The 115,343-nt window shown below is 41.3% G+C and carries 99 protein-coding genes; 53 read left to right on the top strand and 46 right to left on the bottom strand.

The window, feature by feature from the left end; all coding sequences use genetic code 11:
* Positions 1-394: 394 nt before the first annotated feature.
* Complete coding sequence (locus tag E0F88_RS19405) at positions 395-718, bottom strand: DUF4134 domain-containing protein (RefSeq protein WP_439581027.1); 324 nt, start codon at positions 716-718, stop codon at positions 395-397.
* A 101-nt stretch (positions 719-819) separates the two neighbouring features.
* A complete protein-coding gene (locus tag E0F88_RS19400; RefSeq protein ID WP_131959942.1) occupies positions 820-1,344 on the bottom strand; it encodes a hypothetical protein in 525 nt (174 codons plus the stop codon).
* Positions 1,345-1,867: 523 nt separating this feature from the next.
* Between E0F88_RS19400 and E0F88_RS19395 the strand changes: the two genes are divergently transcribed.
* Positions 1,868-3,133, top strand: coding sequence for an aminotransferase class I/II-fold pyridoxal phosphate-dependent enzyme (locus tag E0F88_RS19395; protein ID WP_131959941.1), 1,266 nt, complete (start codon positions 1,868-1,870; stop codon positions 3,131-3,133).
* A gap of 223 nt (positions 3,134-3,356) precedes the next feature.
* Here E0F88_RS19395 and E0F88_RS19390 read toward each other — a convergent pair whose 3' ends face one another.
* Complete coding sequence (locus E0F88_RS19390; RefSeq protein ID WP_131959940.1) at positions 3,357-4,382, bottom strand: PDDEXK nuclease domain-containing protein; 1,026 nt, start codon at positions 4,380-4,382, stop codon at positions 3,357-3,359.
* Positions 4,383-4,870: 488 nt separating this feature from the next.
* Here E0F88_RS19390 and E0F88_RS19385 point away from each other — a divergent pair, with 488 nt between their 5' ends.
* The gene (locus tag E0F88_RS19385) at positions 4,871-5,944 is read left to right on the top strand and encodes a proline iminopeptidase-family hydrolase (RefSeq protein ID WP_131959939.1); all 1,074 of its coding nucleotides are present in this window, start codon (positions 4,871-4,873) and stop codon (positions 5,942-5,944) included.
* Positions 5,945-6,019: 75 nt separating this feature from the next.
* Here the strand turns inward: E0F88_RS19385 and E0F88_RS19380 are convergent, their stop codons facing one another.
* Positions 6,020-6,199, bottom strand: a complete 180-nt coding sequence (locus tag E0F88_RS19380; RefSeq protein WP_131959938.1) for a BF3379 family histone-like protein — start codon at positions 6,197-6,199, stop codon at positions 6,020-6,022.
* Positions 6,200-6,555: 356 nt separating this feature from the next.
* On the opposite strand from E0F88_RS19380, the gene E0F88_RS19375 reads away from it, so the two are divergent.
* A complete protein-coding gene (locus tag E0F88_RS19375; RefSeq protein ID WP_131959937.1) occupies positions 6,556-6,840 on the top strand; it encodes a hypothetical protein in 285 nt (94 codons plus the stop codon).
* A 99-nt stretch (positions 6,841-6,939) separates the two neighbouring features.
* Here the strand turns inward: E0F88_RS19375 and E0F88_RS19370 are convergent, their stop codons facing one another.
* On the bottom strand, positions 6,940-7,461 hold the full coding sequence (locus tag E0F88_RS19370) for a helix-turn-helix domain-containing protein (protein WP_131959936.1): 522 nt from the start codon (positions 7,459-7,461) through the stop codon (positions 6,940-6,942).
* A 594-nt stretch (positions 7,462-8,055) separates the two neighbouring features.
* Here E0F88_RS19370 and E0F88_RS19365 point away from each other — a divergent pair.
* The 3 genes from E0F88_RS19365 to E0F88_RS19355 are packed head-to-tail and all read left to right on the top strand — an operon-like array spanning position 8,056 to position 14,025.
* Positions 8,056-9,417: a TlpA family protein disulfide reductase gene (locus E0F88_RS19365; RefSeq protein WP_131959935.1), complete on the top strand. Its 1,362-nt coding sequence runs from the start codon at positions 8,056-8,058 to the stop codon at positions 9,415-9,417.
* A gap of 22 nt (positions 9,418-9,439) precedes the next feature.
* The gene (locus tag E0F88_RS19360) at positions 9,440-12,646 is read left to right on the top strand and encodes a SusC/RagA family TonB-linked outer membrane protein (protein WP_131959934.1); all 3,207 of its coding nucleotides are present in this window, start codon (positions 9,440-9,442) and stop codon (positions 12,644-12,646) included.
* Positions 12,647-12,657: 11 nt separating this feature from the next.
* Positions 12,658-14,025: a RagB/SusD family nutrient uptake outer membrane protein gene (locus tag E0F88_RS19355; RefSeq protein WP_131959933.1), complete on the top strand. Its 1,368-nt coding sequence runs from the start codon at positions 12,658-12,660 to the stop codon at positions 14,023-14,025.
* 56 nt (positions 14,026-14,081) lie between these two features.
* Here E0F88_RS19355 and E0F88_RS19350 read toward each other — a convergent pair whose 3' ends face one another.
* The 4 genes from E0F88_RS19350 to E0F88_RS19335 form a co-directional block, all read right to left on the bottom strand.
* Positions 14,082-14,384: a DUF6520 family protein gene (locus E0F88_RS19350; protein ID WP_131959932.1), complete on the bottom strand. Its 303-nt coding sequence runs from the start codon at positions 14,382-14,384 to the stop codon at positions 14,082-14,084.
* Between the two features lie 170 nt (positions 14,385-14,554).
* Entirely contained in the window at positions 14,555-15,010 is a 456-nt protein-coding gene (locus E0F88_RS19345) for a MauE/DoxX family redox-associated membrane protein (protein WP_131959931.1), read from the bottom strand.
* 170 nt (positions 15,011-15,180) lie between these two features.
* Positions 15,181-15,741: a Crp/Fnr family transcriptional regulator gene (locus tag E0F88_RS19340; RefSeq protein ID WP_131959930.1), complete on the bottom strand. Its 561-nt coding sequence runs from the start codon at positions 15,739-15,741 to the stop codon at positions 15,181-15,183.
* Between the two features lie 11 nt (positions 15,742-15,752).
* Complete coding sequence (locus E0F88_RS19335) at positions 15,753-16,955, bottom strand: hypothetical protein (protein WP_131959929.1); 1,203 nt, start codon at positions 16,953-16,955, stop codon at positions 15,753-15,755.
* Positions 16,956-17,135: 180 nt separating this feature from the next.
* Here E0F88_RS19335 and E0F88_RS19330 point away from each other — a divergent pair, with 180 nt between their 5' ends.
* On the top strand, positions 17,136-17,765 hold the full coding sequence (locus E0F88_RS19330; protein WP_131959928.1) for a TetR/AcrR family transcriptional regulator: 630 nt from the start codon (positions 17,136-17,138) through the stop codon (positions 17,763-17,765).
* Positions 17,766-18,140: 375 nt separating this feature from the next.
* A complete protein-coding gene (locus E0F88_RS19325) occupies positions 18,141-18,695 on the top strand; it encodes an antirestriction protein ArdA (protein ID WP_131959927.1) in 555 nt (184 codons plus the stop codon).
* Between the two features lie 225 nt (positions 18,696-18,920).
* Here E0F88_RS19325 and E0F88_RS19320 read toward each other — a convergent pair whose 3' ends face one another.
* The 3 genes from E0F88_RS19320 to E0F88_RS19310 form a co-directional block, all read right to left on the bottom strand.
* Entirely contained in the window at positions 18,921-19,721 is an 801-nt protein-coding gene (locus E0F88_RS19320; RefSeq protein WP_131959926.1) for a hypothetical protein, read from the bottom strand.
* A 265-nt stretch (positions 19,722-19,986) separates the two neighbouring features.
* Positions 19,987-20,337: a hypothetical protein gene (locus E0F88_RS19315; RefSeq protein WP_131959925.1), complete on the bottom strand. Its 351-nt coding sequence runs from the start codon at positions 20,335-20,337 to the stop codon at positions 19,987-19,989.
* A 2-nt stretch (positions 20,338-20,339) separates the two neighbouring features.
* Complete coding sequence (locus tag E0F88_RS19310; RefSeq protein ID WP_131959924.1) at positions 20,340-20,627, bottom strand: hypothetical protein; 288 nt, start codon at positions 20,625-20,627, stop codon at positions 20,340-20,342.
* Positions 20,628-20,855: 228 nt separating this feature from the next.
* On the opposite strand from E0F88_RS19310, the gene E0F88_RS19305 reads away from it, so the two are divergent.
* From E0F88_RS19305 to mobC, 4 genes are all read left to right on the top strand, one after another.
* A complete protein-coding gene (locus E0F88_RS19305) occupies positions 20,856-21,782 on the top strand; it encodes a DUF8464 domain-containing protein (RefSeq protein WP_131959923.1) in 927 nt (308 codons plus the stop codon).
* A 173-nt stretch (positions 21,783-21,955) separates the two neighbouring features.
* The gene (locus E0F88_RS19300; protein ID WP_131959922.1) at positions 21,956-22,348 is read left to right on the top strand and encodes a plasmid mobilization protein; all 393 of its coding nucleotides are present in this window, start codon (positions 21,956-21,958) and stop codon (positions 22,346-22,348) included.
* Positions 22,333-23,637, top strand: coding sequence for a relaxase/mobilization nuclease domain-containing protein (locus tag E0F88_RS19295; RefSeq protein WP_131959921.1), 1,305 nt, complete (start codon positions 22,333-22,335; stop codon positions 23,635-23,637). Before E0F88_RS19300 ends, E0F88_RS19295 begins: the two co-directional genes overlap by 16 nt.
* Before the next feature lie 12 nt (positions 23,638-23,649).
* Complete coding sequence (mobC, locus tag E0F88_RS19290) at positions 23,650-25,638, top strand: conjugal transfer protein MobC (RefSeq protein WP_131959920.1); 1,989 nt, start codon at positions 23,650-23,652, stop codon at positions 25,636-25,638.
* Positions 25,639-25,819: 181 nt separating this feature from the next.
* On the opposite strand, the gene E0F88_RS33945 is transcribed toward mobC, so the two are convergent.
* The 3 genes from E0F88_RS33945 to E0F88_RS19275 are packed head-to-tail and all read right to left on the bottom strand — an operon-like array spanning position 25,820 to position 28,065.
* Positions 25,820-26,251: a ubiquitination-like system serine protease family protein gene (locus E0F88_RS33945; RefSeq protein WP_220466337.1), complete on the bottom strand. Its 432-nt coding sequence runs from the start codon at positions 26,249-26,251 to the stop codon at positions 25,820-25,822.
* Entirely contained in the window at positions 26,235-27,407 is a 1,173-nt protein-coding gene (locus E0F88_RS19280; RefSeq protein ID WP_131959919.1) for a ThiF family adenylyltransferase, read from the bottom strand. Before E0F88_RS19280 ends, E0F88_RS33945 begins: the two co-directional genes overlap by 17 nt.
* Entirely contained in the window at positions 27,382-28,065 is a 684-nt protein-coding gene (locus E0F88_RS19275; protein ID WP_131959918.1) for a multiubiquitin domain-containing protein, read from the bottom strand. Before E0F88_RS19275 ends, E0F88_RS19280 begins: the two co-directional genes overlap by 26 nt.
* A gap of 128 nt (positions 28,066-28,193) precedes the next feature.
* Between E0F88_RS19275 and E0F88_RS19270 the strand changes: the two genes are divergently transcribed.
* The 4 genes from E0F88_RS19270 to E0F88_RS19255 are packed head-to-tail and all read left to right on the top strand — an operon-like array spanning position 28,194 to position 32,651.
* Positions 28,194-28,784: a hypothetical protein gene (locus E0F88_RS19270; protein WP_131959917.1), complete on the top strand. Its 591-nt coding sequence runs from the start codon at positions 28,194-28,196 to the stop codon at positions 28,782-28,784.
* Positions 28,781-30,403, top strand: coding sequence for an ImmA/IrrE family metallo-endopeptidase (locus E0F88_RS19265; protein WP_131959916.1), 1,623 nt, complete (start codon positions 28,781-28,783; stop codon positions 30,401-30,403). Before E0F88_RS19270 ends, E0F88_RS19265 begins: the two co-directional genes overlap by 4 nt.
* The gene (locus tag E0F88_RS19260) at positions 30,385-32,022 is read left to right on the top strand and encodes an adenylosuccinate synthetase (protein ID WP_131959915.1); all 1,638 of its coding nucleotides are present in this window, start codon (positions 30,385-30,387) and stop codon (positions 32,020-32,022) included. Before E0F88_RS19265 ends, E0F88_RS19260 begins: the two co-directional genes overlap by 19 nt.
* Positions 32,022-32,651, top strand: a complete 630-nt coding sequence (locus E0F88_RS19255) for a DUF7002 family protein (RefSeq protein WP_131959914.1) — start codon at positions 32,022-32,024, stop codon at positions 32,649-32,651. The genes E0F88_RS19260 and E0F88_RS19255 overlap by 1 nt, the downstream gene beginning before the upstream one ends.
* 391 nt (positions 32,652-33,042) lie before the next feature.
* Here the strand turns inward: E0F88_RS19255 and E0F88_RS19250 are convergent, their stop codons facing one another.
* From E0F88_RS19250 to E0F88_RS19240, 3 genes are read right to left on the bottom strand one after another with little or no spacing between them, the layout of a single operon-like run.
* Entirely contained in the window at positions 33,043-33,816 is a 774-nt protein-coding gene (locus tag E0F88_RS19250; RefSeq protein WP_131959913.1) for an ImmA/IrrE family metallo-endopeptidase, read from the bottom strand.
* A gap of 2 nt (positions 33,817-33,818) precedes the next feature.
* Entirely contained in the window at positions 33,819-34,211 is a 393-nt protein-coding gene (locus E0F88_RS19245; RefSeq protein ID WP_131959912.1) for a hypothetical protein, read from the bottom strand.
* Complete coding sequence (locus E0F88_RS19240; protein WP_131959911.1) at positions 34,204-34,797, bottom strand: hypothetical protein; 594 nt, start codon at positions 34,795-34,797, stop codon at positions 34,204-34,206. The genes E0F88_RS19245 and E0F88_RS19240 overlap by 8 nt, the downstream gene beginning before the upstream one ends.
* Positions 34,798-34,933: 136 nt before the next feature.
* Here E0F88_RS19240 and E0F88_RS19235 point away from each other — a divergent pair, with 136 nt between their 5' ends.
* Genes E0F88_RS19235 through E0F88_RS19220 form a run of 4 tightly spaced genes read left to right on the top strand, consistent with a single transcriptional unit; the run spans position 34,934 to position 37,837 of the window.
* Entirely contained in the window at positions 34,934-36,151 is a 1,218-nt protein-coding gene (locus E0F88_RS19235) for a nucleotidyltransferase domain-containing protein (RefSeq protein ID WP_131959910.1), read from the top strand.
* Positions 36,138-36,578, top strand: coding sequence for a type II CBASS E2 protein (locus E0F88_RS19230; RefSeq protein ID WP_220466336.1), 441 nt, complete (start codon positions 36,138-36,140; stop codon positions 36,576-36,578). The genes E0F88_RS19235 and E0F88_RS19230 overlap by 14 nt, the downstream gene beginning before the upstream one ends.
* A gap of 12 nt (positions 36,579-36,590) precedes the next feature.
* Positions 36,591-36,821, top strand: coding sequence for a DUF2188 domain-containing protein (locus E0F88_RS19225; RefSeq protein WP_131959909.1), 231 nt, complete (start codon positions 36,591-36,593; stop codon positions 36,819-36,821).
* Complete coding sequence (locus E0F88_RS19220; protein ID WP_131959908.1) at positions 36,821-37,837, top strand: CBASS cGAMP-activated phospholipase; 1,017 nt, start codon at positions 36,821-36,823, stop codon at positions 37,835-37,837. The genes E0F88_RS19225 and E0F88_RS19220 overlap by 1 nt, the downstream gene beginning before the upstream one ends.
* A gap of 275 nt (positions 37,838-38,112) precedes the next feature.
* Here the strand turns inward: E0F88_RS19220 and E0F88_RS19215 are convergent, their stop codons facing one another.
* Positions 38,113-39,525: a tyrosine-type recombinase/integrase gene (locus E0F88_RS19215; protein ID WP_165940110.1), complete on the bottom strand. Its 1,413-nt coding sequence runs from the start codon at positions 39,523-39,525 to the stop codon at positions 38,113-38,115.
* Positions 39,526-40,021: 496 nt separating this feature from the next.
* Between E0F88_RS19215 and E0F88_RS19210 the strand changes: the two genes are divergently transcribed.
* The 3 genes from E0F88_RS19210 to E0F88_RS19200 all read left to right on the top strand — a co-directional run bounded on the left by E0F88_RS19210 (position 40,022) and on the right by E0F88_RS19200 (position 42,973).
* On the top strand, positions 40,022-41,389 hold the full coding sequence (locus E0F88_RS19210; RefSeq protein ID WP_131959906.1) for an amidohydrolase family protein: 1,368 nt from the start codon (positions 40,022-40,024) through the stop codon (positions 41,387-41,389).
* A 449-nt stretch (positions 41,390-41,838) separates the two neighbouring features.
* Positions 41,839-42,468 (top strand): response regulator transcription factor, encoded by a 630-nt coding sequence (locus E0F88_RS19205; RefSeq protein ID WP_131959905.1) that lies wholly within the window; start codon positions 41,839-41,841, stop codon positions 42,466-42,468.
* Positions 42,469-42,772: 304 nt separating this feature from the next.
* On the top strand, positions 42,773-42,973 hold the full coding sequence (locus E0F88_RS19200) for a hypothetical protein (RefSeq protein WP_131959904.1): 201 nt from the start codon (positions 42,773-42,775) through the stop codon (positions 42,971-42,973).
* A 106-nt stretch (positions 42,974-43,079) separates the two neighbouring features.
* Here the strand turns inward: E0F88_RS19200 and E0F88_RS19195 are convergent, their stop codons facing one another.
* The 4 genes from E0F88_RS19195 to E0F88_RS19180 form a co-directional block, all read right to left on the bottom strand.
* Positions 43,080-44,252, bottom strand: coding sequence for a glutathionylspermidine synthase family protein (locus tag E0F88_RS19195; protein ID WP_131960123.1), 1,173 nt, complete (start codon positions 44,250-44,252; stop codon positions 43,080-43,082).
* Between the two features lie 67 nt (positions 44,253-44,319).
* A complete protein-coding gene (locus E0F88_RS19190) occupies positions 44,320-44,934 on the bottom strand; it encodes a Cj0371 family chemotaxis-regulating polar lipoprotein (protein ID WP_131959903.1) in 615 nt (204 codons plus the stop codon).
* A gap of 219 nt (positions 44,935-45,153) precedes the next feature.
* Entirely contained in the window at positions 45,154-46,440 is a 1,287-nt protein-coding gene (locus E0F88_RS19185) for an aminotransferase class V-fold PLP-dependent enzyme (RefSeq protein ID WP_131959902.1), read from the bottom strand.
* A gap of 82 nt (positions 46,441-46,522) precedes the next feature.
* Entirely contained in the window at positions 46,523-47,299 is a 777-nt protein-coding gene (locus tag E0F88_RS19180) for a M23 family metallopeptidase (RefSeq protein ID WP_229213831.1), read from the bottom strand.
* 131 nt (positions 47,300-47,430) lie between these two features.
* Between E0F88_RS19180 and E0F88_RS19175 the strand changes: the two genes are divergently transcribed.
* The gene (locus tag E0F88_RS19175) at positions 47,431-48,402 is read left to right on the top strand and encodes an aldo/keto reductase (protein ID WP_131959900.1); all 972 of its coding nucleotides are present in this window, start codon (positions 47,431-47,433) and stop codon (positions 48,400-48,402) included.
* A 45-nt stretch (positions 48,403-48,447) separates the two neighbouring features.
* Here E0F88_RS19175 and E0F88_RS19170 read toward each other — a convergent pair whose 3' ends face one another.
* Positions 48,448-48,855: a DoxX family protein gene (locus E0F88_RS19170; RefSeq protein WP_131959899.1), complete on the bottom strand. Its 408-nt coding sequence runs from the start codon at positions 48,853-48,855 to the stop codon at positions 48,448-48,450.
* Positions 48,856-49,026: 171 nt separating this feature from the next.
* Between E0F88_RS19170 and E0F88_RS19165 the strand changes: the two genes are divergently transcribed.
* Both E0F88_RS19165 and E0F88_RS19160 read left to right on the top strand, forming a co-directional pair.
* Positions 49,027-51,288 carry a TonB-dependent receptor gene (locus tag E0F88_RS19165; protein ID WP_131959898.1) on the top strand — a complete coding sequence of 754 codons (2,262 nt, stop codon included), beginning with the start codon at positions 49,027-49,029 and terminating at the stop codon, positions 51,286-51,288.
* Positions 51,289-51,440: 152 nt separating this feature from the next.
* On the top strand, positions 51,441-51,752 hold the full coding sequence (locus E0F88_RS19160) for an isoamylase early set domain-containing protein (RefSeq protein ID WP_131959897.1): 312 nt from the start codon (positions 51,441-51,443) through the stop codon (positions 51,750-51,752).
* A gap of 132 nt (positions 51,753-51,884) precedes the next feature.
* Here the strand turns inward: E0F88_RS19160 and E0F88_RS19155 are convergent, their stop codons facing one another.
* Together E0F88_RS19155 and E0F88_RS19150 are read right to left on the bottom strand one after the other, a co-directional pair.
* Entirely contained in the window at positions 51,885-52,811 is a 927-nt protein-coding gene (locus tag E0F88_RS19155; protein WP_131959896.1) for a hydroxypyruvate isomerase family protein, read from the bottom strand.
* Between the two features lie 108 nt (positions 52,812-52,919).
* Positions 52,920-55,610: a PVC-type heme-binding CxxCH protein gene (locus E0F88_RS19150; protein WP_229213830.1), complete on the bottom strand. Its 2,691-nt coding sequence runs from the start codon at positions 55,608-55,610 to the stop codon at positions 52,920-52,922.
* A gap of 382 nt (positions 55,611-55,992) precedes the next feature.
* Here E0F88_RS19150 and E0F88_RS19145 point away from each other — a divergent pair, with 382 nt between their 5' ends.
* A complete protein-coding gene (locus E0F88_RS19145) occupies positions 55,993-56,409 on the top strand; it encodes a hypothetical protein (protein WP_131959895.1) in 417 nt (138 codons plus the stop codon).
* Positions 56,410-56,444: 35 nt separating this feature from the next.
* Here E0F88_RS19145 and E0F88_RS19140 read toward each other — a convergent pair whose 3' ends face one another.
* On the bottom strand, positions 56,445-56,687 hold the full coding sequence (locus E0F88_RS19140) for a hypothetical protein (RefSeq protein ID WP_131959894.1): 243 nt from the start codon (positions 56,685-56,687) through the stop codon (positions 56,445-56,447).
* Positions 56,688-56,816: 129 nt separating this feature from the next.
* Positions 56,817-59,897 (bottom strand): PVC-type heme-binding CxxCH protein, encoded by a 3,081-nt coding sequence (locus E0F88_RS19135; RefSeq protein WP_131959893.1) that lies wholly within the window; start codon positions 59,895-59,897, stop codon positions 56,817-56,819.
* A 374-nt stretch (positions 59,898-60,271) separates the two neighbouring features.
* Between E0F88_RS19135 and E0F88_RS19130 the strand changes: the two genes are divergently transcribed.
* The 4 genes from E0F88_RS19130 (at position 60,272) to E0F88_RS19115 (ending at position 66,491) form a co-directional block, all read left to right on the top strand.
* The gene (locus E0F88_RS19130) at positions 60,272-62,878 is read left to right on the top strand and encodes an XrtN-dependent VIT domain-containing protein (protein ID WP_131959892.1); all 2,607 of its coding nucleotides are present in this window, start codon (positions 60,272-60,274) and stop codon (positions 62,876-62,878) included.
* A 7-nt stretch (positions 62,879-62,885) separates the two neighbouring features.
* Entirely contained in the window at positions 62,886-64,157 is a 1,272-nt protein-coding gene (xrtN, locus tag E0F88_RS19125) for an exosortase N (protein ID WP_165940109.1), read from the top strand.
* A gap of 60 nt (positions 64,158-64,217) precedes the next feature.
* The gene (locus E0F88_RS19120) at positions 64,218-65,144 is read left to right on the top strand and encodes an alpha/beta hydrolase (protein ID WP_131959890.1); all 927 of its coding nucleotides are present in this window, start codon (positions 64,218-64,220) and stop codon (positions 65,142-65,144) included.
* Between the two features lie 168 nt (positions 65,145-65,312).
* A complete protein-coding gene (locus E0F88_RS19115) occupies positions 65,313-66,491 on the top strand; it encodes a glycosyltransferase family 87 protein (protein ID WP_131959889.1) in 1,179 nt (392 codons plus the stop codon).
* A 48-nt stretch (positions 66,492-66,539) separates the two neighbouring features.
* On the opposite strand, the gene E0F88_RS19110 is transcribed toward E0F88_RS19115, so the two are convergent.
* A complete protein-coding gene (locus E0F88_RS19110) occupies positions 66,540-66,956 on the bottom strand; it encodes a T9SS type A sorting domain-containing protein (RefSeq protein WP_131959888.1) in 417 nt (138 codons plus the stop codon).
* Between the two features lie 209 nt (positions 66,957-67,165).
* Here E0F88_RS19110 and E0F88_RS19105 point away from each other — a divergent pair, with 209 nt between their 5' ends.
* Both E0F88_RS19105 and E0F88_RS34775 read left to right on the top strand, forming a co-directional pair.
* Complete coding sequence (locus E0F88_RS19105) at positions 67,166-67,375, top strand: addiction module protein (protein ID WP_131959887.1); 210 nt, start codon at positions 67,166-67,168, stop codon at positions 67,373-67,375.
* Positions 67,376-67,380: 5 nt separating this feature from the next.
* Positions 67,381-67,683: a type II toxin-antitoxin system RelE/ParE family toxin gene (locus E0F88_RS34775; RefSeq protein WP_131959886.1), complete on the top strand. Its 303-nt coding sequence runs from the start codon at positions 67,381-67,383 to the stop codon at positions 67,681-67,683.
* Between the two features lie 9 nt (positions 67,684-67,692).
* Here E0F88_RS34775 and moaA read toward each other — a convergent pair whose 3' ends face one another.
* Genes moaA through E0F88_RS19075 form a run of 5 tightly spaced genes read right to left on the bottom strand, consistent with a single transcriptional unit; the run spans position 67,693 to position 71,563 of the window.
* Positions 67,693-68,685, bottom strand: coding sequence for a GTP 3',8-cyclase MoaA (gene moaA / locus E0F88_RS19095; RefSeq protein ID WP_131959885.1), 993 nt, complete (start codon positions 68,683-68,685; stop codon positions 67,693-67,695).
* Positions 68,686-68,715: 30 nt separating this feature from the next.
* Positions 68,716-69,621 (bottom strand): bifunctional molybdenum cofactor biosynthesis protein MoaC/MoaB, encoded by a 906-nt coding sequence (gene moaCB, locus E0F88_RS19090; protein WP_131959884.1) that lies wholly within the window; start codon positions 69,619-69,621, stop codon positions 68,716-68,718.
* A 24-nt stretch (positions 69,622-69,645) separates the two neighbouring features.
* Positions 69,646-70,092, bottom strand: coding sequence for a molybdenum cofactor biosynthesis protein MoaE (locus E0F88_RS19085; protein ID WP_131959883.1), 447 nt, complete (start codon positions 70,090-70,092; stop codon positions 69,646-69,648).
* A 21-nt stretch (positions 70,093-70,113) separates the two neighbouring features.
* On the bottom strand, positions 70,114-70,353 hold the full coding sequence (locus E0F88_RS19080) for a MoaD/ThiS family protein (RefSeq protein ID WP_131959882.1): 240 nt from the start codon (positions 70,351-70,353) through the stop codon (positions 70,114-70,116).
* Positions 70,354-70,369: 16 nt separating this feature from the next.
* Positions 70,370-71,563 carry a molybdopterin molybdotransferase MoeA gene (locus E0F88_RS19075; RefSeq protein WP_131959881.1) on the bottom strand — a complete coding sequence of 398 codons (1,194 nt, stop codon included), beginning with the start codon at positions 71,561-71,563 and terminating at the stop codon, positions 70,370-70,372.
* 485 nt (positions 71,564-72,048) lie between these two features.
* On the opposite strand from E0F88_RS19075, the gene E0F88_RS19070 reads away from it, so the two are divergent.
* Both E0F88_RS19070 and E0F88_RS19065 read left to right on the top strand, forming a co-directional pair.
* Positions 72,049-72,846 carry a lytic transglycosylase domain-containing protein gene (locus tag E0F88_RS19070; RefSeq protein ID WP_131959880.1) on the top strand — a complete coding sequence of 266 codons (798 nt, stop codon included), beginning with the start codon at positions 72,049-72,051 and terminating at the stop codon, positions 72,844-72,846.
* Positions 72,847-72,964: 118 nt separating this feature from the next.
* Entirely contained in the window at positions 72,965-73,411 is a 447-nt protein-coding gene (locus E0F88_RS19065) for a peptidylprolyl isomerase (RefSeq protein WP_131959879.1), read from the top strand.
* Between the two features lie 72 nt (positions 73,412-73,483).
* Here the strand turns inward: E0F88_RS19065 and E0F88_RS19060 are convergent, their stop codons facing one another.
* From E0F88_RS19060 to purH, 3 genes are all read right to left on the bottom strand, one after another.
* Positions 73,484-75,103, bottom strand: a complete 1,620-nt coding sequence (locus E0F88_RS19060; RefSeq protein WP_131959878.1) for a sodium:solute symporter family transporter — start codon at positions 75,101-75,103, stop codon at positions 73,484-73,486.
* Positions 75,104-75,267: 164 nt separating this feature from the next.
* Complete coding sequence (locus tag E0F88_RS19055; protein ID WP_181956101.1) at positions 75,268-76,143, bottom strand: hypothetical protein; 876 nt, start codon at positions 76,141-76,143, stop codon at positions 75,268-75,270.
* 126 nt (positions 76,144-76,269) lie between these two features.
* On the bottom strand, positions 76,270-77,805 hold the full coding sequence (purH, locus tag E0F88_RS19050) for a bifunctional phosphoribosylaminoimidazolecarboxamide formyltransferase/IMP cyclohydrolase (RefSeq protein ID WP_131959877.1): 1,536 nt from the start codon (positions 77,803-77,805) through the stop codon (positions 76,270-76,272).
* Positions 77,806-78,046: 241 nt separating this feature from the next.
* Here purH and E0F88_RS19045 point away from each other — a divergent pair, with 241 nt between their 5' ends.
* Positions 78,047-78,835: an SDR family oxidoreductase gene (locus tag E0F88_RS19045; RefSeq protein ID WP_131959876.1), complete on the top strand. Its 789-nt coding sequence runs from the start codon at positions 78,047-78,049 to the stop codon at positions 78,833-78,835.
* Positions 78,836-78,921: 86 nt separating this feature from the next.
* Here E0F88_RS19045 and E0F88_RS19040 read toward each other — a convergent pair whose 3' ends face one another.
* Together E0F88_RS19040 and E0F88_RS19035 are read right to left on the bottom strand one after the other, a co-directional pair.
* Positions 78,922-80,469, bottom strand: a complete 1,548-nt coding sequence (locus E0F88_RS19040; protein ID WP_131959875.1) for a RagB/SusD family nutrient uptake outer membrane protein — start codon at positions 80,467-80,469, stop codon at positions 78,922-78,924.
* Positions 80,470-80,487: 18 nt separating this feature from the next.
* The gene (locus tag E0F88_RS19035) at positions 80,488-83,544 is read right to left on the bottom strand and encodes a SusC/RagA family TonB-linked outer membrane protein (RefSeq protein ID WP_131959874.1); all 3,057 of its coding nucleotides are present in this window, start codon (positions 83,542-83,544) and stop codon (positions 80,488-80,490) included.
* Between the two features lie 422 nt (positions 83,545-83,966).
* Between E0F88_RS19035 and E0F88_RS19030 the strand changes: the two genes are divergently transcribed.
* From E0F88_RS19030 to E0F88_RS19020, 3 genes are all read left to right on the top strand, one after another.
* The gene (locus E0F88_RS19030; RefSeq protein ID WP_131959873.1) at positions 83,967-86,972 is read left to right on the top strand and encodes an FAD-binding and (Fe-S)-binding domain-containing protein; all 3,006 of its coding nucleotides are present in this window, start codon (positions 83,967-83,969) and stop codon (positions 86,970-86,972) included.
* A 181-nt stretch (positions 86,973-87,153) separates the two neighbouring features.
* Positions 87,154-87,357 (top strand): type II toxin-antitoxin system Phd/YefM family antitoxin, encoded by a 204-nt coding sequence (locus E0F88_RS19025; RefSeq protein WP_220466334.1) that lies wholly within the window; start codon positions 87,154-87,156, stop codon positions 87,355-87,357.
* 53 nt (positions 87,358-87,410) lie between these two features.
* Positions 87,411-87,626, top strand: a complete 216-nt coding sequence (locus E0F88_RS19020; protein WP_229213829.1) for a Txe/YoeB family addiction module toxin — start codon at positions 87,411-87,413, stop codon at positions 87,624-87,626.
* A gap of 3 nt (positions 87,627-87,629) precedes the next feature.
* Here the strand turns inward: E0F88_RS19020 and E0F88_RS19015 are convergent, their stop codons facing one another.
* Positions 87,630-88,874 carry an MFS transporter gene (locus E0F88_RS19015; protein WP_131959872.1) on the bottom strand — a complete coding sequence of 415 codons (1,245 nt, stop codon included), beginning with the start codon at positions 88,872-88,874 and terminating at the stop codon, positions 87,630-87,632.
* Positions 88,875-88,905: 31 nt separating this feature from the next.
* Complete coding sequence (gene arfB, locus E0F88_RS19010; protein ID WP_131959871.1) at positions 88,906-89,313, bottom strand: alternative ribosome rescue aminoacyl-tRNA hydrolase ArfB; 408 nt, start codon at positions 89,311-89,313, stop codon at positions 88,906-88,908.
* 305 nt (positions 89,314-89,618) lie between these two features.
* Between arfB and E0F88_RS19005 the strand changes: the two genes are divergently transcribed.
* The gene (locus E0F88_RS19005) at positions 89,619-90,866 is read left to right on the top strand and encodes a DUF6600 domain-containing protein (RefSeq protein ID WP_131959870.1); all 1,248 of its coding nucleotides are present in this window, start codon (positions 89,619-89,621) and stop codon (positions 90,864-90,866) included.
* Positions 90,867-90,996: 130 nt separating this feature from the next.
* The gene (locus E0F88_RS19000; RefSeq protein ID WP_131959869.1) at positions 90,997-92,016 is read left to right on the top strand and encodes a GntR family transcriptional regulator; all 1,020 of its coding nucleotides are present in this window, start codon (positions 90,997-90,999) and stop codon (positions 92,014-92,016) included.
* Between the two features lie 65 nt (positions 92,017-92,081).
* On the opposite strand, the gene E0F88_RS18995 is transcribed toward E0F88_RS19000, so the two are convergent.
* The 3 genes from E0F88_RS18995 to E0F88_RS18985 form a co-directional block, all read right to left on the bottom strand.
* Positions 92,082-93,365, bottom strand: a complete 1,284-nt coding sequence (locus E0F88_RS18995) for a sugar isomerase (RefSeq protein WP_131959868.1) — start codon at positions 93,363-93,365, stop codon at positions 92,082-92,084.
* Between the two features lie 141 nt (positions 93,366-93,506).
* Positions 93,507-95,630, bottom strand: a complete 2,124-nt coding sequence (locus tag E0F88_RS18990; protein WP_131959867.1) for a bifunctional aldolase/short-chain dehydrogenase — start codon at positions 95,628-95,630, stop codon at positions 93,507-93,509.
* Positions 95,631-95,908: 278 nt separating this feature from the next.
* Complete coding sequence (locus E0F88_RS18985; protein WP_131960121.1) at positions 95,909-97,999, bottom strand: prolyl oligopeptidase family serine peptidase; 2,091 nt, start codon at positions 97,997-97,999, stop codon at positions 95,909-95,911.
* A 244-nt stretch (positions 98,000-98,243) separates the two neighbouring features.
* Between E0F88_RS18985 and E0F88_RS18980 the strand changes: the two genes are divergently transcribed.
* Entirely contained in the window at positions 98,244-100,601 is a 2,358-nt protein-coding gene (locus E0F88_RS18980) for a response regulator (protein WP_131959866.1), read from the top strand.
* A gap of 20 nt (positions 100,602-100,621) precedes the next feature.
* Here E0F88_RS18980 and E0F88_RS18975 read toward each other — a convergent pair whose 3' ends face one another.
* The gene (locus E0F88_RS18975; protein ID WP_131959865.1) at positions 100,622-101,539 is read right to left on the bottom strand and encodes a YjiK family protein; all 918 of its coding nucleotides are present in this window, start codon (positions 101,537-101,539) and stop codon (positions 100,622-100,624) included.
* Positions 101,540-101,631: 92 nt separating this feature from the next.
* Between E0F88_RS18975 and aspS the strand changes: the two genes are divergently transcribed.
* The 10 genes from aspS to E0F88_RS18925 all read left to right on the top strand — a co-directional run bounded on the left by aspS (position 101,632) and on the right by E0F88_RS18925 (position 114,511).
* Complete coding sequence (gene aspS / locus E0F88_RS18970; protein WP_131959864.1) at positions 101,632-103,392, top strand: aspartate--tRNA ligase; 1,761 nt, start codon at positions 101,632-101,634, stop codon at positions 103,390-103,392.
* A 112-nt stretch (positions 103,393-103,504) separates the two neighbouring features.
* Positions 103,505-105,847, top strand: a complete 2,343-nt coding sequence (locus E0F88_RS18965) for an SLBB domain-containing protein (RefSeq protein ID WP_131959863.1) — start codon at positions 103,505-103,507, stop codon at positions 105,845-105,847.
* An 18-nt stretch (positions 105,848-105,865) separates the two neighbouring features.
* Complete coding sequence (locus tag E0F88_RS18960) at positions 105,866-106,933, top strand: Wzz/FepE/Etk N-terminal domain-containing protein (RefSeq protein ID WP_131959862.1); 1,068 nt, start codon at positions 105,866-105,868, stop codon at positions 106,931-106,933.
* 114 nt (positions 106,934-107,047) lie between these two features.
* Positions 107,048-108,349 carry a lipopolysaccharide biosynthesis protein gene (locus tag E0F88_RS18955; RefSeq protein WP_131959861.1) on the top strand — a complete coding sequence of 434 codons (1,302 nt, stop codon included), beginning with the start codon at positions 107,048-107,050 and terminating at the stop codon, positions 108,347-108,349.
* A 441-nt stretch (positions 108,350-108,790) separates the two neighbouring features.
* Positions 108,791-109,729 (top strand): hypothetical protein, encoded by a 939-nt coding sequence (locus tag E0F88_RS18950; RefSeq protein ID WP_165940108.1) that lies wholly within the window; start codon positions 108,791-108,793, stop codon positions 109,727-109,729.
* Positions 109,730-109,732: 3 nt separating this feature from the next.
* Positions 109,733-110,470: a glycosyltransferase family 2 protein gene (locus E0F88_RS18945; protein WP_131959859.1), complete on the top strand. Its 738-nt coding sequence runs from the start codon at positions 109,733-109,735 to the stop codon at positions 110,468-110,470.
* Positions 110,471-110,507: 37 nt separating this feature from the next.
* Positions 110,508-111,416: a glycosyltransferase family 2 protein gene (locus tag E0F88_RS18940; protein ID WP_131959858.1), complete on the top strand. Its 909-nt coding sequence runs from the start codon at positions 110,508-110,510 to the stop codon at positions 111,414-111,416.
* Entirely contained in the window at positions 111,413-112,528 is a 1,116-nt protein-coding gene (locus tag E0F88_RS18935) for a glycosyltransferase family 4 protein (RefSeq protein ID WP_131959857.1), read from the top strand. The genes E0F88_RS18940 and E0F88_RS18935 overlap by 4 nt, the downstream gene beginning before the upstream one ends.
* A 103-nt stretch (positions 112,529-112,631) precedes the next feature.
* Positions 112,632-113,588 (top strand): NAD-dependent epimerase/dehydratase family protein, encoded by a 957-nt coding sequence (locus E0F88_RS18930; protein WP_131959856.1) that lies wholly within the window; start codon positions 112,632-112,634, stop codon positions 113,586-113,588.
* 86 nt (positions 113,589-113,674) lie between these two features.
* Positions 113,675-114,511, top strand: a complete 837-nt coding sequence (locus tag E0F88_RS18925) for a glycosyltransferase (protein ID WP_131959855.1) — start codon at positions 113,675-113,677, stop codon at positions 114,509-114,511.
* Between the two features lie 78 nt (positions 114,512-114,589).
* Here the strand turns inward: E0F88_RS18925 and E0F88_RS18920 are convergent, their stop codons facing one another.
* Entirely contained in the window at positions 114,590-114,883 is a 294-nt protein-coding gene (locus E0F88_RS18920; protein ID WP_131959854.1) for a T9SS type A sorting domain-containing protein, read from the bottom strand.
* 234 nt (positions 114,884-115,117) lie between these two features.
* On the opposite strand from E0F88_RS18920, the gene tnpA reads away from it, so the two are divergent.
* Positions 115,118-115,343 (top strand): IS66 family insertion sequence element accessory protein TnpA (gene tnpA, locus E0F88_RS18915; protein WP_131959853.1); only part of this gene is annotated, 226 nt, incomplete at its 3' end.

Below are 115,343 nucleotides of genomic sequence, written 5' to 3'. Positions count from 1 at the left end.
TAACTTCATTCTTTACAGTACCGGTTTAAGCTATACGTACTAGCCAAGTTCTTAAATGTGGCGATGATCTGACAGCACTATTTGCATTTGCCCTTCCCGTTGTCAACCCATAATTTACCGGCAACCTCGCTCCCCATTACTTCTAATCACATCACAATTCACAGCGAGCATATTTGCTGGTGTTATTTTAGATCTGGCGGGGCCGCTGTGGCCCCTTTGCCAGATCCATACCTATCAGTCTGCTTGCCAGCAAAGCCCTATATTCCTACCCGTAGCAAACTTTCTCTCAAAGAAATATTCTTTGTAAAGTCCTCCGGGATGGCAGTGGATATAAATCCGGTGGCTTGTGGTCAGTGGCTTTCTGATATGTATATTTTCATTGCAATCAATGCTTTTACAATCCGAAGAACGATTGCAAAACGGTCGCTACCACCACCAGAAAAATGCAGCTTCCAAACCAGGCGGCAGCTACTTTGCCAGTATCCTGATCACCCGCATTCCATTTCTGAAATACTTTGACAGCACCCACAAGACCCAGCACAGCACCTATGGCATACATCAGATTCGTACCCGGCTCAAAGTAAGATCGTACCTGCGTGTTGGCTTCTTCGATCCCGGCCGCCCCGTCCTGCGAGAATGCTGCTGCTGCTGTCATTGCAGCTGCTGCCGTCAACAGCAAATGCCGTTTGACTTTTAAAATCATAACCCTGCTTTTCATACCACACATATTTAAAAGTTGAACATGCTTGTTTTCATGGTTTGCCGGCAGCTTTCCGCCAGAGTGGCGGAAAGTCTGACCCGGTCAAACACACAGCCCCACTACACCCTATTCCATATCGCCGCTTTATCCTCTTCACCCAGGTGTATGGAGCCGTACTTTGCGCATTCAGTCTCAATGCATTCATTGATAGCAGACTGAAATTGCGTACCTTCTAAATCCACGTAATCTCTTATCGTCATCTGCAGCAGCAGTATCAGCTCCTGCTTGTCGTAATCCTTTTCATGCGCTTCTTCAATCAGATACGTAAGGTGCTCTGCCAGGCTCTGTTCCTGTCCATGTAAGACCCTGTTTTTCCAAAGACTAACCGGCGGAAAGATCTTTTTTGATCCACCAAGCGGCTGATCAGATGTCTGTGAATAATCGATCTGCTGCTGCTCGCTTTGTGCTAACGGCTCGTTTGTTTCTTTCCAGGGCTCTACCAGCTTAGTCTTCAGACTCCGCCGGGAACTGATCCTTACTGTGATTTCCCGGCGGTAAAATCTGGCAACAGCAAACAGGTAATAACCTGCGATCACAGGGCCTGCCACGTAGACATATACGGCCCAGGGGTTGGTCGTAAACATAAAACTGTATAGTTTATGGTTTTTTAAATCCAGAATCATATCCATTGCTGCGCTGATCCTGATTGATGGCTACAAAGTAAGCGCAGCGGCTCACGCTGCAAAAGCGCAACTTTTCCTGCTCCCCCCTTGCGCCTGCCGGTTTGATGCAATAACCTTCTGATTATCAATAGAAAATAAATCAATATTTTTTCAATCAGCACTGCTTTTAGGCCAAAAGACTGAGAAAGTTGCTCCGGTAGCTTTTACTAAGCAATTGAAATACAATCAATTATAAAAGACACATTGAATTTCATGCCGGAATTGCTGCCTCTTTCAGCGAAAAAATCTCTTATCCGGCCCTGTTTTAACCAAAATCACACCCTTTTCAAACCTGTAAACACATCAAAATCCTCAACCCACTATACGTTGACTGTCTGACCTTGCGATAAATACCGGAATCAAAATAATTTTCTATGTAGCCGATTTCGAAAAAAACAACCCTTAGTTTGAGCTCTACTTACCATTCACATAAACTTATCTAACTATGAACATTGATTTTACCAAAGCAAGCTTCCGGGATTTTGAAAACATTCCCGGTCTGGATGCCATTGCAAGAGCAGAAGTATTTTACGACTTTCTAGGGTTCATGAAAAACAGCGGTCACATGAACTACCGCCTGGTCAATCAGTCCGGGTGCGGGCCTGAGATGGATGTGCTCACACCGCAAAGCGGCGGTTCCCCAGGCAGATATGTAAGTTTTGTTTCCAATGATTATCTGGGCTTTACACAGCATCCGCTGGTTAAAAAAGCGGTGATAGGTGCCATAGAAAACTACGGTACGGGCGCGGGCGCATCGCCGCTGATCGGAGGACATTTTAGTTTTCACCAGCAGCTTGAAGAAAAAATAGCCGCATTTTTCGGACGAAGCACTGATTCAGCCGTGATCTATACGACCGGCTATACTGCCAACAGCGCCTCACTACAAAGCCTGCTTTTAAAAGAAGACATCGCCATTGTGGACACCGCGGTACATGCAAGTGTCTACGAAGGGTGTCTTCTGACCAACCGGAAAAGTTTTCTGCATAATGACATTGAATCTCTGGAGCGGATTCTGAAAGACGCGCAAAGCCGCTACCGGACTAAAATGGTGATCATCGATGGCGTGTATTCCCAGGATGGCGACATAGCGCCGCTTGACAAGATCCGGGAGCTGACCCGCCGCTATGGAGCGTATCTGATGGTCGATGACGCGCACGGCATTGGAGTCCTGGGCAAGACAGGCCGCGGAGCTATGGAGCTTTACGGGATTATGGACCAGGTGGACTTTATTACCGGCACTTTCAGTAAAACCTTTGCCGGACTCGGCGGTTATGTGATCGCTCCACCCAAGGTAGCGGCTTTCCTTAAATTTCAATCCCGGCAGCATATCTTCTCGGCAACTTCCACACCTGCGGTAGCAGGCGTCATCAAGGCAATTGAGCTCATTGATCAGGAGCCGCACTGGAGAGCTAAACTTGCAGAGAACATTGCTTATTTCAAAAACGGACTGATCAGTCTGGGTATGGATGTGGGTAGCACGCAGTCTGCGATCATACCGGTCAAGATAGGAAATCCACATAAAACTTCTGATACCGGGACTATGCTGTTAAAGGCTGGGATCTACACCAACCCGATTCTTTATCCGGCCGTGGCAAAAAAGAACGCGCGCATCAGAATGAGTCTGATGGCTACTCATACCAGAGAACACCTGGACAAAGCACTGAATGCTTTTGAGGATATTGACAAGGTGCTTAAAATCTCAATAAATTAAAGCACCAATTCTTAATGATAAAGATAAGCCTGGAAGTTCCGCTAAAAACATAGGCATGAAATCAAATTCTGTAAAATTTCTGTCAACGCCTACTTTGCAGATACAGTCTATGGTAGCCAGGTTCAACTGAATTTCAGAGGTAGTCTTTGAGCATCCAATGGTCAGAGACTACTCCTGAGCCCAGGTTTCCTCTATTTAATAAGGCCTGCCGACTGCCGACTACTTATTTAGCAGCATTTAATTCATTCAGTATCAAGGATTGTAATTCCGCTTTTGGTAACAGAAGCTGATACTCTGCTACACCTATGGGTTTATTAATATCCTGCAAAGCTATTTCTACATCAAGGTGGTCTTTATCCGCGCAGAGAATGATGCCAATGGATGAGTTTTCGTTTTCACTTTTTTCCAGCCGGTCGAGCAGCGACAGGTACAGATTCATTTTTCCCACATATTCCGCTTTAAAACTTCCGATTTTAAGATCGATTGCCACCAGGCTACGAAGACCTCTGTGAAAGAAAAGCATGTCTACAAAATATTCCTTGGCATTGTACTCCAGGCGGTACTGGTTGCCTATAAAGCTAAATCCTTTACCCAATTCCAATATAAAGGATCTGATCTTGGCAATAAGCCTGTTTTCTAATTCCAGCTCTTTGACAGGTTCGGTAATACCCAAAAACCCCAGATTGTAGGTGCTCCTAAAAACTTCATTGGCATATTCAGCATGTGCCTCGAGAAGCGTATGATCAAAATTATGCGTTTTGATCTGCTTTTGTGCCTGGCTATAACTGTCCATCTTGATGGCATTGAGTAGCAAATCTCTGGACCAGCCTTTTGTAAGAGTTTCGTTTGCATAGAATCGGGCTGCTTCCAAAGACTGCAACTTGTCCATCAATAGTAGGTTATGTCCCCAAGGCAAAACTGCTACAGCTTGTAGCAGTTTTGTATCTGCCTGATAATAACGCTCATAAAAGCGTTTCATATTCCAAAGGTTTCTCGGAGACAAGCCCATATCCGGAAACTCGTTTTTCAGGTCTATGGATAATTGTTTCACAACGCCGCTGCCATATCCTTCCTCCAATTGCTTTTCAGAGAGTAATTTTCCCAGACTCCAATAAATGGACTGTGTACTACTGTTTACCTGTTTGGCAATTACAAAACGAGCCGTACGGATCTGGTTAATCGCCTGCCTTAATATTTCTCCATATTCCGCATCGTCCAGATGCGGTGCTGTTGGTTTGTCGTTGCTCATACGCTGCTAATCTTAATATCTTATGTCATTCGGCTATTTTTCAATGGGACAAGATCTTTGGTCAATACCAGCTTTTCTGCCCGTAATTCCTTCCGGTTTAAGTCAAGGAATACCAAAAGGTCTGTGAGTTTTCTTCCTCAAAGATCATTCAAGGAAGTCAAAAGTAAAAGTTTATCGTAAATCAGCATTCTAACTCAAATTAAGAACGGTTTCCATCCGCGTTAAATTTAACAATTACTTGCCAGTACACCAGCACAGCTTTCTAAATGAAACGCTTGACTTCAAATAATAAACAATCAGCTAAAATGCTGACAGAGTTAAATTAACTCACTGGCATTGAACACTATCTATTTTGTTTTTTTGCACTTTGTGAATTTATTTTTAAACAAAAACATATTTATACATTTCTTAAAGAAATTAAACTCAAATTCGCTTGACAGAAAATGTCACTTTGGTTAACTTAATGATTCCACTTACTCCACTTCACGATGAAAAATCTTTCGACATTCGCATGGTCGTTCATTTTTATTGGCAGTATGACAGTATTCAGCTGCCGGAGCAACATTGAAATGTATGATCTCAGGTCTGCATCAAAAATGCGGAATTATCTTAGCGATACCAGTAACAAAGTCCGGACAGGAGGTGTCAGGATTATTCCCATCAGTACACCAAAAGGAAATTTCAAGGTATGGACAAAAACCGTTGGTCATAATGAGCAGATAAAAGTATTGCTTCTAGGCAGCGGACCAGGCCTGAGCCACGAGTATCTTCAATGCATAGAGAGTTATTTCCCGGAAAAAGCCATTTCATTTATTTACTATGATCCATTGGGCAGCGGAAGCTCAGATAACCCCAATGATACAACGCTTTGGAATCTGGCGCGTTACACTGACGAGATCGAACAGGTACGTTCAGCATTAAATCTGAATCAGGATAATTTTTACCTTTTTGGACATGGCTGGGGAGGTGTGCTGGCTATGGAATATGCACTTAAGCACCAAAATAATCTCAAAGCACTGATTCTTTCGAACATCGTATCAAGTTCCAAAGTATACAACAGTTATGCCCGGCAACTAACTTCAAACCGGCTGCCTGTACAGACCACTGGCAAAGTCGATCAGAAAGAAGCCAAACCAAATAATGGCAATTCCAAAGATCAGGCCCAGCTTACCGAATTCAACTCAAAGCATGTTTGCCGTATACCACCGGACCAGCTCCAGGGCCCCGTCAAAAGCTTCTTTAACATACAGAATGACTCTATAAATATTTTCCTGGGCGGGCCTGGTTCCGTTCAGATTTCCCGGCAACTAGCCAACTGGGATCGCAGTGCAGATTTAGCGCGGATTACTGTCCCAACCCTGACCGTTGGCGCAAAATATGACTTCATGGATCCGCAGCATATAAAATGGATGGCATCACAGATTCAGAATGGAACCTTTCTTTACTGTGCTAATGGAAGCCATCTTTCCATGTACGACGATCAACAGGCTTACATGACAGGTATAACCGATTTCATTTATAAGGTCTACCGAAAAGAGCATTGGGAAGATATATATTTCTGATTGGCATCAAATTCAAAGTGCCATAACAATCAACTCCGGACTATTTTAGTCCGGAGTTGATTGTTCTATTTTTACTTATTTGACTTCGCTTTTCTTCTCCGTTACTTCTTGTCTAACCTCCTGCGCCAGAACTTTAAGTTCCTGCATTACATTACGAACCCTGGTTCCCGCTGCCTTGTTTCCTTTTTCGTAAAATGCTGAAAAATCTGCTTCTGCATCGGTGATCAGCTGCTTTATTTTACTGAATTTTTCCATTGTTCTGGTTTTTATGGTTGTCGTGATAATCGAATGCCTCTTCATCCGAAGAAGGCAAAAGTAAAATTTTATCCTGAATCTGCACATAAATACCTGTATAGCACAACTTACCGATTCACAAGGATTCTTGTTTTCTATTGTATGTCAACAGATTAGACAGTATTTGAAAGTTTCGATTATTGCTGCGACTTGATCAGTCTTTGATCACAAGTGCACTATCCAGATTTTTTATTTTGGAAGCTGTTTGCTTAATTACCGCCTCAAACTAAAATATACTATAAGTGTTGCCAACTTTTGATCATCTATACCTGTTCGAGAATCAGGAGATTTGTATTCTTGAAATAAAACGTTCCGATATGCCATCAGACGCTACCAAATCTGACGTTTACAAATGGATGCTGATAGACAAGAATGATTTAAAGATAACACCGCTGGAATTTTTATCTATGAGTGCTGCTAATCTAATGGAAGAACGCTTTTTCCGCCAGGGCTATCTATCATTCGATTCAGACCAGGCAGTCTACATTAGGGAATCAAGCTCCATTCAAAATATTCTTAGAATAAAAGATAGTGATTGTATTACTGATTCGATCGTAGCTTCTATACATGAACAACTTAATATGCAACGCTTGAGGTTATGACTTCGAGGAAGCTATGCCCTCAAGATGATTCAGAACTTATGATGACTTCAATTATATGCGTTTGAGAGACCCGCTTGTTTCCGTAATTGACCGTGTGGTTTATCCATTTAAACATCGCTTCGAATATACAAATGTGTTTTCCTTTAACTTATGCTTCTCAATTAAAATTAATTGTGGCATTCGCTTTAAAGCGTTTTGAATTGACGTTCCTTTAAAGCTCCAGCCGATATTTTCAAAAAAGACTTTTATTTCATTTATTTCTTTTGGGTGATCTAAAAAATGGCTTTTCATCAATCTGTAATTTATCGCATAAACAATGGTAGGCTTTTCAGTTAATGTTGCGTATAAATCAAGGCTTTCCTTGTAATGTTCAGCTAAAATTTCTCGTATATTTTCGGGCATTTCGAAACTCTGCTTAGTAATATCTTCAAGTCTATAATTTGAGAACGTCAAGATATTATCCAGTAAATTGAGGTTATAACCGTTTTTCCCTGACTCAATATTTATTACACTCGCTCTTGACATTCCTATTAGGATGGCAAATTTCATTTGTGATAGGCCGAGAGCTTCTCGCAAAGCTTTAACATTTCTGCCAATAATTTTTCTTACAGAAGTTTCCATAAGTCAAATTGACAGACTCAAATCATTTCAAATTGACTATATATTTTTATTTTTTGAAATGATTTACTATATTTACATCATGGTTAATGAGTGGCTCGATCGCTCAATATCAATAGTTTAAGCAATTCAACAATAAGGTATTAAACAAAAGTCTTACAATCGCTTTCTGACGCCGTGATGTAGGACAGCAGAATAATACCCCAACACTGTTTTATGCATTATATTTGTGCGGTAGAACAAGTGTGGGGTCTGCTGTAAAAATCCATATCATGTAAGGCGTCAGAAACTTTAGAGCGATTATGGTTGTAGACCCCACACTGTATGTGTGCTCCAACCATAAAAGACTCAATAGTAACAATTCACCAATGTTCCACGCTTCGGTGACGAAGTCTAACCATTGTTACGCGTATGAGTAATCGCCTTCTTTACAAACTGATTATCCGCAAGCCCCAGTGAGCTAGTTGTTTTAGCGCTCCCGGCTTAACCTGTGCTCGATTCTATCCTGAATCGTAGTGTCTCGCTATGCTTTTTACTTCTGCTTAACCGACGGCAGATACTCTGTTTTTTCATTTTTACTTTCAAATTATTGTTGCAATGAACGTCCGTTTTTGCTCCCCAGGCAGAATACTGCCCTATCTTTTCTATTTTTCACTGCTCTACCTGTTGCTTTGGTGCTGGAAACCGGTGAGGGCACAGAGTACCGTGAATTACAAACCACTGCAAATCGGTGATACCGTGCCGGATGTAGTAATTAAAAACATCCTGCACTACAAAACACCAACGGCCAGGCTTTCTGATTTCAAAGGAAAACTATTGATCGTAGACTTCTGGGCGACCTGGTGCGCGCCCTGTGTTTACATGATCCCACGCATGGACTCGCTCCAAAAGCAGTTTGAAGGCAGGGTTCAGTTTCTGGCAGTCACCTCCGAAAACGAGAAGGCAGTGGCCAATTTCAGAACCAAATATCTCAAACGTCACCCTAAACGTATAGAGCATCCGGAAGTGGCAGGCGACTCGGTTTTACGAAGACTTTTTTATCATAATGCCCTGCCCCACTACGTCTGGATTGATCAGACCGGCGTTGTCGGCGCCGTAACGGAAATGGCTCAGATCACCTCTGAAAACATCAGTGCATTCCTTGCCAAAAACAGCACTGAGCTTAAAGAAAAGAAGGATGAAAAACGGATTGCTTATGACGGAACTCGTCCTTTTCTGGTCGACGGAAACGGTGGTGATGGCAGCAGTCTGCTCTATCATTCACTTCTGAGCCGCTATACCCCCGGACTAAAAAGAGGTTTTTCTTACAGACCTGATGAAAAGCTTGGCAGAAGGATCACTGTAACGAATTGCAGCCGCTTATGGCTCTATAAAATTGCATACGCCAAACCCGGCCAGTGGTTTGATGAAGCTAATGTGGTCATTGAATCGGCAGATTCAAATTCGCTGACAACCGAGCTGCACGGACAAAATTATATCGACTGGCTCAAAGACGACAACGGGTTTTGCTATGAGCTGATTGTGCCTGCCGCAATCCAGGATAAAACCAACGCTTTGATGCAGCAGGATTTGATCAACCTTTTTCCTCAGTATAAAGCCAAAGTAGAAAACCGTATGAAACGCGGCCTTGCGCTGATCCGGCTTGAAAATACACCGAATCTGCTGCCAGCGTCCCAGGGCGGTAAAAGGGAGATGAAAATCGACCGGTTTGGATGGGAGATCAAAAATGCAACCTTGACAAGCGTTTTGGAGCGTTTCAACAAAACCCAGAGTTTTTCGCTTCCCCTTATGGATCAGACCGGAATCAAAACGCCGGTTGATCTGAGCATCTCTGTTGACATGTCCGATCTGGCTGCTACCAATACAGAGCTTTCGCGTTACGGGCTTAAACTGATCGAAAAACAGTTTGAACTGCCCGTCCTGGTGATTGCTGACAATAAAAAGCCCACAGCTCACTAAGCACATTTATTCTGACACTCCTATGAAAAAAGTTTTAAATCTTGTCCTGTACACTTTGCTTTCCACGGCCTGCTTTGCCCAGCAGCTGACGGTAAGAGGCAGAGTATTATCCTTGGAGGATAAATCTCCGCTCGCTGGTGCATCTATTGTTCACAAAGCAAGTCTGCAAGGCGTTTCCACCGACTCGTCTGGTCATTTCCGTATCGTCATACCGGCATCCGACCCTGCACTGATTGTTTCTTTTATCGGATACAACAAAAAGGAAATTGTGGCAACCGGTTCTTCCCCGCTTCTGGTCGAGCTGGAGGCTGATCCCAATCAGCTCGGAGAAGTGATCATTTCCAGCGGATATCAGCAGCTTCCCCGGGAGCGGGCAACCGGCTCCTTTGTGCAGGTCGACAATCAGCTTCTTAACCGGCGGATCAGCCCCGATATTATCAGCCGGCTGGAAGATAACGTGCCTGGTCTGGTCTTCAACCGGAGTGGTGCACAGCGCTCCGGCGCGCAGAGCGCCATCAGTATCCGCGGGCAAAGCACGCTATTCGGTAGGGAAGATCCTTTGATCGTCCTTGACAATTTTCCATATACGGGTGATCTGGCTTCGATCAATCCCAATGACGTAGAGAGCATGACGATCTTAAAAGATGCGGCGGCAGCTTCGATCTGGGGTGCGCAGTCTTCGAATGGGGTGATCGTCATTACCACCAAGAAAGGGAAATTCAACCAGCCTGTTCAGGTATCTTTTAATGCCAACGTGACCGCCGCCCAGAAGCCTGATCAGTTCTACCTGCCCCGGATAGGTAGCTCAGATTATATTGATATTGAGAAAATGCTTTTTGGGAGAGGCTACTATAACACCTTTGAAAACGATGATGTTAAAACAGCATTAACTCCGGTAGTAGAGCTGCTGACCGCTGAAAGAGACGGCAAAATCACAGCTGCACAGGCCAATGCTCAGATCGAGGCGCTTCGAAAAAACGATGTGCGAAAAGATATCGAAAAGTATTTGTACCGAACCAGTCTGAACCAGCAGTATGCAGTCAACATCCGTGGAGGAAGTGCTGCCAGCAAATATTTTGTATCGGCGGGCTATGATAAAAATCTGGCCGCACAACTTGGTAATTCCTTTAACAGGGCGACGGTAAATATCAACAATACTTTCTCCTTGCTCAAACAGAAACTGGAAATCACCACCGCGCTCTATTACACCTCTTCTAAAAATACCAGCAACGCGGTTTCAGCTGCCGAGATGAATATATCCAATGGCAAACCGCTCCCACCTTACACGCGTCTTGCAGACGATGCTGGAAATCCTGTGGCCGTGACGCATACCTACCGTGGCAGTTTTATCAACACCGCTTCGCAGCAGGGCCTTCTGGACTGGACCTACAATCCGCGAAATGAAATTAACGCCAATGACAACACGACCCGGCTGAACGATTACCGGATGAATCTGAATGCTGCCTACCGGATCGGCCAGAGCATCACGTTGCAGGCGCTTTACCAGTATTCGGGCAGCTCAAATCTAACGCGTAACAGGCAAAGCAACGACAGCTGGTACACCCGCGATATGATCAACCGGTTTACCATCGTAAATACCGATGGCACACTGACAAGACCTGTCCCCGTAGGCGATATTCTGGATATCAATCAGGTCTCTTCGGCCGGCCACTCGCTTCGTACGCAACTGAATTACAACAAGGATTGGAGTAAGGCCGGCAATCTGACTGCACTGGTTGGAGCAGAGATCCGGGGAATGAATACCCAGGGATATTCAACGGTTTACTACGGATTTGACAATGAAATGGCAACCAGCAGTGTGGTTGATTATCTTTCCTATTTTAAATCCTATGTAAACCCGTCCTCTGCCTATAACCAGATCCCTTCTTATGCTTCGGTGACAGATCTGACCGACCGATACATTTCCTATTACGGGAATGCGGCATACACCCACAGCGGAAAGTATACTGTCTCGGCCAGCGCCAGGCTTGACCAGTCCAATCTTTTTGGTGTGAAAACAAATCAGAAAGGTGTGCCACTGTACTCGGCAGGATTTGCCTGGAAACTTTCAAGCGAAAAATTTTATAGTCTGAACTGGCTTTCTTACCTGAACCTGAGAACGACCTATGGCTACAACGGAAACATTGACAAATCGCTTTCAGCCTATACCACCGCCACCTTCTTTGGTGCATCCACGCTGACAGGTCTTCCGTATGCTGTGGTTGCCAACCCACCTAACCCGCAGCTGCGCTGGGAAAGAACCAGAATCGTAAACTTTGGTCTGGATTTCAAAACGAAGAATAACCGTATATCAGGGGCAATGGAATACTATCTAAAAAAAGGGATGGACCTTATCGGCGATACACCTTTCGCGCCGCAGACAGGCATCACCACCTTCCGGGGCAATACAGCCAATACCAAAGGAAACGGGTTCGAGATGAACCTGACCAGCCAAAACCTTCGAAGAACCCTGGGCTGGCAAACCACTTTTATTTTAAGCTATGCAAAAGACAAGGTGACCCGGTATCTGGCCAAACCCACCTCGGTTGCCGGTTCTTATCTGACCACCGCATCGGTGATACCCACCGAAGGTAAGCCCCTGTATGCTGTTTACAGCTACCCTTGGGCAGGGCTCGATCCTGCCACCGGTGACCCGCAGGGCCTTTTGAACGGAGAAGTGAGCAAGGATTATCTGGCCATAAAATCTTCCACCACCCTGGACCAGCTTCAATACAACGGAACGCTGCGTCCGCTTGTTTTCGGGGCTATCCGCAATACTTTTACCTACAAAGGCCTGTCTTTATCTGCCAACATCAGCTACCGGTTAGGCTATTACATCAGAACCCCATCGGTTAATTACGCAGAGATCCTCAGGGGCGAGGGCGGTCATGCCGACTACAATTTCCGCTGGCAGAATCCGGGGGACGAAAACCTTACCCACGTTCCTTCCATGCCGCTGGTGAACAACTCGGCACGAAATGAGTTCTACACCTATTCCTCTGTGCTGGTTCAGAAGGGTGATCACATCCGTTTGCAGGATATCAACCTGAGTTATTCCCTTAGCAAAAACACTTCGGGCTGGCTCCCTGTACAGGCAGCGCAGTTTTATCTGTATGCGAATAACATCGGGATTATTTACAAAAGGACCCGCTCGGGTCTGGACCCGGATTATTTAACCTCACCACCCGCTGCACGTAGTTTGGCGGCGGGCATAAAAGTGGACTTCTAACAGATTAATCTATGAAAAAGAAAATAATATACTTTTTGATTGCAGCTGTTTGCTTGTCTGGTTGCACCGCCGATTATCTTGACAAAAAACCCAGTAAGTCATTGGTTGTACCCACAAGTATGGTGCATCTGCAGGCACTGCTCGACGGTGTCTCCAACTCGATGAATACCGCGCCGGGAATCCAGGTGCTGGCCACAGATGAATTTTATCACCCGGAATCAAACCTGGCAAACATTCCCTTTCTGGACCGCAACAGCTACACCTGGGCCAAGGACATCTTTGAAGGAAATGGCGTCCGCGACTGGGAGTATCCCTACAAACAGATCTTTAACGCCAACATCGTTCTGGAAGGGCTAAGCAAAATCAGCCGGGATGCGTCTAATGAGAAAGACTGGGACCAGTTACAGGCCAGTGCGCTTTTCTACCGCGCCAATGCGCTCTTTAACCTGGCCCAGGTATTTGCAGCTCCCTATGATCAGCCCACCGCATCCGCGCTGCCGGGAATACCTGTCAGGCTTTCCATGGATGTCAATGAAACCGTAGGCCGGGGCACTTTGCAGCAGACCTATGAGCGCATTATCGGCGATCTGATTGATGCTGAGAAAAAGCTGCCGGCACAGGTAAGTTATATCAACCGGCCGTCACAGCCCGCTGTCACGGCACTTCTGGCTAGAATTTATCTGAGTATGCGCCAGTATGACAAGGCGACAGAAATGGCATCACGGTGTTTGGAGCTTCACAGCAAGATGCTAGATTACAACACGCTCACCCCATCGGCTGCACGGCCCCTGCCGGCTCCCTTTTCGGGTGAAAATGCTGAGATCATCTTTTACAGTACGCTGCAGTCCTATTCCACCATTGTCAATTCAGCGCTCTCCGGTGTGGACTCGGTTTTGTTTAAAACCTATCACGCAGATGATCTTCGAAGAAGCTGCTTTTTTGTTGCCAGGGCCAATGGGCTGTTTGGATATAAAGGAAGTTATGTAAACGCTGTCACGCTGTTCGGCGGGCTGACCACCAGTGAAGTATACTTGATCAGAGCCGAAGGCTACGCCCGGCAGAATAAAACCGACCTGGCCCTTGCGGACCTGAATACAGTTCTGGCCAAACGGTTTAAAACCGGAAAACTTGTAGCTGCCAATGCCACGGCAGAGAGCATCCTGGATCTGGTTTTGCTCGAAAGAAGAAAAGAACTTTTCGCGCGCGGTCTGCGCTGGTCTGATCTGCGAAGACTCAATAAAGAACCAGAACATGCCATTACCATAAAACGAACCTTTGCCGCATCAGAGTTGACTCTGCCTGCAAACGATAGCCGCTATGTTTTCCCGATTCCCGATGATGAGATCCGGAGCAGTGGTATTGAACAGAATCCGAGGTAAACAGAAAATTCCAGACAAGCCATGGCCTGTCTGGAATTTATCGATTGTTCAAAAAATTATTGCGGAACAAATCCCGTTTCAACAGTAGCCGGAATAGCAGCGCTTTCATTTTCAGCTTCAGTATGCTCCCTTGGGTCATAACCATCAGCAAAGCTGGCTTTACAAAGTTTATCCGAAGCCTCACATTCCGCCGATGTCAGAGGCTGCCATTGCCCCTCATCCTGTGCATCCTGCGCTACGCGTTGCCACTGGGTGATCAGCGCATTCCCGGGTTGTTTTGGACTTTGCGTTGCAACGGCCATACCTCCGCCCAGCATTAATGCGGCAGCCAATAAGTAATCAATCTTTAACTTTTTCATGATTTCAAATTTAAAGGTGAAAAGGATAAATTACTGCTTACTCTGTTTTCAGGTTTTCAGCAGGCCGTGCTTGATCGAGCAAATACTCAGATCAGCATGGTCACCCCCTGGCATCCATATGGCAGACATCCCGTCCGGGCATATAGATGGCTAATATTTTTTGGAATGTGTCATTGCATCTTAGAAGTGTGCAATCTGACAGCCAGAATGGAAATGATCAGAAAAAAGAGATTAAAAAAGAAATGCGTCAAAAAGCTCATTGATCTTGCGATTCCCGCACAATTACAAGGAATTCTGTCAAATACATTCAAAAGAACCAAACCTATGTAACCGGTAAAAAGTAGCATAAAGAACGCAGAACCATAAAGGCCCATCCATCGGGTGCGCTCAAAAATCAGAAGAAAGGTTATCACAAGTTCGCCATAGGGAATGAGCCACAATAACGGCAATACTGACCACTCCGGAATATTCTGATTGGCCAACTGTTTGCCAAACTCTTCCATATTCAGCAGTTTGCTGATGGCCGCGTAGAAAAATAGCAAAGCAAGCACAGCGGTTGCGGAACGCAAAAAAACTGCTTTGAACTTTCGTTGGGAAACCAGCCCGTGATTTGAAATTGATTTCATTGCCTGACGTTCGTTATGATTTAATCTCGCATTTATTCAACCGGCATTTGTCTTCCGGTTGTAATTACGATATAAAGCTACCGCTGCTCCCGCCGGTAACATAGACTGAAAACGGGGCAAATTTTGTCTCTCTATGCTATTTGAGAATTACGTTTTTTTGTTAGTACGATCTATTTCCTGCCGCGGATTTCGCTTATCCGTTTGGGAGAAGTGCCCAGATAGTGCGCAACATCCTGCACCGGAATACGGTTTACCGGAAAAATTGTTTCAAACTTCTCATAAGCCTGGTTTAGTGGGAGATGTAAAAGATGGGCTAAGACTTCTGATTTATCCCGGTCCATTTGGAAAATGATACTTTTGAGCGTTTGTGCTTCTCTGAAATGCCTGAGCGCATATCCAATGTTATTATCAGGCAATAACAAAAGGGTTGTATTCTCCAGCATGATCAGATAATCTGCCGACGGAATACCTTTATATGCATTTGATTCGATGAGAATTATTTCATCCTCATGCCAAAAACGTGTTACCCGCTCTTTGCCATCCTGATCAAAATAAGATGCTTTCAACATCCCTTTTTCCACATACCATACACTCGAACTACGCAGGGTATCCTTCAAAGGCTGACCTTTCTTAAAGCTGTACTCCTGTGTCTGCTTTGCAAGAAACTGTTGAAAATCATCCGAAATAGAATGAAGTGAGGAAAGATATGAGATCAAATTTTCTGTATTCATGGGTTGGAAAGTTATATCATATCAATTTTCTTTATGGCTGCTATGGTCTTTTCCATCATGACAATCACCGCTTTTTTATCCTTATCCTCCGTAGCATAAGATCTTTTACGAACACTATCCCAGGAAAGGTCGTCTCTTTCGGTAGATGACAATAATGGAATAAGGGCCTTAAAAACAGCGTGAACAGAGCCGCGCTCCAAAATACCGGTGTATACAAATGCTCTCAGCAGGATAGCAATCTGGTCCGAATTCAGTGATAGCCTAATTTTCAGATCAGCCGGTTTTGTTCTTTCAGGTAGCTTTTTGACTTCAAGCGGACTGACATCCCACTGAAATTTCTTTTCCAGATAATTAATCTCCTGTGCAAACCAGTTTCCAACTACATTTTTGACGCCTTTGTAATTTGGATTTAACCTCACGCCCGGTTTAAGATGCATTTGGTTGAACTCCTTATAAGCAAGAAGTAGTTGGTCCAATTTATCCGTAACCGATACGAAGGAGTTGATCCTGCCTGCTATCTTTTCTGTATAGTAATTCAGATAGGCCTTTTTATTGAAATTCCTGTAAATCAGCAGCTCAATGATCGCATTATAAAGCGCTTTTTCACCCTTGTAGGATGCAATTTCTTCAAGTCCTCTGACAAGTTCTTTTTTATACACGACTTCCCGAAAAGTGACCCGGCGGCCCTTTTCTTCACTTGTAAACTTATAGAGTGTATCAAATACAATGTCAATAAGCTTTTTATCACTGATCTTTCGTCCAATTTTCGCTTTAAGTTGATCCACCCTGATTTTCAATTCCTCTCTGGTCATGTGCAGGTAGGTGGTCGGAATCCACTCATCAAGTCCAAGAAATTTCAGATATCTTCCTTCAATAAAGGATAGCAGTTCATCAAGTTGCTCCTGAATAACACCCGATAGAACTTTAAGCTCCTGCGCGCCAGCCGGAATCTGATTATTGTTCTCACAGGCCTGATCAAGCAGGATGATCAGATCAGAATGGTAGCGCCGGACAAGCAGCTTTATCTGCGTGTGATTCCTGAGTGCGTATACCTCTCTTTTAAGCTGAACCTTAATTTTCTCTTTTTCTTCATCCGCCCTTTTCAGGATGGAGTCAGCCTGAGCCTCCGTAATAGCTGTTACATCGGTTTTTGCCGGATTTAATGTGATACAAACCAGCAAATCATACCATTCAAGAGAATATGGGTGTTGCATGTGATTGTTGATTAAAGTTGCCAAATCTGCCACTTTTCTTAATTAAGTGTCAATTTGACGATAAACTTATTGCACATTAAGTAGAATATCGGCTACATAATAATTTTTTTATTAAATTAGCTTAACAGACTGTCATAGTGCTGATTACAATCATCTGACACCATTTAACTCTTCACAACCATGGAAGATATAATCAGAAGAAACAGAAAACAGACAGAGCAACGGCTTATTTCAGCAGCAGGCGAAGTGTTTCGCACCAATGGTTATGCTGGAATTAAGCTTAACAAAGTCGCCCGGCAGGCAGGCGTCCAGAAGAACCTGATATACCGCTATTTCGGAAGCGTTCAGAAGCTTTTCAGAGAGTACATATTAAAACAGGATTACTGGAGCTTTTATCATAAAAACCTTGATAATATTCTGGAAGAAAACCAGCAGGATTCCGGTAGAAACCTGGCAAAAAATGTTCTGGAAAAACAACTTGATTATTTTTATTCCAATTCAGAAATGCAGCAGGTGATACGCTGGGAGATCTGCGAGAAGAATGAAATTTCACGGGGTATATCCGATGCCCGCGAAAGGCTTGGAGAAGAAATGTTGGGCCTGACAGACCCGTATTTCAGGGGCTCCAAAGTAAACTTCCGTGCGTTATTAGCATTACAAATTGCTGGCATTTACTATTTTGTCCTTCATGCAATGGTAAACGGGAGTACCTTCTGTGGAATTGACATCAGCAAAGAAAGCGACATGAAAGAGCTGCACAGAACGCTCAAACAGATAATCGACTGGGCCTACGAAAAGGCTTCCAGCTGAAAGCTGGTAATATTATAAACTCAAATACGAAATATAGCCCGACAGTCTGCCCTTGTGATCGTTTATGGTCACAAGGGATTTTTTTGCCACTGATAAAACTTACTATCCGTTAGTAGCACGTTTGACTCTATCCATGCTTTTAAGACGCCAGCCGCACGTTTGCCAGTCAGTCAACCGAAAGTTACGAAGCTAAAAATGACGGTTGCAAGCCTGCACTTCGTCATCCGGCTATTTACCACCGCTTTTAGCGCCCCGCCTTAAACCGCCGGATGGGCCTGCACCCAAGGGGTAAACCCGTCATTTTTTCTTCGTGGGAAAGCAGCGATTGCCTTTGGCACGAAGCCGGGGCCCTGTTTCCTTAAATGTTTTTCACTCATGAAAACCTCAGTTGAATTTCGCATTTATGTTGGTACTTACGCTAAGTACAATGATGGATCGCTCTTCGGAAAATGGATGGATCTCTCAGATTACATTGATCTGAAAGATTTTTATCAAGCTTGTTTAGAATTACATCAGGACGAAAAAGACCCAGAGCTAATGTTTCAGGACTGGGAATACATTCCGGACTTTCTGATTTCAGAAAGCAGTCTGAATGAATATACTTTCGAATATCTGGAAGAAGTCACCGGAATGGATGAAGACAGAGCAAGGGCACTTGAAATCTATTGTAAGGACATAGCAAGCTGGCCTGATAAGGATAAATATTTCCAAGAGCTACTTGAAGAATTCAATGACTGCTATCATGGATATTACGGAGGCCCTATGAAAGATCCTCAAATTGAATATGCTTACCAATACGTAGAAGACACAGGACTGCTCACAGACGTCTCACCAACTATTGAAAGATACTTTGATTATGAAGCTTTCGCAAAAGATCTGTTTATGGATGGATACACGCAGATTGAAGGGCATGTATTTGCAGATTATTAAAAGAAAGGGCTTCGGCCCTTTTTTTGCTCCTTGATAACTTGTAGTTGCACCTACCGGCGGCAAAACATACTCGCCTTCACCGGTAGGTAATTCTCTACGTTTTTTGAAAAGTGATATTGTTAAAAGCGATGTTGTACTTTACATTGAATTAGTTCCTTCCATAAAATTGATAGTCAAATGCATTCTGTGATCATTTTCAATCAAACTCGTTGTGTACGATAGCCATCAAGCTGATCTATCAAATGATGATCCAATCATTCTTTTTATGTTTTCAAGCGCAGCACGTGACAGAGAAATAGGTTCAAGAGGTGGATGAGCAAATCCTCCTAAGCTCCAGAATCCTATTTCCTCACCTATATGTTGGTTATTTAGTGCATCCTGCAGCGCGTCACCCGAAATGCTATTTAGTTCTCTAATTTGCTCAAACGAAACTCCTTTGAAATCTCTTTTTACAATTGCAAACGCTTCCCCGACAATCCGACCATCTTCATTTTCACCCCAATATTGGATATCATCCTCACTATTCCAGTCTCCAGCCAATGCTTTCAACTCATCCGTGGTGTTAGTAACTATAAAACAATGGTCTGGATCAAGGTCAAAAGAGTTATTAGGCAATCTCCACTCTCTTAGCCAACTAAAATCACTCTCCTCTGTTAACTCTTCAAAGATCCATTTTAATTCATCAGGTAACTTATCGTAATCCTCTTCTGTACTATAAAACACTGGCCGCGCACCCATTTTGTACATATACTGCTTGTTAACAGCAATTCCGTATCGAGAATACATCGGATCGGGATATGCGTCAAAAATTTTGAACATCCCATCCAAAAGAAGAAGGGGAGCCTCGCTGAAACAAATGCGATGCTTACCACTGAAATCAAGCAATTTCCGATCCTCTATTATTTTTTCCAGTGTCGTTAGGCCATTCGAATTCTTTGTAAAGTGAAAAAGAAAGTCTGATATATCAGGTCTACTTGCTCTTATTTTTGCAGCAGTCTTATTAGGGGCTGAACGCTTTTTTGTCATAACGCAATCATCAATTTAATCGCCTAGGTAACAGATTATAGGCTTTTTTCAGTTCCCAGGCGCTTACAAGAAGACGTAAAGGCTAACGTTACTGATTTCCATGCTTGTAATTTGTTCATTGACAGATAGAAACGAGAGAATTACCGTTATCAAAACCGTCGACTTTGAAATAACTAACAATATCATATCCAGTAAGTCAATGTAAGAATACTCCTGCTGTTTCTTTAAGCACACATTACCTTGATTGTAACACGTCCAATTGCTTCTAAATTAACATAGCCTGCTCCCAAGCATTCGCAAACGATATTTTCCCTCTAGCATCGATTACCGAAAGGATGTAATACATTTCAGTCTCACATGTAGCGAAATCAATTTCGCTACCATCAATCATATACCTTTCATCTATTTTCCTCCGGTAAACAGTCAGTTGAAATTTCCTTCCATATCTCTTCTCTGTAAAATAGCAGCAAATCCCCATGGTCTTTTTGGCCCAGATCTTAAAATCAAGCTTGGCTTCAAACTGACCGGTCTGCACCAATGTGGCAATAAAGGGATACTCCGAAGGATTGTGCCCCGCTCTCAGTCCTTGGTTCCATGACATCACGTTGTTTTCCATAGCTAGCTTTGTGCGATTTCTTGAAGTTTTTCATTTAGCTCGGTCATATCTGCTTTTCTTAGAAGCTCCATGCTGATTACTTCTATTTCCTGAAAACATTCCTTTGGAAGTGCTGCTATAATTCCGGGTTGATCTGGCTTGTCTTTTTGCACGATGCCATTTTCAATCAATTGGCTTAACAACAGCGCTGTCTTTCTGGATATTGTCAGCGAAATCTTTACACTTTGATTCATCCCCGGAGCAGCCAGAAGTGTTTCATACATTCTGCTCATTTCAATCGTCGTTTCCATTTTTCAAAGTTTAGATTTTTACATCATTGAACTGAGACAAAATTATTTTATCCGTATCACTTTATCCTAACGAAAATCCAGTCTGGATTTACTGGAAATGCTCAGTGCCAAATACTAATACAATTGCCATGTATCCTGCCGAAAATACTTTCAGGATAGGTTTGGGCGGTTCAACTTAGTTAACTTGACCTCGATATCTGAATTGTGGAAAAGGAAAATGTGCGAGGTATGGATTTCAGAAACGAAAAAAGCCCATTGGAAAATTTTAAGGAAACGGACATGGTCAGCTTCCTGTATGAGCTGGGTTTTCAGCCGTCAACAATCAGGGGCCACGATTATTGGTACAGCTCACCACTGCGAAATGAGCGGACTGCTTCCTTCAAAGTAAATCGCAGACTAAACAAATGGTTTGATCACGGTCCTGGAAAAGGCGGAAACCTGGTTGATTTTGGTATTCTGTATTACAACTGCTCAGTCGGTGAATTACTTCAAAAGCTTGGCAGTGCTCTTGCTCTTGATCAGCCGGTTCACCACTATCCCGCCCAACCACACACGGAGCAGGAAAATAAGATCCAGATCCTGGATGTCAAACCACTGTTTTCAACTCCGTTATTTCAGTATCTGTCAGAGAGAAAAATTCCATCAAAAATTGCAAGCATACATTGCAAAGAAGTCGTTTATGACTTGGGAGGAAAACATTATTATGCCATCGGTTTTGGAAACAAATCCGGTGGCTACGAACTGCGTAATGCTTTTGTAAAATTATCCAGCTCACCCAAAGACTTCACCCTGATCGACAAAGGCTCCAAAGACATCCATGTTTTTGAAGGTTTCTTTGACATGCTTTCTTACCAGGCTCTTTACAATAATTCAGGAAAGTTGCAGCAAAGCATTCTTGTTTTAAATTCTATTTCCTTATTCGAAAAAGCCCGCTCGGTTCTCGAAACCCACGAGAAGATCAACCTCTATCTGGACCGGGATAAGGCAGGCATGGACCAAACCCAGTATGCAGTGTCGCTAGGTCATAGATACCAGGATAAAAGCAGTCTTTATCAACGTCATAAAGATTTAAATGACTGGCTGGTTTCATTTGAATCCGTGCACCGAAAATACTTGAATCTAAAAAGAGGACTGAATCCTAATGAAAGTCTTTAAGGCCTTTCAAAAGTCTGGAGGAGTCCAGCTTTACAGACTCCGGCCAGATGTCAGGTTGTATCACAACCTATCTGGCGCCGCCGGCGGGGCTGCCGACTGCCTGTCACTCCGGAGTCGTGGGCAGGTGAGTCCTAAAAATAGAAAATTGTTGAAACCGTGAAAATGATTTTGTGATGAATGAAGACAACAACAACCGCACCAAATGGATTCACCTCCGACTAAGCCCCGACGAATACGCGAAGGTTCATAGCCAGTTTAAAAGAACTACTGCCCGTAAACTCAGCGAATATGCCCGAAAGGTTTTACTGTCCAAACCAGTGACTGTTAACTACCGGAATGCGTCGCTCGATGAGTTGATGACCGAGCTAATTAAGCTTCGAAATGAGCTGACCGCTGCCGGAAATAACTTCAATCAGGCTGTCAAAAAACTCAATTCTCTAAGTCAGATTTCACAGTTCCGTGACTGGCTGATAGCGTACGATTCCGATAAGCAAAAGCTCCTGGATCAGATCGAAGAGATTAAAAACCATATTGCTGAAACATCGAAAAAATGGTTGCAATCATAAAGACAGGAAACTCTTTGAGAAGGAGTTTTTACTACAATGAAAACAAGGTAACAGAGGGGGTTGCCGAGTGTATTTCTGCTGGCAACTACCCTGCTGACTTCGATTCACTGAGCGAAAATCAGCGGCTGAATATGCTTTTAAAACTCGCTAACCTGAATGAAAATGTGACACGAAACAGTGTGCATATCTCTTTGAATTTTGATCCGTCAGAGCAGCTTTCAAAGGACCAGCTCAGCGATATTGCCAGGACTTACATGGAGAAAATCGGATTTGGCCAGCAGCCCTATCTGGTCTATCAGCACCAGGATGCCGCGCATCCCCACATCCACATTGTTTCCGTAAAAATAAGGCCTGATGGTACCAGGATAGAAACACAGAACATCGGCAGGAATCTCTCTGAAAAAGCGCGTAAAGAAATTGAATTGGCGCACGGACTGGTCCGCGCCGAAGATAGTAGACAAAGGAAGGTTTATGAGCTCAAACCTGTCAATATACAGAGGGTTCAGTATGGCAAGAGTCAGACCAAACGGGCCATTGCAACGGTGCTTGACGCAATACTTCCGACTTACAAATATGCTTCACTACCCGAGCTGAATGCAGTGCTCAGACAGTACAATGTAGCGGCTGATCGTGGCAGCGAGGATTCTCGTACTTACAAAAGAAATGGTCTGACTTACCGCATTCTGGATGAGCGTGGAAACAAAATCGGAGTACCAATCAGGGCCAGCGATTTTTATAATAAACCCACCCTGCCGTATATCCAACAACGCTTTGAACTTAATGAAACGACCAGGCAACCACACAAAGCGCGCGTCAAAAATGCCATTGATTTTGCTCTATTAAAACGTTCAGATATTGATGTTGAAAAACTGATTCAAGCGCTGGAAAAAGACGGGATCAAAACGGTGCTTCGCCAGAATGACAAAGGCCAGATCTACGGAATCACCTATGTGGATTTCCGCACAAAATGTGTCTTTAACGGAAGTGATCTGGGAAAACAGTACAGTGCCAAAGCTATGTCGGAACGCTGCGGTTACCAGCAGCAGCAATCTGAGAAACACGAAAATACTCAGCGCCAGATCACTTCTCCAAACACAAATAATTCCGGAGATAACACGCAAAAAAATGGCCCTTTAACAAAGGTATTCCTCGAATCGTCTGACAAGAATTTAGGCTCTGATAATTCACTCGACATACTTTTTCAGCCGACCTTCTCCCCCGATTCAACGCCCTGGCAACTACGAAAAAGCCGCAGAAGAAAACAGCAAAAACAATCTCATTCACTTTAATCTACTACCATTATGGCATCAAATACAGGAGAAAATGATCAGGCTTTACGCCGGATCCTGGACATGACAAGACTGATTAGCCTTGCCCTTTTAGGTCTGCACTTCTATTATTTTTGCTACACCGCCTTTGTGCAGTGGAAGCTGGTTTCCACATTCAGTGACCGTATTCTTGAAAATATTTTCAGAACCGGTTTGTTCACTACGTTTAACAGAACCAAACTAATTGCCCTTGCTTTTCTCGCTATTTCACTGCTCGGTGCCAAGGGAAAGAAGGAGGAAAAACTGAGTACCAAAACATCATTGATCTACATTCTCATTGGTGTAACGATCTACTTTTTTAACCGTTGGATCCTTTCGCTGCCAGCGCAGCCAGTCTTTGTTTCGACCATTTATATTGCTGTCAGTGCCATTGGTTTCATGCTCATTTTGTCAGGCGGAACGATGCTTTCCAGAGTAATACGTTTAAAAATAAACGGTCAGGATATATTCAACAAGGAGAATGAAACCTTCCCGCAGCATGAACATTTGATTGACAATGAATACTCCATCAACCTTCCTGCCAGATACAATCTGAAAGGAAAAATCCGAAAAAGCTGGATCAATTTCATCAATCCGTTCCGTGGCCTTCTCGTACTCGGCTCACCAGGTTCAGGTAAAAGCTACTTTGTCATCCGGCACGTGATCACCCAGCATATCTGGAAAGGTTTTTCCATGTTTGTATATGATTTCAAGTACGACGACCTTTCAAAAATCACTTACAATACCTGGCTTAAAAACAAGGATAAATACAAAGTTCCACCACAGTTTTACGTGATCAACTTCGATGATCTCTCCCGTACCCACCGATGTAATCCATTAGATCCGGCAGGACTTATAGATATTACTGATGCAGCAGAAGCAGCCCGCACGATCTTGATGGGACTCAACCGCGAATGGATCAAGCGGCAGGGTGATTTCTTCGTAGAATCACCCATCAATTTTTTGACAGCGATCATCTGGTTTCTAAGAAAATACCAGGATGGAGCGTTCTGTACACTGCCCCATGTAGTAGAGCTCATGCAGATTGAGCAGGATAAACTTTTCACGATCCTTCGCACTGAACCCGAAATCCAGGCAATGATTAGTCCCTTTGTCTCCGCATTCATAAACGACGCTACCCAGCAGCTGGAAGGACAGATTGCCTCCGCACAGATTTCGATGGCCCGTCTTGCATCACACTCTTTATATTATGTTCTTTCTGGTAACGATTTCACTTTGGATATCAACAATCCGGATGAGCCTAAAATCGTCTGCATGGGTAATAATCCACAGAAACTCCTGACTTATGGGGCTGTACTTTCCCTTTATATCACAAGGCTCATCAAGCTAGTCAACAAAAAAGGAAAGTTAAAAAGCAGTCTGATCTTCGACGAATTCCCTACTATTTATCTGAATCACATGGACAGTCTTATCGCCACAGCACGAAGCAATAAGGTATCCACTACCCTTGGAATCCAGGATTTCTCACAGCTACGCAAAGACTACGGTAAAGAACAAGCAGACGTCATCATGAATATCACAGGTAATATTATCAGTGGTCAGGTCTCCGGTGACACTGCCAAACAACTGTCGGAACGTTTCGGAAAGATAATGCAGGACAGAACCAGTTTTTCCATTAACAGGACGGATACATCAATCAGCCGCTCAAAACAACTGGATTCCGCAATTCCCCCTTCCAAGATTTCATCGCTCAGTTCCGGTCAGTTCGTCGGAATGGTTGCAGACAATCCGGACCAAAGGATTGAACTGAAAGCTTTTCAGTGCGAGATTTTAAACGATCATGTTGCTTTAAAAAAGGAAGAGGGTGGTTATCAGAATATACCGATGATACGAAAAATTGATGACGGGATTGTTCAACGGAATTATCATCAGATCATCCAGGATGTACAGGATATCGTTCAGACTGAGATGGAGAGGCTGTTAAATGATCCGGAAATGATGCATTTAATTTTGTCGAAGTAATTGAATTCCACATCGGATTAATCATCCACAAACCATCGATATCATATCACTATTTGAGCCTTGAGTTCCCCGGGAAGTATATCTAAGATACCACTGGATTTGAATGTAAGATGACTATATAATATTAAAAAACGCCTCTAAGGTTGCTTCCTAGAGGCGTTGATTCTTATAGAAAATTAAGTTACAATTTAAAAAAACGTAAAATTCCCCAAAAAGCCCATCGTTTCTTTTTGACAATAATTAAAGATTCATCTTGAACTTTCGGCGCATCCTTGTTTTCAGGCTCTAACATCTTCCGCCTGTTATAATGGAAATCGCGGCTATCCTCGATCTGATTCTTGTTCCAACTGGCCGCCCATTTTATTTTATTATTAGTAATCCAGTAGTGAGATTGACATGGGAAGTTCCAGTTACCTATGGAAGGGATTAAAGAAATTACTGCCCCATCGTACTTTAACTGCCAGTCGGCTGGTGACAATGGCGTAACAACTTCGTTGCCACATCCACAGGCACATAAATGGATCGCGACAGAACGTTCCATAGAGATATATAAAATCCCGGGAAATATTCGCTCCGGGATTGAATGAACGAAATCGTTATTTAAAGTCTCCATTTACTAAAAGTCCAGCGCTGATTGTATATGTGCTATGAAAATCACCTACTTCATCAAGATAGAAGCCGCACATCTTCTTCCATTTTTCAACAGCTTTGCATGCGTTCATTGCATTCATATCTGCAATCTGAATATTCGTGGCATAATCATTGTCCTCCACATCCTCGGAGTTGATCCGTTTCACTAGGTGATCAATCTTGATACCGTCGCTGGCTGTCGTCCTTATGATTCCGACCAACCTCCCATCCTGAATATGTATTCCTAATCCAACGTCGATAAACGCAACACTCAGATTAGCTAGGCTTCTGGTAATCATACTCCGAACTGAATTTTTGTCAACACAAATGAAAACATAGTTAAATTTAGCCAACATCTGGACGTTTTGCTCAGTAATGAATTCCTTGTGCGCGACTATTCCCTTATGCATATTGCTGTAAATTTCTCGAAAGTATTCCACTTTGAAAGGAGCTAGCCGCAGCACGTCAATGCTAGGCGCTCCTGGGCTTCTAAATGCATTGTGCTGAGAAAATACGTCTGCATCGAACAAATGAATTTCAGCAACACGTGTTTTTGCAACAAAGTCAAGGATATATGACCCTGAGCCTCCTAAACCTATAATAGCTATTCGTTGGTTTTCAAAAATTTCTGACAGTCGAGCAATGTTAGCTCTACTGGAACTTGAATCGAAATATTGGAAGACTTCATCATCCTCGTCGGCAAAAGTTTTAAAAGTCAATGCTGATGCTGACGGATCAATTGATTTCGCTGGTGCGGACAAGAGAGTCGCGTAGCGAGTAAACTTCTGATAATGATCGTCATATTTACCTGATTGTGGCTTGCTGGAGAAATAATGGTTTCCCATTAAGTCGTTTCCTAAATCTTGGTTAGGGCTATAGTTAATAATTTCATCCATTCTCTGTCCGTTCTTATGACATGGAACTTCTCCCATAAAATAAACAGTGTGAGAAGAAGGTGGACTTGCTTGTTCCCCAGCAAATGTAATGTCACCAATCAAAGTACCCCTCAAAATTCTCCCTTCCGAGTTAACGTAAGGAACTTGGTGGATACATAAGTATCCACCACGCCTCTCAAGTTCATAACCTTCGTCTCTGAGACGTTTTAGGTCTGGACTATGATTTATCAGTCGCTGTAACATAAAATTTCATTTTATCTTTTACTAAAACTGTGTCTCCTTTTGCCATCTCACCAGAAGGATTCCCTTTCGGACCATTTGTGTACGTCACTGTATAGGCTTTGCTACCGTTGTCAGCTCCATCACCTTTCAAGATGACAACTTCGTCAAAAGAAATTGTTCTGTTTATCCAAACGCGATCCCGCCCATTAACAATCAGAATGATCTCTGCTATTACTTCCTTAGAAAAGAAGTTTTCTTTTCCCGGCCGCGCTAAATCCACGATCTCATCATCAAGGATCTGATCATCCTCCCAATCACCTTTTATGTCAAGGTACAAAACATCTTGAGTTGGAATATTTGCCAGCTCCCTAATTTCAGTACCGGTAATAAATTGCTTATACCATATAAACGGCTTACCATTTACCGAGAATTGCAATTTTTTCCTCACGTAAAAATACTCGATTTCAGGTCTGGCCATATTCACCCGACTAACATTCTCAATTAATTCATCTTCGTAAGGCGCCGAAATTGAAAGATAAAGCGGTGTCGACTCGGGAATCCCCACCTTAGCTTTCAATTCCGCCCCGGTCCAATACTGCTTGTTGGTTTGAAACAGCTGACGATCGATTTTAAATTCTAAATCTACCATTGAAGGCATGTGTTCTTTTAAGTCTTTCATTCTTATAAATATTTAGTTATAATTGTTAATGCTCTCCAGAATATTTTTTTTGCCGCCAAAGGGAAAAAATATTTTTCTAAGAGCATACTCATGTAGATCCTCGCCACAAGTATCAAATGTGTTTGCAAATGGAGAATATTGATTGGGAAGACATATTATTGAAGCTGCATGCTTATTCGCATCAACTTTTGAAGCATCACAGATGGTTTCGTGGTAAAAATTGCGATACATCTATTCAAGGTAAGCAAGAAGAAGACTACGTTTATGAGGCGATTACATCATTTTTGGAGAATCCTGAAAGATTTGATCCGTCGAGAGGTACATTGTTTAACTATTTAAAGCTAAATATTCTCCGCCGATTATATAGTAACGATTGGAAGAAACCGGAAAACACTCTGTACAAGGACATTTTTGGAATGAAATTGGACCATGAAGGTGATGATACAATTTCTTACGTAGAATCACTGTTACCGGTAATTGCCGCATCGTTTGACGAAAATTTTGACTATCAATCCATTATGGCAGAAGTTCAGAGACTTACACAGGAAGACCCAGTTGCTTTTCGACTATTTCATTTGGCCAAAGAGCTTGGATATAAGCGAAGAGAAATTATCGAAAGTGAAAATATAACCGAGAGAGAGTTTGACAAGGGCATGAAGCGACTTAATCGCGTGTTGGAAAAAGTAGCATTAAAATTTGATATTGAAGTAGATCTATGAGCAACGAGATAAAATACGACAAAGACAGTTTTCTAAGGCTTATAATGTCGAACATAGAACACAATAGTTCAACATCAGAGAGAGCCAAGGAATATTTAACCGGAGAGGGTTATAAATTAGACGACATAGTCAAAAAAGGACTGGCTAAGATTGCTGAAATTCAAGAAAAGTTAAGTAACGAGAAGCAAAAAGTAGTTAACACATCAAATGTCGATGAAAGCCAATATTTACGGAAGGGCGCATATTGGACCCATCCTTCTGTCAAACTTTTAATGAGGGAGTCTGGGAATACGGATCCTCTCAACGAAATTAAATCCAGGGCTAGAAACCTTGTGATGAAAGGCTTCGAGATGGGTTGGCATGGGCCACCTTATGATCCGTTTCTGCTAGCAAAATATCTCGATATTGACATTATCCCAAATGACCAAGTAATTGATGCTCGAATTGTCCCGTTAACTTTCGAAACGTTTCAAATTCAATATAACCCACTACAAAAGCAGACTAGGGCGAATTTTTCAGTCTCTCATGAGATTGCACATACGCTCTTTTCTGATTGTGCACAAACTATCAGGAATCGCGAAGAAAATCCATCAGAAAACAGGCAATTAGAACAACTATGCAATGCAGCCGCTGCGGAGATTCAGCTTCCATATGCAATGTTCTCGCATGACGCGAATAATAGTGATCCCACCATAGAAGGTTTACTTCAATTAGCAACGAAGTATAAGTCTTCTCTCGAATCGGTTTTCATTCGCTATACTGAGGTTATTGACAAGCCCTGTGCCGTCATTATTGGTATTTTTGAAACCGATGAAAAAATTGTCTTAGATTACTACACATCATCAAAGTCGTTTTATATAAAGATTCCTAATGGCTTTCAAATACCAAAAAACTCAATCGCATATGAATGCATTTCACCTGGGTGGACTTCTAGGGAAACAATTAGTTGGGAAATTTTTAAGGGACAATCCTTTCAAGCTTTTGCAGTTGGTATTTCTCCGTATCGGAAAGATAACAAGCCTCGGGTTGGTATCTTAATCATACCAATGAATAAAGAAGCAAATCCGATTGAAGAAGGAAAAGTTATGTTAGAGTTCGGAGACGCTACCAAGCCAAGGGGCAAAGGGATTAAAATCATTGCACAAGTTGTCAATACTAGCGGAGCTCTCGGGCGAGGATTTGGTTACTCTCTCAGCAAAAACTATCCGTTAGTTAAAGATAAATTAATAGAATGGAAGGCTAACAAAAAGGAATTTATCCTAGGCACCTCAAACTTGGTTAAAATATCGAAAGACCTATTTGTATTTCAAATGTTGGCCCAAAAAGGATTACATTCGAATGGTTACGAGATTCCTTTAAAGTATAATGATCTCAGAAACTGCTTAATTGATTTGCGGAAAACCGCACAAGAAATAGGAGCTTCTGTCCACATGCCAGCTATTGGCGCGGGTAATGCAAAGGGGGACTGGAATTTAATAATTGGAATGATTCACGATGAGCTTGTGAACTATGGTATTAAAGTCAACATTTATTTACTTCCGGGTAAACCATTTAACTCAAATCAAAAATCAACCCTCACCCTATTTAAAGAGTCGTCAACATGGCAGACAGAAAAATAATCCTTGTTATTTCTGGTGAGATGTGTACTGGAAAAAGTACGCTTGCTGAAAAACTTGCCTCCAGAATTGGCTTTAAACACTGTAAAACAAGAGAAGGACTTTACCACCTTGCAAAAAAAGAATTAAATGGAGATACTCCTGAGCGAGCCTTTTTACAAAAATATGGTGAGCGACAGGATACGGAAGGTGGAGGTAGGTGGGTTTTGGATTACTTCCAAGATCTTTATCGAGCTGATTTTACCACAGAAAATTTATATGTTGTTGATTCTGCAAGGATTATAGAACAGGTTCAGCACATTCGGGATGCATACAGCTATTTCGTGCATCATATACATCTTGAGGCTGATCCCGAAACTTTAAAAGAACGCTTTTTTGAACGCGGTGAGATAAAAAACCTACCTACAGATGAGCGGACCGAGAAGTATTTAAGATACAAAGCGGATAAGACAGAAGCGAATGTATACACCTTAGGTACAGAAGCCGATTTGGTTATAAATACTGATAAGTGCAATGACGAGGATGTATATATTAGAGTAGCCAGCTTTCTGAGGCTTTTGCCACCAACACATAACGAACTTGTTGACGTTATTATCGGAGGACAATTTGGATCTGAAGGTAAGGGCCAAATAGCAGCTCATATTGCTCCGGAATATGACTGCCTAATGCGAGTTGGTGGTCCAAATGCCGGGCACACGGTATTCCAGAAACCTAATAACCACGTTTTTCATTTGTTACCATCAGGTTCATACAGAGCACCAAATGCCAAAATCTTAATTGGTCCAGGTGCTGTTCTTAGCTTGCCAAAAATTTTAGAAGAAATTAGAGTGTTTGAGATCGAAAAAGAACGACTCATAATTGATGAAAATGCAATCATTATCTCACAAACAGATATTGATTTTGAAACTAAAGTAAAAGACAAAATAAGTTCTACAGGGCAAGGTGTAGGGGCAGCTACAGCGTCAAATATAATATCCCGGCTTCTAGGCGAAAGCAGTCACAAGGCAAAAAATTTTAAAGAATTATTGCCATATATTGGTAGCACTTCACGGGAGTTGGAAAACTTATACAAACAAAATAAAAAAATACTTTTAGAAGGTACACAAGGTTCCGGACTGAGTTTGCATCACGGTCTTTACCCCCATGTCACATCCCGAGATACTTCTGTGGCAGGTTGTTTGTCTGAAGCGGGGATTTCCGCCAGGCGGGTAAGGAAAATAATCATGGTGACTCGTACATATCCTATAAGAGTCGGAGGAGAATCTGGACCATTTGGAAGTAATGAAATTGATATGAATATTATTGCTCAACGTTCAGGGAAATCGGCAGAGGAACTTTTACGAAAAGAAATTACTACTACGACAAAGAAGAACCGTAGGATAGCTGAATTTAGTTGGGATCTTTTTCGAAGGGCATGTGAGCTTAATTCTCCTACTGATATTGCATTGACATTTACTGATTATTTTTCAATAGCAAATGAATCTTCCCGGAGATACGAAAATCTGACTGATGAAACTCAAAGATTTATTGAAGAAATTGAATGTTGTTCTGGGGTTAGAGTCTCATTAATTGGAACTACATTTGACTATCGATCTGTAATTGACCGTAGAAATTGGAGCTAATGGATATTCAAAAATTTATCATCAGTAGGCCGTACCTGTATCATCTTACAAGTAGCCAAAACGCCGACAATATTTCGTCAACCAAAAGTCTTTTCAGCGCAAATACTTTAATTGATATGACAAATGACGAATCGTTACAAGGTGTAAAGCGAGCTCGTAGAGCAGAGCACCAAACTATTGTTATAGGGGAGAACACTTTTTTCCTCAGAGACCAAAGACCGATCTCGGAAAAGGCGCTTGCAAAATGTTTGACTAATAATTGGAGCGTTGGCGACTTCCTATTTCACCTTAACGATAGGGTTTTCATGTGGCCAACATTGGACCGCCTCTGGAAACATTTTACACGTTATGAGCAAGAACGCCCAATCATATTTCGGTTTTCAACAAGCGATATTATTGAGGCAAATCCTCACGTAAAGTTTTGTCGTTTAAATTCAGGCGCTACAAGACCTAGCTCTTATTTGGGAGGAATAGCTCCGCTTCGTGGAGCTGAGTCATTTGTTGTTGCTGATCAATTTGACAGACAAGTTAGAGATGTTGCTGAGGTTACATTTGAAAATGAATGCAAGATTGCTGGCCCTATTTGGAGTAGTGCTAGGCCCGATGGAGATTTTCATCAGATGAATTAAGATTTCATTTTTTGAATTATTATTATAGCAAGGACTCAATTGTTCGTCCTGATTTTCTTTACACCTTGTGCTTTATAAATTTAGGGTTATCAGATGTTGGCACTATGCTTGGCAAATCAACTTTTACAGATATAGGCATAGGAAGATCCACCCCCATTATTATTGCTTCTCCCGAACCAAGGTGGAGAATTCGGATGGCTCGACCACTACATTCCAGATAAACCACCAACCCATTCTTTTCATTAATGAATTAAACAATTAACAGTCAGTAATTAAGATGGTCAATTCGTACCGAAATGACATAACATGTTCATAATTTCCGAATTGTGGTGGTCAACGGCACTGCAAGCTCAATAAAAAGAGACGATAAAGAACGATGAAAATCAAATTTTCATCGTTCCCAGATAACACTAAGCACCGTATTGTATTGTTTTGTAATAATGCAGTATTCGAACATTTCGGTATCCCGGTCATATTTTCCCAGCTCGAACCAAGTGGATTTATAGATGACCTGCGCGGAATCCCTACTACTGTAGATTCGACCTGCTTTATAATACTCATTAGCCACTGAATCTGAGGGGACTTCAAGTTTGTTCCTGTCGGAAATCCGATAGCGAAAATCTTCTGATTTTCGCCAGTATTTAATTTTGCCGTCCTTACTATAAAAAACGCAAATCGGGTGATTTCCAAAGTCAATAAAACGGTAGACAGTTGACGTAATACTGGTCTGAAATCGCTCCGAGATGACCCGAACAAGATCGGGAGAAAATACCTTCTTGTAGCATTCTTCCTTGAAAAGTACTTCAGGCATCAAGAGCTCGGCTGCGAATGCATTTGCTTCGGTCTCCTGTGGACCTCGTTTATAAGCTTCCAATGTCTCATAATCATCAGAGAACGTCGCTTCTTTTTGACGATGGAGCACCATATGTCCCAATTCGTGCGCCAGCACAAACCTCTTTTTATAGGGGAATTCTATGTCTGCGTTCACGGAAACAATTGCCCTTCCATTCTTCATGACTACCCGGCCATCACAGTTGGTAAGAGAAACCTCCTGAACTATGCCGTCGTGAAATGCGATCAAATCCTCAATGGATATTTCGGCAGGATCAACAATCCCACATTCACTGAGTACACTAATTGCAGCTTGCTTTGGAGTTACAGCCATATTTAGAATCTACCATTTTCGATTTGATCCATAATATCCAACAGTTCTGTCTCATCCAATACCTGGCGGATCATTTCTTCGTCAAGATTCTCAAAATTCCTGAATTGTAGGCTTGGGGCTCTATGTCTGAGTAGATTCAAAAGATTTTCTTTGGTATCAGACGCAGCAGCCTGTAATTTTTCAAGCGCAATTGCATACAGGTTTGCGGTTCTGGCTTTCTTTAAGGCCACCTCCTGCTGGAACAGTAGCTTTTTAATTTTATTGATACCGGCTTTTTCCAGCTTTGCCGGATCGTAACCTTCGGACTTTAGCATGTCTTCCCTCAATTCAGGGTCTTTGCTGAGTTCCCAGAAAGCATCAGCCAGTCGTTCTATGTTTATTCTTTTTTCAGACATTGTTAAAAACCTTTGATAGTGATTTGATCACCCTTTTAACCTTTTTAATCACATTGTAGACGTCTTTTACCTCCAGATTGCAACTGGCAGCGATTTCCCGCGGGGGGCTACCGTCCAGCCACTCATAAAAGACCAGCAATCCATCATCATCGTCCACAAATTGTTGTTCGATATAGCTCCAATGTGCTTCTGTAATCCTGAGTTCATCCGTTTCATCAGCATAATCGCTCTGATCTCGTTGGGAATCATCTGTGTCATCGCCTCTTTCCGCTAGTTCCAATTCCTGAACAATCGGCCTTCGACCTGATGATTTCAGATGACTTGAAATAAGGCTCTTTACCACTCCTTTTAGGTGTATCTCAATATCCGGGAATCTTTCAAAGTCCCAGGCACGCGTACCGTCGAATATCTTCTCAATTGCATTCCCTACGAAATCTTCCGGTTCTACGCCATCGATCTCCGATCTTGGTTGAAAGCCAGACAGCTTCAGCCTCGTGGCTGCGTAAATCACCAACCGTCCATAAATTTCACCCCAATGGCCTTCCGGGATGGACTTAAGCTTTTCGAGTGTTCTCGGTTCAATCATTTTCCTGAGATGAACATATCCGTAACATGATATGCTCCAAAAAATATTTTTTTACCGCCGTGGCAAAAAATAAATATCGTGGAGCATATATGTATAGAAGGGTTTTAAAATGGATGTGAACTAAAATTAGAGAAAAATGGTGACACTTGAACAAAAAGAAGAATTTAATAAAATATTTAAGGAATTGGGCAAAAGCCTGGATATTACCGAAGTGCAGCACAACGCAGCAGTAACCAGTTATGAGTTTGTGGGTGAATGGCTGGCACAAGAAGGTTCAAGCCTTTCCCCTTACGAACCGGAAATAGTACCGCAGGGATCTTTTATGTTAGGGACGATGACCAAGCCTATCCATGAAGAAGATGAACTGGATATTGACCTGGTCTGCCAGCTGAAGGGAAAAGTTGCCACTTGGACACAATATGACCTGAAGAAGCAAATTGGGGACCGGTTAAAGGATCACGGCATGCTCAAAAGATTACTGGATGAAGAAGGACGCCGCTGCTGGACCTTAAAATATGCAGATTCTGCTAAATTTCACCTGGATATTTTGCCGTCGATAATCAGCGAAAATTACAAAGTGCTTTTAGAGCGTTCTTTTTCCGTAAAGGATGTTTTGGATACGCAAGCGCTGGCTATCCGCATCACAGATAAGGAAACCGATAATTACTACCGGGAAACGAACTCAGGACTCTGGCTAAAAAGCAATCCTTTGGGATATGGCGCCTGGTTTAAACAGCGTGCATCACTCGATATCAATAAGGCGATGTCGCTCAGGGAAGCAGTTCAACCAGTGCCGGCATACGAGAAGGAAAAGTTACCATTGCAGGTAGTTGTTCAAATATTGAAGAGGCATCGGGACCTGATGTATAATGGAGATTGCGACAAACCAATATCGATTATCATCACGACTTTGGCCGCCCTTGCATATCAAAAGCAAACCAATGTTGCTGCAGCGACGCTGGAAGTGGTTCAGAGGATGGCATCATTCATCGAAGATCGCTACGATCTCGTCAGGAAGCGGTACGTGAAATGGATCGCCAATCCCATCAACCCGGAAGAGAACTTTGCGGATAAGTGGCCAGATGAGCCTCAGAAGGAGAAAAATTTCTATAATTGGCTCGAGCGGATACAGCAGGATGTATTGCGGTCACTAAATCAACATGGATTGTATCGTATCCAGGAATCACTCTCGGCCCCATTCGGTAACCGCGAGGTCTCCAAGGCTTTCGAGGAGTTAGCAATTAAGGCCAGGGTTGCCCGGGAAGAGGGCCACCGGAGAATGGCAGCAGGTACCGGGATACTGGGAAGTGTGGGCACAAAAGTGGCAAATCATAATTTTCATGGTAGGGAGTAAATATATCACGCTTGTCAGGCAGGAAGTTGCACTGCGCCAACAGTTCCCTTCTGCGACTATTAAACGGGTCGCCGATGCTTCGCTAATCTGGGAGCATACCTTGCAGCCTACTGCGGTCAGTGAAGAATATAGGTTGAGGCTCGTCTATACACGCACAAATGGCATCGAAGTTTTTGTTTTATCGCCCAAACTGGCGCTCGCCGAGGGCACCAAGAAGCTGCCGCACGTTTATTCGACAGAAAAACAGAAGCTCTGCCTCTATTTTCCCGACGGCAAGGAATGGAACAAAAGCAAATATATGTCCCAGACAATTATTCCCTGGATCAGCGAATGGCTGTATTTCTACGAACTATGGCTTCCAGGGGGACAGTGGTACGGAGGCGGCACCACGCATGATCCGAAGCCGGAGAAAGATCACAATCAATAAATTTTGACAATTATGAAGAATTATCATTTGACCAAAGATGGAAAAAGCTGGAAACTCCAACGGGAAAACACTTCCCGGGCGACGGCAAATTTTGCCGGTTTTAACAAGGAGGAAGCGATCAGAAAGAGCGCAGAAATATTGGGCGACTCGAATTCATCATTAAAAATTCACAAAATGGATGGCCGCATCCAAGAGGAACGAACCTATCCCAGATCGGCTGACCCAACGAAAAGTAAAGGATAATGGAAGCAAAGAAATCATTTAATGTATTGTCTATTGATGGCGGGGGAATTCGTGGCGTTTTTCCCGCCATGCTACTGGCGAACCTGGAAGCGGAGCTCAAACACCGAGGAATTGAAAACCACCAGATCTTCCAGCATTTCCAACTCATTACAGGTACGTCAACCGGCGGGATCATTGCGCTGGCATTGGCGCTGGGAATACCTGCAAAGGAAATTCATGATCTCTATTTAAACAACGCTGAGAAGATCTTTGGAAAAAAGAAGGGAATACTGAGCAGCCTATTTTATTCAAAACATGACAGAAGCGCTTTGGAGCAGTTGATCAGGGATAAGTTTCGGGAGGTACATGGCGGCACGGACCCGCTTCTACTGGACTGCAAGATACCGGTTTGTATTCCAATCTATGACCTGATGCAGGGCAAGCCCTCGGTGCTGAAGAACAAATATCACCCCAGATTTGTACGAGATTATCACATCCCGGCCTATCAGGCAGCCCTGGCAACATCAGCAGCACCGACGTATTTCGATCCGTTTTCAGCAAAATACCAGGACCTGAAAGGTATCGAGCAATCATTTAGCAATAAGGTGGATGGCGGCGTGTTTGCCAATAACCCGACACTGCTGGCTATTATTGAGGCCCAGAAAGCCTTTGGTCAGGACTTGGGCAACTTGCGGGTGCTTTCCATCGGCACCGGACATCAGAAATTCACGGACGCTTGCTCCCGCAATGATTGGGGTTTGCTCTACTGGATAAAGGGAAGAAAGCGGATCATGGAACTCTTTATGCAGGGACAATCACAACAGGTTCAAAACCTGATCAGCCTGTTACAAAATGGGATTGATAAACAGGGGACTGAAAATTTTATCTACAAACGTATCGATACCGAGCTTGATGATACCTGCTTTGTTGAACTGGACGAAACAGACCGGATAAGACTTGAAAAGCTTGGAGAAAAAGCCCAGCATGAATTTCAGAACCATGCAAATTCGATTATTGAACAATTTTTTACTAGGTAAGAAGGATTCTGCAAAATGATGCAGGGGCCAGGCTGAAATGGCTTGAATTACAAGCCTGGTTTGGATTTAAATCGAAGACACCAATTCTGAAAAAGAATAAGATAATCACAAATCTTGAACTCTTGAAAAACAGTGGTGCAACGGCCACCACCGTATTTTCGTACCTTTTAAGACTTCCAAAATAAAAAGAAGCTAGACAGATCCTATATTAAGTATTTAATTAATATAGGATTGAAAAAAAATAAATAAGAAGCTATGAGTAAGCATAGTCCTATTCAAATCAAAGCTTCGAGATATTTCTTCATCTTCTCATCGTCAAACGACCCGAGATAAGCCTGAGTAGTCGAAATGTTCTGATGTCCTAAAGATTGGGATATAAAAGCAATCGGCGCCTCTGATTGCAACAATATCGTAGCAAATGAATGCCTGGCCGCGTAAGTTGTGATATCCATCGCTATATCCAACTTCTTAGCAATACTTCGGATATGCAGATTGGTCATCGTTACTATCTGCGAGACCGTACTCTTCTTCTGCTTTGCGGTCATTTCGGAATCTAGAAACGGAAAAACGTATGATTCCGGCGCGGAACTGTTGGTATACCTGTTTATGATGTTCCAGCTTTCAGCAAACAGGTTTATTTTTATCCGGACCTGATTGCCTTTTCTAGTGCGTGCTGTTTTCTGCCGAACGAAGGATAAGCTATTCCCTATCCTGTCAATATCCTTCCACTTAATATTGCAGATATCCGTAATATTCATCCCATTGCTCAGATACGAAAATACCCACAGATCACGGCCTCGCTCTTCATATGAACCAGGCTCGCCTTGATAGTTGATGATCTTCATGACATCTACCTTGGATAGAGCTTTTTTTATATTTGCACCGGCCGGAATAACATATCCACCCTTTCCAAAAGGATAAAGATCTGAACTTACAATCTTATCTGTGATCGCATCATTAAAAACGCTACGTAATTGCCGGCAATATATTCCCACCGTTGTAAGCGTTGCCGGTGTATCAATGGCAACAGCTTCCCCCTTTTTTAATTTCTTCTTTTTTGCAGCACGACCATACAGGAGCATCCATTGTTCATACGCTTTTAAAAAATCGGGAGTGACATGCTCAAATCTTAAAATTGTAGCAGGTTTCTGTGTATTCCGTTTAGTAGGTTTCGGAATGTTCAGAAATCTGCTCATATCAGCATCATTGAACGACGAAATAAATCGGCGCAAGGAAATACCCGTATCTCTGTAACTCGCAGCTGAACCAAGACGTTCTTCACTCTCCATCGCCTTCGCTTTTAAATCAAGCATGCTTATCACGTCGTCTGATTCAATCCGTTCGGGCGGAGCTTCTACCTTCCCGTAATTTTCAAATGATTCACGAAACAGATCAAATGTAAAATTCGGACCTAGCTGTTTGGTGATGTTACGTGCAAATGGAACAATTCCTAATGGGGCAGTCTCCCGGCTCCACAACTTGTGCCAAACATCAAGAAAATTGTCATCCTTGATTTTACCATCCGGAGATTCTTTCTCAGCGTTTTTCTTTAACCGCTCCCACTCTGCCTTGCTAACTTTGATGCCTGTTGAAAACAGTTTCTGCTTTCTTTCAAACATGACGTTAAGCTTAATCTTATTATCGTCTCTTCTGGTATCGAAGAACAAATTGACCGTGGCCTGTTTCATGATACTACAATTTTGATTGAACATTCATTCAATTTCTTGTGCAATACAATGTGCAATACAAATTTACGGATTAGACGATAAACAGACAACAATCAAAAACAAAAATATTTTACAAATATCTAATTATCAGTATATTGCACAATAATAGACAAATAGACGATAAGAAGAAAAACCATATTTTTACTGACTCATAATCAGTAGGTGCCTGGTTCGATTCCAGGTGGGCCCACTTGAAAATCAAGGACTTAGCGAAATTCGTTAAGTCCTTTTTTCGTTTTTGGCAGGCAATGTTCCAATATTCTTACAAAAGATATTTTCCGGTTCAGTACAAATGACTGTCCTACCGGTAAATAACAAATCATACGGAAAAGATATAGTCTTCCTTCTTTCTTCTTAATTGCATGATCTAATTGACTTTCAGGCATACCACCTGGCACTGTCTGTGTTCCGATCAACAGTTATCTATACTTAGGAATCTTCCAAAATCCACAAAATCATGGGAACAACAACTTCATTTTTTTCGAAATTAGGACTATTCCTGTTTTTGTTTTCGGGAAATCATCATTCTGGCTATACGCAACCCAAACCGAAATTTGTCATTTATAACCAAAGCGAAATTGTCCTTGAAAATGCCAGAATTGTTGATGTTGTAAAAGGGACTGTTTTATCAGGACTTTCGGTACAAATATCAAATGGGAAAATTAGCGGTATCGGGAAAACAGGAACGAAAGTCTCTAAAAATGCTCAGGTAATAGATCTGGAAGGCAAAACGATTTTACCCGGGCTGGTAATGCTTCATGAACATATGAATTACAACAACGGAGCGGCAGTCTGGAATTTTCATCCTGTGAGTTTTCCCAAATTATTTCTTGCAGCAGGCGTAACTACATTACGTACAGCAGGTGCTGAAAATCCGATGTACGACCTTAATTTAAAAAGGCAAATCGATAAGGGAATTGTGGTCGGCCCGAGAATTTTTGTTACCGGTCCTATGTTCAACGATGCATCCGGAGGCTTTCTGGGAGATTTTATTATTTCAAATTATGAAGAAGGACGCAAGGCAACCGCTTTTTGGGCAGATCAGGGTTGCACATCTTTCAAAGTATACACGGATATCAGCAGAGAAGCCTTACGAGGTGTGATTGATGAAGCCCACACAAGAGATTTGATGGTTACCGGACACCTGGGTAAAATGTCATGCACAGAAGCTGCAAAGCTCGGAATTGATAACATTGAACATAGCTTCGGCTCCTGCTCATCTGATTTAAAGCTCCTATGGGACAGCACATGGAATGTCGACCCCGAACAAAAGGAAGTAAAAGACCTGATCAGCCTTTTGGTTGCAAAAAATGTTGTCCTTACAGCCACGCCTTTCTCAGACAGCGATTACAAAAATCCTGTTTTGCTGGAATATTTGAGTGTAGATGAAAGAAAACGGGTTGAAGGATATTTGAAAGATCCGCCCCCATTTATACCGAAAGAAATCAACGATAAACAATTAAGACCCCTTGAAAAACAATTCATAAAAAGTGGAGGTAAAGTCGTCTTAGGCGCAGATGCGGCAGATGCGGGACTATTGCCAGGGTTTCAAAATCATCACGCGATGATCAGCATGGTAAAGGCGGGCTGGTCTCCCATGGAAATAATAAAAATGGCAACCATTGACGGGGCGACATTTTTGAAAATAGAAAAAGAATTGGGAAGTATAGAGGTAGGCAAAGCTGCCGATATGCTAATCGTTTCCGGTAAACCAGACCAGAAAATTGAGGACATACAAAATGTGGTGCTCGTTTTTCGTAACGGTATTGGTTATGATTCAAAATCTTTGCGTGAACATTCAAAAGGCCTTGTAGGGCGGCATTGATGCAATGTTGTTGAAATTTCAACTTAATAACCAAACAACCACCGCTCATCCCAACAAAAAAATAACCCTTCCGACAGAATCAAAAGGGTATTTGTCTCACTCAACGTTTCTTAGCTTTTTCTTATGCAGCCTCAATAGCAACATGAGATCAGTCAAATTCTGAATATTTTTAAAAGAAGTAATGAAATTGCATGTATAGTATAATTGATTTCGCAGCGTAGTCCAACAGGCTTCAAGGCAGTATATCTTCTGTGCAAAATTAGACTATTACAACTCAACCGTAAATAGAATGCTCAAGTCTTACTTGTAGAAACATTTCTAGTTCCGTTTTGAGGTATCAAATTTGGATATCAGACATGAATTAATTAGAACACTGTTAAATTTCCATTTTTCTTCGCATATTAGAAGTTACTTAACGTTACATCTTCAAAGGTTATAAGTCAGACAATATGAATATCTTAATCATTGAAGATCATCCACTGATAAGAATGGGACTTAAAATCCTTATTTCCCAGTCGGATCCTGCCGCAACTATAACCCAGTCCCGGACCTTTCCGGAAGGTCTCGCCTCACTCGATACGGAAAGGTTTGATATTGTAATCCTGGATATTGATATTCCGGGTGGTCAGAATATTGGCATGATAGATCTGATAAGGGGAAAACAGCGGGATATTCTGATCCTGATTCACTCGGGTTATGATGAGCAGGTTTATGCAATGCCTTATTTACAAGCAGGCGCGGATGGGTTCCTATCCAAACAAACTTCTCAGGATGAATTTGATATCGCATTTAACTCTCTTATAACCAAAGGCAAGTATGCCAGTTACACCGTGCAGCAAATAATGCTCAATAATATAGGAGAAACCAGCACTGCTAAAAACCCAATAATGAGCCTTTCACCACAGGAAATGCGGGTTATGCAACTACTTGTGGAAGGGAAGTGGACAAAAGAAATAGCTGCTATTCTGAATATCAAAGAAAATACGGTGAGCACTTTTAAGAGAAGAATTTTTGACAAATTAGGGGTGACGGATTTAATCGAGTTATCTAAAAAAGTATCCCTGCTTAAACAATTTTAGTTGGTTCATTTCTATAAACCAGGCATTTTTTTTCGCGTTTTCAGAACCAGCAACCCCCAACCGATAGCGATCGCTTTCCCTGTACTCGTTTTGATCCGCCGTAATTACAATCCGAAATACTTCGGCAATCGTTTTGCATAATTCCAATAAATGTTCACCCCTCGAAGGCGACCTTATACCCTTGGATTTTATTGGTTTACCACAAAAAATTCTCCGTTCAAAAAGTAATATCTAAACTTACACTTATTAAAGTGCATTTAATGCATATGACCATCAAGTAGTAATAATTTACATCATCACTATAATGAAAACCGAAAGCATATATCTGGAGGAAATAAACCGGTTACTTGCCGGATATCTTAAAGAAATAGAACAGTCAGACCTCAAACCATTGTCAGCACAAGTCTACCAGGTTCAGTCGAAAAACTTTGTAAGATGGATCAACGGAGAATTTATTCCCGGAGAAGTTAAGAAAAAGAACCTTAAGGATAAATCAGATAAATAAACAGACATCATCCGCACACTTAACTGTAATAATAAGAGCCAATCTTAAGATGCGAAGAGCATTTCTAAGATTGGCTCATTTTTTGATTGATAACTCTCGAATTCAGTTATTCCACAAGATGCCCTACAAACTGAGCCGTATTGTCTAATATTTTGCCTCCTCGTCTAAAACCAAGTGCACAAGGTTCTCCTGCATAAAACACGCCTGCCTGATAAGAATTCCCGGCAGAATCGGTAGGAAATTCAACATATTCCTGGTAAATTTTTGACTGATCCTCGTATTCTCCATCTACCGTTTCTGACACTTCGCCACCGCGTTCCAAAATGGAAACATTGGCTCCTTCTCTTCCAAAGAGCACTTTACTCACAGATTTTTTATGCGGAATGACGTACCGCTCAGTTTGAAGCAGAAGCGGATGGTAAGGATACAAATCCCATAAAACTTTAAGAATGTACTTGGATTGAAACAATAAGGTATAAGCGGGATTAAGAATCAGCGCTTTACGATTTTTCACAATCTCTGTTAAAATTCGCGCCAGCTCCGGCTCCTCATTTCCGATAAATTCCCAGGGAACAAGTTTAAACCAAAAGTCAAAACGGATAAAGCTGCCGTTTTCCGGATCCTGCTTGAAGACACCTTCGCCATTTGAAAACTCAACATCTTCGATGTAAGCAAAATCCACGTCAAAACCAGCCTCTTTTGCTGCTTCCCTTAAAATCGAAACATTGGTATCATCCTCCGGATTATCTTTCATCGTGGAAAAAAGAATAGATGGGGTTAAGTCTGTATTGGCCCTTTTGATATATAAAAATTGGGCGACCAGTGTTTCATACAACGTATTAAACTGCTGCGATTCGTCGAGATTGTTGATCCGTAAATGCGCCCATTGAACTACCGCGCTTTCAGGAATACAGGTTGCCGTGTCTGCATTAAATTCGATAAACTTTACAGGATCTCCTGAGACTCCGCCGGCCAGATCAAAGCGCCCGTAGAGATGTACCTGGCGGTCGTCTTCCCAGGAAAGTTTAATCATTTCAACAAGGTTTTCAGGTATACCCATTTCCCTGAACATCACATGATCGATCGCATGCTGGCCTGCTTCCACCAGCATATCGTACAAAGTCGTGGCAGCCTGATAATATTGGGTTGCTTCCTGTTCGCTGACAACAACAACGTCACTCGTAACATAGGGAGCGGTGTCTGTTCCAAGCATCCAATTCCATCCTACCTTTTGCAGGGCCTTTTCCGGATGTTCGGGTAATGATTTTAAATTAACCATCATATATAGTAAATGAAGCCATTTTTTCGAATGCCATAAGACTTTTAAAACTAAAAAATAAGGAAAATCAACCGCCGCTTCTACCGCTTGATGAGCGGCCAAAAAATCCATTTCTTCCACCGGCCGGACGGGTGTTAACCACACGTGTAGACCGCGAAGCATTTACATCTTGTACAGCACTTTGTGATTTGCCATAAGCTCCGGTATTTGCATAAAAACCGCGTGAATTATTATCCTGCTGACGGTAATTGTTGATATAACCGTTGTTCATATTACGACCCAGCATATAACCCATTCCTCCATAAAGTAACATGCTGGATAATCCGCTATGATGACCGACGTTTGAGTTATTGGTACGGATCTCTTCATCGATCAGCGCCTTGGCAGCGGCAGTACTCAGCGAATCGGTATGCCCGTCCAGATAAGTAACAATGGCTACCGACTTGTCAGCAGCAACACTTTCCTCATCTGTAATTTTGAATTCACCAGGTTTCACTTCTTTAATATGCGAACGGATCCCTTTTGAGTAGGTTGTTTCTTCGTAACTGTAATCGGATTCGTCTTCGTTGGAAGAACAGCCCGGCATCATCATTCCGGAAGATAAAATTGCCAAAGCCAAAGCTCCACTTATACTGATATCCTTTGCCTTTCTGATAAAAGAACCTTTTCGTAAATGTGTCATTTTTAATTTTGGTTTTAATAGCCTGAAGAATTATCAAATTTAACGCTTTATAAAACCGCAGACCGATTTATTTATTCAGGTGGTTAAATGATTGTACCAGAAACCTCGTAAGAAGATAAATGGCGAAATACTTTTAAAGTAAAAAGCAACCTGCTCTTTCAAACAGGTTGCTTTTCCCGGTTTAGACTTTCCAAGTTTTAAAAACTTGGAAAGTCTTTGTTATGCCTTCTTGGCGATTGTTTCCAATGCTCCTACCAGTCTGTCCAGATCACTTATTTTAGTATAAACATGGGGCGTAACCCGCACCGCATGAATATTTTCCCAGTTAATCCCTACAGTATGGATTTTGTAATCTTTAAACAACTTCGAATCCAGCTCCTCCGGCTTCATACCGTCGATACTCACACCAGCAATAGCACAACTGTATTCAGGTTTTAAAGAAGTATGAATTCGCACACCGGGAATTTGCAGTGCTTGTTCTGCCCAATATTTTTTCAGGAAATGAATGCGTTCCTGTTTTCTTTTAGTACCAATGCCTTCCTGAAAATTAATGGCTTCACCAATGGCCTGCTCAATACAAAAACTACGGGTCCCTAGTGTTTCAAACTTCCGTATGTCTTTTCCCTGAGGGACGCTGTTGCAAAGCAATGGCCATATTTTTTCAATTTTATCCTTTTTGATCCACATCATACCGCTTCCCACCGGCGCACTCAAAAACTTATGCAGACTGGTTCCGTAATAATCACATTCAAGATCCGGAATGGCGTAGTCAAGCAGGCCAAATGTATGCGCACCGTCCACAACCACTTCAATACCTTTCGCATGTGCCATCTGGCAAATCTTCTTCACCGGCATAATCTGCCCCACCCAGTTGATGATGTGGGTTACGTGGATAATTTTCGTCCGGGGTGTTACTGCATCGGCAAATGCTTTCACAATCTGCTCATCGTTTTCAATCGGAAAATCGAAAGATAGTTGTTTGTAAACGACACCGTCACGCATCTGGCGCTGTTTATAGGCCTGGATCATGTTCGGATAATCCTGAATGGTACCAATAATTTCGTCCCCTTTTTGCAATGGAAGACCAAAAATAATGGTGTTCAGTGCTTCTGTGGCATTTCGGTTTATCGCAATTTCCTCCGCATCACAACCGGCCAGTTTAGCCAAACGCTGCCTGAGAGGTTCTCTGCCCTTATCCATTACCCGCCACATGTAGTACGACGGACCCTGGGCAGCCTGTTTGTTATATTTTTCAAGCGCCTCCTGCACAACCAGCGGAGATGGAGAAACACCACCATTGTTTAAAATGATAATTTCACTTTTGCTGGCAGAATAAGCATCCTGTATCACAGACCAGTAATCTTCATTACTGCCGCTTCCCGCGTCCCATAGCTTTTCTGCTTCCTCAAAATCTGCGGCATGCAGTTCATTAAAAAGGCTGTTCACTCCAAATGCGCCTAAGCCAATAGCTGCACTTTTTCTGAAAAAAGATCGACGGTTGTTCATTTCTTTGGTTTATCAGGAATAGAAATAATTTCAAAAATTCTGGTTAAGTTTACCAACAGTAAAAACCGGAACAGCCCCTGTCCTACTCTTTTATTTTAGACTTCATCAGCCAATCGTAAGTATTAACAGGTTCGGGCAGCGCGTCGCTGTTGAGCTGCAAAAACATCATGTGTAAGTGTGTTGGCGAGCGTTTTTGAAATGCATTAAAACCCGACCTTCCCATCTCTGCTATTTTGTCTCCTGCATTTACCCATTGTCCGGGCTGCACTTCGACAATATTGTTGTGTGCATAATAAATCAGTGCATCCATACAGGGATCATAAATCCATATCCAATTGCCTCCGCGTAATTCGCTGTCATACTTCCAGTTTGTTTCCGCGGCAATCACCACACCGGAAGTAAAGGCAAGCACGTCTATAGGGCGCCAGGTACGGTCATCCAGGTTGTCCTGATCTCTGTCATGTATAAACAAGTCATGTGCAGGATGGCTCCCCCTCACCTTCATATCAAACAAATCAAAACCCTTTTCCCGATACCCTTTCCCCCTTCCTCCTATCGATTCCCTCGGTAAATAATCGCTTATTGGGTAAACAAAATACGACGAATCAATAGCCTGGCAGGAGTCCCTGTTGAATTCTGACCGGATGTCCCGCACCACTGCCTGAAAGGCCATTTTTGCCGAATCAGGTGTAATAACACAGTCTCTGATGTCGGTTTGTATCTGACGAAAAGTATTACAGTAATCTAATATTTTATCGGAGTATTTGTCTTCATTCGTCCAACCTGAAATGCTGAAAATCAGCAGCATTCCGGCAATTCCTTTCACAGTCATTAGCACTACATCTTTCGTCCCCAACACTAATATTCTACTTTAAACTTAAAATCCTGCCGGATGCCCTTCTAAAAATAATAAATTGCAACAAAAGTATTCTTATTACATTAAAAAGATGCTGTAAATTTCTTTCAACGCAAACACTAAACATTATTAAAATGCAATATCGTCGCTTTGGACGCACCGAATGGAACGTTAGTGAAATCGGTTATGGCATGTGGGGTCTTGCCGGATGGACCGGATCCGACCGTAAGGAAACAGATGACTCGCTAAACCTGGCAGTGGAATCAGGTGTCAATTTTTTCGATACGGCCTGGGGTTATGCCGAAGGATTAAGTGAGCAAATCCTGGGAGATCTGATCAAAAGATATCCTGACAGAAAAATATATGCTGCTACAAAAATTCCACCTAAAAACCGTCAGTGGCCATCTCGTCCTGAGTTTGCTTTAAAAGATGTTTTTCCTGCCGATTACATTATCGAGTATGCAGAAAAGAGCTTAAAGAATTTGGGTTTAGAGCAAATCGATCTTCTTCAGTTCCATGTTTGGGAAGATAACTGGGCGCAGGAAGACGAATGGAAAGAAGCAATTCAGAAGTTAACAAAAGAAGGAAAAGTTGAATGCTGGGGACTTAGTCTTAATCGCTGGGAACCTGATAATTCACTTAAAACCTTAAAAACAGGATTGATCGACAGCGTTCAGGTGATCTACAATATTTTTGATCAGGCACCGGAAGACAATCTTTTCCCTCTTTGCAAGGAGCTGGATATTGCCGTAATTTCCCGGGTACCTTTCGATGAAGGCACACTCACAGGATTGCTTACGAAGGAAACAACCTTCCCGGCCGACGACTGGCGGTCTACCTATTTTGTTCCTGAGAACCTGAATTCAAGTGTAGACCACGCAGAAGCATTAAGGAAAGACCTTCCCGAAGGAGTTTCCATGCCGGAAATGGCACTACGGTTTATTTTGAATAATCCGGATGTGCATACCACAATTCCGGGTATGCGTAAGTTGCCGCACGTCAGGTCAAATGTATCTGCCAGTGATGGCGAACGCCTGAGTACAGAAATGGCAGATAAGCTAAAACAGCATCGCTGGGACAGAGAACCTACTCAGTGGTCGCAATAGAAAACTTAAAATCCCGCTGCTAAAATCATGCAGCGGGATTTTTTATTAAAACAATTTTTTATCAAGTGAAAATCTTCCCGGCCCGGTAAAGAATAAAGTGATGTAAGGGATCAAAAACATCAATGCAGATTCTTTCTTGCCAAACGGGTCCTCGCCGTGTACGATGAAAAAGACTACCGCCATTGTAAAAATCAGGGGAATCAAAACTGCCCGGGTAGCTATGCCAAGTAATAACAATACAGAGCAGAAGAACTCCGCCCCAACTGTTAAAATCAACGATAATTCTTGTCCAACTCCGATCGGATCTGCAAAAGCATGATCGCCGCTTATTAATTTGTTGAGCTTGGGATATCCGTGCGTCATCATTATCAGAGCAACTCCAACCCGTAAAATGAGAATTCCCCAGTCGGCCAACACGGGAAGTGAGATCGGTTTTAAAAACTTTTTCAGCATAAAGTCACATGGTTTTGTTAAACGGCAAAATTACTTAACGGTGTTCCGTACTCAGATAGTTTCTACTTTTTTCATTGCATCGTTATTGCAAATTTTTATATGTCAAGTTTTATTTTTAGGTTTACCTAAATTTATATTAAGATGAAATTAAATTTATAATTTGGAGCATATATGAAATCACGCATACTATTGTTGTTCTGCCTGTTGACATCTTCTGCATTTGGACAATTTACACTAAACGGAAAAATTTCTCTGGCCGGACAAACCGAGCCGCCCTTCGGCGCTTCGGTTTATATCCAGGAATTAAAAATAGGAACCTCGGCCGATACCTCCGGAAATTATACTTTGTCTGCAATTCCTGCCGGGAGTTATACTTTAAAGATCAGTTACGTTTCGCATCCAACTATAACCGAGCGTAATTTCCGGATCAGTCAGAATCTGACAAAAGATTTTGTCATGAAAGCCGGTGAAAATGCCCTGAACGAAGTTGTTGTAACAGGAACGATGAAAGAAGTTTCCAAGCTTGACAGTCCGGTCCCGGTCGACATCATTACAGCAAAATTCATTTACAAAAATCCGGTTCCAAGCATTTTTGAAGGGTTGAGCTATGTAAACGGGGTCCGGCCGCAGCTAAATTGCAATGTCTGCAGTACAGGAGATATTCACATCAACGGACTGGAAGGGCCTTATACAATGGTTTTGATTGACGGGATGCCCATGGTAAGCGGACTTTCAACGGTTTACGGACTATCAGGAATACCAAATAGCCTGATAGACCGGGTAGAAATTGTAAAGGGACCGGCATCTACACTATATGGCTCAGAAGCCGTTGGCGGACTGATCAACATCATCACCAAAAATCCTTCCAAAGCACCAACATTTTCAGCAGACGCTTTCAGTACTTCATGGCGCGATTACAATGTGGATCTCGGAGTAAAATTAACGCCGGGACCAAAGGTTAGCTCTTTGCTTGGTATTAATTATTTCAATTACCAAAATCCTGTCGATCACAATAACGATGGTTTTACAGACTTAACTTTACAAAAAAGAATTTCTGTTTTTAATAAATGGTCATTCACCCTTCCTGACAATAAAATGGCGAGCATTGCAGCCAGATATTATTATGAAGACCGGTGGGGCGGACAAATGGGCTGGAACAAATCCCTTCGTGGCGGTGATGAAGTGTATGGCGAGAGTATTTACACAAGCAGGTTCGAAGTTTTAGGTGCCTACCAACTGCCTTCACCAGAAAAACTTACACTGCAATATTCATTCAGTTCTCATAACCAGAATTCAGTTTATGGAAACGTTCCTTTTAATGCGGACCAAAAAATAACGTTTGCGCAATTGTTATGGGACAAGGAGGTCGGGAAGCATAATCTTCTCTTTGGCGCGCCATTCCGCTATACCTTTTATAATGACAACACGCCCGCAACTAAATATCCGGATGGAAAAGATCATGCAGACAAAACTTACTTACCCGGCATTTTTGTACAGGATGAAATCAAGCTTGGAGCGCATGTTCTGCTGCTGGGTGCACGCTACGATTACAACAGCAGGCACGGAAGTATCTTCACACCCCGAATGGCTTATAAATACAAATTTAACCAAACGGATGTTGTTCGCCTGAATGTCGGCCGCGGATTTCGAATCGTTAATTTGTTTACCGAAGATCACGCAGCACTGACCGGTTCCAGGCAGGTTATTGTTAAAGAAGCATTGAACCCTGAACAAAGCTGGAATGCGAATATCAATTTCGTAAAAAAGATCGTTACCGGGAATTCTTTTGTAGGGTTTGATGCATCCGTATTTTACACCTATTTCACAAATCGTATTTTACCGGACTACGACACCAATCCAAATGAGATCATTTATGACAATCTCGATGGTCATGCAGTATCAAAAGGAGTAAGCCTGAATCTTGACTTTAATTTTCCATTTCCCTTGAAAATTATTGCAGGCGGAACATACATGGAAAATTTTCAGGTTGAAAACGGCGTAAAATTCCGGCCTGTACTGACAGAGAAATTTACAGGTATCTGGTCGGTTTCCTATGAATTTGAAAAGGCCGGAATTTCATTTGACTACACCGGAAATATTTACGGCCCGATGCGTTTGCCGCTGCTGAGCGAAGACGATCCACGCGCCGCAACTTCGCCTGTCTGGTCACTTCAAAACATACAGATGACCAAGAAATTCTCAAACGGTCTGGAAATATACGGAGGCATAAAAAACCTTCTAAACTTCACGCCGCCAGCGAATTCCATTGCAAGGTCTTTTGATCCTTTTGATAAAAATGTAACCTTCGATTCACAGGGACAGGTGGTTGCCACACCTGGCAATCCGAATCGGCTAACGTTTGATCCTTCTTACGTTTTTGCACCCAACCAGGGCATCCGTGGATTTCTCGGAATGCGCTATACGTTCCGTTAAAAATGACCAAAAAAATTGCACTGAAAACAAATTTCTAATCACATTGATATAACTATTCGAAGACTCTAAACGTATATTATATTGATATTCATTGCATTGAATAATCATTGATTGTATATTTGTAGCGTCAATATAAAAAACACTACAAAATCATGGCATTAACTAAGACATTTGTAAAGAGCAAATCTGTTTACAAAGTTACTTTTACAGTACCTGCAGAAGCAGCAGTTGAAACAAAAAAAGTAGCGCTTGTAGGAGAATTCAATGGCTGGAATCCTGAGGAAGCTATCGCCTTGAAAAAACAAAAAGACGGTTCATTCAAAGCTAGTCTGGAACTTGGAGCGGGAGAATATCAGTTCCGTTATATCCTGGATGATGCGAAATGGGAAAACGACTGGGAAGCAGACAAATACGTTCCCGCTGGTGTAGATGCAACTGCTGAAAATTCGGTAGTAGTATTGTAGCTGTTAGCTCGGTCCGTCGCACGGTTAGCTGTTAGCTGAAAACGACCATGGTCGTTTTCAGCTTTTTTTGTTTAAGACTTTATGATATAGCAGGATGAAGCTATCTGCTTATCACTAAGAGTCTAATACCCATTAAATTGTAAAGCTGTCACTTTCAACATATGCTTTAATCAGAGCGGCTTCTCCCTCTTTTCCCTGCTGAGAGTTTCCGTGCTCCATACCCATGATGAAAGACTTGTTCTCTTTTTTGCTGCGCTCGTAGATGTATTTGAAAATATTTTTATAGTTGATTTCACCTGTAGTTGGCTCTTTACGGCCAGGCTCATCACCTATCTGGAAATAATCGATTTCACTCCATGTTTTATCAATATTGTAAATCAGGCGACCCTCGTTTTTCTGCATGTGGTAAATATCATACAGGATCTTGCACGACTTGCTGTTGACACCACGGCAGATTTCGTAGGTCTGTTCGGAAGTACGCAGGAATAAATTTGGCGTATCGCTTAGTGGTTCCAATACCATCACCAAGCCGTGTGGTTCAAGAATTTCCGCCCCACGACGAAGTGCATCGATCACGTTTCCGGTCTGCACACCAATTGGCAGGTTACGGTCAAAATCACCAGGTACTACAGTCATCCATTTTGCATTGACACGTTTGGCCGTTTCCACAGCTTTTGTACAGCCTGCAAGGAAAATATCAATAAATTCTTTTTTACCGGCAGCCAGTGTATTTGCTCCGTTTCCTCCTTTATCCACCACAAAAACACCCATTTCCATTTTCAGGCGGGACATTTCCTTTGCTATCTTTTCCTGTTCTTCTACCGGACGGCCCATCATTCCGTTGTCTTCCAGCGCCATAAAACCCTGGTCAGCCATGAATTTAAGCTGATCGATCACATCCTTTCCGGCACTGTTCTGGAACATGCCAAAATGAGAAGCATATTTAAGTTTAAACTGATTTTTAGCAAGCGGGGCAGCAGGATTAGCAAAGGTTTCACCTGCAACCATCGCAGCACCAGCCATTCCTAATGTAGATTTCACAAAATTTCTGCGAAGCATATCTTTCGTTATGTTAAGAGTTTTTAGAAGGTAAAGAATTTTAAAGTCCGAATATACCGCAAAAAGCCGCTCCATGTTCATTTTTAAACCATAAGAAGTAGATATCGCCTACTTTGATCTACGTTTCTTACGTTTTTCCTTAGTAATAACGGGTGCTTCGGGAACAACAACAGCCTGCACTGGTTTGGGGAAATAAGGTGCAAGTTCATCTTTAATTTTTTCCCTGAACGCATTTTTTACTCCTTCGAGAGCCGCTTCTTTTACTTCTCCGTTAAAGCGATCTTCTTTCAGCAATTTTACAATTACCTCTTCTCCCGGCCAGCTACCTCCCAAAAACCGGGCAGCACTTGCCTGTACATCTCTTGATTCACCTGCGTTTAAAGCAGCGGTTTTCAGTATATAAATTGCCTCCGTACTCCCTGATGTTTTGATCGAAGCAAGTAAGGCGATTTTTTTCTCTTCACTAAGTTTCGACAATTTCTCTGAAATGTAGGAAACGCCACCCTGTTCAAGCAATAATTTACCTGCATCACGGCCTATTACTTCATTAGATTTTTCAAGAGCAAGTTTAAACAACCGGCCATTTTCGGTTTCAGGTTCGTAGCGTTCTACAAGCTCTATATAATCTTCTGTTCCGTAAGTTTCATCAAGCAATTTGTTCAAGGCTGTTAAACCCTGCTGCGAATTGGAAACAAATGATTTATCCAAATGAAGCAAAGCCAGCTTACTCACTTCGATCCGGTCTGCCGCGGGAACGGTCATCACATGCAGCAACGCCTGCGATTTTTCATAACCCGCATGAAAGAAATCGAACGCTCTGAAATATCTCAACCTGCTTTTAAAACTAACCGAAGTGTCTGAAGCCAGTGCTGTCAGAAAAGGAATCGCTTTTCTGGTACGTGCAAGCCAGATCAGGTCTTTGCCCGCTGCCGTACGTTCAGGATGCGGACCGCTTTTTTCAAGCCAGGCTGGGAAAATTCGCTCCCACTGACCAATTGCACCAATGCTTAAAGCTTCAACAGACCAGCGGTCATTGCCTTTATATTGTTTTGCCAGTTGCAGCCATACATCAAGCGCCTCGTAGGTATGGTTATGATTGATAGCCAAAGCACATTCACGCCTTACTTGTGGGTTAGGATCTGAGGTTAAGCGTTTAATATATTCGGTCGGATCACTGTTTCGCTGACGAACCGCACGAAGGGCTACAATCCTGAGATTTGGATTAAGCTCGCGGAAGGCGACATCAAGACTACGATAATTGAATCCCTCGATATTGTTTAAAACCCATAGAGCGCGGGCACGCAAACGTGGGTTCAGAATCGGGTCGCGAAACAACTTTTCCAGCTCTTCTTCTGCCTTCCAACCTAATTTGACACAGGCGTTCCAGGCCATGTAGCGCATGGATAAGTTGGGACTTTGCAATGCTTTGACAGCTTCTGCCGGCGAGTTTAAATCATAAACCGGAATTTTATAAGCAATTCCGGGAGGTGCAATACGAAAAAGCCGGCCTCTGCTCTTATCCTTCATTTTGTTTTCTCCGATAACAGGATCATACCAATCAGAAACGATTAACGAACCATCCGGAGCAACGCAAACATCTGACGGCCGAGACCATTTATCGCCTTTTGACTCCACCAACGGAAGTATTCCTGTTGATTTATAACCTGCACCATCATCTTTTACAGGAAAGGCGTTTAAGGAACCAAGTCCTGCATCAGCTAAAATAATCTGATCCCAAAAACGACGAGGCAGCAAATCACCTTCATAAACAGTCATTCCCATTGGAAAACCCGACCCGGTTTCAATTAAATTAGGTACTACACCCGGATCGTTCTGATGCCAGTGGCGGCGCGGTATTTCATCTTCCAGATTGGTCCGGTTGATACGCCAGCTATTGCCATTCATTTCATCAATATATCCAAAATTCCCGTTTTCCATTACGTAAGAAACCCGGTCACCGGCGTTGCCAGGCTCTTCCTGATCCGACTGCCACATCGTTCCGTAACTGTCCACTGCAACTTCAAAACCATTATGAAAATTCTCTGCTAGAATTTCAACCTTTCTGAACTCCTGATCACACCTAAAGACAACCCCTTGTTTATATTGCCTGAAATTGATCTCTCTTTCATATTTATCCAAAAGCGGACGATCATGTCCGTCGACCAGCTGTTTACCTGCATTTCCGTAGTTGAAGTAAAATTTTCCATCCGGACCAAATACAAATGCATGCACACCCGCATCACTTTGTACGCCACCGATACCCTTAAAAAGAATTTCCTTTTTATCGGCCTTGTCATCTCCGTCCGTATCTGTAAAAAGCCATACATACGGACTTTGCGACACAATGGCTTTATTGCCCATCACCCAGATTCCCAAAGGTGCATTCAGCTCAGGTCCCTGGTAAAAAATCTTGGTAACATCCGCCTTTCCGTCACCATCTTTGTCTTCCAGAATTAATATCCGGTCACCCACACCCAACTCCGATTTACCATTAACTGCAGGCCGGTAATTGTAACCTTCCAGTACCCAAACCCTCCCCCTATGATCTACATCAATGTTTGTAGGGTTGGTCAGATTTGGCTCTGAGGCGAATAAAGTAGCTTCCAGCCCCTCAGCAACCCGAAGTCCAGCAACTGCATTTATCGAAAATCTCTTCTCCCCCTCCGTAAGGCGTGCATAGGCACTATCGGGATGAATGACGATTAAGGAATCAGAAGTCTGGGAAAAGCTGTAATAACTTAGAAGAAAACAGGTTAAGACTGTAAAAGCGTTAACCTTTTTAAAATTGAATAGTTTCAAAACGTACTTTAAAGTTGCGGATTTTTAATCAAAAAACATTTAAAATTACCTGTTGTTTTCTGAATAACGAAATGGAATTAATTTAAAACGAGAAAACATGAGCATTGTTTTGTTATATGGCAAAACAATTTTACTTTTATAAAAACTTCATCTTCATATCCCGGTTCTTCGGTGAAAGAGCAAATTAAACAATTAATATCAGTCCATATCTTAAAATAAGGACAGCTAAAAATCCTGTTGCATAACCTGGAAGTTATCGGTGCATTAACAGAAAAATATCAAAATGAAATTTTAGATGAAATCCAGGAGCTTGAAGATTCAATACAAAAATTAAAATTTCTACTTGATAGATTATAGAATAACAGTCCTTAGCCACTCAAAGATGAAAGATTTAATTCAATCCATAAAAAGTGCAGAAACAATGGATCAGTATGAAGCTGCCAGTAAGGTTAGTCTGGATTATTTTTCTACTGCTACAGAAGAAGAACGGGAGTCGATTAAAAAGGTATTGATCGAAAAAGCGGATCAAATCCTGCATCAGGCTAAGGAAGTTCGTCAAAAAGCAGGTGAAATCATTGCAGAGTTCGAAAACAAAAATGTAACTATTGAGGTAAATGGACAGAAATACCCGTTGACGGAATGGGTAACTATGAAAGAGTATTGCAGACGTTTTGGATTAAAAAACACAATGGTGGTCAACAACTGGATAAGCCGAAAGATAATTCCGAAAGAAAACATACTGAATATCAGCCAATTAAATAATTTAAAATTAATTAAAGCTGTTCCCTACAAATCCTGAGTCTATGCCTTTAATATCCGGGATCGGAAATTTATTCAGCTATGTTTTATATGCAGTTCGACAAGCTTTTGAGCGATGCGCTTAAGCGCTTCATCGTGGCTTACCACATTCCCAGCATTCAAATCTTCTAGCCCTTCATGTATCCCTTTTATGGCAGCGGCAGGCAGATTTCCCCAACCATCGTTTTCCAGACTAAAACTAAATCCAAGATTTGTCAATACTTTTGCCAGCACGGAAAGATCTTTTCCTTCGTCAATTTCAATTTTGATTGTTGTCATTATCAAATTTAATCAATTTAACAGAAAACGTTGATAGTCAGACTTTAAATACAAATGAAATTTTAACCCAAAAACCAGTTCGAATCAAACGAACTGGTTTTCGAAACTGAAAAATTAAACAGATTTTCCCTATTTCTTCTTCAAAGCACTCATATACTCCACCAGATTCACCAGTTCTTCGGTGCTCATGGCATCCTGAAGTCCGGCTGGCATCATGGAATCCTTCATTTGTTTCATTGACTTAACCTGCGACATTTTGTATTCCTGGGTAGATCCGCCGGGAAATTTCATCAGTAAATCGGTTTCTGTTTTACTGGAGACCACGCCCGCCACGGTCGAACCATCTTTAAATGTAACTTCAAATCCTTCATAACCAAATCCAATTCCTGCACTTGGATCGAAAATGGCTGTATATAAAGCCTCCTTGGGCAACTTTCCGCCAATTTCAGAAAGCTTAGGCCCGAAATCCATTCCTTGTCCGTTTACCTGATGACAAACTGAGCAGTACATCGCAAAGACTTCTTTGCCTTTTGTTGCATTGCCTTTCATGGTGATCAGTTCTTTGAGCTCCGGATGTTTTTTCACCGTTGTTCCGGCTGCTTCCATATACTTGGCAGCTTCCAGTTTAACCGATTTTCTCCATGCGCCGCTTAATCCCTGTACAGCTGCTGTTTTTAAATCTCCAGTCACCTTTCCTTCTTTAAGCAAAATTAAAACCTGATCCTCTCCATTTCCGGTACCTGCCAGTGCTTTAACCGCTTCCGTTCTGATATTGATCGGGTACTTTGTATCCAGGGTGACAGTTTTCAAAATTTCAAGCGATTCCTTGCTTCCAACGCCTTTGATAGAAGCCAGCATGCCTTCCGCTTTGCCTGCATCTTTCCCTTTAATAGTGCTCCAGATCAAGGGAGCACCGCCCTGTTTTAAAAGCAGCTGCCCTGCCTGGCGACCAATGTTGGTAGAAGATTTGGAAAGTGCAAGATCGAGCAGCCGGTTATTTTCTGACGCAAGTTCATAACGGGATACCAGTTCCATATATGTTGTAGTCCCCAGGTTAGCATCCAATACTTTTTTCAATGCAGACAATGCTTCCGGTGATTGTTTTACAAAAGCAGGATCAAGATGGCGTAATGCTAAATCATTAATCTCATTCTGATTTGCCGCATTGCCTTTCATGATTTTAAGTAATGCAGCTGACTTTTCTTTACCCCCGGGATTAAAATCAAATGCCCTGAAGTATCGTAAACGGCTTTTTAAATCAACCGCAGGATCACTAGCCAAAGACGCAAGCATGGTTACCGATTCTTTACTGCGCGAACGCCATACAATATCTTTGCCTGCCTGAGTCGCTATCGGGTTGGGGCCGGCAACAGCTTGCCATGCTTTAAAAAATGAATCCCACTGGCCTTCCGCGCCAATTCCCAATGCTTCAAGGTACCACCGGTCTTTGCCATCATATTGCTGTGCCAAACGCACCCAAAGGCTGGCAATACCAGGCACTTTGCTTCCATGAATGGACAAAGCACATTCCCTGCGAACCTGTGGCTCTGGATCATTTATCAACAAACTGATGTATTTCCCAATTTCTTCACTCCTGCTTTGCTTTACTATTCGTAATGCTGTGATCCTGATATCAGCATTTGGATCTGCAAAAGCTGTTTCCAGATAATCGGTGTTTGTTTTATTGATACGCGTCAGTGCCCAAAGCCCGCGTGCCCGCATCCTCGGATTTTCTTTAACAGCAAATAACTTTTCCAGTTCCGGAACGGCGCCGCTACCCATTTTTACCAAAGCATTCCAGGCCAGATACCGAACAGAAAGATTAGGACTTTGGAGTGCCTGTACTGCCCCAGCTGCCGTTGAGAAATCCGATTTAGGAATTTTATAAGGTGAATTTGCCGGAGCAACACGGTACAAACGCCCGCGGTTCTGATCGCCTGCCTGATGACCACCGACGCCCGGATCGTACCAGTCCGAAACGATCAACGAGCCATCCGGAGCCACGCACACATCCGAAGGCCTGAACCATTGGTCGCGTTTACCATCTACAATATTTACAATTTTGGCACTGTAACCCGCACCGGATTTTTGTACAGGATATGAACGAACCACATTGTGCCCAGGCTCGCAGTGGATCATTTGACCCCAAAAAGTTTTTGGTAGAAGACTGCCTTCATAAACAACCATACCTGTCGGAGAGCCTGAACCTGTCTGAAGTAAATTTGGCACAACACCCGGGTCATTTAAATGCCAGTGACGAAAAGGAATCGAATCTTCCATGTTGGTCCGGTTAGCTCTCCATCCCGCTCCTGTCGTCTCATCGGTATAACCATAATTACCATACTGCATTACATAGTTAATTCTGACTCCTTTATTTCCGTCATCATCGTTGTCCGACTGCCACATTGTACCGTAACTATCGACAGCCACTTCGTAGTTATTTCTGAAATTATTTCCCAGCACCTCAACATTCTTAAAATCAGGATCGCAACGGAAAACCATTCCCTGTTTTAGTTTTTTGAAATCGATTGGCTGTCCATCTATCCCGGCGACAGGTTTTCCGTTTCTGTCAAGAATCTGACCTCCTTCGTTTCCGAAATTAAAATATAATTTTCCGTCGGGCCCTAACGTAAAAGCATGCATACCATGGTCATGCTGTTCTCCGCCAACGCCTTCAAAAATGACCTCTTTTTTATCTGCTTTTCCATCACCATCTGCATCCGTAAACAACCAGACGTAAGGACTTTGCGAAACGATCACCTGATTACCCATCACCCAGATTCCAAGCGGCGAGTTAATTTCTTTTCCCTGATAGAAAACCGTTGTTTTATCCGATTTCCCATCGCCATTGGTATCCTCCATAATCAGGATACGGTCACCTTCATTTTTTGTCGGGTTACCGTTGATTCCGGGACGGTAATTGTAAGCTTCACAAATCCAAACCCTTCCCAAATGATCGACATCAATATTGGTCGGGTTGGTGATCGTAGGTTCGGAAGCAAATAAAGTAGCTTCCAGTCCATCTGTCAGAGAAAGCCCGGCAACTGCATATTTGGGCAACCTTTTCTGAGCGTCGGTAAGATCTTTGTATAAGCTGTCGATCTTTCCGCCCGGAATCCCACTTGGATTGGAATGCTGATAGAAAGCAGCCGAAAGTCCAAACAACAAACCACCAGACAACAGCAGATTAAAAGATTTTTTCAAGTTCATGAGGTGATAAAATGATATTTATAAAAAGAAGAACCGGCCGGAACAGATTACAGATTTACTCCAATGGAACAATCCGTGTATAACAACTCTCTGGCACCAACCGAATTAGATTAATAAGAAAAAAACTACCTCTCATTTACTACACTGAAATGCAGTTTTTTTCTATAAATGTAACATATACACTTATAACAGCGGATTGAAATTATAAAAATCCTTTGCACTTGAAACATATCGGCTCACCTTACTGAATAATAACCCCGTATATCTGCGCTTATCCTAAGTTGTTAACAGTTGAAATTTTAGTTTGATTAAACAAGGATTTTCAGACATTTTAATTTTACTTTGCATTACAAAGTACTTTTAAATAAAATAGTATGAAGACAAATGATTTTACTCCCAATATTCAAAAGCTGGCGACGCCCCCTGTTAACCTCAATGAAGTACAGCACATTTCGCAAGCGTCGGCAGCTCGTATTTCAGCATTTACAGACAGGGATCATAAGGTCGGACTGATTTGTCTTCTTCTTAGCTGTATATTTTTTATTCTTTTTAGCAGAAACTCACAAGAATCAATTTCCCTGATTTCCGATTGCTTTGTTCTTAATTATTGTATTGCTATTTGCTATACGATATTATTACTTGGTACCGGTAAACTGAAATTTATCTGGATGAGACAAAAACGGGAGTTTCAACTCCACCGCCTGCTGCTTGGAGCCATCTGGCTGGTAAGTTGCTTCTCTTTGAACGTATCAATACAAATTTTCTGTGAGTCAACTGCCTGGTTATCCGTTACTATTGTCATTTCATTAGCGGCAATGGCATTGTATGCATGGCGATCCTGGCTGCTGTTATGGCAAAAAAGGCTTTTATTTTTTCTGCTTGGATTTTCTACTGTTTTATGGACCTATTATAGTATTTGTCTGGTTTGGTTCTATCCATTCGCTATTCCTGCATTGATACTTCTGGGTATTTCTGTACATGCCTTCGTACCCTTGTTTGTGGTGATTATCCTTAACAAAATATTGTTTCAAAATTGGAAGAAGTATAAACTTTTCATTCTTGCAGGTATCATTCTGCCAATTTTTGTTATCGTTTATTTTTCTAATAAATGGACTGATGTTACCTATGAAATTCAGAATATAAAAAGCCAGGTTGAAACTGGTAATCAAAAAGAGCTTCCGGCATGGATACGGCTGGGACAAATGCTGAAAAACGGAACGGTGACGGATAAGGTCATTCTTGGGAACCTTATTAATCAGGTTTCGGGGGAAGGCGGCAGTTTTGTGCCACAACGTAACAATTTAGAAGATTTACAGCGACATGATCCGCTGGTTTTAATTGCTTCCTACGTTTCCCGCAGGCCGGACTTATCCAGGGAAGAGCAAACCGGGCTGATGAATGTGCTATTTGATGGCCGTCATTATACACAGGACCGGTTATGGTCGGGCCAGGATTTGCGTATAAAAAATATCAATACCAGCGCAAAAATATACCCAGAATACCGGCTTGCTTATACCGAAAAACTAATAACAGTTAAGAATCATTCTAAGTCCCTCTGGCGACCTGAAGAAGCGCTTTTTACTTTTTACCTTCCGGAAGGATCGGTTGTAAGTTCATTATCCCTTTGGATGAACGGCAAAGAAGAAAAGGGCTACTTGACAACCCAGGCGAAGGCGGATTCGGCGTATAAAACAATTGTTGGAGTGGAGCAAAGAGATCCTTCTGTCATTCACTGGCAGGAAGGCAATACGGTAAAAATGAGAGTTTTTCCATGTACTCCAAAGCAGGACAGAAGTGTTAAAATCGGAATTACTTCGCCTTTGAAATATGAAAACGGAAGACTCACTTACCAAAACATTACTTTCCGCGGATTACAAAATGAAGATGCTAACGAAAATATTGCGATTGATTTTGGTCAGCATGTTTCAAATCTAAATTCTCCTTTTGGAACTGAGACTATTAGTGGCGTTTTTAGGTCAAAAGGAAAATACAAGCCCGAATGGGAATTGAGTTTTGCAGCTCCCCCCCTTTCCAAAAACAGCTTTTCCTTTAATAAGAAATCCTACCTGATAGAAGCGGACACACCAAAACCGGAAACATTTAGCCCTGAAACCTTCTTTCTGGACATAAATGCTCAATGGACAAAAATTGAATTTGATCAAATTTATGACCTGATCAGAAACAAAAATCCATACGTGTACGATGACAAGTTCACTGCCCTAAACACCGATAATAAAGATAAAATATTTGAAAGGCTTGCTGCCAAACGTTATACGCTTTTCCCCATTCATAAAATTCCGGCAATCAAAACTTCTTTACTGATTACAAAGGGCACACTTACTTCCCCCAACCTTAAAGATCTGTCGGGCAGTCCATTCTCTGACTCGATGAGCCGGATATTACCAAACACACCTCCTTTGAGAACATTCGTGATCGGTAACCAGTTGTCTCCTTATCAAAAAACACTGAGTGAGCTACGGATTATAAGACCCGAAAAAGCTGGACTGAGTGAGATAAAACAATCAATTATATCTCAACATTTTCCGGCAGATCCGGAAGTGAATGCAGATAATGACTCCCCAGTGGTTAAAATTGAACCTGCGGGTATAATCATTCGTGAAAGTAAGATGACGTCTTCCGGGAATGCTCCTGACCATCTTGCCAGATTATTTGCTTACAGTCACATCATGCAAGAAATAGGGCGAAATTATTTAAATCCTGAATATCTGAAAAACATTGACGAAAATTCTCCGCTTGTAGAACAGGCACTCAAAGCAAACATTGTTACTCCTGTATCGAGCCTGATCGTTCTTGAAAGAACCATTGATTACGAGCGTTTCAACATTCAGAAAAGCAAAAACAGCCTGGATAATGCCACTTTAAAAAGATCCGGCGCGGTGCCGGAACCGCACGAATGGGCTCTGATTCTTGTCTTTATTATCATGGTAACTTACTTTTTATCCAGGAATTATGTACGGTAAATTCCTAATGTTCAAAGTTTTTCCGGTTGTTTGTATTATCCTGTTCTTATTGTTTTTCAGAAGTGGTTATTTCCTAAATGACTCCACATTCTGGATTGGCTTATGTTTGATTCCTTACGTGCTTCGCTACCAGCGAAAGCAGAACCGATCTTTACGCTTTTTGCCACTAGTGCTGTTGATTATGGCAGCAGGCTTTTACGTCCATGCTGCAACTGTGAGATATTTGCTTTTTACCTTTACTGTAATTCTCCTGATTGAGAGTTGTTATCAAAAGATCAGTTCTTTACTGCTCTGGATCTTTTTAATCATCTCGCCGTTATTCCAATACCTTAGTGAAATTTTCACGTTCCCGATCCGTATCAAATTAAGTGAATGGACAGGTCATATTTTACAAATGGCAGGATTTGATGTGCGTATTTCCGGGAACCTGATTCAAATGAACGGAGAAGAATTTTCTGTTGACCCCGCTTGTATGGGACTTCGTATGATCGGCCTTTCTTTTTTAGCCGGTGTCTTTTTAAATCAACATTATCAACACGTTACCGGCAAAAATCTCTCCTTTTTTACAACGCCGCTACTAATGACCATCGTTTTTGTTCTAAATATATTTAGCAATCTTATACGTATTTTAATACTCGTCATTTTCAATATTCCCCCGCAGGATATCATGCATGATTTCGTGGGTATTTTATCGCTTGTCATTTATGTCTGGGTACCTCTCCTCTTCCTGATCAAATTGGTCTATAAACAATTTTCGCGCCCATTTCCGATACAAATCACAAGTCAGTCAAATACTTACAGTCTGTATATAAATTGTATAATTCTTGTAATAAATGCATTTCTAATTCTTCATAAAACGGAAGCCAACCATCTAAACACTGTAAATCCGGAAATTTTGAAAAGTAGAAACTACAATATTAAAATCGTCGAAAACGGAATTACCCAATTCAGGAATAAACATGCCCTTGTTTATGTAAAGAATATTAATGGATTTTACGCCACAGACCACAGCCCTTACATTTGCTGGAAAGGCTCCGGTTATGAATTTAAAAGTGTGAAACAGGAAATAATATCGGGTAACCGCATTTATACAGGTACTTTACAGAAAGGTGACGAAAATTTACAAACCGCCTGGTGGTTTTCAAACAATAAATGTAACACCAACAGCCAGCTGGACTGGCGATGGCGTATGATAAAAGGAGAAGGTAATTTCGCACTGATAAACGTAACCTCAACAAGCAAGGAAGATTTACAACTAGCTATACAGGAATGGCTTTAATCTTCCCTTTTTTAGGGTAAATTCGTTACGCTCTCGTCTTATCAGAAAAAGCAACTACCAATGAAACTTATATCCGGAATACTTATTGTTTTAGGCTTATCAGCCGCATCATTGCAATCCATGGCACAAACTGAAATCATAAACCTTTGGCCGGAAGGCAAAGTACCTAATTTTAAAACCAGTTCGGTTGAAGAAAAGTCAGTTACGGATGCGAATGGAATTTTGAGGATTAGCGGCGTTACCGTACCGACAATTACCGCCTACATTGCTCCAAAAGAAAAAGCTACAGGTGCAGCAGTGATGATTTGTCCCGGCGGCGGATATGGAATTCTGGCTGCATCGCACGAAGGAAGTGATTTTGCAAAGTGGTTTAACGAAAGAGGGATTTCAGCTTTTGTACTTAAATACCGCTTACCAAACGAAAAAGCCATGACACATCAGCATGAAGTTCCTTTAATGGATGCTATGCAAGGCATGAAACTGATCCGCCAGAATGCAGGCAAATGGAATATCGATCTGAACAAAATCGGAGTAATGGGTTTTTCAGCAGGAGGACACCTGGCTGCAACCATTTCAACACATTACAACATGGGCGAGAAGGCTTCGGAAGAGGCTAAGCCCAATTTTTCAATCCTGCTTTATCCTGTTATCTCTTTGTCGCCCACACTGGCGCACGGTGGTTCACGCGATAATCTTCTGGGGCCTGAAAAATCGGAAGAGCTGATTAAGTATTATTCCAACGAGTTGCAGGTTAGTGCCAAAACACCGCCAGCATTTTTGGTGCACGCAATGGACGATGGCGCTGTACCGGTTGAAAACAGCATTGAATATTATTTAGCCCTGAAAAAATTTAAAACTCCTGCCGAAATGCATCTTTACCCAATTGGTGGTCACGGTTATGGATTCCGAACCCAAGGAAAAGGCTCGCTTGTCAACTGGCCCGCTGCCATGGAAGGATGGCTCAAAGCAATGGGTTATATGAAGTGATCATAAGTTTTAATAACAACAGAGATTCAGTGAAGGATAACTTTAACATTCTTCATTGAATCTCCTTAGAAGATCTTTGACAAAAGATTAAAGCAGCATAGCCCGGATAATCCAGGTTTAGCATAGATTTGGCCTAAAATTAGAATTTCAAAGTCCGATCAGCCTGGTATGACCGCAATAAACCGTTTTCTTCTTAACCAAAAAGCCATTCTTTTTCTGTTTCTGGCAATCGCCATTTTTGCAGCTTTACAATCTTACTTTGCGGGATTAAAGACTTTTGAAGAAGATGGCCGGTTATATACCTGTTACAACAACTACGTCATATTTAAACAGTCGTTTTTTCACCTTATTGAAGGAAAAGACCTATATATACTTTATGTAGAAGAGCAATGGGATTTATTTAAATACAGCCCTGCCTTTGCACTGGTTTTCGGGCTGCTCGCTTATCTTCCTGATGCAGTCGGACTTTCACTTTGGGCCATTTTAAACGCAGTAGTGCTTTTTTACTCCGTGTACTATTTACCCAAAATTGATAACCGAACAAAAGGACTGATACTCATTTTCATTTTCAGTGAACTGCTCACCACCCTGCAAAATGAACAGAGTAATGCACTGATCGCAGGCTTACTTATTTTCACTTTTGGTTTTTTAGAACGGGGAAAATACTGGATGGCTTCATTTTGTATCGTTTCAACCATCTTTATCAAGCTATTCGGGATTGTAGGCCTTGCGCTATATCTGCTTTATCCGGGCAAGTTAAAGCTGACTTTTACCACCGCATTCTGGGCGATACTTTTTACACTTCTACCATTGGTAGTTGTTGATGCAGAACAGTTTGTTTTTTTATACAAAAGCTGGGCAAATATGCTGGCTAACGACCATTCCATTTCCGATGGACTTTCAGTTATAGGCTGGCTGAAAACATGGTTTGGTTGGAACGTTAATAAAACTTATGTGAGTCTTGCAGGAGTTGTATTATTTTGTATCCCGCTCTTGAAAGTCAAAGAATATTCCAGATATCATTTCAGGATTCTGATGCTTGCTTCGATTCTTATCTGGGTGGTTATCTTCAATCACCGTGCGGAATCACCTACATTCATTATTGCAATCAGCGGTGTGGCACTCTGGTATTTTTCCCAATTTCAGAAAAGAGAGAATCTAGTTTTACTTATTCTGGCTCTGATATTTACCGGATTATCTTCTACCGATCTTTTTCCAAAATTTATCCGGAATCAATGGATATTCCCTTATGTAATTAAAGCCGTGCCGTGTATCCTGATCTGGATAAAAATCCTCTACGATATGATGGCAGGCAATATCGCTCCCAGGTTACGGGAAGACCAGTAAAATCGTTACAGGATTAATGCGGCTTCAACCCTGTAACGATACAATCAATTAATTCATAGCTACCAGCGTACGGCCATTTGTTTCTTTAACCTCAGTGGTTGCCAGGTTGATATTTTTTACGATTTTCTCATTTTCATCCGAGATTTCAAGAGTGTAATTTCCGTCTTTAATTTCTGAGAAATTGAGTTTACGGCCAAATTTTTCGAAAGACTTATTTACTACTTCCTCATGCAGGACGGTTCCCTTATCATTTCTCAGGCAAATGGTAACATGCTGGCCTTTTGATTTTTCCAGTAGTAAGTTCATGGTTAAAGTGTTTTTCACACGGTACATACCAACACGGAAATTTTCGCAGCTATTGTTCTTACATTCCGCTTTTGTATCAAACGGAGCAGCTGAAATCTGAGCATTTAATAACAATAATCCGCAGGCTGCGGCAAAGATGGTTTTGATTAATTTTTTCATGGCTATTGAAGGTTACTTGTTGTAAAACTTTTAAAGATTTTACGAAAGAGACCTAACAGGCCAGCCATGTTGCATCGTTGGTATAAATGGCAAAAAATAAAGGATGAACGGTTTCAGCCGCTAATCGCAAGTTTGCGGTTGAAAAACATCCAGCTAGTAAAAGTTCTTGTATTTTTTTATCTTTGATTGCATTCAAACTGGTACCAACTATGGCTCGCACCTATCACATCAGGATAAAAAAAGATTATGCAGCTGCACTAATAGACGACCTGCAAAAGGCAGATGCCATCGAGTTCATATCCGAACAACAAATTCCTGGCTGGCAAATTGAAGAAGTGGATCGCAGGATAGAAAAATATAAAAACAGTCCTGAACTACTAATCAATGAAGATACTGTATTCAAAATACTTGATGAATAATAGAAATGGCTTATCAACTTCTATTTAGTCCTGAGGCTCTTTTGGATATAACCGACACCGCCAGTTACTATGAAGAAATAAAAAAAGGTCTTGGGAAAAGATTCAGAAATGAATTAAAAAGGAAGTTTCTCCTTATAAAGGTAACTCCTATGATTTATTCTATCCGGTATAATCATGTCAGAACAGCCCTACTTGACATATTTCCGTATTCAATACCCTTCAATGTTCTCCAGGATAAAGGAGTAATTCGTATTCATGCAGTCCTAAGTCATTACAGAAATCCCGATCAATTTTGGAATGACTATTAACCGAACAATTCACCCGCCAATCGCAATCATTGTGCGATTTTGCTCATAGTCGGTTTTTGCATCATGTTTATCAAAACCAACATGCCCGCCGTTAGCGAAGTGTTTTTTATAGAAGTGGCCGTGTATCAAAGGACGAATATCCTCGCCGGCACGTAAAGGAGTAAGTAAATCTACTTCTGTGGTATCAAAAAGACAGTTCTTGAGCTTACCATCAGCAGTAAGGCGGATACGATTACAGCCGGAACAAAACGGATGTGTTACCGTACCAATAATCCCAAAAGAGCCTGCTCCGCCTTTTACCTGAAAACGGTGAGCGGTATCCTGCAACTCACCAGGCAATTTTTCAAATTCAAATTCTGAACTGACCTCGGCGAGTAAATCGGCGTAAGATACTATTTTGGACATATCCCACTTATTACCGTTAAAAGGCATAAATTCAATAAACCGTACGTGCAGATTTGGATTATCCAGGGTTAATCTAACGAAATCATTTACCTCAGAATCATTCACGCCCTTCATCACAACGACATTGATCTTCACAACAAATCCTTCAGCGAGCAGCAAATTGATGTTACTCAGTGTTTTGTCAAAATGATCCCGTTTGGTAATATTTTTAAATTGTGCTTCCTTTAAAGTATCCAGACTAACATTCAGCGATTTAACTCCGGCTTCTTTTAGATTAGAAATAAACTGGTCGATAAAAACCGCATTGGTGGTCAGTGTTAAAGAGACCGGCAGTTGCCCAAGATTATTAATAATTCGACCGACATCCTTGCGTATCAAAGGTTCGCCACCTGTCAGGCGGATTTTGTCTACACCCATTTCAACAAAAATCTCCGAAATAAGCTCAATTTCCTCGGCCTGCATCAGCCATTTCGATGGCATAAACTGCATGTCCTCCTGAGGCATACAATACGTACAGCGCAGATTGCACTTATCTGTCAGCGAGATGCGCAGATAAGTATGCTTACGCCCGAATGTATCAAGAATGGGTGCTGACATGAAGTTATTAGATCTCTATTAAGTTAAAAACTAGTGCTTTTTTCCTTCCATTACACTAAAAACATGTAATACCTGTGGGAAAAGTGCGTCCATATATTCGGTTACTCCTCCGGTACTTCCGGGCATTGTAATGACAAGCGTTTCGCCTATAAGTCCGCCGGTAGACCTGGAAAGCATCGCTGTCGGGATACGCTCCTGACCGTATTGTCTTGCGGTTTCAGCAATTCCCGGAATTTCGCGCTCAATTAATTCTGCAACCGCTTCCGGTGTAACATCACGATCAGACAAGCCGGTTCCGCCAGTAATCAATATCATTTGATAAGATGTGGTCACCAGACTGTTTATCTTTTCCTGAATCAACAATTTGTCATCAGGAACAATACTGTAATCACTTACTGAAATGTTGAGAGCGTGAAGTTTCTCAACGATTTTTTTACCCGATTTATCTTCACCAATCCCTTTTGAAATACTATCGGAGCAAACGACAACTGCGGTTTTAAGATTATCAGGAATAGCTTTCCTGTCACTTTTTCCTCCCTTTTTCTCCAAAAGCCGGATATTAAAAATCTCAACACCTTTATCGATCGGTTTAAGCATATCATACATCGTTAAGGCAACCACAGACGCACCATGCATTGCCTCAACCTCCACTCCGGTTTTATAAATCGTTTTTACCGTCAGCTCAATAACAACAGACAATTCTTCTATCCGGTAATTTACTGCGGTGAATTCAATTGGTATCGGATGACAATCCGGCAACAGGTCAGGTGTTTTTTTAACAGCCAGAAAACCAGCAGCTTTTGCCATTTCAAATACATCACCCTTGGGAACGGTCCGATTTTGAATTGCCAAAATCGTTTCCGGCTTGCTAACCTTAACCGTTGCCTCCGCTGTAGCTATTCTTAATGTATTTGTTTTGTGCGTAATATCAACCATTCAAACGTTGTTAAACCAGGTCATTTATTTATTTTCCTTCCACACGTAACCAACTTCACCCACAAGCTCTTTTCCGAAAATAGGAACATTGGCCTTGATTTCTTCTACAATAAATTCAGATGCTTCAAAAGCTGCTCTGCGATGGGGCGAGGACACGAAAACGAATAAGCTTATTTCGCCCGTCGGCACAACGCCCAGACTATGGTAAATGTGCATACAGGTAAGCTCAAACTTCGTAAAAGCGGTTTCCCGAATCTGATGAAAGGCTTCTTCCGCCATTTCTTCATAGGCCGAGTACTCAATTCCGGTGACAACGCCGGTCTCTTTTTTATCTGCACGAATTTGCCCTAAAAAAATCGCATGCGCACCAATCTGTGTTTTGGACTGGTGGCTGGCAATTGATTCAGTAATGAACATGGGGCTAATCGGCCCCTGAACAAATACTTTTTTCGGCTTTCGGATTTTCTCCATTGGTTTTTATTAATTAACATTTTAACCGCCAGCAAAAGGAGGAAGCAACGCTATTTCAGCCAGATCTGAGATTAATTTCAAATCATCAGAAATTTGCTTATTAACAGCAATTTTAAATTTCTTTTCCCGGATTGCAGGATATTTATCTAAAATCTGTGCCCGGAATTCTCCCACGGTAAGTTCCTCTCCGGCAATCCAGGATTCCTCCGTTTTTCCCGTCAGCTCTGCAAGCATTCCGTAATACATCACATGAACACTCATATTGTTATTTATTTGATCAACTAAAAGGCAGCAAATGCACTTCCACCAAGTCACCTTTTGCAACCACATTCTGTGTTACAGGTAAATAAATGATTGCATTCGCAACAGCAAAGGATCGCAATGCAAACGACTCCTGTCCATCCAACGGAATAACTGTGTCGTGAGTTGCAGTTGCTTTTAAAAATTCGTCGCGTTCGCCGTCAAAAGAATAGGCGTGTGTAATTGGCAATTGAAGAGAACGCAAAAAATAATCCTGCCTGCCGCACATCTTTCTGAGCGCAGGCAGCACATATTCATAAAAACAGACCAGCGATGAAGCTGGATTGCCCGGCAATGCGAAAAACAGCGTATCTTCCTTTCTAGCGAACAGCAAAGGCTTACCGGGTTTTTGCTTCACCTTATAAAAAACAGTTTGTGCCTCAACGGCTTCCAGCGCTTTACCCACATAGTCATAGTCACCGACAGAAATTCCTCCCGAAGCCAAAACCACATCGTTTCTCCCGGAAAGCGCATCTAAAGCAACAATTGTCGCATCCAGATCATCTTCGGCATACAGCACTTCGGTCTCGTAAATCCCTTCCTGTTTTAAAGCGGCAATAAGCATCGCAGAATTTGACTCATAAACCTGGCCATATCCAAGCGCATCTCCCCGCTTTACCAATTCATCCCCGGTGACAAGAATACCTACTTTGGGCTTTTTATAGACCTCAACCGTATCCACATTTAACCCCAGTAAAAAACCAACTGCACCGGGACATAACAATGTATTTCCGGGAAGTGCAACTGCTCCCTCCGCGATTTGCTGACCCACATTTCGAATATTTTTCCCGGATTGGACAGGAAACTCGTTAACAATTACCTGACCACCTTCTCTGGCAGTATGCTCCTGCATAATCACGGCTGTGGCACCATCGGGAACCGGAGCGCCTGTAAAAATACGAATGGCCTCTCCCTTGTTTACGTTTTGCACTGATCTTTCACCCGCCTTTGCTTCGCCTGTAATCGTTAAAGCAGTTCCGTTTACCAGAATATCCTGATGGAAAATTGCATAGCCATCCATTGAAGATTGCCTGAAAGAAGGCAGCGAAAAGGAAGCTAAAATATCCTTAACAAGTACATAACCCAATGACGTTTCGAGAGTTCTGATCTCGGTAGCTAATAGGAGTGTATTTGCAATAATCTTTTCCTTCGCCTCGTTTACTGTTACCATGTCAATTTGCTAATCTAAACTGCAAGATACTACATGGTAATATTTCAATAACAAATTTTATAAGGCAGGAAAAATCAGGGAATCCCATCGTTTTCAACATATTTTATTAAAAACAGATCACGATAATTATGTAACTTCCTGTATATCAATGACAAAATAAATTTTTAATTTTATTCATCTTGGTATATTGATATATTTTGAAAATGAGTACATTTTGCATTTTTGTACAATTACAGATTATTATTTACGCTCTTTTACCAGAATCAAAGAAATTATTGTGCGATTGCGTTTTTATTCAGAATTCAACAATATTAAATTAGTACTATAAAATTAATTCTAAAAAGCCTGTAAATCAGTTTTTTATGTAAAAATGAAATTTTATTTATTCAATACCGTTATCTTTGCACCCCGGGAAATCAATAACAATAAGTAATTATCGTATTGGCCAACCAAACTAAAATGAAGTTTCACGAAATAAAACATGCATGATTCGACTAATCTTTGTTGCCTTCTCAATCGCTGTAATGGGCAAGATATCCATGCGCGAGGTGGAGGTGGAAAAGAAAGAACTGAAAGAACTGACAGAACCAACCAATACTATCAATTCAGATCTTCTTGCTATTGACTTCTGTGGCGAGGTTGTACCATTAACAGAACCCCGCATTGCCCAGCGATATCAAACAATGATCAGAAATTACGATACACCCAAATTTCGTAAGCTGATGACAAGCACTGAAAAAAGGATGAAAACCATTGAAACCATCCTTAAAAAGTACGGAGTACCAGCCGATTTTAAATATATACCCATCATAGAGAGCGCTATGAGCGATGACGTTACATCTCATCGGGGTGCAAAAGGCTACTGGCAATTTATGCCACTGACAGCTAAATCTCTCGGACTGGTAATAAATGACACCAGAGACGACCGGAAACATTTAGTTAAATCCACCCACGCTGCCGGAAAATATCTACGCCGGTTACATCATCAGCTTGGGTCGTGGACATTGGTTGCAGCTGCTTATAATGCAGGTCCGCAACACATTCAGGATCGTATGAATGCTCAGAAGAAAGACGATTACTTCAAGCTCAAACTCAACGCGGAAACGACAAAGTACATGTACAAACTTGTTGCTGTTAAGGAATGGTTTTCCAATCCTAAAAGAAGCCGTGAATGGGGAAGCGGTGAAGTAGTGGATCGTCTGGCAGAACTACGCCTCGACAAAAAGAATGCCCTTGCCAAGCCTGAACCAAAAATTTTGGCACGGCTGGAGACGGATTCTTAAATCCAATCAAGTTTTATCTAAATTGTAGTAAGGAAAAGCTTTGATATGCTTTTCTTTGCACCGGATATCCATATTTTTATATGGATATCATTTTTTATACTAATTCAAATTTGTTGACATGACAAAAGCAGAAATGATCACCGATAAAGGAACCATGCTGATCGAATTTTACGATGAGGATGCTCCTATTGCCGTGAAAAACTTTGTTGATCTTTCAAAAAAAGGTTTTTATGACGGATTAATTTTCCACCGTGTTATACCTGACTTCATGGTTCAGGGCGGAGATCCAACAGGAACCGGCCGCGGAGGTCCGGGTTACACAATTAAATGTGAACTGAAGGGCGGGAACCAGTATCACGATCGTGGTGTGTTATCGATGGCTCATGCCGGACGTGACACAGGCGGCTCGCAGTTCTTTATCTGCCACAGTCGCAGAAACACGGCGCATCTTGATGGAAACCATACCTGCTTTGGTAAAGTTGTAGAAGGCGTGGATACTGTAGATTTGCTTCGCCAGGGCGATAAAATTCAGAAAATTACAATTATTGAAGAAGAAGTTGCCTGAATTTAGTGTTCAGTCGATATAAAAAAAGTCCGGAACGTTCCGGACTTTTTTTATATCATCAGTTCTTTAATCTTACCAGAAGTAACTGTAAAGAAAAGTAATCATCGCAATCACAACGGCTGCACCGATAATAAAGCTTTTATGAGGTACAAACATGGAAGAATCGATCACCAACCCTTTGCGTTCATCCGGAAGCACAAGGCCCAGAATAAACATTACAACTACACAGATCAGGAATACCAGTCCCATACGATCCAGGAACGGAACCTGAGTCCAGTCAGCAAAAGGCAGATAATTGTTATGCATTGCCAGGGCAATTAAAAAACCTCCTACAATAGCAAACAGCGCTCCCGCTGAGTTGGTCCTTTTCCAGAAAAAACCCATAATAAAGGATGCAAAAATACCCGGGGAAAGTAATCCGGTCATTTCCTGGATAAACTGAAAACCACCTTTTTTATCAATTCCCATATAAGGAGAAACCGCGATTGCCAAAACCATTGAAATGACTACAACCAACCGACCAATTCTAACCAACGTCTTTTCATCCGCATTTTTACCAATATAATTTTTGAAAATATCCAGGGTAAAAATCGTAGAAATACTGTTTGCCTTACCAGCAAGAGAAGCTACAACAGCCGCTGTCAATGCTGCGAAGGAAAGTCCCTTTAACCCTGCTGGAAGCAAATTTAATAGTACAGGATAGGCTTTATCAGGATTAATCAAACCATCTGATCCTAACATTTCACTTTGGAACATCCCTTTGCTGTAAAGCGCGTAAGCCGCAATACCTGGCAATACCACAATCACCGGCATTAACAATTTAAGAAAAGCAGCAAAAAGAATCCCGTTACGGGCCGTTTTCAAATCAGCTCCCAAGGCACGCTGCGTAATGTATTGATTACAGCCCCAGTAGTTCAAATTCACAATCCACATACCACCCAGCAGAACAGTCAGGCCAGGTAGCTGCATGTAAAAAGGACTGGTTTTTGGGAAAATCATGTGAAAATGATCATCGTGGTTATCACGCATCATTTTAATTCCGCTCATCACACCATCAAGCCCGGCTTCACCTGAAACAAGATTAATAGCCAGATAGGTTGTTGCCAAACCTCCGATAACAAGGAAAAATACCTGTATAACGTCTGTAAAACCAATTACCTTCATCCCGCCAATTGTAATGATAATGGCAAAAGCAGCCAGGGCAATCATACAAAACTGGAAGTCAAGACCGGAAATACCCGACACGGCCAGTGCTCCCAGATAAAGAATGGAAGTAAGGTTAACCAGGATATATAAAGCCAGCCAAAAAACGGCCATGATCAAACTTACTGTCGGATTGTAGCGCTGGCTCAAAAACTGAGGCATCGTATAAATTTTGTTCTTCAAATAGATTGGCATAAAAAATACAGCAACGATCACCAGCGTTGCAGCCGCCATCCACTCGTAAGTCGATATACCCAATCCCATCGAAAACCCGTTTCCTGACATCCCGATAAACTGTTCTGCGGATATATTCGAAGCGATCAGGGATGCACCGATTGCCCACCAGGTTAGAGAACCTTCGGCTAAAAAGAAGTCCTTTGTTGATTCAGTAGTTGTTTTTTTTCGCTGATAAATCCAGAAACCGTAGCCGGATACAAGAATAAAGTAGAAGAAGAAAACAATGTAATCCAGAGTCTGTAATTGTTGCATTTCAATCGTATAAATTGGATGGTTGGATAAGCAAGTTGGTTCAAGTCGAAAGGTACACTATTTTCCGAAAATAGTGCAAAGAGTTAAGCGCCTATGGAACTCGAAATTTCGTGTTTTAGATGAAAAAGGTTATTCGGAATCATTTTTTTGATAAAACCTAACTTTTAATCCCGCACGTTTTCCCGGGAAGGGAGCCTCAAGGGATTTCGGGGCAATCTTGGCCGGCGTTTAGTCCGGGGCATTTTTTCTGCTGTGTTATAGGATTCAGCAAAGGATTTACCTGAGTCCATCAGTTTAATAAATTTCTGTATGCCCGTATTTTCTGTTTCAGCGAGCCAGTATGATACTTCCAGTCCGGAAGTCATATAGGCCAGCATGACGTATTGCTGGTTGCCATTAAAAAATTCCTTTACCGACGTTATGTTTTCAAGTTCCAGAATTTCCTGACCGCCGCGGGTGTAATACAGCCACTCGTCCATATACCCAAAATATTTACCGATTACATCTGTGTTTTCAACAAATCTTCTGTCCAGCATCAGAGCGACACCTTCATTGAACCACTGTGGCACTTCCGTAACCGTCTTAAACCATCCCAGTCTGGCAAGAAGTTCAATATGGCTCATTTCGTGACTGATTACATCCACGTTCATTCCTTCGGCATTCAGGATAATAAAAGAACTTCCCCAAGGCGTCCCAAGACTGCATCCCGCCCCTTCTGAACTGTTACAATACTTTTCATACTGCTGCGGATTGCTACAAATAATAATAACAGGCCGCGATTTTTTACCGGCGTAAAATGAATCAACCCGCGCCTCAGAGCGACGAACGGTTTTTAAAATTTTGCTGCTTTGGGAAGCCGTTATATCCGGACTTACAAAAATGCCCTGTTTTACTTCTCTGAATTCAGAAGAGCGAATAATCTCGCAGTTGAAAAGCTCAGGATATAGAATAAGGAAAGCAGTAATGAGTGCAAACAAACCGATGAACAGGTACTTACCAATTTTTGTGGTGTACTTAATCAAGGTCTGACTGACTTTCAAATTCAATGAAGTTTAATTACAATGAAGCAAGATGCACCATAAAAGATATAACCGCAAATGACTGAGGAAGCATTTGCGGTTATATTTAATAATATCAGAAATATCTAAGACGTCAATTGGCACTAATTAATGCTTAAAATGCCGTACGCCTGTTGTTACCATCGAAACGCCATTTGCATCACAATATGCAACCGAGTCCTTATCACGAATAGAACCGCCCGGCTGAACAACCGAAGTGATGCCTGCCAGATGTGCAATCTCGACGCAATCCGCGAACGGGAAGAACGCGTCAGAAGCCATCACTGCACCGTTCAGGTCAAAACCAAACGCTTTGGCCTTATCAATTGCCTGACGCAAGGCATCAACACGGGAGGTCTGGCCGGTTCCGCTGGCAAGAAGCTGGTTTTCCTTCGCCAAAACGATCGTGTTTGATTTGGTATGTTTGCAAACCTTAAGCGCAAATTCGAGTGCTTTCAGTTCGTCTTCGGTCGGTGCTTTTTCTGTAACGGTTGTAAACTGGGAAGCAGTTTCTGTCGAAAGATCTTTATCCTGAACCAGAACCCCGTTCAAAATGGTTTTGAACATCACGTTTGGCAATTGAGTCGATTTCCGTTTTAACAGGTTACGATTCTTTTTTGATTTTAGTAAAGCCAGCGCATCTTCGTCGAATTCAGGAGCGATCAGGATTTCCATAAACAGTTTGTTCAATTCTTCGGCTGTTGCCAGATCCACTTTTGTATTGGTGATCACAACTCCGCCAAATGCCGAAACCGGATCGCAGGCCAATGCATTGTCATAAGCCTCTTTCGCAGTAGCTGCCGTTGCAATTCCGCAGGCATTGGTATGTTTGATGATCGCAAACGTTGGATCAGACCCAATAAATTCATCTATCAGATTTACGCAGGCATCTACATCCACCAGGTTATTGTAGGATAATTCCTTACCGTGTAGTTTTTCAAATATACCTTCCAGATCGCCAAAGTAAGTTGCATTTTGGTGGGGGTTTTCACCATAACGCAATGTTTGAGACGGTAAACTCTGGAAATCGTAAAGGGCTGAATCAGCCTGAGTTTCTTTTGAAATAAAATAGCTGTTAATCGCCCCGTCATAATGAGAAGAAACACCAAATGCCTCTCCTGCATATTTACGCCTGTCTTCCAGATCCGTTGCGCCCGCTTTTGCATCCAGCAATTCAACAACACCGGCATACTGACTTCTTGAAGAAACAATCAGTGTATCCTTGAAGTTTTTGGCAGTTGCCCGTATCAGTGAAATTCCGCCTATGTCAATTTTTTCTATAATCTCTTCTTCACCCGCACCGGAAGCAACTGTTTCTTCAAACGGATACAAATCCACAACAACCAGATCGATAGCAGGGATGTTGTATTGAGCCGCCTGTGCTACATCACCGGCATCATCGCGTCGATATAAAATCCCGCCCATGATAGCAGGATGCAAGGTTTTAACCCGACCGCCAAAAATAGATGGGTAACCCGTCAGCTCTTCGGCAGCAGTTACAGGAATCTGAAGGTTTTCTATAAATGTTTGTGTACCTCCTGTGGAATAAAGTTTTACGCCATTTTCGTGCAGAAGACGAACCAAAGGTTCAAGTCCATCCTTATAATAAACAGATATAAGGGCAGATTGGATTTTTTTAGACATTGTTCGATTATAGATTATAGCTTTGGGAAACCGGATTTTATTTAAATAAAGACTCAAATGAACTTCATTTACAAGACAATCCGCCGATCTCCTTTCAAAAAATAAACCGCAAAGATATATTAAAAAACGGCGAAGTGGGAAGTAAGATTTGAAGTTTGTGGTAAACAGCTTGCAGTTCTGTCCGGATGATCAAAGGAATGAAATTTGTCATAAAATATTAAATATCGAAACAGGAAATAATATGAATCTGAATCTGACAGGAAAAACGGCCCTGGTTTGCGGCAGCACGCAGGGAATTGGTAAAGCAACCGCCATCGAACTGGCATTACTGGGAGCGAACGTAACACTTGTAGCCCGAAATGAAGAGAAATTAAAAGAAACAGTTGATGAACTTGATACTTCTTTGGGCCAATTGCACAGATATGTTATCGCTGACTTTGCTGATAATCAAAATGTAAAAGATGCGATCGATAATTATCTGCGACTGGTGCCTGATGTGCACATTTTGATCAATAATACAGGAGGACCATCCGGGGGGCCCATCATCGAAGCAGACACAGATCAATTTCTGAAAACCTTTCAGATGCATGTACTGAATTATCAGTTTTTGGCACAGGCTGTTGTTCCTTCCATGAAAAAAGCGGGTTTTGGCAGAATTGTCAACATTATCAGTACGTCAGTAAAGCAGCCAATCGTTGGTTTGGGTGTATCCAATACGATTCGCGGCGCTGTTGCGAGCTGGTCTAAAACAATGTCGCTGGAATTGGGACCTTTTGGTATTACATCAAATAATGTGCTGCCAGGTTTTACAAAGACTGCCCGGCTTGATGCCGTTCTTGAAATGAGAAGTGTATCACAGGGCAAATCCAGTGAAGCTATTGCAGAAGAAATGAAGGCCGTGATTCCCATACGGCGTTTTAGCGAAGCCGAAGAAGTTGCAGCTGCCGTAGCATTTTTATGCAGTCCTGCGGCGGGAAGCATTAGCGGAGTAAGTCTGCCTGTGGATGGCGGGAAGACGGAGAGTTTATAGGAGAAAATACTTTTATTAACTCTATAAAAAGCAAAAGGAACAAGCGCGTCATGTGCCTGTTCCTTTTACTTTAATCAAATTCAAAATTAATATCCCGGATTTTGTTTCAAATTGGCATTTACAGCGATCTGCTGACTTGGTATTGCATAAACCAATGTTTTTGGATCTGTATCAGCTGGTCTGATTTGTCCGGCCAATAAGAATTTACCGAAACGAATCAAATCCTGTCTTCTCCATCCTTCCCAATAAAGTTCTCTGGAACGTTCGTCTAACAAGACATCCAATGTAAGCGCTGTAAGATTTGCAGCTCCGCGATTTGTCCGGATCGAGTTTACGATCGTTAATGCGTCCGCAGCCGTACCAGGCGTACCTCCACGCAAAATGGCTTCTGCCTTCATCAACAATACATCTGAATAACGATATACTACCCAATCATTGTTTTTCTGGCCTTTCGACGCAAAGTCAAACGGATACTTTATAACCCTGATACCAGCAGTTTCCAGAGTGGCGCCGGAAGTTCTTATTGTTACTTCTTTTGTAAAGACCAAAGGTTGGGTTGCAGGGTTTTTGGCCATTAAAGGTTTATTAGTTACCCAGCTAATTTGCTGCCCCTGTAAAAAACCGGCATTTTGAATTTTATACCCTTTGTTGTGATTGGATGTGGTATCTGCCGAATAGTCATAATAGCCACCCCTTCTTTCATCTGTTGCTCCAAATTTATCGTACAGATTGGATAATGCAGCCCATCCATTCCACCCACCCGGGGTCATGTTATAATGTGAAACTGTCCAGTACGCTCTGTCCACGCCTCCACCTCTTACACCCTCTTCATTGTAGAGTGTAAAAATATTTTCTGTGGATTTAAGATGGTTATCCGGAGCAAAGTTGTCAAAGTACTTACCTTTTGGAGAAATGGTATAACCTGTTATCTCATTAGCCAGACTTACAACCTTCGCCATATCGGCCGCAGCAAACGTAGGTGCCTGTCTGTTCAAAAAGGTACCTTTATTTAGGTAAACTTTCATTAACAACACTCTTGCCGCATTTTTATTTGCTACGAAAGCCGCACCCGAATCAGGCAGGTCTTTCATAATCGCATTCACCTCAGAAATAATAAAATCAGTAGCCTCCTGTGAACTAAGCGTTTTAGGAAGCTCACGAAAATCATCCAGATTCTCTCTGTAAGGAACAACTCCCCAAAGATCCAATACATCGAACATAGCCAATGCTCTGATAAAACGAGCTTCTGCTGCCTGCTGGGCAGATGGGCTGTAACGCAAAACGTTGGATGACTGGAATATTGCTGTTAGCAACCCGCCAAATGTATTGCTCATGTAAGAGTTATCGGCATTCCAGGTATGCAGGTGAATAGCACGGTGTGTACCGTTATCGTCCCAGTCACCCCCGCGCGTCGGTGCTACTGCTTCATCAGAAGAAAGTTGCTGCAGACACCAGCGGTTATCCTGCTGATAAGGGTTGTTCAATGAGGAATATGCACTGATTAATAAACCGGCCGGATTAATGTTTCCGGTTGAAGTTTCTTCCAGATCGCTATTAAGCTGCTCGTCAAGATCTGTACAGGAAAACAGCGAAATTCCTAACAGAATGGTTGCACAATATGATTTAAATTGCATAAAATCTTTAGTTTAAAATTACAGTGAAAAGTTTACTCCCAACAGTACCGTTCTTGCAGAAGGGTAAGGTACATACTCAATACCAAGTGAAGGGATATCACTACTCGATCCGTCCGTATTTACCTCAGGATCAAAACCTTTATAACCTGTTATAACAAAAAGATTTTGACCTGTAAGCGAAATACTCATGTTTTTGAATGCTTTTCCAATGTTCCCTACTCTGTAACTTAACGTTACGTTCGACATCTTCATATAATCTCCTTTTTCAAGGTATCTCGTAGAAGGTGCAGCTGAGTTAGACGTAGACTCTTTGATGTCCGTATTATAAAACTCCTTCGCCATATTTCTTGCCGTCAGGTTGTTTATACCTAGGACAGTGGCAAACGTGTTATTAAATAGATAATGACCAAAAGCACCATTCATATTCACAACCGCAGAAAGTTTTTTGTAAGTCACATCCGTAGAAAATCCAAGAAGATATTTTGGGTTAGGACTTCCGACATAGTATTTATTCTGAGCGGGGTCCACCGAAGAACTTGCATTACCATCTGCTCCTACATACATACTTGTTCCGGTTGCAGGATCCAGGCCTGCATACTTTGCCAAATACCATACGTTAAGCGGCTGACCGCTAACCATACGTTGTCCTAATACCCCAGAAAAACCTTGTCCTCTCAACTGAGCCGTTTCATAAAATCCAGGTAAGCCAGATACACTGTTTTTCAGGTAGGTAGCATTGGCTGAAATATTCCATGTCCAGTCTTTTGTTTCAAAAACGGTTCCGGTAAGAGCCACTTCCACCCCTTTATTTCTAACCTCTCCATCTAAATTAACCCAAACCCTTCCGCTCGGGGCTGGCTGAGCAAGTGTTCTTTCAAACAATGCATCAGTTGTCTTTTTATTAAAGTAATCGATCGATCCGATAATTTTCGACTGGAAAAGCCCGAAGTCAATACCTGCGTTAATCGTTTCAGAACTTTCCCATTTCAAATCCGGATTACCGAAGTTGGCCTGACTTACGCTCTGATTACCAAATGCATAACGATCTCTTGAAGCACCTGACGGAAATTCCCTGTTACCGGTTTTACCCCATCCAATACGTGCCTTCAAACTATTAACCACACTATTATCCTTTAAAAAGGATTCATTCGACACATTCCAGGCCAATGCTAACGCTGGGAAGTTAGCATACTTATTGTTCTCACCGAATTTCGTAGAACCATCTCTTCTAACTGTACCGGTAAATAAGTATTTGTCCAGATAATTAAAACCAGCCCTTACAAAAAATGACTGTAATTCGTTGGTTGGACTTCTGTACGAACTTGCACCTCTGTTATTTGCGATAGAATAACCAAGATAATCGTAGAAGTTAAGTCCAACGTTAGTGAATCCACTTGCATTTACGGTATTCCACCCATTTGCATAAGTAAGGAACTCATAACCGGCAACCGCATTAACACTCAATGATGGAGTGATTTGTTTGTTGTAGGACAATGTGTTCGTAAGTTGCTGGTTGGTTTCCTGATTGTTACCTACGAACGCAAAACCGTTGTTTGTTGTATTTTGGTTAACAATACCATCTATCAACATTCCTTTTCTAATACCCATCTGGCGGGTAACACTGTACAAAAATTTATACTCAAGATCATTGGTAATTTTGAAAGATGGCGCAATACTCGCAACAATCGTGTTAACGGTTGCTCTGTCTTTATATGCCGCCAAATTTGCAATTGGGTTACCTGTAATGTTATTGATGTACGTAAAACTTCCATCAGTGTTTCTCAACGGACGTGTCGGGTTCCATGCAAGAGCCATTGAAATCAGGTTACCATCAGCACCTCTGCCGACGTCAATCGGAACGATGTTTTCGTCTGTTTGCGTAAACAAAACACTAAAATCCAGGCCTAATTTTTTGCTTTCCAAAAATCTATAATTGGTGTTGATACTTGCCGTATATTTTTTCAGCTGGGAGTTTTCGATGATCCCTTTTTGATCCATGTATCCAGCGGAAATACGATATTTACCAGCATCTGTTCCTCCTGTTACTGCAACAGAATAGTTCTGAACAGGAGCCACTCTGGTTATCTCATCAAAGGCATTTACGTCACTGCCAAAATCATAGGAATTAGTAACAGCATCGGGTGCATAATACTTCACTGCCTGTCTGAATTCGTCCGCTGATAAAACTTCCGGTCTCCTTAGTAAAGTAGAAAGACCAGCAGATGCATTGAAATTTATCGTTGGTGCTCCTGATGCTCCACGCTTTGTGGTTATGATCACAACCCCGTTTGCTCCGCGTGAACCATAAATAGCCGTTGCCGAAGCATCCTTTAAAATATCCATACTTGCGATATCGCTTGGGTTAAGATAGGCAAGCGGGTTACCTCCATCAGAACCAAAACCACCGCTACCACCCGGGCGTGCAGAACTACCCGACAAAGGAATACCATCCAATACAAATAGTGGATTGTTGCCTGCGCGAATCGAGGAGTTTCCGCGTATCCTTACCGTAGCAGCGCCCCCTGGCTGTCCTGTGTTATTGATCACCATTACACCAGGGGTTCTTCCCTGAATAAGCTGATCCGGAGAAGTAATTACACCTTTATTAAAATCCTTTGATTGTAAAGACGCCACAGAACCAGTCAAATCCTTTTTCTTAACCGTTCCGTACCCGATCACTACAACTTCTTCAAGTGCTTTTACATCATCAGTAAGCACCACATCAATTTTCGATTCGCTTCCTACCGTCACTTCTTTTGTTGAAAAGCCGATAAAGCTGAAAACAAGCACTGAAGCTGGTGAAGCTGAAACCGAATACTTCCCATCCATATCAGAAGTCGAGCCCTTTGTAGTTCCCTTCACACTTACAGATACACCTGGCAGTGTACTGCCTTTTGCATCTGTGACCGTTCCGCTAATTGTCACATCCTGCGCGTGAACACTGCCAAAACTTATTGAAGCCAGCAAAAAAATCAATAACGACCACGTTGCCGTTCTGCGCTGTTTTTTTTCTGATTGCAAACTTTCTCTTGTATCATCATGAAGATGATAAAAGGGTAAAAATAAATTCCCCATAGGTCAAAAATTATTTAGGTATCGTTATATATTAGCCCGGATTATTTCTAATATTAAGTTAAAACCCAAATCAATTGGAGTTAAATTGCTGAAAATCACACAACTTAAATTGAATTAAATGGTTAATAAATAATATTTTTACGTAATCCGTTTGGCAAATTAATATAAATAGTTCCTATAATACAATGGAGCTGTTTTAAAAATCCAGTCATATAGATAAGATTTTTTGATTGCCTGATTTTATCCAATTATTGTACAATATTGACAATGGAGAAGTCCAAAATACTCCTTTTTGGAATTGTCTTTAATAAAAAATTAATTTTTGCAAGTAGCTTTTTTGTCAATATTCGGGAAAGAAATCCTTCTAAACCTTCACCGTTGTTTGTAACTTTGAAGCCGTTTCAATTCCCGATTTTGCTTTTATGACATTGCAGTCCTCTGTTTCCAACCTTAGTTTAAATTCACTTGCAGATCAGCTTGAAGGTGAGCTTTTTCTTGACAATACGATTCGAACCCTATATGCTACCGACGCTTCCGCATATCGCGAAATGCCTTTGGCTGTATCGATTCCCAGGTCTGAGGCTGATATAAAAAAACTGATTGCATTTGCGAATGAAAACCGGATTTCACTGATTCCGCGGACAGCCGGAACTTCTCTGGCCGGACAGGTGGTAGGAAACGGAATTGTGGTAGATGTTTCCAAAAATTTTACCAAAATACTGGAAATCAATCAGCAGGAGAGATGGGTTCGTGTACAGCCGGGTGTGGTGAGAGATGAGTTGAATATGGCTCTGAAACCGTATGGTTTATACTTCGGACCGGAAACTTCCACAGCCAACCGTGCCATGATCGGCGGAATGGTGGGAAACAATTCCTGTGGCTCCAATTCAATCGTATACGGGAGTGCACGGGAGCATACGCTGGAAGTAAAAGCCATTCTTGCGGACGGAAGCGACGCGCAGTTTAAAAGCCTGTCTTCATTAGAATATAAAAATCTGATTGCCAAATCCTTATCGAAAAACGGCAGTGCCGGTCTGCTTGATAAGATCTATTTAAAAACCAATGAAATTCTTTCCTCTGCTGAAAATCAGGCGGAGATCAGAAAGAATTTCCCGAAACCAAGTGTAGAAAGAAGAAATACCGGTTATGCGCTGGATATGCTTCTGAACACGGAACCTTATCTTTTGCAGGACGAAAATCAGTCTGCAAAACAATTCAATATGTGCAGCCTGATTGCAGGTTCAGAGGGAACGCTATGTTTTTTAACAGAGATAAAACTGAACCTGGTGCCATTACCGCCTAAAACGCAGGGATTGGTTTGTGTACACTGCAATTCGATTGACGAGGCTTTACGCGCCACCGTTCTCACACTGAAATACGGTCCGCACGCGGTTGAACTCATAGACAATTACGTTCTGGAATGTGCGATGCTTAATGTTGAGCAGAAGAAAAACGCGTTTTTTGTAAAAGATAAACCAGACGGCACGCTGCCAGCAATTTTGGTGGTGGACCTTTCAAGAGAAACCAAAGAGGAGGTTGAAGCGCTCGCACTGGAAATGTCCACCGAACTCATGCAGGCTGGCATGGGCTTTCATTATCCGCTGCTTTTTGGTGATGACACGAAGAAAATCTGGACTTTGCGTAAAGCCGGTTTGGGCTTGTTATCGAATATTCCCGGCGATGAAAAAGCGGTCGCCGTTATTGAAGATACAGCTGTGGACGTGTATGACCAGCCGGAATACATTCGTGATTTTAATGAAATCCTGAAAAAAAACGGCATGTCAGCCGTTCATTATGCGCATGCCGGAACGGGAGAATTACACCTTCGTCCGATTATTAATCTAAAAACCAGTGAAGGCCACCGTCAGTTCAGGATGATTGCTGAAGAGATTGCGACGCTGGTAAAAAAATATGACGGTTCTCTTTCGGGTGAACACGGCGACGGACGTTTGCGCGGGGAATTTATTCCTAAAATGGTTGGTGAACATAATTACCAGCTATTCAAAGACATCAAAAATGCCTGGGATCCAAACCACATATTTAACCCCGGCAAAATTGTGGATACCGCTCCGATGGATACCTTTCTTCGTTATGAAGCGGATCAGAAAACGCCTGAATTCAAAACCTATTTCCGTTTTCATGACCAGGATATTTTGCAGCATGCCGAGCAATGTAACGGTTCGGGAGACTGCCGTAAAACGCAGATGAGCGGTGGTACAATGTGTCCGAGTTTTATGGCGACCCGCAACGAAAAGGACACTACGCGCGCCAGGGCAAACATTTTGCGGGAAATGCTGACGCACTCAACAAAAGAAAACCGCTTCGACAACCATGAAATAAAGGAGGTATATGATCTTTGTCTGGCCTGCAAGGGCTGCAAGGGAGAATGTCCTTCAAACGTGGACGTAGCCAAACTGAAAATGGAGTTTCTCCAGCAATATCATGATGTACATGGTGTTCCGATGCGTTCATGGCTTGTCGGGAATTTTTCTAAAATGACTGGCCTGGCAAGTTATGTACCCTGGGCCTATAACCTGATTTATAAAAATAAGCCATTAAGAAAGATCGCTAACAGCATTGTAGGATTTCATCCGGAAAGGACGATGCCGTTGCTGCATAGCACTACATTAAAAAGTTGGTGGAAGAAACGAGTAAACAGTTCAGAGTTTACAGTTCCTTTCACTTCATCAATAGCGGTAAAAAAAGTTTATCTGTTTTGTGATGAATTTACCAATTACAATGATGTGGAAATTGGTAAAAAATCGATTCTGGCTCTGGAAAAATTAGGCTACCAGGTCATTATTCCTGAACATGCTCCATCCGGACGTCCTCAACTGTCGAAGGGTCTTTTGAAGGATGCCAAAAAGATTGCTGAAAAAAACATACGCCTTCTGAAAGATATTATCTCTTATGACACACCGCTCATCGGCATTGAACCATCTGCTATTCTGACTTTCAGAGACGAATATCCTGATCTGGTAAGTGATGATTTGGTGGAAGATGCAAAAAAACTGGCTCAGAATGCTTTGCAGTTTGACGAGTTTATTGCCAGAGAAATAGAACTGAAACACATCAGTAAAGACGTATTTACGAAAGACAAACGTGTGATAAAACTGCATGGTCACTGCCAGCAAAAAGCAATATCCAGTATGGTTCCGACCAAAAAGATGCTGTCGCTTCCTGAAAACTACACTGTTCAGCTTATACCATCAGGCTGCTGCGGTATGGCGGGGTCTTTTGGTTATGAAAAAGAACATTATGATTTGTCGATGCAAATTGGCGAAATGGTGTTGTTTCCTGCCGTGCGCCAGCAACCTGAGGATGTAATTATCGCCGCACCAGGCACAAGCTGCCGTCATCAGATACATGACGGAACAGGCAGGAAAGCCAGGCATCCGGCTGAAATTTTGTGGGAGGCTTTGCTTTGAAAAACAAGGCTACATAGGCCTTTTATGTAAAGACAGTCATCAGTTTGATACGATTTTAACACTTTTTCAAATTTCTTTGCTGAACTATTTCTTACAATTTCGCGTACCAATCCTGTACATAAATATTAAATAAAATGCTTGTAATCAGCTCAAGAGAGTTTAGGGACAACCAAAATAATATATGGATTTGGTTGATAGAAATGAACAGGTGATTATTCAAAGAGGGAAGGAGAAAGCCTATGCTTTAACTCCTGTTGGTAAAGAGGATAAATATTTTATGGATCCTAAAACGCTGGCTGATATCCAGGAAGGTATAAACCAATACAAAGACGGTAAGACAATCAAAGTTGATCAGGCTGATTTAAATAAACTACTTGGTTTATGAGTTATTCCCTCGAGTTTACTCCCAAGGCAATGGAGGGAATCTAAAAACTGAAAATGTCAGGAAATAAATCTGTACTCAAAAAAATAAGGAAACTACTAGACGAGCTAATTAAGCATCCGTACACCGGAACAGGTCAGCCTGAACAATTGAAACACAATTTGACTGGCTTCTGGTCCAGAAGAATTAATCGGGACATCGAATTGTTTATGCTGTTGACGAAAAAATGGATTGTTGTGACAATAATTTCTACTAAGGGACATTACAATTAGGCATCAAACCTCCTCATAATCCAACTCCTTGCCATAAGTTTCTTCCATTTTCCAGAGTGAAAGAAGAGCCAGGGAAAAACAAATGGCACCGACGATTGCTCCGGATTGAAGCACACCCCAATTTGGTTTAAGAAATTGAAAAAACGGAAGGCTGATCAAAACCGTAGCGCGAACATTGTTGGCGACCGAAGTTGTAACGGTAGCTCTCAGGTTAGTCCCGAATTGTTCAGCTGTGGTGGTAAGAAACATGGCAATGTACCCGATTGAAAATCCAAGCCAGGCATAACAAAAATATAAAACGGTTGCAGTTTGTATTCCTCCGTAAATAAGCCAGATTGTACCTGCAAGCGTCATAAGGATCATTAGAAAAATGGCTTTTTTACGTGAATGAAACCATTGACTCAAAATCCCGCTGAAAAAATCTCCGGTTACCACGCCAAGATAAGTATAAAGTACACAGCTGCCCGCCTGCACATCTCCAGGAACACCCAGAGCTTTTGCAAACTCATTACCAAAAGTAGCGTAGATACCAATGACCATGTAAGTGGGCAGACCAATTCCCATACACCTGATGTAGCGGACCAGCCGTGAACCATTCGTAAAAATGCTCCACCAGGGAACTGAGCGTGTTGCTTGCCTTTTAAGACTTAAATTAAAAAGAACCGACTCCAACACATTCACACGTAAAGCTAAAAGAACAAACCCCATGCCGCCTCCGATAAAATAAGCTGTCCGCCAGTCGGTAAGTTTCACAGCAAAAAAGGCTGCAATGGCACCTGCAAGGCCCACACTCGCAACCACTGAAGCTCCGTAACCCCGAAGTTCCTTTGGCAGAATTTCTGCAATTAACGTAATTCCCGCACCCAGTTCTCCTGCGAGTCCAAATCCGGCTATAAATCTTAAGATTGAGTAAATCTCTACATTATAAGTAAAGCCACACGCAATATTTGCCAGGGAATAAGTTAATATCGATCCAAACAAAACGGATCTCCGGCCTAATCTATCTCCGAGAATGCCCCATAAAAAACCACCGGTCAGCAGCCCGGCTTGTTGCCAGTTATAGATTTGAGAGCCAACCGTAGAAATCTGCTCCTCAGTCATTCCGAGATCTTTTAAGCTAGGAACACGAACAATATTAAAAAGCAGCAGATCATATACATCCACAAAATAACCCAGTGAAGCAACGATTACAGGCAGCGTTAATACAGAACTTATTTTTAAAGATTTACCAGGGCTGATTGAGTCCATTTAATTTCAAAGAAGCGTTTCATCTACTAATTTATTCTTCCGAAGGTTTTCTTCGAAGGGATTTTACGGTGGCGTTGCGCTGTTTGGTTTGGAGCCTTTCAGTTTTAGAGGCAAGCGTCGGGCGCGTTGGCCTTCGTTTTTTCTGAACAGTAAATGATTTACGGATTAAGTCATTAAACTTCTCAACCACCTTTTCTTTGTTAGCCAGCTGCGAACGTTCAGTCTGGTGATACAAAATCAGAACCTGATCATTCGTAAGCCTCGTACTTAATTTCTCATAAAGTATTTCCTTTTCATTGTCGGATAAAACCGATGAATTTCTGACGTCAAACCGCAGCTCTACTTTCGTCTCAACCTTGTTTACATTCTGTCCGCCGGCACCACCGCTTCGGGCAGTTTGAAAGACAAGTTCATTATGAAGTGTATCAGGGTTTATCATTTCTCGTTTTACTATTGTTAAGGTTTGTTAATACCTATACGACAACCCGGGGGAATTTCGCTTTAAGGTTGTCATAATTTGGAAGCAAATCCTATGTTTACACGATCCGAAATAATTGTAAAATATTATATATCAAATATTTACGAATTTCACGTACAATCCTGCAACCAAATGGACTAAAATAACATCATTTATGCAAGCAGGTTTAAACGTTTTTGCCGATACAAAGGTCGTTAAACCCGAAACAAAAAGGACAGTCCAACCGTCGATTTTAATTTAAAGAAAAACAATTAATTTATATAGCTATGAACACCTTGCAAAGACTTCGGATATTCGGCTTATCGCTGCTTCTGCTTACCGGGTTATCGGTTCACGAAAAAGTGACAGCCCAGCCCGGTGTTTCCATTTCTTTTCAAACATTTTATAATGAATTGTCTCCTTACGGACGCTGGATCAATTCACCTCAGTACGGATCGGTCTGGACTCCGAATGTCAGCCAGGGTTTTCAACCTTATTCAACCAATGGATATTGGGAAGTGACTGAGTACGGGAATACCTGGGTTTCGGATTACGACTGGGGATGGGCCCCTTTCCATTATGGCCGCTGGTCGTTTGATGATTACAATGGCTGGTTCTGGATTCCCGGTTACGAATGGGGACCGGCCTGGGTTAACTGGCGCTCAGGTGGTGACTATTACGGATGGGCTCCGCTGGGCCCGGGTATGAATGTGAATATTTCGATCAATATTCCTTCATTCTGGTGGGTATTTGTTCCTCAGCGTTACATTGCTACACGCAACTGGTACAGCTACTGTGCGCCACGCAACCGGGTGACTCATATTTACAACCAGACCACGATCATTAACAACTATTATCGCGGAAACAACCGGGTCTATGCTTACGGCCCAAGACGCGATGAAATGGAACGTGTGACCAGAAGGAGTATCCCTGTTCGTCAGTTAGATAACAACCAAAGAGGACGTGTCATTACGGATCGTCGCAGTAATGATCGGTACGATGCACCAAATCACAACGCACCGGTTTATCGTAACGACCGAAGAGCAGCAACCATAGATGGCCGCTACAGTAATGACGCGGACAGAAATTATGACAACGGAAGATACGGTCAGTCAAACGGTAGAACAGGCTCGTCAAATCCTGGTTATGACCGCCCTGGATCTGACAGATCAGGCTCAGAAAGATCAGGCCAGTATGGACAGGGACAAACTGAACCAGGCCGTGGCAGAACCAGCAGTCCGGATGTGTATAACAACAGAAGCTCCGAACCAGCCAGACAATCTAACAATCCAGGTGCAGAACAACGTCGTGAATATGGAAACCCTTCTTCAGGTTCTGATCGCGGCAGCAGATCAGGGCGTTCAGCAGAAATGGGAAATTCTAATTCAGGACGATCAGGTGGTGAAGCCCCGGCGGTACGTTCGGCTCCGGCAGAAAGAAATTCTGCTCCGAGAAATAGTGGAAGAAGCGAAACCAGATCTGATAACAATGGCGGTGGCGGGCGTTCAGAGAGAAGCAGCAGATCTCCAAGATAATTCCTGAAACCCCTGACCCGGCCCGTTGAGAAAATATTCTTAACGGGCTTTTGTTTGTTTGAGCTGAAAATTAATGGGTATTTTTCCGTTAAAATAGACTCTTGAAGGTATCTAAACAGCTGGCGTGTTAATGGAAATACAATTTGACATTGAGTTTAAGGAAAGTGCACCCAAGTACATGCAGATTATTAAATCCCTTCTACAGGCGATTAGTAAGGGGAAACTTAAAAGAGGCGACAAAATACCTTCTATTAACCAATTAAGTGAAGAATATTTATTGTCCCGAGATACAGTTGAAAAAGCCTATAAACATCTGATTAAAGATGGCGTGCTGATATCTGTCCGTGGAAAAGGTTATTTTATCAATCGGGTGGATATTGAAAATACGGTTCGTATTCTGCTGGTTTTTAATAAAATAAGCAATTATAAAAAACAGATCTACAACGCGTTCGTAGAGAACATGGGACGTAATGTCAACGTAGATCTGCACATTCATCATTCCAATATCAATATTTTTAAAAACCTGATCAAAAATAGTCTGGGTGAATACAACTACTATGTGATCATGCCTCACTTTTATGAAAAAGCGGAGGAAGCGATTGAAGTACTTAAAATGATTCCGCCCGAAAAACTGGTTTTACTTGATAAGGACATTGATTTAAACAGTAAAAAACATTCATCTGTTTTTCAAAATTTCGAGAAAGATATTGTTGCTGCTTTAAATGAAGCAACCGATCTGTTAAAGGTTTACAAAAAACTTATCCTTATTTTCCCAACCATTATTCCCTATCCCAAGGAAATTATAAAAGGATTCCGGATTTTCTGTATTCAGCATCAGTTTGAACATGAGATCATCTACGACTTTCATGAAAACAGTTTGGTTCAAAAAAATGCCGCTTATGTGGTTATCGAAGAAAATGACCTGGTGAATCTGATCAAAAAGTGCAGGGAACAACAGCTGGCGATCGGCAAGGACATCGGTATCATATCCTACAATGAAACACCGTTAAAAGAAATCCTGCTCGACGGAATTACAACCATTTCAACTGATCATGAACAAATGGGCCGAACCGCTGCGGAGCTTATTAATGAGGGCAGACAGGCGATTGTTAAAAATCCGTTTACATTGATTCGTAGGAAGTCGTTGTAATATAAAAGCGGTCTGTATCGGTTGTTAAACCTGGTACAAACCGCTTTTATATTGTTTAAATCAGATTATAGCCCGGTTGCAACCGTTACTCTTCCCCTTTCATTCATCAGCTCTGAGCGAACCTGAAGATTTCTAAAAAGACCAATCGGATCCAAAGCGCCACCGCTCAAACGCATTGATTCACGAACCAACGGTCTGACATCCGTTCTGAATGCATTTTGCAGGATCTGCTGAGCTAGAACAACATCGTTTTGCTGACGCGCCTGTTCCAGTTTGTTACGATCCACAAGTAACGCCTGCGCATAAGAAAGCAAAATCGCCTCAACAGATTGAAGCAAATCTTCCAAAGGATCTTTTACGTTGTGGCTAGCATCAATCATCCAGGCAAAGGCATCACTGCCCTTTCCTGCACGTTTCATTCCTTCTACCAGTTCCACAAAAATCAGGAACAACATATAAGGACGAATACTTCCAACTGTCAAATCATCATCACCATATTTGGAATCATTGAAATGGAAACCAGCCAGACGGCCTTCCATCATCAGTGTAGCTACAATTTGCTCGATGTTTGCATTTGGCAAATGATGGCCTAAGTCAACAAGAACATCCGCTTTTGCTCCCAGTTTCTGGCAGAAAAGCAATGAGCTTCCCCAATCCTGAATAACTGTTGAATAGAAATTTGGCTCGTAGGCTTTATATTCTACAAACACTTTCCAGTCATCAGGAAGTGCAGCATATATTTCCTGTAAAGATTCCAGCGTGTTCTGGAAGGATTTTACAAAATTGGACTGACCCGGGAAACATGAACCATCAGACAACCAGATCGAAAGTGCTTTTGATCCCAGTTCTTTTCCGTATTTTATTACTTCAATGTTGTGATCCACAGCCTGTTTTCTTACCGCCTTATCAACATGAGAAAGTGATCCGAATTTGTAAGACAATTCCTGATCTTTCTGATCCTGGAAAGTATTGGAATTCACAGCATCAAATGTCAGGTCCAGGGAAGAAGCAAGACTGATCACCGATTCAGCCTGACTTGGTATGTCCCAGGGAATATGAAGTGATATTGATCCGCTTGAACGGTTCAGGGTGTGAAGTAAACCTACGTCCTCAATTTTTTCTTCAAGATTACGCGGTTCTCCTCCTCCTGAAAAACGGCCAAAACGTGTTCCGCCGGTTCCCAAAGCCCAGCTTGGTATCGCAACCTGAAATGCTTCAAGCTGTTTTACGATATCATTGGCATTAATCCCCTGTTCGCCAAGCTGTTCTTTCAGAAAAATGAACTGATTGTTATGTTTTGAAAATAAGCTGTCGTTATGCTGATCAACCTGATATTTTTCGATTTTCATGTTTTATAGCTTTAAGCTGATGACCTTCAGGCCTACGCCTTGATCACAAGCTGTTTTCAATTTAATTAATTCATGCTATAAAGAATGAAAAGTTCAAAGGCCAAAACCTTCAAACTTTTTCAAACTAAAAAACTTTTACATCTATCTTACAAAAGCAGCCGGAACACCGCCGTCTACATTGATTACGTTTCCTGTGCTTTTGCTCAATAAACCTCCTACCAAGACAAAAACGCCGTTTGCGATATCTTCGGTATGAATTTCAGCACCTAAAACCGTACGTTTTGCGTAATATGCCGGCAATTCTTCAATTTTGATTCCGTACGCTTTTGCACGGCCTGCCGCCCAGCCACTTTCCCAGATTTTACTTCCGGAAATAACCGCATCAGGATTCACAACGTTCACACGGATTTTGTCCGGGCCAAGTTCAGCCGCCAACAGACGTGTCATGTGCTGCTGTGCCGCTTTAGCTGTTCCATAGGCAACGTTGTTTGGCCCTGAAACAAGGCCATTTTTGCTTGCGATGTTGACAATGTCACCACCCAATCCCTGCTGACGCATGATCGCAACGGATTCCTGAGAAACCAGGAACTGGCCTTTTACCAATACATCCTGCAAAATATCCCAATCCTTGATCGTTGTTTCTGCCAACGGTTTTGAGATAGAAAGACCAGCACAGTTTACAACGATATCAACGCCACCGAATTTTAGTTTTGTAGTATGTAAAGCAGCTTTGATCTGATCTGCATCCAACACGTTTGCGTTGGCTGTTGCAGAGAAATCTTTACCGAATTTACCGTCAAATTCAGCTTTTGTTTCAGCTAGCGCTTTATCATCGATATCAGAAATGACAACGCAGGCACCTTCCTGAAGGAATTTCTGAGCGATCGCTTTTCCAATTCCGCCTGATCCGCCGGTAACGATAGCCACTTTGCGTGAAAGTGCTTTTTCTTTTGGCATACGCTGTAATTTAGCTTCTTCCAAAAGCCAGTACTCAATGTCAAATGCTTCCTGCTCAGGTAGTGAAACGTAAGAAGAAATCGCTTCTGCACCTTTCATTACATTGATTGCATTGGTATAAAATTCCGCAGCAACTCTTGCAGTTTGTTTGTCTTTTGCAAAAGAGAACATACCAACCCCTGGCAACAGGATAATAACCGGATTCGGGTCACGAACTGCCGGACTATTATCATGCTTGCAGCGGTCGTAATAGGCCTGATAATCCACACGGTAAACTTCAAACTGCGGACGGATCTGATCCAGTATTTCAGAATCTGTTCCTGTAAGTTTTTCAAAAGGAAAATCCAATACCAACGGACGGATTTTGGTACGCAGGAAATGATCCGGGCAGCTGGTTCCCAAAGGAGCAAGTTTAGAAAGATCAGCACTTCCGATAAATTCAAGTACACGCTCATCATCGGTAAAATGCCCTATCATCGCTTGTTTGTCAGATGCAAGTCCTCTCAGATAAGGAGCAAGTTTACCCGCAATTTCAAGACGTGTTTCTGCCGATTCATTTTCAACAACTTTTCCACCGAACACAGGACGTGTTTTGCCGTAATTAGCTGCCAGATATTCCGAAGCTTTTTCGATTGTATCAAGCGTGTTGATGTAAGATTCGTAAGCTGTATCACCCCAGGTAAACAATCCGTGGCCACCTAAAACGATACCACGTATACCAGGATTTTCAGCAAGCGCTTGTTCCAGTTGCAATCCAAGATCGAAACCAGGACGCTGCCATGGCACCCACGCCAGTTCTCCGCCGAATAATTCTTTTGTAATCGCTTCTCCTTCTTTCGATGCAGCAATCGCAATTAATGCATCCGGGTGAAGGTGATCAATGTGTTTGAAAGGAAGCAAACCATGAAGAGGCGTATCGATAGAAGGTGCTTTTGATTTCAGATCATAAATACAGTGATTGAAAAGCTCAACCATTTCATCTTCAAATTCCAGTCCGCGGTAAATGCTTTTCAGATTATGCAGACGATCCTGATACAATCCTGCCAGTCCGCTTCTTGTTAGTGTTCCGATGTCTCCGCCGGAACCTTTGATCCACATTACTTCGACAGGATTTCCTGTCAATGGATCTTTTTCAATTGTTTTGCAACTTGTATTACCACCAGCATAGTTGGTCAGACGAAGATCTGCACCCAACAGATTAGAACGGTAAAGAAGAAGTGCTACCTGGTCATCACCCAAGGAAGCCGCTTTTTCATCGTCCCATAAATAACTTACGTACTTGTACTGGTCTGCTTTTGAACTGCTCATATTTTGCTTTTATTTAATTATCGATTTTAATGTATCAGGTATTATTTAGAAAGGATTTGTGAGACAAAAACTACGCTTCTAACACGATACAAGATTAGATAACTTACCCATCGGTACCGTCCTGTGGTATCCTGCATGTAGTAATAAATTGAGATTCAATGGGAGATAAAGAAGGACGTAGAGAAGTTTAGGAGTTAGGAGAAGGTAGAATAACAGGTTAAAAACGCAAAGAGCCGCGTCTGTTTATGGCGCAGCTCTTTCAAAAATGTTAAAACTTCTTATTTCCAAACCAACCCCATATTCGCAAACATAAATGCGTAAATATCAGCCTGCGTTTCCAAAGCTTTTTTGGTATTACTTGCTCCGTGACCGGAATTAGTATCTATCCGGATTAATAACGGATTTGTGGAAGTAGCGCCTGCCTTGGCCTGAAGTTCTGCTGCATACTTAAACGAATGCGCTGGCACCACCCGGTCGTCATGATCTGCAGTGGTGATCATTGTTGCAGGATATTTAGCGCCGGCTTTGATATTATGTAAAGGCGAATAGGCGTATAAAGTTTTAAACTCATCTGCATTATCGCTGCTGCCATAGTCCGCAATCCAGTTCCAGCCGATCGTAAATTTGTGAAAACGAAGCATGTCCATTACACCCACTGCAGGAAAAGCAACTTTAAACAGGTCAGGACGTTGGTTCATTACCGCGCCAACAAGCAATCCGCCATTGGATCCGCCCTGGATCGCCAGTTTACCGGACGATGTATACTTTTCTTTTATCAAGAATTCTGCCGCTGCAATGAAGTCGTCAAACACATTCTGCTTTTTTGCTTTCATTCCCTGCTCATGCCACTTTTCTCCATATTCACTTCCGCCACGCAGGTTGGCCTGCACAAATATGCCGCCCTGATTCAAAAAAGGTATGCGCGTTGAACTAAACGATGGCGGAAGACTGACATTAAAACCGCCGTAACCATAAAGAATGGTCGGGTTATTTCCGTCCAGTTTCAATCCTTTTTTGTAAGTGATAAAAGCAGGAATCTTTGTTCCGTCTTTGCTTGGATAAAACACTTGTTTGGTTTCGTAATCATCCGGTTTAAAGGAAACTTCCGGCTCACGAAAGACCGTGCTCTTTTGTGTAGCGATATCGTATTGGAAAATAGTTGGCGGATAGTTGAAAGATGTATAAGTATAAAACACAAAAGCATCTCCCCGCTCGCCTCCAAAACCTCCGGCGCTGCCAAGACCGGGCAGTTTCACTTCATTTTCAAGTTTGCCTTTTAAATCATACACATAAACCCGCGTAGTGACATCTTTAGAATATGATGCGAAAAGTTTACCGCCAGCGGTTCCAGCGCCTTGCAATGGCTCAGGCTTTTCGGGTAAAAATGTTTTCCAGGTTTTATTTTTTAATTCATAAAACAATACCTTGCTGTTCGGCGCATTCTCGTTTGTTTCAATTAAAAAGCCGTCCGTAACGTTTTCTACAAGACTGTAACTAAAGTCGGTGATCTCTTCTTTTACAGGGACAAATTTGCTTTCGCCCTTTTTCATTACCCAAAGCCCGTTCCCATCTTTTCCCTTTCCTCTGTCGCTTACGTATAAAACGGCATAAAGCTCATCTTCCGTTGTACTGACGGTGTGAAAACGCTGCGGATTTGCAGGATCTTCATAAATTAATTTGTCATCTTTTTGCGCTGTACCGATTTTATGAAAAAATACCTGATGATTTTCGTTTTTAGAAGCTAATGCACTGCCGTCCGGTTTGGGATAACTGCTGTAATAAAATCCGTCTCCCTGCCAGGCAGCACCGGAAACCTTTACCCATTCAACTTTGTCAGGAAGCATTTTCAGTGTTTTCATATCCATTACCTGATATTCCTGCCAGTCGGAACCACCCTGAGAAAAACCGCAGACTGCAAAAGAACCATCTTTGGAAAGACTAAAAACGACAAGACGTGTTGTCCCGTCGGCAGAAAGTTTGTTAGGATCCAGCACCACTTCCGGTGCCGCTTTCAAACCTTTTTGCCGGTATAAAACCGATTGGTTCTGAAGTCCGTCATTTTTGTAGAAATAAAAATAATCGCCCTTTTTGCTGGGTGCAGAATACTTAGGATAGTTATACGCTTTTTCAAGATCGTCAAAAATCTTACCTTTAAATGGTATTTTATTCAGGTATCCAAAGGTGACTTCGTTTTGTGATTTTACCCACGCTTCCGTTTCTGCAGACTTATCGTCTTCCAGCCAATGGTAAGGATCCTGTACTTTTGCCCCGTGGTATTCATCTGTATGTTCTATTTTTTGTGTTACGGGGTATTTTAAATTTTGAGTAAATCCCTCTGTTCCCGCCAGGGCTGCAATAACTGCTGTCATTGATGCGATTTTAAAATTCATATAAAAATTTGTAAACCAGTTTATTGAAAAACTAAATGCTTATACAAGAAACGCATTTGAAATAATAATTAATAATCGGTAACCTAAGAAAGGTAAAAAAACAAAGAGAATGTTCTTTATCTGAAAAAGATTAGCTTATTTTAAAACTAGTACTACATGACCTTCATCAAATATTCTTTACCTTAAACAATACGATAATAAGCCCTAAATTAAAATATGTCCGATGAACCGGAATCGAAAGATCCTGCTGTTTTTTCTTGTAAATCTGTTACTTTACACGACTAAGTGCAACGCCGACACAACACCATTTTCTCAGCCAGCAGCAACTTCCGGAATTCTTGATTTAAGAAAAACAGATCTTGACCGCTCCAGTATTCCGCTTCGCGGAGAATGGAAGTTCTTCTGGAATTCACTGCAAAATCCTGCCAGGACCACAGGTTACTTTGAGTACAGCATTTTTCCTAAATTATGGAGTAATACACTTTGGAAGAATAAGTCGATACCTTCTCAGGGATTTGCTACCTATGAGTTAAAAATTCTGCTGCCCAAATCTAACGAACAACTTGCCCTTAAACTTCCCGAGGTTTATTGTTCTTATAATCTGTTTGTTAACAGTAAACTGGTTGCAAAAAACGGCAGGCCAGGCACAACCAAGGAGACAACCGTCCCTTATTGGTCGGACCAGGTTAAACCAATTTTGATTTCAAATGATACATTAAATATCGTTCTTCAGATTTCCAATTTTCATCATCTTAAAGGTGGTGCTTCCAAGGAAATTAAAATTGGTTTGCTGACTAATCTTCAGGCGGATAGCGATGTCGACCGTGCAATTGATTATTTTCTAACGGGCTGTATTTTCATGGGCGGGTTTTTCTTTTTGGGACTCTACCTGTTTGGCCGCCATGATAAGTCAATTCTTTACTTTTCCCTTTTCTGTTTGTTTTACAGTTACCGGATACTGGGATCACGACAGTACACGCTGCAATCCATGTTTCCGGATCTGAGCTGGACATTTACCATTCATTGTGAGTATTTATCGCTCTTTATGGCCGTTGCGATGTTTACACTGTATACCAGGTATCTGTACCCCGAAGACGCTCCTCAAAGAGCACTTTCGGTTATGACGGGTGTTTGTCTGGCATTTGCCCTGATTACGGTTATCACCCCTCCGATCCTATTCACCCGACTCATAGATCCTTTTATTTTTATCGTCATCGCCTATATCGCTTTTGCAGTAATAATTTACTGGAAAGCAGTTAAAAATAAGCGCGTCGGGGCAAACTATGCTTTGGTGAGCACCTTTGCCATTTTCATTATCATCATTTGTGTCATTTTGGAGTACTACGGAATCGCCACGCCGTTTGATATTGTCATGTTCCTTGGCTACCTGATCTTCTTCTTTTGCCAGTCGCTGATCCTGACTTTCAAATTTGCCTATACCCTCAAAAAAGCCAAAGAGGCGGCCGAGCTCGGTCTGAAGGTAAAAAGCGAGTTCCTGAGTACCATGAGCCACGAGATCAGAACGCCGCTTAATTCTGTAATTGGGATGACACACCTCATGATGAAAGATGTTCCCCGTCCGGATCAAAAGGAGCATTTGGACGTCCTTTTATTTTCAGCCAATAACCTGCTCACAATTGTCAATGATGTACTCGATTTTAGTACAATCGAAGAAGGCAAAATTAGTTTTAATCCGGGCCCGATGGATGTAACTTCCATTGCAAGAAACATCATTTCGGGCTACAAAGCAGCCGCCAATAACGTTGCGGTAAATTTCATTCTGGATCTTGACAACAACCTCCCCTCACAGGTTTCCGGAGACAGCACACGTACTTCGCAGATCATAAGTAATCTGGTTCACAATGCAATAAAGTTTACGAGTGCTGGCCATGTAAAGTTATCCGTCAAAGAAGTGTCCAGAAATGAAGAAGAAATAACATTGAAAATTCTGGTTGAAGACACAGGAATAGGCATTCCATTGGATAAACAGAAAATGGTCTTTGAACGGTTTACACAAGCTGATTCCTCTTCTTCACGCAACTTTAGCGGTACAGGGCTGGGCTTGGCTATCAGCAAACGCATACTTGAACTTCAGGGAATTGAACTGTATTTGGAAAGTGAGCCCGGCAAAGGCTCGGTTTTTTACTTTACTCAAACATTCCCCATTTTAAAAGAAAAAATTATTGCCGTGCAGCCCCAGACCGAAAGAAAATTCCCATTAGAAAATGTTAAAATTTTAATAGTTGAAGATAACCCAATGAATGTCCTTGTGTTAAAGAATTTTTTGAAGCGATGGGGCGCTGTTTCCGAAGTTGCTCAAAATGGGAAAGAGGCACTGGAAATCCTGGATTCGTCCAAACACCAGATCATTTTGATGGATATGCACATGCCGGTTATGGACGGTTATGAAGCAACAAAACAATTACGTTCCAAAGGAGAGACCATACCTGTAATTGCGCTCACGGCCAGCGTTGCTTTAAATGTAGATGAAAAAATCTACGGGATAGGGATTAACGATATTGTAGTAAAACCTTTTGTTCCGGAGGAGTTGCTGAATATGATATTGAAATATGTGCGGTAATAAATGACTTACTGTTATAATTATTTTCTCTTATAATAATTAAGTGTAACCCGCTGAGCGTTTCCCTTTTCACTTATGCTATAAAAACCATTATTCTGACGGTCAAAACTTATCCCTTCTCCCTGAGGTTCAAGAACAACAGAATGTTGTTTTAAAGCATTTTGAGATAGTGCTTGCGCAACGGTCTCTCCGGTTTTCCTTTTCCAATAATAGGTCGTCAGATAGGTTCTGATCAGAATTTCGGCCCCGTCAGAAGCGATATCTCCGCTTGTAGCAGTGTTAACAGCAGGTATTGTTCCGGTCTTTTCTGCGGTCATTACTCCGGTGGTAGATTGGGGATAGGCCAGCCTGTAAATTCCCGTTTGCCCGGATTCTTTGGATATTACAAAAATATCTTTGGTTACAGGATCCAAAAGTAGTGTTTCGGCATCACGCGGACCATCAGGATACTTAAATGTGATTTTTTCAAGCTGGCTGCCTTCAAATGACGCAGTGATATTATTTATTTCGGGTATTCGGTAAATAATATTGGTTTCGGTCATTGGGGGGTTATTGTTTCCAATATCACCAATGTAAAGATAATTCGTTCCATCCCTGGGTCCGGGGCCTTTTGTCATATCCTCCCAGTCGTGATTCACCGCGCCGGGAATGTTAAATTCTTTAATACTTTTTCCATCGCCGCTGACCAGATACAAGGATGCCGGCTGTCCGGAATCCTGATGCGTCCATAAATAACCATCCATATTAACACTGGCAGCCAGACCGGAAGCTTCATCGATTAAACCCGGTGTGATATCAAATTTTTGCGGAGCAGTTTCAAACTGATCTGACCTTCCTTCCGACGGTCCGGGATTGGAATCGCAGGCAATTATAAAACAAGTTATAAGCAATAACAGCATAGTTATGGTTTGCGGGATACCTGTTTTATTTTTATTCATAAAGAACGCATCATGTTAGATTTAGTAAAAATACGTACTTTTGCGCCATTTATTATCAGGCACTTTCTTTTTATCAGTATTAAAATAATTATATGTTACGTACACATACCTGTGGTGAGTTAAGCTTAGAGCATGTAAATCAGGAAGTTGTATTGTGCGGATGGGTTCAGCGTATCCGTGACAAAGGTGGAATGGTTTGGTTGGATTTACGTGATCGTTATGGCTTGACCCAACTTCTTTTTGAAGAAGGAAAAACTCCGGCAAGTGTCTTGGAAACAGCCCGTTCTTTGGGGAGAGAGTTTGTAATTTCTACCAAAGGAATTGTGATTGAACGTCTCTCCAAAAATGATAAAATAGCTACCGGATCCATCGAAATCCGGGTTTCAGAGCTATCCATTTTAAATGCTGCGAAACTTCCGCCGTTTCTTATTGAAGATGAAACAGATGGCGGAGATGATATCCGCATGAAATACCGTTATCTCGACCTTCGCAGAAATGCTGTACGTAAAAATTTGCAGTTACGCCATCAGGTAGCGCGCCACACAAGGGCATATCTTGATGAACTTAATTTTATAGAAGTCGAAACTCCGGTTCTTATCAAATCCACACCTGAAGGTGCCCGTGACTTTGTTGTGCCCAGCCGGATGAATCCGGGAGAGTTTTATGCGCTGCCGCAATCTCCCCAAACATTCAAACAATTATTGATGGTTGCAGGATTTGACCGCTATTATCAAATTGTGAAATGTTTTCGTGATGAGGATTTACGTGCAGATCGTCAGCCTGAATTCACTCAGATCGACTGCGAAATGTCATTCGTAACACAGGAAGACATCCTGAATACGTTCGAAGGACTTATACGTAATTTGTTCAGCAAAGTTAAAGGCATAGAACTTCCGGAAGTTCCCCGCATGACCTATGCAGATGCGATGCGTTTATATGGCTCGGATAAGCCGGACATTCGTTTTGACATGAAATTTACAGAGCTTAAAGGAGAAGACATTGATCTTACTTCCGGCAAAAGCTTTGGTGTATTTGATGATGCCGATTTAGTAGTGGGCGTTTGTGCCCCTGGCTGCGCAGTTTACACGCGTAAACAAATGGACGAGCTGACCGATTGGGTTAAGCGTCCGCAAATCGGTGCAAAAGGACTTATCTATGTTCGCTACAACGCAGACGGAACAATAAAATCTTCTGTCGATAAATTTTATTCTGAAGAAGATCTTAAGAAATGGGTAGAAGCTTTTGATGCTAAACCAGGCGATCTGATTCTGATCATGTCAGGAGTTGCAGACAAAGCCCGCAAGCAATTGAATGAAGTTCGTCTTGAAATGGGTTCTCGCCTGGGATTCCGTAACCCGGACGACTATCGTGTACTTTGGGTTCTTGATTTTCCGTTATTGGAATACGGAGAAACTGAAAACCGCTGGTTTGCGATGCACCATCCTTTTACAAGCCCAAAACCGGAAGATATCAGCCTGCTGAATACCGACTTAGGGAAAGTAAGGGCCAATGCATACGATATGGTAATCAATGGTGTAGAAGTAGGCGGAGGTTCTGTAAGAATTTTCGAAAAGGACCTACAGCAGCAAATGTTTGGCATCCTTGGATTCTCTCCTGAGGAAGCACAGGAACAATTCGGATTTCTAATGAACGCCTTCGAATTCGGAGCGCCTCCGCATGCAGGTATCGCCTTTGGTTTCGACAGATTATGTTCTTTATTCGGAGGTGTTGATTCCATCCGTGACTTCATTGCCTTCCCAAAAAACAACTCAGGCCGTGACGTAATGATAGATTCTCCGTCTATAATTTCTGACGTTCAGCTGAAGGAGTTGTCGATTTTAACAGCAAACTAGACTATGGTAGTTAATTACTAACTTTACTTCTATAATTTGCTATTATTAAATGTGATAGCAGAGAATATCTTATAATTTAATCGCGTTAGAACAAACCTTTTACCTGCTTTACATGCATCGCACATTATTCCGAAAGGTATTTACAATTGGGATTTCTTTTGTTTTCTCAATCATTTTTACTCCAATCATTGTTAATGCGCAGGACATTGACCCATCCACAATTTCAAACTCGCAAGCGGTAGAATACTATAAAAAGGCAAAAGCAAGCGGTATGTCGGATATGGATATTGAGCAAGCCGCTCTGCAAAAGGGGTATACGTTAGATCAGATAAGCGCAATGCGAAAGAAATTGCAGCAAACTCCAACTCTAATAGCTCCGGCAACGGTAGGTAAAACGGTTATAGACGAAACACGAAAAAATAATGACACGGCTACAGTCAATAAGAAAATAGCAAGTGTAAAAAAAGACGCTACCTCTAAACCAACTTTTGGCTCTAATTTTTTCGAGAATGCGGCGATGACATTCGAGCCTAATTTAAGAATTGCTACACCCAGAAATTATATTCTTGGACCAGAGGATGAATTAGTTGTAGATATTTATGGCAACTCGGTAGACAATTTTCGTCTAAAAATCAGTCCGGAAGGTACCGTCAAAATGCTTAACCTAGCGCCAGTTCAGGTTAGTGGTCTCACGATTGAACAGGCCTCAGAGCGAATTGTTAACCGGTTGCGACAAGCATATTCATCACTCAATCGACCTGGTGGCGGTACCTATTCGACAATCACTTTGGGCAATGTGCGAAGCATCCATGTAATGGTGACAGGAGAAGTGACCAGGCCAGGCAGCTACACAATGTCATCGCTTTCTACCGCATTTAATGCACTCTACCAGGCCGGGGGGCCCAATTCCAACGGTTCCTATCGTAACATCGAAATTATAAGGAATAATAAGACAATCCGAAGTATCGACTTGTACCGATTTTTAGTTGATGCAAATCTCCAGGATAACATTGCATTACAGGATCAGGACATTATTTTAATCAGGCCATTTTTAGCTCGGGTGGAGCTTTCAGGTGAAGTTAAGCGCCCGGGCTTATTTGAAGCAAAAGATGGAGATTCATTTGACGATTTGCTTCGTTATGCGGGTGGATATACACCCGTTGCTTATTCTTCATCAATCCAATTTCGCCGTAATACAGGAAGTGAACTAAAAGTAGGTACTATTCAGGGAACAAATGTGAAAAGCTTTATACCACAGAATGGTGATGTATATCAGATTGGTAAAATTTTAGACCGGATTGAAAATAGGGTTATCATAGAAGGTGCTGTTTTTCGTGAAGGTGAATACGCAATTGACGAACAATCGAATACGGTCAAAAAACTTATCGAACGTGCTGCAGGCATACGAGAGGATGCATTTTTAAACAGAGCTCTAATCCAACGCCAAAGCAAAACTTTAAGGCCTGAATTGATAGCTTTCGATCTGGAAAAGATGCTAAGTGGCCAAATAGAGGATATTCCTCTCCAAAGGGAGGATATCGTGACAATTAAATCAATAGATGATTTAAAGGAAGGCTACAGTTTGCAAGTATACGGGTCGGTGATTAGTCCGGGAACTCAGGATTATTATGATGGTATTACAATTTCAGATGTGATATTTAAAGCTGGTGGTTATGCTGAAGGTGCCATACCTTATCGGATCGAGGTTTCCCGTCGGGTAAAAGAAGATACCGTTGGATTAACCGCTTCACAAAATGTAAGGATTTTCACAATAGACGTAGCAGAGGATCTAAAAATTACGACACGCGACCAACAGTTTAAACTTCAACCTAGCGACATAATCTACATTCGCAAGTCACCTCGCTATGAGGTACAAAAAACAATTTCAGTACTTGGAGAAGTTAATTATCCCGGAACTTATACCATTGTTTCCAACCATGAGAGGATCAATAATTTATTCCAAAAAGCTGGGGGCTTAAAAGATGGTGCTTATCTACACGGATCACGATTTTTTAGAAGGGGGGAACTTGTGGCGGTTGATCTGGATGCTATAATAAAAAATCCTTCTCATGCCTCAAACTTATTATTGATTGACGGAGATTCTTTATACATCCCCAGAAAGTCTGAAACGGTACGTATTCAGGGCGGGGTTCAAAATCCATCCCTTGTTAACTTTGATCCATCCTTCACTTATAAAGATTACATATCTCAGGCAGGAGGGTATGGAGAGAACGCATGGAAAAACAGAGTATATGTTTCATATCCTAATGGAAGAACATTCAGAACCAAAAAGTATTTGGTTTTTACAACGCGGCCAACTCTTGAGCCTGGTTCTATCATTACCGTTCCTATTAAAGAGGAAAAGCAGGATCGCCAAACCGCTCCCGGTGAGCGAATTGCGCTCATCTCATTGCTAACTACTATGGCAGTTGCTGTAATAAGCTTGTTTAAGTAAACTATTAATCAGAAAATTATGTCTGAATTCGCCACTATAAACAAAGAAAGTTTGACAATACCGAACAATGAGATTCGATTGAAAGATTTAATTACTTTCATAAAAAGAAACTTGCTTCTACTAATAGCGGTATCAGCTGTCAGCGCTATATTAGGAGTCGCCTTTAGTTTTTCTCTGCCGAAAATGTATAATTCGCAAATTATACTTCTTCCCGAGTATGGTGCACTTAAAAAGAACTCTCTAAGCTCACTTTTAAACACCAATATGCTTCGTGACGGAGTGGAAAAACTCGCGCCCGAATTGTATCCAACAATCCTAAAAAGCTCTTTATTAGGCATATATTTATTACAGCAACCCGTAATTGATCAAGACAATAAGTCCTACAAATCACTTGACATTTTTCTTCAGCAAACAATTAAGCCCGGATTGCTTTCGGGTGTGTTTTCATCTAATACTCAGGAAAAAATTGTGATTCCGCCCAAAATACCAGGGGCTATCTCATATTCAAGAGCAGAAGAAAGGAAAATTAAAAGTGCCCTTGCTTTGATTAACTCGGAAATAGATATAAAAAATGGTGTTCTGACAGTAACCGCGTCAACCGAAGATCCTATTGTTTCCGCAATAGTTGTCGAAGCGAGTAAAACATTTTTGATAAACTACGTTGAAGAGTATCGGACGGATAAAGCTACACAGGAAGTTCAAATGCTTTCCGGACAGGTTACAAGCTCACGCAGACGTCTGAGAAATACAGAGTTGGCCCTACAGAGCTACCGGGACAGAAACAGGAATCCATTTCTTAATGTTGCAAGAATCGAGGAACAACGTTTACAATCGGATTATGTATTGGCAGAGTCGCTATATTCTGACCTAGTGCGCAGATACGAGCAGGCAAAGATCAAAGTTAATGAAGAAAAACCTGTGTTTAAAGTTATAGAACCGGCCAAAATTTCCTTAAACAAATCAAGCCCAAAAAGATTACGAATCGGTATTATTTCGGGATTTCTTGGAGCATTCATCTGTCTACTTTATATCATTTTCATTAAAGAGAAACTATTTCGTCAAACATTTAGTCCAAATCTTCGATGACTCTTTAATTTAGTTGATTCTATCAATGGAATATAACTTCGTTTATTTGCAAAAGACTGGCCTTTCATTACTTAACATAATCAAAATTTTCACTGTAAGGCTGAATCTTTTATCATGCAAATTTTAAAACGTTTCGAAAAACTGAGTAAATCTTTCAGGTCGGTGATGCTTTCCTTCCTTACTCAATTTTCAAATTCAATTCTAAGTTTTATTATGATACCAATACTTTTAGGGTATCTAAATAAGGAAGACTACGGATTATGGGTAACATTAGTTTCTTTAGTTAGCTGGATCTTCGTCTCAGATTTCGGAATTGGTCAGGCGTTCCGAAACAGAGTGACCAGTTATCTTGCAGACGGAGATAAAAAAGCCTTAAATAGACATTTTAGAATTACATTCCAGTACTACTGCATACTTGGAATCGCAATACTGGCTTTTTTTGTCTATTTACTTAACACAAATGAGGTACTGCAGAAAAACAAAGATATTGCTCTAATTATATATCTGCCTTATATAATTTATTTTCCATTTAGTCTAGGCACACAAATTCTTCAAGGCCTTAGACTTGTTCATGTTACAGGAATACTTACACTTTCAAGAGCCGCCTTATGGGCGATTTTTGTGGGAATTCTTGTCTTAACTGAGATTGAGGAAAACTTAATTTTAATATCCATTGGATACAGCGCTATTCAAACCTTTATTAACTTAATTACCATTTACATTGCTGGTAAAAAATCAGACATCAAACTTCCTACAAAAAAAGAATTTTTAAGTAAATTAGTTTATGACAACACTATCTTGGTCGGAATTAGATTTTTTGTTTTACAACTTAGCAATCTGATATTGTACACCATGGGGAATTATTTTGTATATTCTAACCTCACACCAACATCAACAGCCATCTATGATACGATAAATAGAGTTTTCACACTATACATGACATTCTTTAATATCATAATTACTGTATTTTGGTCCGAAATCGCTTTTCTTAGAGAAACCGGTGACTTCATTAAGTTACAATTGATTTACAAAAAACTTCTGACCATTTCGATGCTATTTGCTGTCGGATCGTTACTGGTCGTATTTATGGCTCCCTGGTTTATACAAGTCTGGACACAAGGAAAGATAAATATCACCACCATCGATTGCATACCTTTTGCATTCCTGGTTTCTGTTCAGGCTATTGCATATACAGGAACAGTATTTTTAAATGCTTTTGAAAAAATAAATACACAAGTGATAATTTCGGTTGTTAGCATAATCATTATTTATCCATTGATCAAGCTTGGGTTTAAATACGAATTGGGAATTGCAGCTGTACCTATTGTTTGTGGGATTCTTGTTCTGCCGATACTGCTAGCCGCTCACCTAACCGCGAACCAATTGATTAAATCGCACGGAGTTATCAATAGCTAATACATACCAATTAATATTATGGACAATTATGATTTCTACCAGCTACTAGACGATTACAGTTGGTTTTTCATATGTTTGATACTATCATCAGGACTAATTCATTTCCTGGTTTTTAAGAAATTTATATCAACTTTGTTCGATCCATATCTTCTAAGCGTTGTTGCTTCTGTATTTTCAGTCGCTGATGTCGCTCTTTTATACATATCCAACAATATTTCATTTTATCTTTTCAGTAGTTTTATTTTAACTCAAATTTCATTTTGGCTTGGTCTCTACTCAATTAGCATTGCTAACACCTATGGTAATTTATTAAGCCCCTATAAAAAAATATACAACACAAATTTAAATACTACTAAGAAGGAGATAACCTTTTACTTTTTTTCAATTGTATTCATTCTATCACAAACAGCCATATACATTTTAAAAGGTATACCGCTTTTCATGGCATCAAGACTTGATACGTTTGCGGAAGGAACAGGAGAAGGTGTTCTTGGACGTCTCACCGACGTTACATCAATATTCGTCTTATACTACTTCTTAGATACCGTCGACTTAAAGTTGCCCAAAATTACTGATTTACCTAAATGGTTAGTTATGATATTTCTTTTTCTATCCCTTCTGTTGAGTGGAAGCAAAAGCAGCTTTTTAATTACATTTAGCGTTTTCTGGTGCTATATGGTGTATTCTAGTATGAACGGCATAGATATCAGCTACTTCTTGAATATATTTAAAAAGCACTATAAAAAAATCCTAGTTGTTTCGCTGATCTTAGTTTCAGGCATTATTATTGGACAAAATTCCAAAGATGATGAAATAAGCTCGACAATAAATCCTTTGCTCTCCTTAGGGATGAGGTTTATCCACAGCGGAGACGTATACTGGTATGCCTATCCGAACAACATTTACCTTACCATTGACGGAGAACCATCATTTAAAGCTTTATTCTTAGATGCGTTTGGCTTACTTCGTATATACGAGTACAAAGAGCTTCCACAGGCAATAGGAATAACTTTAAAAGATATTCATCACCCAAGTGATACAGTATCCGGACCGAACGCGCGACATAATGTTTTTGGCTTGATCTATTTCGGTTTTTTTGGAAGTATAATATTTTCATATTTATTAGGGGTTATCATATCTTTCCTGCGCAATATATTGCCAAGGACACTAAAATATTCCTCATTAAACGGATTTATCTTTACCTATTTAGTCATAAAACTGTCCTTATTAGACACCGATCCAATGCTTGGGTTTACCTATGTTAACAATATCTTGATAGTTTTTCCTATATTGTATATTATCAACATGTTTATAACAGATACGCTTATAGCAATTACTTCGAAAGAAATTACCAGTGAAGCCGAAATCATTAATGTATGAAATATGAATAGCACACAACCAACTATATCTATCATCACGGTCGTGTACAATGCCAGTCAAACTATCGAACAAACTATAAAAAGTGTAATCGAACAGAGTTATAAACAAATTGAATATATAGTTATAGATGGAAAATCAACAGATGGAACATTAGACATTCTTGAAAAATACAAAAAAAAAATTTCCATCCTAATTTCCGAACCGGATAATGGCATTTACGACGCTATGAACAAAGGTTTAACATTAGCCAAAGGAGATTATATTTATTTTTTGGGTGGAGACGATATACTTTTTGATAAAACTGTAATTGAGGAAATCACAAAATATTTGGATGATCCACAAACCGTATATTATGGAAATGTACTATTCTTACAAAGACAAAAGATTTATGACGGTAAATTTGACAAATTAAAACTGGCAACCAGAAATATATGCCATCAAGCTATTTTTTATCCTTCTAGTGTATTTCACGAATTTAACTATAATACTAAATACATCATATTTGCTGATTACCACCTCAATATACAAATCTTCTTCAATTCTAAATATAATTTCCAGTTTATAAATCTCATTATAGCAATTTTTAATGATGATGGACAATCTGGAAAAAAAACAGTAGACAAATATTTTGAAAAAGATAGATTTAAAATATTTTATAAAAACACACCTAAATATATATTTTTATATCGCTTATTTCGAAGTGCTCTTTCTTATATATTCAAGTTGAGCACTAACAAATAGACAGAAAAAATCGCCATGATGGAAATTCTAGTATGATATGAGCAAACAAACCTTAAGTATAATAATACCATTCTACAATGGCGAAGAATTTATTGGTAGACTTATCAAGTCAATTAATGACTCAATTTTACTCTGCGAGAAAGAAGACCTAAATTTCGAGATAATTATAATAATAGATTCACCAAAGACCAGAGAATTGGATATTCAATACTTAGTCAATTCTCACTTATCATCGAACAAACTTATAAATCTTAAACTAGTTAAAAATAAAGAAAATCTGGGTGTAGCAAAATCAAGGAATATTGCTCTAGATCTCAGCACCGGGGATTTTATTCATATTATAGATCAGGATGACGAAATTGACAAAGCACTTTATCCAAACTTTGTTTCTTTGAGATTTCAAAATAATTTCATCTTGCTAAATGGAGTTATTAAATATAGTAATAGCCGATTTAATGAACATCTTTTTTACTTCAAATCGCCCAAACTGTCTTTAAAGGAACTGATTCTTGATGATTTCATACGTTCCCCAGGGCAGGTTATCTTCAGTCGGAAGGTACAGAACGGAATCCATTTTCCTACGACTAATAAACACAAAGGTGCAGATGATAAATTCTTCTGGATACTTATGTTCCTTAAATATCAAAAGTTCATAAATCCGATTTATTTAAATGCTCCGTTATACATAGGTTACATACATGAAAGCAATTTTAGTGCAGATAACCAGAATCTTCAATTAAGCGCACTTGAAAATTGGGATTCTATATTAGAAAAAAACAATGAATTTGGCCGATATCAGAAGTATGTGAATCGAAATATTTACTACCTAAAATATATTACAGGTAATTCCACCAATCTTAAATCTAGCTTGATGGGTATTTATGAAAAGATGGTATATTCCTTTGATGTAAATCGCGTAGTTAGATATATAAAAAAAAGACAATGAAAAAAATACTTTATGTAGTGTCTACATTGAGAAGACTTGGCCCTACAAATGTTTTATACAATTTAATTTCAAAGCTTGACAGATCCAAATTCTATCCTGTTATACTAACGCTAAGTCCCGAAGACCCAAATCATCATAGTCTAGAGCATGATTTCGAGTTATTAGAGGTTGAAATCCATAAGTTAAATTTATCCAGAATTGAAGGCTTTTTTTGGGCAACCTCGAAGATTTTTAATTTTGTAAAATCTAATAAAATTGATATTGTTCACATAAATGGATTTAGAGGAGATTGGCTTACAAGAAGAAACAAGAATAATAAATTGAAAATAGTAACTACTATTAATAGTAATATTTTCGATGACTACACAATGTTGTACGGAAAAATATATGGGCGTATAATGGCAAGCCTTCACATTTCCGCAATTCGAAAAAAAGACGCTGTCGGTTGCTCTAAATTTGTTGCCAAACAAGTAAATGATAGATATGGCGCCGACTTGAAAGTTATCTATAACGGAATACCCAAAGAGAGTTACCAGCCAGCAACAACAGAAGAAAAATTGAAACTCAGAGAAGAACTCGCTTTACCCATCCCCAGTACTATTTTCTTATTTGTGGGACTTTTGATATATAGAAAGGATCCTGTCACCGTCATTAAGGCATTTATAGAATCACAAAGTAAGTCAAATTCTACTATGATTATTATTGGAGATGGTCCCCTTATGCAAGAATGTAAGACCGCTGCAAAGGACAGCAAAAATATAATATTTCTGGGTAACCGACCCGAGACACTGAATTATCTGAGGGCATCTGACTTTTATATCGCTTCATCTTTTTCCGAAGGTCTTCCTACATCCGTGATGGAGGCAATGGGCTGTGGAATTCCCGTTATCTTATCCGACATAGATCCCCACAAGGAACTAGTTGCAGATATTATTTCCTGGCCTTATACTTTTCCCACATCGGACTATATCACACTTGCAAAGAAAATGGATTTGATCCTGAAGGAGGATTACAATAAACTTAGAAGGGAATGTAGAAACGTGATTGAGAATCAAATAAATGCGACAATTATGGCTAGCAAGTATGAACAATTATATTTATCGGAAATATAAATTAGTTTGAGTTTCTTATACTATTGCATAAATAAGTCCCGATTATATCCAAAGTTGCAAAATGCTAATTCTTAAACTGATAACGAAACATTAAATATAAATCATGAAAGGAAAGTGTCTAGTCATCGGCGGTGGAGGTTTCATTGGCTCTCATTTAGCCGAAGGTTTACTATCAGATGATTACGAGGTTAGAATATTCGACATTAGTAATTTTGATAAGAGAAATCTTATATCGTTTATTCATAAAGTTGAGATTTGTGAGGGAGATTTTTCGAACCCTATTGACATTGCTTCGGCGCTCAGGGGCATTGACTTTGTATATCATCTTGTCAGTTCTACAATTCCTTCTAATTCGGTATTAAATCCTTCATATGACATTGAGTCAAATGTAATTCCCAGTATCATTCTGTTACAACAATGTATTCAGGCTTCAATCCAGAAAATTGTTTTTATTTCTTCCGGAGGAACAGTTTATGGCATTCCTGAACACCTTCCATTGTCTGAGTCACACCCATCGAATCCAATAAGCTCGTACGGCATTGCCAAGCGTACTATTGAAAGCTATATTTCACTTTATAACAAGCTTTGGGGCTTGAATGCATGCATTTTTAGATTATCCAATCCTTATGGTGAACGGCAGAATCCACTTGGAAAGCAGGGTGTAATACCTATATTTCTTCACAAAGCCTTTCGTAAGGAAATCATTCAAGTATGGGGAAATGGTGAGGTAATCCGTGATTATATTTACATCAATGATGTGACAAGTGCTCTTATTAAAGCAATCAAGATCGAAACACCTGAATTGGTTTATAATTTAGGAAGCGGAGTAGGAACTTCGATTAACCACATATTGGATTTTATAAAAGAACAGGTTAATCCCAGCGTCAAAATAAACTATCTGGAAAGTCGTGATTTTGACGTACCGGAAAATGTACTTGACATAACCCTGCTGCTGAAAAGATTTGAGTTAAAAAACCAAATAAATCTCGAAACCGGGTTATCCATTATGATGAAGCATTTTCAAGATAATGGCTACATAGGTGTAAATAAAGAGTCATAAGATTTGGTGCTAAGTGCCAAATAAGGATGGATTTTCGATCAGTCTTATTGCTTGTGCAGTCTATTATAATAATAATTATTCAGTAAATGACATCAGCCATTAAATTTTCAGTTTTACTGCCACTATACTTTAAAGAAGATACAAAAGTTCTTACACAATGTTTCGAAAGCTTATTGGAGCAAACTTTACCAGTTCCACAGGTAGTTCTTGTTATAGACGGTCCTGTTCGCGATGAATTATTGGATGTAGTTGCCCGATTCAAACCTAAATTTCTAAGTTTTAAGATATTACAACTCCCTGAAAATCGTGGGTTGGCGAACGCTTGTAATGTAGGTATTCTCGAGTGCGATCATGAGCTTATTGCCCGGATGGACACAGATGACATATGTTATCCGCAGCGATTTCACGAGCAGATACCTATTATGCATGCTAACCCCTCATTGTCTGCCCTTGGATCCGCTACGCAGGAATTCAATCATCTTCCAGGCGACCTAGGTATTTATCGCCAGCCACCGACATCTATTGATAAAATCAGAAAATGGGCCAAATTTCGTAATCCCATCAATCACCCTTCCGTAGTATTTCGCAAATCCGATGTTCTAAAAGTTGGTGGCTACCGTGTAGATCTTGTCAACTTTGACGATTATTTTCTTTGGATAACATTATTACAAAAAGGATATCAAATTGAAAACCTAAAGATATCATTAGTGCACTGCAGAATTGGTAATGATATGATAGGTCGTCGCCAAGGTTGGACTTATCTCAAATACGAATTACAATTTCTAGCCGAGGCTAGAAAACTCGGGTTTCTTAATTTTTCACAACAACTTATATCGATTTTCACTAGAATTCCATCCAGGATACTTCCTAAATCCATTTTGCAACCTGTATATTTATTTTTCTTAAGAAATAACAAAAAATAAATAGTTCAACAAAAGGACTGCTGGTTGTATTTTGCTGTCAATTACGAAATCAAAGTATGGATCAACTCCGTCCTGATTTTAACGCTCGATCAATATTTTGTGAGATAACGGAAGCGCACTCATCTTTTTAATTTTTATTAAATACTCTCCACGAGGCAACATTCTTACATCAATGTTTTTAGTTGGGTGACTAGATCTGAATACAATTTTTCCAAAGATATTGTATATTTCAACTGATACTTTTGACCAATCTGTAATGTTGACAGTCAAGAAATCCGAAACAGGATTAGGAAAAAAGTTTAAGTCTTTCGTCTCTTGAATATAAGCATGAGCTATTGTACTATAAGTGTATGACTCATCCTTATCTATCATTTTTAAACGGTAATAATTATTACTTATAGCAGGTTTAGCGTGTACGAAATTGTATTTCCTTTGACTAAGGCTGTTACCATAGGCTAATACGGTATGGAGTAAGTTCCATTCTTTACCGTTTATACTATGCTGAATCTGAAACCTTTCACTATTCGTTTCAGTGTAAGCATCCTATGAACCACATATTTCTTAAGAGAAACGTGGTTTTTACTTTTGACTTAAAAACCAATCAAAATGGATCAGTCGGAAGAGATGTTCAAATTAGTAAGGGAATGGCGTAAAAGTGGGCTAACCCAGAGTGAATTTTGCAAGCCACATGGCATCACGGTAGCCAAATTTGGTTACTGGGCGGGAAAAGAAAAGTTGGCCGCGCGGTTGCCTGTCGAAAAGGTAGGTGGCTTTGTTCAGATATCAGGCCAACAATCCGCATCAAATGATTCTTGCCAGATTGTCTACCCAA

This window comes from Dyadobacter psychrotolerans (genome assembly GCF_004349265.1).
Classification (GTDB): Bacteria; Bacteroidota; Bacteroidia; order Cytophagales; family Spirosomataceae; genus Dyadobacter; species Dyadobacter psychrotolerans.
Note: the sequence above shows the minus strand (reverse complement) of the source record. Positions and strands in the feature narration are given on the sequence as shown.

Bases quoted from the DNA above. Each gene is read 5' to 3' on its own strand.
- E0F88_RS19075 (WP_131959881.1), bottom strand. From the start codon at position 71,563: ATGGTAACAGTAAACGAGGCGAAGGAAAAGATTATTGCAAATACACTC.
- E0F88_RS19030 (WP_131959873.1), top strand. From the start codon at position 83,967: ATGACATTGCAGTCCTCTGTTTCCAACCTTAGTTTAAATTCACTTGCA.
- E0F88_RS19245 (WP_131959912.1), bottom strand. From the start codon at position 34,211: ATGTCTGAAAAAAGAATAAACATAGAACGACTGGCTGATGCTTTCTGG.
- E0F88_RS19165 (WP_131959898.1), top strand. From the start codon at position 49,027: ATGAAATCACGCATACTATTGTTGTTCTGCCTGTTGACATCTTCTGCA.
- mobC (WP_131959920.1), top strand. From the start codon at position 23,650: ATGGCATCAAATACAGGAGAAAATGATCAGGCTTTACGCCGGATCCTG.
- E0F88_RS19170 (WP_131959899.1), bottom strand. From the start codon at position 48,855: ATGCTGAAAAAGTTTTTAAAACCGATCTCACTTCCCGTGTTGGCCGAC.
- E0F88_RS19385 (WP_131959939.1), top strand. From the start codon at position 4,871: ATGAAAAATCTTTCGACATTCGCATGGTCGTTCATTTTTATTGGCAGT.
- E0F88_RS19235 (WP_131959910.1), top strand. From the start codon at position 34,934: ATGGTGACACTTGAACAAAAAGAAGAATTTAATAAAATATTTAAGGAA.
- E0F88_RS18920 (WP_131959854.1), bottom strand. From the start codon at position 114,883: ATGATAGATAAGGATGAGTCATACACTTATAGTACAATAGCTCATGCT.
- E0F88_RS18975 (WP_131959865.1), bottom strand. From the start codon at position 101,539: ATGAATAAAAATAAAACAGGTATCCCGCAAACCATAACTATGCTGTTA.
- E0F88_RS19260 (WP_131959915.1), top strand. From the start codon at position 30,385: ATGGCAGACAGAAAAATAATCCTTGTTATTTCTGGTGAGATGTGTACT.
- E0F88_RS34775 (WP_131959886.1), top strand. From the start codon at position 67,381: ATGGCTTATCAACTTCTATTTAGTCCTGAGGCTCTTTTGGATATAACC.
- E0F88_RS19255 (WP_131959914.1), top strand. From the start codon at position 32,022: ATGGATATTCAAAAATTTATCATCAGTAGGCCGTACCTGTATCATCTT.
- E0F88_RS19360 (WP_131959934.1), top strand. From the start codon at position 9,440: ATGAAAAAAGTTTTAAATCTTGTCCTGTACACTTTGCTTTCCACGGCC.
- E0F88_RS19330 (WP_131959928.1), top strand. From the start codon at position 17,136: ATGGAAGATATAATCAGAAGAAACAGAAAACAGACAGAGCAACGGCTT.
- E0F88_RS19135 (WP_131959893.1), bottom strand. From the start codon at position 59,897: ATGAACTTGAAAAAATCTTTTAATCTGCTGTTGTCTGGTGGTTTGTTG.
- E0F88_RS19295 (WP_131959921.1), top strand. From the start codon at position 22,333: ATGGTTGCAATCATAAAGACAGGAAACTCTTTGAGAAGGAGTTTTTAC.
- E0F88_RS19250 (WP_131959913.1), bottom strand. From the start codon at position 33,816: ATGGCTGTAACTCCAAAGCAAGCTGCAATTAGTGTACTCAGTGAATGT.
- E0F88_RS18940 (WP_131959858.1), top strand. From the start codon at position 110,508: ATGAGCAAACAAACCTTAAGTATAATAATACCATTCTACAATGGCGAA.
- E0F88_RS18930 (WP_131959856.1), top strand. From the start codon at position 112,632: ATGAAAGGAAAGTGTCTAGTCATCGGCGGTGGAGGTTTCATTGGCTCT.
- E0F88_RS19325 (WP_131959927.1), top strand. From the start codon at position 18,141: ATGAAAACCTCAGTTGAATTTCGCATTTATGTTGGTACTTACGCTAAG.
- E0F88_RS19080 (WP_131959882.1), bottom strand. From the start codon at position 70,353: ATGAGTGTTCATGTGATGTATTACGGAATGCTTGCAGAGCTGACGGGA.
- E0F88_RS33945 (WP_220466337.1), bottom strand. From the start codon at position 26,251: ATGGAGACTTTAAATAACGATTTCGTTCATTCAATCCCGGAGCGAATA.
- E0F88_RS18960 (WP_131959862.1), top strand. From the start codon at position 105,866: ATGTCTGAATTCGCCACTATAAACAAAGAAAGTTTGACAATACCGAAC.
- E0F88_RS19000 (WP_131959869.1), top strand. From the start codon at position 90,997: ATGGAAATACAATTTGACATTGAGTTTAAGGAAAGTGCACCCAAGTAC.
- E0F88_RS18990 (WP_131959867.1), bottom strand. From the start codon at position 95,630: ATGAGCAGTTCAAAAGCAGACCAGTACAAGTACGTAAGTTATTTATGG.
- E0F88_RS19315 (WP_131959925.1), bottom strand. From the start codon at position 20,337: ATGGAAAACAACGTGATGTCATGGAACCAAGGACTGAGAGCGGGGCAC.
- E0F88_RS19035 (WP_131959874.1), bottom strand. From the start codon at position 83,544: ATGGGGAATTTATTTTTACCCTTTTATCATCTTCATGATGATACAAGA.
- purH (WP_131959877.1), bottom strand. From the start codon at position 77,805: ATGTCTAAAAAAATCCAATCTGCCCTTATATCTGTTTATTATAAGGAT.
- E0F88_RS19345 (WP_131959931.1), bottom strand. From the start codon at position 15,010: ATGAAATCAATTTCAAATCACGGGCTGGTTTCCCAACGAAAGTTCAAA.
- arfB (WP_131959871.1), bottom strand. From the start codon at position 89,313: ATGATAAACCCTGATACACTTCATAATGAACTTGTCTTTCAAACTGCC.
- moaA (WP_131959885.1), bottom strand. From the start codon at position 68,685: ATGTCAGCACCCATTCTTGATACATTCGGGCGTAAGCATACTTATCTG.
- E0F88_RS19110 (WP_131959888.1), bottom strand. From the start codon at position 66,956: ATGAAAAAATTAATCAAAACCATCTTTGCCGCAGCCTGCGGATTATTG.
- E0F88_RS19130 (WP_131959892.1), top strand. From the start codon at position 60,272: ATGAAGACAAATGATTTTACTCCCAATATTCAAAAGCTGGCGACGCCC.
- E0F88_RS19060 (WP_131959878.1), bottom strand. From the start codon at position 75,103: ATGCAACAATTACAGACTCTGGATTACATTGTTTTCTTCTTCTACTTT.
- E0F88_RS19380 (WP_131959938.1), bottom strand. From the start codon at position 6,199: ATGGAAAAATTCAGTAAAATAAAGCAGCTGATCACCGATGCAGAAGCA.
- E0F88_RS18985 (WP_131960121.1), bottom strand. From the start codon at position 97,999: ATGACAGCAGTTATTGCAGCCCTGGCGGGAACAGAGGGATTTACTCAA.
- E0F88_RS19265 (WP_131959916.1), top strand. From the start codon at position 28,781: ATGAGCAACGAGATAAAATACGACAAAGACAGTTTTCTAAGGCTTATA.
- E0F88_RS19375 (WP_131959937.1), top strand. From the start codon at position 6,556: ATGCCATCAGACGCTACCAAATCTGACGTTTACAAATGGATGCTGATA.
- E0F88_RS19070 (WP_131959880.1), top strand. From the start codon at position 72,049: ATGATTCGACTAATCTTTGTTGCCTTCTCAATCGCTGTAATGGGCAAG.
- E0F88_RS19320 (WP_131959926.1), bottom strand. From the start codon at position 19,721: ATGACAAAAAAGCGTTCAGCCCCTAATAAGACTGCTGCAAAAATAAGA.
- E0F88_RS19220 (WP_131959908.1), top strand. From the start codon at position 36,821: ATGGAAGCAAAGAAATCATTTAATGTATTGTCTATTGATGGCGGGGGA.
- E0F88_RS19215 (WP_165940110.1), bottom strand. From the start codon at position 39,525: ATGAAACAGGCCACGGTCAATTTGTTCTTCGATACCAGAAGAGACGAT.
- E0F88_RS19310 (WP_131959924.1), bottom strand. From the start codon at position 20,627: ATGGAAACGACGATTGAAATGAGCAGAATGTATGAAACACTTCTGGCT.
- E0F88_RS19305 (WP_131959923.1), top strand. From the start codon at position 20,856: ATGGATTTCAGAAACGAAAAAAGCCCATTGGAAAATTTTAAGGAAACG.
- moaCB (WP_131959884.1), bottom strand. From the start codon at position 69,621: ATGGTTGATATTACGCACAAAACAAATACATTAAGAATAGCTACAGCG.
- E0F88_RS19155 (WP_131959896.1), bottom strand. From the start codon at position 52,811: ATGCTTCGCAGAAATTTTGTGAAATCTACATTAGGAATGGCTGGTGCT.
- E0F88_RS19270 (WP_131959917.1), top strand. From the start codon at position 28,194: ATGGAGAATATTGATTGGGAAGACATATTATTGAAGCTGCATGCTTAT.
- E0F88_RS19020 (WP_229213829.1), top strand. From the start codon at position 87,411: ATGTCAGGAAATAAATCTGTACTCAAAAAAATAAGGAAACTACTAGAC.
- E0F88_RS18945 (WP_131959859.1), top strand. From the start codon at position 109,733: ATGAATAGCACACAACCAACTATATCTATCATCACGGTCGTGTACAAT.
- E0F88_RS19300 (WP_131959922.1), top strand. From the start codon at position 21,956: ATGAATGAAGACAACAACAACCGCACCAAATGGATTCACCTCCGACTA.
- E0F88_RS19025 (WP_220466334.1), top strand. From the start codon at position 87,154: ATGGATTTGGTTGATAGAAATGAACAGGTGATTATTCAAAGAGGGAAG.
- E0F88_RS19365 (WP_131959935.1), top strand. From the start codon at position 8,056: ATGAACGTCCGTTTTTGCTCCCCAGGCAGAATACTGCCCTATCTTTTC.
- E0F88_RS19275 (WP_131959918.1), bottom strand. From the start codon at position 28,065: ATGAAAGACTTAAAAGAACACATGCCTTCAATGGTAGATTTAGAATTT.
- E0F88_RS19395 (WP_131959941.1), top strand. From the start codon at position 1,868: ATGAACATTGATTTTACCAAAGCAAGCTTCCGGGATTTTGAAAACATT.
- E0F88_RS19205 (WP_131959905.1), top strand. From the start codon at position 41,839: ATGAATATCTTAATCATTGAAGATCATCCACTGATAAGAATGGGACTT.
- E0F88_RS19085 (WP_131959883.1), bottom strand. From the start codon at position 70,092: ATGGAGAAAATCCGAAAGCCGAAAAAAGTATTTGTTCAGGGGCCGATT.
- E0F88_RS19335 (WP_131959929.1), bottom strand. From the start codon at position 16,955: ATGCAACACCCATATTCTCTTGAATGGTATGATTTGCTGGTTTGTATC.
- E0F88_RS19225 (WP_131959909.1), top strand. From the start codon at position 36,591: ATGAAGAATTATCATTTGACCAAAGATGGAAAAAGCTGGAAACTCCAA.
- E0F88_RS19210 (WP_131959906.1), top strand. From the start codon at position 40,022: ATGGGAACAACAACTTCATTTTTTTCGAAATTAGGACTATTCCTGTTT.
- E0F88_RS19390 (WP_131959940.1), bottom strand. From the start codon at position 4,382: ATGAGCAACGACAAACCAACAGCACCGCATCTGGACGATGCGGAATAT.
- E0F88_RS19040 (WP_131959875.1), bottom strand. From the start codon at position 80,469: ATGCAATTTAAATCATATTGTGCAACCATTCTGTTAGGAATTTCGCTG.
- E0F88_RS19065 (WP_131959879.1), top strand. From the start codon at position 72,965: ATGACAAAAGCAGAAATGATCACCGATAAAGGAACCATGCTGATCGAA.
- E0F88_RS18980 (WP_131959866.1), top strand. From the start codon at position 98,244: ATGAACCGGAATCGAAAGATCCTGCTGTTTTTTCTTGTAAATCTGTTA.
- E0F88_RS19160 (WP_131959897.1), top strand. From the start codon at position 51,441: ATGGCATTAACTAAGACATTTGTAAAGAGCAAATCTGTTTACAAAGTT.
- E0F88_RS19145 (WP_131959895.1), top strand. From the start codon at position 55,993: ATGAAAGATTTAATTCAATCCATAAAAAGTGCAGAAACAATGGATCAG.
- E0F88_RS19405 (WP_439581027.1), bottom strand. From the start codon at position 718: ATGAAAAGCAGGGTTATGATTTTAAAAGTCAAACGGCATTTGCTGTTG.
- E0F88_RS19105 (WP_131959887.1), top strand. From the start codon at position 67,166: ATGGCTCGCACCTATCACATCAGGATAAAAAAAGATTATGCAGCTGCA.
- E0F88_RS19015 (WP_131959872.1), bottom strand. From the start codon at position 88,874: ATGGACTCAATCAGCCCTGGTAAATCTTTAAAAATAAGTTCTGTATTA.
- E0F88_RS18995 (WP_131959868.1), bottom strand. From the start codon at position 93,365: ATGAAAATCGAAAAATATCAGGTTGATCAGCATAACGACAGCTTATTT.
- E0F88_RS19240 (WP_131959911.1), bottom strand. From the start codon at position 34,797: ATGATTGAACCGAGAACACTCGAAAAGCTTAAGTCCATCCCGGAAGGC.
- E0F88_RS18935 (WP_131959857.1), top strand. From the start codon at position 111,413: ATGAAAAAAATACTTTATGTAGTGTCTACATTGAGAAGACTTGGCCCT.
- xrtN (WP_165940109.1), top strand. From the start codon at position 62,886: ATGTTCAAAGTTTTTCCGGTTGTTTGTATTATCCTGTTCTTATTGTTT.
- E0F88_RS19120 (WP_131959890.1), top strand. From the start codon at position 64,218: ATGAAACTTATATCCGGAATACTTATTGTTTTAGGCTTATCAGCCGCA.
- E0F88_RS19195 (WP_131960123.1), bottom strand. From the start codon at position 44,252: ATGGTTAATTTAAAATCATTACCCGAACATCCGGAAAAGGCCCTGCAA.
- E0F88_RS18925 (WP_131959855.1), top strand. From the start codon at position 113,675: ATGACATCAGCCATTAAATTTTCAGTTTTACTGCCACTATACTTTAAA.
- E0F88_RS19005 (WP_131959870.1), top strand. From the start codon at position 89,619: ATGAACACCTTGCAAAGACTTCGGATATTCGGCTTATCGCTGCTTCTG.
- E0F88_RS19115 (WP_131959889.1), top strand. From the start codon at position 65,313: ATGACCGCAATAAACCGTTTTCTTCTTAACCAAAAAGCCATTCTTTTT.
- aspS (WP_131959864.1), top strand. From the start codon at position 101,632: ATGTTACGTACACATACCTGTGGTGAGTTAAGCTTAGAGCATGTAAAT.
- E0F88_RS18965 (WP_131959863.1), top strand. From the start codon at position 103,505: ATGCATCGCACATTATTCCGAAAGGTATTTACAATTGGGATTTCTTTT.
- E0F88_RS19400 (WP_131959942.1), bottom strand. From the start codon at position 1,344: ATGTTTACGACCAACCCCTGGGCCGTATATGTCTACGTGGCAGGCCCT.
- E0F88_RS19230 (WP_220466336.1), top strand. From the start codon at position 36,138: ATGGTAGGGAGTAAATATATCACGCTTGTCAGGCAGGAAGTTGCACTG.
- E0F88_RS19140 (WP_131959894.1), bottom strand. From the start codon at position 56,687: ATGACAACAATCAAAATTGAAATTGACGAAGGAAAAGATCTTTCCGTG.
- E0F88_RS19370 (WP_131959936.1), bottom strand. From the start codon at position 7,461: ATGGAAACTTCTGTAAGAAAAATTATTGGCAGAAATGTTAAAGCTTTG.
- E0F88_RS19190 (WP_131959903.1), bottom strand. From the start codon at position 44,934: ATGACACATTTACGAAAAGGTTCTTTTATCAGAAAGGCAAAGGATATC.
- E0F88_RS18950 (WP_165940108.1), top strand. From the start codon at position 108,791: ATGGCATCAAGACTTGATACGTTTGCGGAAGGAACAGGAGAAGGTGTT.
- E0F88_RS19185 (WP_131959902.1), bottom strand. From the start codon at position 46,440: ATGAACAACCGTCGATCTTTTTTCAGAAAAAGTGCAGCTATTGGCTTA.
- E0F88_RS19045 (WP_131959876.1), top strand. From the start codon at position 78,047: ATGAATCTGAATCTGACAGGAAAAACGGCCCTGGTTTGCGGCAGCACG.
- E0F88_RS19280 (WP_131959919.1), bottom strand. From the start codon at position 27,407: ATGTTACAGCGACTGATAAATCATAGTCCAGACCTAAAACGTCTCAGA.
- E0F88_RS19175 (WP_131959900.1), top strand. From the start codon at position 47,431: ATGCAATATCGTCGCTTTGGACGCACCGAATGGAACGTTAGTGAAATC.
- E0F88_RS19350 (WP_131959932.1), bottom strand. From the start codon at position 14,384: ATGAAAAAGTTAAAGATTGATTACTTATTGGCTGCCGCATTAATGCTG.
- E0F88_RS19355 (WP_131959933.1), top strand. From the start codon at position 12,658: ATGAAAAAGAAAATAATATACTTTTTGATTGCAGCTGTTTGCTTGTCT.
- E0F88_RS19200 (WP_131959904.1), top strand. From the start codon at position 42,773: ATGAAAACCGAAAGCATATATCTGGAGGAAATAAACCGGTTACTTGCC.
- E0F88_RS19340 (WP_131959930.1), bottom strand. From the start codon at position 15,741: ATGAATACAGAAAATTTGATCTCATATCTTTCCTCACTTCATTCTATT.
- E0F88_RS18955 (WP_131959861.1), top strand. From the start codon at position 107,048: ATGCAAATTTTAAAACGTTTCGAAAAACTGAGTAAATCTTTCAGGTCG.